General features: G+C 71.4%; 96 protein-coding genes and 1 pseudogene (2 of these 97 only partly in view). 27 read left to right on the top strand and 70 right to left on the bottom strand.

What is annotated here, in order from left to right:
- From ACWDYJ_RS04875 to eccD, 6 genes are all read right to left on the bottom strand, one after another.
- On the bottom strand, positions 1 to 397 hold the 5' portion of the coding sequence (locus ACWDYJ_RS04875) for a hypothetical protein (protein ID WP_451564030.1). It extends 107 nt beyond the left edge of the window; 397 of the gene's 504 nt are visible here — the first part of the coding sequence; the start codon lies at positions 395 to 397; its stop codon lies off the left edge, out of view.
- 9 nt (positions 398 to 406) lie between these two features.
- Positions 407 to 1,159: a 4-hydroxy-tetrahydrodipicolinate reductase gene (dapB, locus tag ACWDYJ_RS04870; protein ID WP_451564029.1), complete on the bottom strand. Its 753-nt coding sequence runs from the start codon at positions 1,157 to 1,159 to the stop codon at positions 407 to 409.
- Positions 1,160 to 1,208: 49 nt separating this feature from the next.
- Positions 1,209 to 2,588, bottom strand: a complete 1,380-nt coding sequence (locus ACWDYJ_RS04865) for a M16 family metallopeptidase (RefSeq protein WP_451564028.1) — start codon at positions 2,586 to 2,588, stop codon at positions 1,209 to 1,211.
- The gene (locus tag ACWDYJ_RS04860; RefSeq protein WP_451564041.1) at positions 2,585 to 4,813 is read right to left on the bottom strand and encodes a polyribonucleotide nucleotidyltransferase; all 2,229 of its coding nucleotides are present in this window, start codon (positions 4,811 to 4,813) and stop codon (positions 2,585 to 2,587) included. The genes ACWDYJ_RS04865 and ACWDYJ_RS04860 overlap by 4 nt, the downstream gene beginning before the upstream one ends.
- 284 nt (positions 4,814 to 5,097) lie before the next feature.
- The gene (gene rpsO / locus ACWDYJ_RS04855) at positions 5,098 to 5,385 is read right to left on the bottom strand and encodes a 30S ribosomal protein S15 (protein WP_030718724.1); all 288 of its coding nucleotides are present in this window, start codon (positions 5,383 to 5,385) and stop codon (positions 5,098 to 5,100) included.
- A gap of 172 nt (positions 5,386 to 5,557) precedes the next feature.
- Positions 5,558 to 7,063: a type VII secretion integral membrane protein EccD gene (gene eccD / locus ACWDYJ_RS04850; protein ID WP_451564027.1), complete on the bottom strand. Its 1,506-nt coding sequence runs from the start codon at positions 7,061 to 7,063 to the stop codon at positions 5,558 to 5,560.
- Between the two features lie 220 nt (positions 7,064 to 7,283).
- Here eccD and eccCa point away from each other — a divergent pair, with 220 nt between their 5' ends.
- Positions 7,284 to 11,240, top strand: coding sequence for a type VII secretion protein EccCa (gene eccCa, locus ACWDYJ_RS04845; RefSeq protein WP_451564026.1), 3,957 nt, complete (start codon positions 7,284 to 7,286; stop codon positions 11,238 to 11,240).
- A 137-nt stretch (positions 11,241 to 11,377) separates the two neighbouring features.
- The gene (locus tag ACWDYJ_RS04840; RefSeq protein ID WP_451564025.1) at positions 11,378 to 11,611 is read left to right on the top strand and encodes a DUF397 domain-containing protein; all 234 of its coding nucleotides are present in this window, start codon (positions 11,378 to 11,380) and stop codon (positions 11,609 to 11,611) included.
- Between the two features lie 71 nt (positions 11,612 to 11,682).
- On the opposite strand, the gene ACWDYJ_RS04835 is transcribed toward ACWDYJ_RS04840, so the two are convergent.
- The 4 genes from ACWDYJ_RS04835 to eccB all read right to left on the bottom strand — a co-directional run bounded on the left by ACWDYJ_RS04835 (position 11,683) and on the right by eccB (position 15,478).
- Entirely contained in the window at positions 11,683 to 11,991 is a 309-nt protein-coding gene (locus tag ACWDYJ_RS04835; RefSeq protein WP_451564024.1) for a WXG100 family type VII secretion target, read from the bottom strand.
- Positions 11,992 to 12,035: 44 nt separating this feature from the next.
- Positions 12,036 to 12,383, bottom strand: coding sequence for a hypothetical protein (locus tag ACWDYJ_RS04830; RefSeq protein ID WP_451564023.1), 348 nt, complete (start codon positions 12,381 to 12,383; stop codon positions 12,036 to 12,038).
- Positions 12,384 to 12,596: 213 nt separating this feature from the next.
- A complete protein-coding gene (gene mycP / locus ACWDYJ_RS04825; protein ID WP_451564022.1) occupies positions 12,597 to 13,886 on the bottom strand; it encodes a type VII secretion-associated serine protease mycosin in 1,290 nt (429 codons plus the stop codon).
- 14 nt (positions 13,887 to 13,900) lie between these two features.
- Positions 13,901 to 15,478: a type VII secretion protein EccB gene (gene eccB / locus ACWDYJ_RS04820; RefSeq protein WP_451564021.1), complete on the bottom strand. Its 1,578-nt coding sequence runs from the start codon at positions 15,476 to 15,478 to the stop codon at positions 13,901 to 13,903.
- Between the two features lie 255 nt (positions 15,479 to 15,733).
- Between eccB and eccE the strand changes: the two genes are divergently transcribed.
- The 3 genes from eccE to ACWDYJ_RS04805 all read left to right on the top strand — a co-directional run bounded on the left by eccE (position 15,734) and on the right by ACWDYJ_RS04805 (position 20,414).
- Positions 15,734 to 17,008: a type VII secretion protein EccE gene (gene eccE, locus ACWDYJ_RS04815; protein WP_451564020.1), complete on the top strand. Its 1,275-nt coding sequence runs from the start codon at positions 15,734 to 15,736 to the stop codon at positions 17,006 to 17,008.
- On the top strand, positions 17,005 to 17,751 hold the full coding sequence (locus ACWDYJ_RS04810) for a hypothetical protein (RefSeq protein ID WP_451564019.1): 747 nt from the start codon (positions 17,005 to 17,007) through the stop codon (positions 17,749 to 17,751). The genes eccE and ACWDYJ_RS04810 overlap by 4 nt, the downstream gene beginning before the upstream one ends.
- 173 nt (positions 17,752 to 17,924) lie before the next feature.
- On the top strand, positions 17,925 to 20,414 hold the full coding sequence (locus ACWDYJ_RS04805; RefSeq protein ID WP_451564018.1) for an SCO5717 family growth-regulating ATPase: 2,490 nt from the start codon (positions 17,925 to 17,927) through the stop codon (positions 20,412 to 20,414).
- A gap of 72 nt (positions 20,415 to 20,486) precedes the next feature.
- On the opposite strand, the gene ACWDYJ_RS04800 is transcribed toward ACWDYJ_RS04805, so the two are convergent.
- The 8 genes from ACWDYJ_RS04800 to rimP all read right to left on the bottom strand — a co-directional run bounded on the left by ACWDYJ_RS04800 (position 20,487) and on the right by rimP (position 29,207).
- Positions 20,487 to 21,443, bottom strand: a complete 957-nt coding sequence (locus tag ACWDYJ_RS04800) for a bifunctional riboflavin kinase/FAD synthetase (protein ID WP_451564017.1) — start codon at positions 21,441 to 21,443, stop codon at positions 20,487 to 20,489.
- Positions 21,444 to 22,052: 609 nt separating this feature from the next.
- A complete protein-coding gene (gene truB / locus ACWDYJ_RS04795) occupies positions 22,053 to 22,961 on the bottom strand; it encodes a tRNA pseudouridine(55) synthase TruB (RefSeq protein WP_451564016.1) in 909 nt (302 codons plus the stop codon).
- Positions 22,958 to 23,419 (bottom strand): 30S ribosome-binding factor RbfA, encoded by a 462-nt coding sequence (rbfA, locus tag ACWDYJ_RS04790; protein WP_451564015.1) that lies wholly within the window; start codon positions 23,417 to 23,419, stop codon positions 22,958 to 22,960. Before rbfA ends, truB begins: the two co-directional genes overlap by 4 nt.
- Positions 23,420 to 23,459: 40 nt before the next feature.
- The gene (locus tag ACWDYJ_RS04785; protein WP_451564014.1) at positions 23,460 to 23,753 is read right to left on the bottom strand and encodes a DUF503 domain-containing protein; all 294 of its coding nucleotides are present in this window, start codon (positions 23,751 to 23,753) and stop codon (positions 23,460 to 23,462) included.
- Between the two features lie 154 nt (positions 23,754 to 23,907).
- The gene (infB, locus tag ACWDYJ_RS04780) at positions 23,908 to 27,051 is read right to left on the bottom strand and encodes a translation initiation factor IF-2 (protein ID WP_451564013.1); all 3,144 of its coding nucleotides are present in this window, start codon (positions 27,049 to 27,051) and stop codon (positions 23,908 to 23,910) included.
- A 149-nt stretch (positions 27,052 to 27,200) separates the two neighbouring features.
- Complete coding sequence (locus tag ACWDYJ_RS04775; RefSeq protein ID WP_451564012.1) at positions 27,201 to 27,488, bottom strand: YlxR family protein; 288 nt, start codon at positions 27,486 to 27,488, stop codon at positions 27,201 to 27,203.
- 148 nt (positions 27,489 to 27,636) lie between these two features.
- On the bottom strand, positions 27,637 to 28,707 hold the full coding sequence (gene nusA, locus ACWDYJ_RS04770) for a transcription termination factor NusA (protein ID WP_451564011.1): 1,071 nt from the start codon (positions 28,705 to 28,707) through the stop codon (positions 27,637 to 27,639).
- Between the two features lie 2 nt (positions 28,708 to 28,709).
- A complete protein-coding gene (rimP, locus tag ACWDYJ_RS04765; protein WP_451564010.1) occupies positions 28,710 to 29,207 on the bottom strand; it encodes a ribosome maturation factor RimP in 498 nt (165 codons plus the stop codon).
- Positions 29,208 to 29,323: 116 nt separating this feature from the next.
- Here rimP and ACWDYJ_RS04760 point away from each other — a divergent pair, with 116 nt between their 5' ends.
- Genes ACWDYJ_RS04760 through ACWDYJ_RS04745 form a run of 4 tightly spaced genes read left to right on the top strand, consistent with a single transcriptional unit; the run spans position 29,324 to position 32,273 of the window.
- Positions 29,324 to 29,914 (top strand): hypothetical protein, encoded by a 591-nt coding sequence (locus tag ACWDYJ_RS04760; protein WP_451564009.1) that lies wholly within the window; start codon positions 29,324 to 29,326, stop codon positions 29,912 to 29,914.
- Positions 29,911 to 30,369, top strand: coding sequence for a ferritin-like domain-containing protein (locus ACWDYJ_RS04755; protein ID WP_451564008.1), 459 nt, complete (start codon positions 29,911 to 29,913; stop codon positions 30,367 to 30,369). The genes ACWDYJ_RS04760 and ACWDYJ_RS04755 overlap by 4 nt, the downstream gene beginning before the upstream one ends.
- A gap of 16 nt (positions 30,370 to 30,385) precedes the next feature.
- On the top strand, positions 30,386 to 31,288 hold the full coding sequence (locus ACWDYJ_RS04750; protein WP_451564007.1) for an aminoglycoside phosphotransferase family protein: 903 nt from the start codon (positions 30,386 to 30,388) through the stop codon (positions 31,286 to 31,288).
- Positions 31,289 to 31,331: 43 nt separating this feature from the next.
- Positions 31,332 to 32,273, top strand: a complete 942-nt coding sequence (locus ACWDYJ_RS04745) for an SPFH domain-containing protein (RefSeq protein WP_451564006.1) — start codon at positions 31,332 to 31,334, stop codon at positions 32,271 to 32,273.
- 392 nt (positions 32,274 to 32,665) lie between these two features.
- Here ACWDYJ_RS04745 and ACWDYJ_RS04740 read toward each other — a convergent pair whose 3' ends face one another.
- The 11 genes from ACWDYJ_RS04740 to ACWDYJ_RS04690 form a co-directional block, all read right to left on the bottom strand.
- The gene (locus ACWDYJ_RS04740; protein ID WP_451564005.1) at positions 32,666 to 34,369 is read right to left on the bottom strand and encodes a proline--tRNA ligase; all 1,704 of its coding nucleotides are present in this window, start codon (positions 34,367 to 34,369) and stop codon (positions 32,666 to 32,668) included.
- Positions 34,370 to 34,427: 58 nt separating this feature from the next.
- Entirely contained in the window at positions 34,428 to 35,000 is a 573-nt protein-coding gene (locus ACWDYJ_RS04735; protein WP_451564004.1) for a GNAT family N-acetyltransferase, read from the bottom strand.
- An 82-nt stretch (positions 35,001 to 35,082) separates the two neighbouring features.
- On the bottom strand, positions 35,083 to 35,928 hold the full coding sequence (locus ACWDYJ_RS04730) for a GNAT family N-acetyltransferase (protein WP_451564003.1): 846 nt from the start codon (positions 35,926 to 35,928) through the stop codon (positions 35,083 to 35,085).
- 134 nt (positions 35,929 to 36,062) lie between these two features.
- A complete protein-coding gene (gene ispG, locus ACWDYJ_RS04725) occupies positions 36,063 to 37,220 on the bottom strand; it encodes a flavodoxin-dependent (E)-4-hydroxy-3-methylbut-2-enyl-diphosphate synthase (protein WP_451564002.1) in 1,158 nt (385 codons plus the stop codon).
- A 183-nt stretch (positions 37,221 to 37,403) separates the two neighbouring features.
- Positions 37,404 to 38,705 (bottom strand): M50 family metallopeptidase, encoded by a 1,302-nt coding sequence (locus ACWDYJ_RS04720; protein WP_451564001.1) that lies wholly within the window; start codon positions 38,703 to 38,705, stop codon positions 37,404 to 37,406.
- The gene (gene dxr, locus ACWDYJ_RS04715; protein WP_451564000.1) at positions 38,702 to 39,961 is read right to left on the bottom strand and encodes a 1-deoxy-D-xylulose-5-phosphate reductoisomerase; all 1,260 of its coding nucleotides are present in this window, start codon (positions 39,959 to 39,961) and stop codon (positions 38,702 to 38,704) included. Before dxr ends, ACWDYJ_RS04720 begins: the two co-directional genes overlap by 4 nt.
- A gap of 12 nt (positions 39,962 to 39,973) precedes the next feature.
- Positions 39,974 to 41,284: a hypothetical protein gene (locus ACWDYJ_RS04710; RefSeq protein WP_451563999.1), complete on the bottom strand. Its 1,311-nt coding sequence runs from the start codon at positions 41,282 to 41,284 to the stop codon at positions 39,974 to 39,976.
- Positions 41,285 to 41,370: 86 nt separating this feature from the next.
- The gene (locus ACWDYJ_RS04705; RefSeq protein WP_451563998.1) at positions 41,371 to 43,332 is read right to left on the bottom strand and encodes an acyl-CoA dehydrogenase family protein; all 1,962 of its coding nucleotides are present in this window, start codon (positions 43,330 to 43,332) and stop codon (positions 41,371 to 41,373) included.
- Between the two features lie 400 nt (positions 43,333 to 43,732).
- Positions 43,733 to 44,023, bottom strand: coding sequence for a hypothetical protein (locus ACWDYJ_RS04700; RefSeq protein WP_451563997.1), 291 nt, complete (start codon positions 44,021 to 44,023; stop codon positions 43,733 to 43,735).
- A gap of 106 nt (positions 44,024 to 44,129) precedes the next feature.
- Entirely contained in the window at positions 44,130 to 44,777 is a 648-nt protein-coding gene (locus tag ACWDYJ_RS04695) for a hypothetical protein (protein ID WP_451563996.1), read from the bottom strand.
- A complete protein-coding gene (locus ACWDYJ_RS04690; RefSeq protein ID WP_451563995.1) occupies positions 44,774 to 50,716 on the bottom strand; it encodes an RHS repeat-associated core domain-containing protein in 5,943 nt (1,980 codons plus the stop codon). The genes ACWDYJ_RS04695 and ACWDYJ_RS04690 overlap by 4 nt, the downstream gene beginning before the upstream one ends.
- Positions 50,717 to 51,280: 564 nt before the next feature.
- Here ACWDYJ_RS04690 and ACWDYJ_RS04685 point away from each other — a divergent pair.
- Positions 51,281 to 55,630, top strand: a complete 4,350-nt coding sequence (locus ACWDYJ_RS04685) for an FG-GAP-like repeat-containing protein (protein ID WP_451563994.1) — start codon at positions 51,281 to 51,283, stop codon at positions 55,628 to 55,630.
- A 387-nt stretch (positions 55,631 to 56,017) separates the two neighbouring features.
- Here the strand turns inward: ACWDYJ_RS04685 and ACWDYJ_RS04680 are convergent, their stop codons facing one another.
- The 3 genes from ACWDYJ_RS04680 to ACWDYJ_RS04670 all read right to left on the bottom strand — a co-directional run bounded on the left by ACWDYJ_RS04680 (position 56,018) and on the right by ACWDYJ_RS04670 (position 61,898).
- Entirely contained in the window at positions 56,018 to 57,463 is a 1,446-nt protein-coding gene (locus ACWDYJ_RS04680) for an aldehyde dehydrogenase family protein (protein ID WP_451563993.1), read from the bottom strand.
- A gap of 378 nt (positions 57,464 to 57,841) precedes the next feature.
- A complete protein-coding gene (locus tag ACWDYJ_RS04675; protein ID WP_451563992.1) occupies positions 57,842 to 59,419 on the bottom strand; it encodes a PucR family transcriptional regulator in 1,578 nt (525 codons plus the stop codon).
- Positions 59,420 to 59,525: 106 nt separating this feature from the next.
- On the bottom strand, positions 59,526 to 61,898 hold the full coding sequence (locus ACWDYJ_RS04670) for an ATP/GTP-binding protein (RefSeq protein WP_451563991.1): 2,373 nt from the start codon (positions 61,896 to 61,898) through the stop codon (positions 59,526 to 59,528).
- A gap of 237 nt (positions 61,899 to 62,135) precedes the next feature.
- On the opposite strand from ACWDYJ_RS04670, the gene gabT reads away from it, so the two are divergent.
- A complete protein-coding gene (gene gabT, locus ACWDYJ_RS04665) occupies positions 62,136 to 63,470 on the top strand; it encodes a 4-aminobutyrate--2-oxoglutarate transaminase (RefSeq protein WP_451563990.1) in 1,335 nt (444 codons plus the stop codon).
- Between the two features lie 142 nt (positions 63,471 to 63,612).
- Positions 63,613 to 64,413, top strand: a complete 801-nt coding sequence (locus ACWDYJ_RS04660; RefSeq protein WP_451563989.1) for a phosphatase PAP2 family protein — start codon at positions 63,613 to 63,615, stop codon at positions 64,411 to 64,413.
- Between the two features lie 70 nt (positions 64,414 to 64,483).
- On the opposite strand, the gene ACWDYJ_RS04655 is transcribed toward ACWDYJ_RS04660, so the two are convergent.
- The 7 genes from ACWDYJ_RS04655 to ACWDYJ_RS04625 form a co-directional block, all read right to left on the bottom strand.
- Positions 64,484 to 64,948 (bottom strand): hypothetical protein, encoded by a 465-nt coding sequence (locus tag ACWDYJ_RS04655; RefSeq protein WP_451563988.1) that lies wholly within the window; start codon positions 64,946 to 64,948, stop codon positions 64,484 to 64,486.
- A 190-nt stretch (positions 64,949 to 65,138) separates the two neighbouring features.
- Positions 65,139 to 66,557 (bottom strand): NAD(P)/FAD-dependent oxidoreductase, encoded by a 1,419-nt coding sequence (locus ACWDYJ_RS04650; protein ID WP_451563987.1) that lies wholly within the window; start codon positions 66,555 to 66,557, stop codon positions 65,139 to 65,141.
- 39 nt (positions 66,558 to 66,596) lie between these two features.
- Complete coding sequence (locus tag ACWDYJ_RS04645; protein ID WP_451563986.1) at positions 66,597 to 67,406, bottom strand: ABC transporter permease; 810 nt, start codon at positions 67,404 to 67,406, stop codon at positions 66,597 to 66,599.
- Positions 67,403 to 68,335 (bottom strand): ABC transporter permease, encoded by a 933-nt coding sequence (locus tag ACWDYJ_RS04640; protein WP_451563985.1) that lies wholly within the window; start codon positions 68,333 to 68,335, stop codon positions 67,403 to 67,405. The genes ACWDYJ_RS04645 and ACWDYJ_RS04640 overlap by 4 nt, the downstream gene beginning before the upstream one ends.
- On the bottom strand, positions 68,332 to 69,483 hold the full coding sequence (locus tag ACWDYJ_RS04635; RefSeq protein ID WP_451563984.1) for an ABC transporter ATP-binding protein: 1,152 nt from the start codon (positions 69,481 to 69,483) through the stop codon (positions 68,332 to 68,334). The genes ACWDYJ_RS04640 and ACWDYJ_RS04635 overlap by 4 nt, the downstream gene beginning before the upstream one ends.
- 152 nt (positions 69,484 to 69,635) lie before the next feature.
- Positions 69,636 to 70,883 carry a polyamine ABC transporter substrate-binding protein gene (locus ACWDYJ_RS04630; RefSeq protein ID WP_451563983.1) on the bottom strand — a complete coding sequence of 416 codons (1,248 nt, stop codon included), beginning with the start codon at positions 70,881 to 70,883 and terminating at the stop codon, positions 69,636 to 69,638.
- A 73-nt stretch (positions 70,884 to 70,956) separates the two neighbouring features.
- Entirely contained in the window at positions 70,957 to 72,489 is a 1,533-nt protein-coding gene (locus tag ACWDYJ_RS04625; RefSeq protein WP_451564040.1) for a gamma-aminobutyraldehyde dehydrogenase, read from the bottom strand.
- 182 nt (positions 72,490 to 72,671) lie between these two features.
- Here ACWDYJ_RS04625 and ACWDYJ_RS04620 point away from each other — a divergent pair, with 182 nt between their 5' ends.
- Both ACWDYJ_RS04620 and ACWDYJ_RS04615 read left to right on the top strand, forming a co-directional pair.
- Positions 72,672 to 73,226, top strand: a complete 555-nt coding sequence (locus tag ACWDYJ_RS04620) for an NADAR family protein (protein WP_451563982.1) — start codon at positions 72,672 to 72,674, stop codon at positions 73,224 to 73,226.
- Entirely contained in the window at positions 73,223 to 73,642 is a 420-nt protein-coding gene (locus ACWDYJ_RS04615; RefSeq protein WP_451563981.1) for an NUDIX hydrolase, read from the top strand. The genes ACWDYJ_RS04620 and ACWDYJ_RS04615 overlap by 4 nt, the downstream gene beginning before the upstream one ends.
- 49 nt (positions 73,643 to 73,691) lie before the next feature.
- On the opposite strand, the gene ACWDYJ_RS04610 is transcribed toward ACWDYJ_RS04615, so the two are convergent.
- Positions 73,692 to 74,426: a DUF4190 domain-containing protein gene (locus tag ACWDYJ_RS04610; RefSeq protein WP_451563980.1), complete on the bottom strand. Its 735-nt coding sequence runs from the start codon at positions 74,424 to 74,426 to the stop codon at positions 73,692 to 73,694.
- Between the two features lie 108 nt (positions 74,427 to 74,534).
- On the opposite strand from ACWDYJ_RS04610, the gene ACWDYJ_RS04605 reads away from it, so the two are divergent.
- The 5 genes from ACWDYJ_RS04605 to ACWDYJ_RS04585 all read left to right on the top strand — a co-directional run bounded on the left by ACWDYJ_RS04605 (position 74,535) and on the right by ACWDYJ_RS04585 (position 79,518).
- Positions 74,535 to 75,560, top strand: coding sequence for an adenosine deaminase (locus tag ACWDYJ_RS04605; protein ID WP_451563979.1), 1,026 nt, complete (start codon positions 74,535 to 74,537; stop codon positions 75,558 to 75,560).
- 35 nt (positions 75,561 to 75,595) lie between these two features.
- Entirely contained in the window at positions 75,596 to 76,300 is a 705-nt protein-coding gene (locus ACWDYJ_RS04600) for a glycerophosphodiester phosphodiesterase (RefSeq protein WP_451563978.1), read from the top strand.
- Positions 76,297 to 77,469 carry a sensor histidine kinase gene (locus ACWDYJ_RS04595; protein ID WP_451563977.1) on the top strand — a complete coding sequence of 391 codons (1,173 nt, stop codon included), beginning with the start codon at positions 76,297 to 76,299 and terminating at the stop codon, positions 77,467 to 77,469. Before ACWDYJ_RS04600 ends, ACWDYJ_RS04595 begins: the two co-directional genes overlap by 4 nt.
- Positions 77,466 to 78,167 carry a response regulator transcription factor gene (locus ACWDYJ_RS04590; RefSeq protein WP_451563976.1) on the top strand — a complete coding sequence of 234 codons (702 nt, stop codon included), beginning with the start codon at positions 77,466 to 77,468 and terminating at the stop codon, positions 78,165 to 78,167. Before ACWDYJ_RS04595 ends, ACWDYJ_RS04590 begins: the two co-directional genes overlap by 4 nt.
- 145 nt (positions 78,168 to 78,312) lie before the next feature.
- Positions 78,313 to 79,518 (top strand): serine hydrolase domain-containing protein, encoded by a 1,206-nt coding sequence (locus ACWDYJ_RS04585; RefSeq protein WP_451563975.1) that lies wholly within the window; start codon positions 78,313 to 78,315, stop codon positions 79,516 to 79,518.
- Between the two features lie 99 nt (positions 79,519 to 79,617).
- On the opposite strand, the gene ACWDYJ_RS04580 is transcribed toward ACWDYJ_RS04585, so the two are convergent.
- Positions 79,618 to 81,057: a gamma-aminobutyraldehyde dehydrogenase gene (locus ACWDYJ_RS04580; protein WP_451563974.1), complete on the bottom strand. Its 1,440-nt coding sequence runs from the start codon at positions 81,055 to 81,057 to the stop codon at positions 79,618 to 79,620.
- 169 nt (positions 81,058 to 81,226) lie between these two features.
- Between ACWDYJ_RS04580 and ACWDYJ_RS04575 the strand changes: the two genes are divergently transcribed.
- The 6 genes from ACWDYJ_RS04575 to ACWDYJ_RS04550 all read left to right on the top strand — a co-directional run bounded on the left by ACWDYJ_RS04575 (position 81,227) and on the right by ACWDYJ_RS04550 (position 87,235).
- Entirely contained in the window at positions 81,227 to 81,730 is a 504-nt protein-coding gene (locus ACWDYJ_RS04575; protein WP_033222960.1) for an Lrp/AsnC family transcriptional regulator, read from the top strand.
- Positions 81,731 to 81,733: 3 nt separating this feature from the next.
- Positions 81,734 to 83,095 carry an aspartate aminotransferase family protein gene (locus tag ACWDYJ_RS04570; RefSeq protein WP_451563973.1) on the top strand — a complete coding sequence of 454 codons (1,362 nt, stop codon included), beginning with the start codon at positions 81,734 to 81,736 and terminating at the stop codon, positions 83,093 to 83,095.
- A 199-nt stretch (positions 83,096 to 83,294) separates the two neighbouring features.
- Entirely contained in the window at positions 83,295 to 84,062 is a 768-nt protein-coding gene (locus ACWDYJ_RS04565) for an ABC transporter ATP-binding protein (protein ID WP_451563972.1), read from the top strand.
- On the top strand, positions 84,044 to 85,126 hold the full coding sequence (locus ACWDYJ_RS04560) for a hypothetical protein (protein WP_451563971.1): 1,083 nt from the start codon (positions 84,044 to 84,046) through the stop codon (positions 85,124 to 85,126). The genes ACWDYJ_RS04565 and ACWDYJ_RS04560 overlap by 19 nt, the downstream gene beginning before the upstream one ends.
- A 26-nt stretch (positions 85,127 to 85,152) precedes the next feature.
- Positions 85,153 to 86,244, top strand: a complete 1,092-nt coding sequence (locus ACWDYJ_RS04555; protein WP_451563970.1) for an LOG family protein — start codon at positions 85,153 to 85,155, stop codon at positions 86,242 to 86,244.
- Positions 86,245 to 86,323: 79 nt separating this feature from the next.
- Positions 86,324 to 87,235 (top strand): hypothetical protein, encoded by a 912-nt coding sequence (locus ACWDYJ_RS04550; RefSeq protein ID WP_451563969.1) that lies wholly within the window; start codon positions 86,324 to 86,326, stop codon positions 87,233 to 87,235.
- Between the two features lie 15 nt (positions 87,236 to 87,250).
- Here the strand turns inward: ACWDYJ_RS04550 and ACWDYJ_RS04545 are convergent, their stop codons facing one another.
- From ACWDYJ_RS04545 to rpsB, 9 genes are all read right to left on the bottom strand, one after another.
- Positions 87,251 to 88,273, bottom strand: coding sequence for an ABC transporter ATP-binding protein (locus tag ACWDYJ_RS04545; protein ID WP_451563968.1), 1,023 nt, complete (start codon positions 88,271 to 88,273; stop codon positions 87,251 to 87,253).
- On the bottom strand, positions 88,273 to 89,904 hold the full coding sequence (locus tag ACWDYJ_RS04540; RefSeq protein ID WP_451563967.1) for an ABC transporter permease: 1,632 nt from the start codon (positions 89,902 to 89,904) through the stop codon (positions 88,273 to 88,275). Before ACWDYJ_RS04540 ends, ACWDYJ_RS04545 begins: the two co-directional genes overlap by 1 nt.
- A gap of 56 nt (positions 89,905 to 89,960) precedes the next feature.
- A complete protein-coding gene (locus ACWDYJ_RS04535) occupies positions 89,961 to 91,058 on the bottom strand; it encodes a thiamine ABC transporter substrate-binding protein (protein WP_451563966.1) in 1,098 nt (365 codons plus the stop codon).
- 252 nt (positions 91,059 to 91,310) lie between these two features.
- Positions 91,311 to 92,423 carry a 23S rRNA (adenine(2503)-C(2))-methyltransferase RlmN gene (gene rlmN / locus ACWDYJ_RS04530; RefSeq protein ID WP_451563965.1) on the bottom strand — a complete coding sequence of 371 codons (1,113 nt, stop codon included), beginning with the start codon at positions 92,421 to 92,423 and terminating at the stop codon, positions 91,311 to 91,313.
- Positions 92,424 to 92,605: 182 nt separating this feature from the next.
- Entirely contained in the window at positions 92,606 to 93,682 is a 1,077-nt protein-coding gene (locus tag ACWDYJ_RS04525; RefSeq protein ID WP_451563964.1) for a phosphatidate cytidylyltransferase, read from the bottom strand.
- Positions 93,682 to 94,239 carry a ribosome recycling factor gene (frr, locus tag ACWDYJ_RS04520; protein WP_451563963.1) on the bottom strand — a complete coding sequence of 186 codons (558 nt, stop codon included), beginning with the start codon at positions 94,237 to 94,239 and terminating at the stop codon, positions 93,682 to 93,684. The genes ACWDYJ_RS04525 and frr overlap by 1 nt, the downstream gene beginning before the upstream one ends.
- A gap of 93 nt (positions 94,240 to 94,332) precedes the next feature.
- On the bottom strand, positions 94,333 to 95,112 hold the full coding sequence (gene pyrH / locus ACWDYJ_RS04515) for a UMP kinase (protein WP_451563962.1): 780 nt from the start codon (positions 95,110 to 95,112) through the stop codon (positions 94,333 to 94,335).
- 162 nt (positions 95,113 to 95,274) lie between these two features.
- On the bottom strand, positions 95,275 to 96,111 hold the full coding sequence (gene tsf / locus ACWDYJ_RS04510; RefSeq protein WP_451563961.1) for a translation elongation factor Ts: 837 nt from the start codon (positions 96,109 to 96,111) through the stop codon (positions 95,275 to 95,277).
- 162 nt (positions 96,112 to 96,273) lie between these two features.
- Complete coding sequence (gene rpsB / locus ACWDYJ_RS04505) at positions 96,274 to 97,212, bottom strand: 30S ribosomal protein S2 (RefSeq protein WP_451563960.1); 939 nt, start codon at positions 97,210 to 97,212, stop codon at positions 96,274 to 96,276.
- Between the two features lie 251 nt (positions 97,213 to 97,463).
- Between rpsB and ACWDYJ_RS04500 the strand changes: the two are divergent.
- Positions 97,464 to 97,808: pseudogene (locus tag ACWDYJ_RS04500) on the top strand (peptidoglycan DD-metalloendopeptidase family protein); the annotation flags it as partial.
- A 128-nt stretch (positions 97,809 to 97,936) separates the two neighbouring features.
- On the opposite strand, the gene ACWDYJ_RS04495 reads toward ACWDYJ_RS04500, so the two are convergent.
- The 18 genes from ACWDYJ_RS04495 to proS all read right to left on the bottom strand — a co-directional run bounded on the left by ACWDYJ_RS04495 (position 97,937) and on the right by proS (position 112,443).
- Positions 97,937 to 98,494, bottom strand: a complete 558-nt coding sequence (locus ACWDYJ_RS04495) for a TetR/AcrR family transcriptional regulator (protein WP_451564039.1) — start codon at positions 98,492 to 98,494, stop codon at positions 97,937 to 97,939.
- A gap of 71 nt (positions 98,495 to 98,565) precedes the next feature.
- Positions 98,566 to 99,402, bottom strand: a complete 837-nt coding sequence (gene whiG / locus ACWDYJ_RS04490) for an RNA polymerase sigma factor WhiG (RefSeq protein WP_451563959.1) — start codon at positions 99,400 to 99,402, stop codon at positions 98,566 to 98,568.
- Between the two features lie 209 nt (positions 99,403 to 99,611).
- Positions 99,612 to 100,805, bottom strand: a complete 1,194-nt coding sequence (dprA, locus tag ACWDYJ_RS04485) for a DNA-processing protein DprA (protein WP_451563958.1) — start codon at positions 100,803 to 100,805, stop codon at positions 99,612 to 99,614.
- A complete protein-coding gene (locus ACWDYJ_RS04480; protein WP_451563957.1) occupies positions 100,802 to 102,427 on the bottom strand; it encodes a YifB family Mg chelatase-like AAA ATPase in 1,626 nt (541 codons plus the stop codon). The genes dprA and ACWDYJ_RS04480 overlap by 4 nt, the downstream gene beginning before the upstream one ends.
- Positions 102,427 to 102,798 carry a YraN family protein gene (locus ACWDYJ_RS04475; RefSeq protein WP_451563956.1) on the bottom strand — a complete coding sequence of 124 codons (372 nt, stop codon included), beginning with the start codon at positions 102,796 to 102,798 and terminating at the stop codon, positions 102,427 to 102,429. The genes ACWDYJ_RS04480 and ACWDYJ_RS04475 overlap by 1 nt, the downstream gene beginning before the upstream one ends.
- A 110-nt stretch (positions 102,799 to 102,908) precedes the next feature.
- The gene (locus ACWDYJ_RS04470; RefSeq protein WP_361960761.1) at positions 102,909 to 103,217 is read right to left on the bottom strand and encodes a DUF2469 domain-containing protein; all 309 of its coding nucleotides are present in this window, start codon (positions 103,215 to 103,217) and stop codon (positions 102,909 to 102,911) included.
- Between the two features lie 55 nt (positions 103,218 to 103,272).
- Positions 103,273 to 103,785 carry an NUDIX hydrolase gene (locus ACWDYJ_RS04465; RefSeq protein ID WP_451563955.1) on the bottom strand — a complete coding sequence of 171 codons (513 nt, stop codon included), beginning with the start codon at positions 103,783 to 103,785 and terminating at the stop codon, positions 103,273 to 103,275.
- Positions 103,775 to 104,572 (bottom strand): signal peptidase I, encoded by a 798-nt coding sequence (lepB, locus tag ACWDYJ_RS04460; protein WP_451563954.1) that lies wholly within the window; start codon positions 104,570 to 104,572, stop codon positions 103,775 to 103,777. Before lepB (ACWDYJ_RS04460) ends, ACWDYJ_RS04465 begins: the two co-directional genes overlap by 11 nt.
- 44 nt (positions 104,573 to 104,616) lie before the next feature.
- Positions 104,617 to 105,513, bottom strand: a complete 897-nt coding sequence (gene lepB, locus ACWDYJ_RS04455; protein ID WP_451564038.1) for a signal peptidase I — start codon at positions 105,511 to 105,513, stop codon at positions 104,617 to 104,619.
- A 115-nt stretch (positions 105,514 to 105,628) separates the two neighbouring features.
- Positions 105,629 to 106,417 carry a signal peptidase I gene (lepB, locus tag ACWDYJ_RS04450; RefSeq protein WP_451563953.1) on the bottom strand — a complete coding sequence of 263 codons (789 nt, stop codon included), beginning with the start codon at positions 106,415 to 106,417 and terminating at the stop codon, positions 105,629 to 105,631.
- Between the two features lie 82 nt (positions 106,418 to 106,499).
- Complete coding sequence (lepB, locus tag ACWDYJ_RS04445) at positions 106,500 to 107,216, bottom strand: signal peptidase I (RefSeq protein WP_451563952.1); 717 nt, start codon at positions 107,214 to 107,216, stop codon at positions 106,500 to 106,502.
- Positions 107,217 to 107,260: 44 nt separating this feature from the next.
- Entirely contained in the window at positions 107,261 to 107,611 is a 351-nt protein-coding gene (gene rplS / locus ACWDYJ_RS04440) for a 50S ribosomal protein L19 (RefSeq protein WP_451563951.1), read from the bottom strand.
- A 133-nt stretch (positions 107,612 to 107,744) separates the two neighbouring features.
- Positions 107,745 to 108,566, bottom strand: coding sequence for a tRNA (guanosine(37)-N1)-methyltransferase TrmD (gene trmD / locus ACWDYJ_RS04435; RefSeq protein WP_451563950.1), 822 nt, complete (start codon positions 108,564 to 108,566; stop codon positions 107,745 to 107,747).
- A complete protein-coding gene (rimM, locus tag ACWDYJ_RS04430; RefSeq protein ID WP_451563949.1) occupies positions 108,566 to 109,162 on the bottom strand; it encodes a ribosome maturation factor RimM in 597 nt (198 codons plus the stop codon). Before rimM ends, trmD begins: the two co-directional genes overlap by 1 nt.
- A gap of 172 nt (positions 109,163 to 109,334) precedes the next feature.
- Complete coding sequence (locus ACWDYJ_RS04425; RefSeq protein ID WP_007266827.1) at positions 109,335 to 109,574, bottom strand: RNA-binding protein; 240 nt, start codon at positions 109,572 to 109,574, stop codon at positions 109,335 to 109,337.
- Between the two features lie 2 nt (positions 109,575 to 109,576).
- Positions 109,577 to 110,017 (bottom strand): 30S ribosomal protein S16, encoded by a 441-nt coding sequence (rpsP, locus tag ACWDYJ_RS04420; protein WP_281206312.1) that lies wholly within the window; start codon positions 110,015 to 110,017, stop codon positions 109,577 to 109,579.
- Positions 110,018 to 110,232: 215 nt separating this feature from the next.
- Positions 110,233 to 110,829 carry a hypothetical protein gene (locus ACWDYJ_RS04415; RefSeq protein ID WP_451563948.1) on the bottom strand — a complete coding sequence of 199 codons (597 nt, stop codon included), beginning with the start codon at positions 110,827 to 110,829 and terminating at the stop codon, positions 110,233 to 110,235.
- A 201-nt stretch (positions 110,830 to 111,030) separates the two neighbouring features.
- A complete protein-coding gene (gene proS, locus ACWDYJ_RS04410; protein ID WP_451563947.1) occupies positions 111,031 to 112,443 on the bottom strand; it encodes a proline--tRNA ligase in 1,413 nt (470 codons plus the stop codon).
- A gap of 131 nt (positions 112,444 to 112,574) precedes the next feature.
- Here proS and ACWDYJ_RS04405 point away from each other — a divergent pair, with 131 nt between their 5' ends.
- Positions 112,575 to 113,252 carry a methyltransferase type 11 gene (locus tag ACWDYJ_RS04405; RefSeq protein WP_451563946.1) on the top strand — a complete coding sequence of 226 codons (678 nt, stop codon included), beginning with the start codon at positions 112,575 to 112,577 and terminating at the stop codon, positions 113,250 to 113,252.
- A 19-nt stretch (positions 113,253 to 113,271) separates the two neighbouring features.
- Here the strand turns inward: ACWDYJ_RS04405 and ftsH are convergent, their stop codons facing one another.
- Both ftsH and ffh read right to left on the bottom strand, forming a co-directional pair.
- Positions 113,272 to 115,203, bottom strand: coding sequence for an ATP-dependent zinc metalloprotease FtsH (ftsH, locus tag ACWDYJ_RS04400; protein ID WP_451563945.1), 1,932 nt, complete (start codon positions 115,201 to 115,203; stop codon positions 113,272 to 113,274).
- A 129-nt stretch (positions 115,204 to 115,332) separates the two neighbouring features.
- Positions 115,333 to 115,343 carry the end of a signal recognition particle protein gene (gene ffh, locus ACWDYJ_RS04395; protein WP_451563944.1) on the bottom strand. The gene runs 1,570 nt beyond the window's last position, so 11 of the gene's 1,581 nt are visible here — the last part of the coding sequence; the start codon falls outside the window, past its right edge; it ends in the stop codon at positions 115,333 to 115,335.

The following is a 115,343-nucleotide window of genomic DNA, read 5'->3' as shown; positions in this document are numbered from 1 at the left end:
GGGCCCGCGGGGTGTCGCGGGCGTCGTGGTAGGCCACGGCGAGGCGGAACCAGCTGCGCCAGTCCCCCGGCGCGTCCTCGGTCTCGGCCCTGCGGCGCGCGAAGACCTCGTCGGCGGAGTCCCGCAGGATCCGGCCGTACTGGTCCCGCTCCAGCTCGTCGACGGGCAGCCCGCCCTCGGCCTCCAGCTCGGCTCCGAGCTGGTTGGCCTTGGTGACGAACCGGGTGTTCTTCCACAGGAACCAGATGCCGATGACCGGCAGGATCAGCACGGTGACACCGAAGGTGACGGTGAGCCAGGTGCCCTGCCGGATCAGGATCAGGCCGCGGCTGCCGGCCAGGACGAAGTAGACGACCAGGACGGCGGCCGTGAGGAAGTACGTGATCTTCGCGCGCATGGTGGTCGCTCAGCCCAGGTCGAGGAAGTGTTCCAGGCCGAAGGTGAGGCCCGGGGTCTGCGTCACGCGGCGCGCGCCGAGCAGGATGCCCGGCATGAAGCTGCTGTGGTGCAGGGAGTCGTGACGGATGGTCAGGGTCTCGCCCTCACCGCCGAGCAGCACCTCCTGGTGGGCCAGCAGGCCGCGCAGGCGGATGGCGTGCACCGGGACTCCGTCGACGTCGGCGCCGCGGGCGCCGTCGAGTGCGGTGGTGGTGGCGTCGGGCTGGGCGCCGAGACCGGCCTCGGCGCGGGCGGCCGCGATGAGCTGCGCCGTGCGGGTCGCCGTACCGGAGGGGGCGTCGACCTTGCGCGGGTGGTGCAGCTCGACGACCTCGACGGACTCGAAGTAGCGGGCGGCCTGGACCGCGAACTTCATGGTGAGGACGGCGCCGATGGAGAAGTTCGGGGCGATGAGCACCCCGGTCTGCGGTGAGCCGTCCAGCCAGGTGTTCAGCTGCGCGAGGCGGTCCTCGGTCCAGCCGGTGGTGCCGACCACTCCATGGATGCCGTGGCGGATGAGGAAGTCCAGGTTCCCCATCACCGAGGCCGGTGTGGTCAGCTCGACCGCGACCTGGGCGCCGGCCTCGGCCAGCGCCTCCAGCTTGTCGCCGCGGCCGAGCGCCGCGACCAGTTCCATGTCCTCCGCGGCCTCGACCGCCTTGACCGCTTCGGAGCCGATGCGGCCCTGGGCGCCGAGGACTGCCACGCGCAGCTTGCTCATCTGATGTCCTTACCTGCGTACAGACTGGAATGCGTACGGACTCGTACAGCTAGGCGACCGCTTCGTCGAGGCGGGCGGCCTGCTTCTCCTTCAGGGGGCCGATCACCGCGAGCGAGGGCCGCTGTGCCAGTACATCGTGGGCGACCGCGCGGACGTCGTCCGGGGTCACCGCGGCGATGTGGGCCAGCATGTCGTCGACCGACATCTGATCACCCCAGCACAGCTCGCTCTTGCCGATGCGGTTCATGATCGCGCCGGTGTCCTCCAGGCCGAGGACGGTGGAGCCGGAGAGCTGGCCGATGGCCCGCCCGATCTCCTCGTCGGTGAGCCCTTCGGAGGCGACCTTGTCGAGCTCGTCCCGGCAGATCTTCAGCACGTCGTGGACCTGGCTGGGCCGGCAGCCGGCGTAGACGCCGAAGAGCCCGGTGTCGGCGAAGGCCGAGGTGTACGAGTACACGCTGTAGGCCAGGCCGCGCTTCTCCCGGACCTCCTGGAAGAGGCGGGAGGACATGCCTCCGCCGAGGGCGGTGTTCAGTACGCCCATGGCCCAGCGGCGGTCGTCGGTGCGGGCCAGGCCGGGCATGCCGAGGACCACGTGGGCCTGCTCGGTCTTGCGGCCGACGTGGTCGACGCGGCCGGAGGTGCGGATCCGCTTGGTGCCGGTGCGCGGGCCGACCGGCTCGGCATCGGTGCGGGTCAGCGCGCCGGCCTTGTCGAAGGCGGCGCGGACCTGGCGGACGACCTTGTCGTGGTCGACGTTGCCCGCCGCGGCGACGACGAGGCGGGTCGGATCGTAGTGCTTCTTGTAGAAGCGGCGGATCCGTTCGGCGCCGAGGGCGTTGATCGTGTCGACGGTGCCGAGGACGGGGCGGCCCAGCGGCGTGTCCCCGTACATGGTCTGCGCGAACAGGTCGTGCACGCAGTCACCGGGGTCGTCCTCGGTCATCGCGATCTCTTCGAGGATGACGCCGCGCTCGGCGTCCACGTCCTCCTGGCGGATCAGTGAGCCGGTGAGCATGTCGCAGACCACGTCGATGGCCAGCGGCAGGTCGGTGTCGAGCACCCGGGCGTAGTAGCAGGTGTACTCCTTCGCCGTGAAGGCGTTCATCTCGCCGCCGACCGCGTCTATGGCGGAGGAGATGTCGAGGGCACTGCGCTTCTCGGTGCCCTTGAAGAGGAGGTGCTCCAGGTAGTGGGTGGTGCCGCCCAGGGTGGGCGTCTCGTCGCGGGAGCCGACGTTCGCCCAGATGCCGAAGGTTGCGGAGCGGACGGAGGGCAGCGTCTCGGTGACGATGCGCAGCCCGCCGGGCAGCACGGTGCGCCGGACGGTGCCGATGCCGTTGCTGCCCTTGAGGAGGGTTTGGGTACGGGCGACGGCCCGCCCCTCCGAAGAGGGGCGGGCCGTTGCACGGGAACTACGCGACGTCACTTGTCGGAGTCGTCCTTGTCGGCGTCGGCGTTGGCGTCGACGGCCTCGCCCTCGATCACGGGGATCAGGGAGAGCTTGCCGCGCTGGTCGATCTCGGCGATCTCGACCTGCACCTTGGTGCCGACCGCGAGCACGTCCTCGACGTTCTCCACGCGCTTGCCACCGGCGAGCTTGCGGATCTGCGAGATGTGCAGCAGGCCGTCCTTGCCGGGCATGAGGGAGACGAAGGCACCGAAGGTGGTGGTCTTGACGACCGTACCCAGGTAGCGCTCGCCGACCTCCGGCATGGTCGGGTTGGCGATCGCGTTGATCGTGGCGCGGGCGGCCTCGGCGGCCGGGCCGTCGGAGGCACCGATGTAGATGGTGCCGTCGTCCTCGATCGTGATCTCGGCGCCGGTGTCCTCCTGGATCTGGTTGATCATCTTGCCCTTGGGGCCGATGACCTCACCGATCTTGTCCACCGGGATCTTGACGGTGATGATCCGCGGGGCGTTCGGGGACATCTCGTCCGGCGTGTCGATCGCTTCCATCATCACGTCGAGGATGTGGAGGCGGGCGTCGCGGGCCTGGGTCAGGGCCGCGGCCAGGACGGAGGCCGGGATGCCGTCCAGCTTGGTGTCGAGCTGGAGGGCGGTGACGAACTCCTTGGTGCCGGCGACCTTGAAGTCCATGTCGCCGAAGGCGTCCTCCGCACCGAGGATGTCGGTGAGGGCGACGTAGTGCGTCTTGCCGTCGATCTCCTGGGAGATCAGGCCCATGGCGATACCGGCGACGGGGGCCTTGAGCGGCACACCGGCGTTCAGCAGCGACATGGTGGAGGCGCAGACCGAGCCCATGGACGTCGAACCGTTGGAGCCGAGGGCCTCGGACACCTGGCGGATCGCGTAGGGGAACTCCTCGCGGGTCGGGAGGACCGGCACGATCGCGCGCTCGGCGAGCGCGCCGTGGCCGATCTCGCGGCGCTTCGGCGAACCGACGCGGCCGGTCTCGCCGACGGAGTACGGCGGGAAGTTGTAGTTGTGCATGTAGCGCTTGCGGGTCACCGGGGAGAGGGTGTCCAGCTGCTGCTCCATGCGGAGCATGTTGAGGGTGGTGACGCCCAGGATCTGGGTCTCGCCACGCTCGAAGAGCGCCGAGCCGTGCACGCGCGGGATGGCCTCGACCTCGGCGGCGAGGGTACGGATGTCCGTGAGCCCGCGGCCGTCGATGCGGACCTTGTCCTTGATGACGCGCTCGCGCACCAGGGCCTTGGTCAGGCTGCGGTAGGCGGCGGAGATCTCCTTCTCGCGGCCTTCGAAGGCCGGGAGGAGCTTGTCGGCGGCGATGTCCTTGACGCGGTCCAGCTCGGCCTCGCGGTCCTGCTTGCCCGCGATGGTCAGCGCCTGGGAGAGCTCGCCCTTGACGGCGGCCGCGAGGGCCTCGTACACGTCGTCCTGGTAGTCCAGGAAGACCGGGAACTCGCCCTCGGGCTTGGCGGCCTTGGCGGCGAGGTCGGCCTGGGCCTTGCAGAGGACCTTGATGAAGGGCTTCGCGGCGTCGAGGCCGGAGGCCACGACCTCCTCGGTCGGCGCCTCGGCGCCGCCCTTGACGAGCGCGATGGTCTTCTCGGTGGCCTCGGCCTCGACCATCATGATCGCGACGTCGCCGTCGTCCAGGACGCGACCCGCGACGACCATGTCGAAGACGGCGTCCTCGAGCTCGGTGTGCGTCGGGAAGGCGACCCACTGGCCGCGGATCAGCGCGACGCGGACGCCGCCGATCGGGCCGGAGAAGGGCAGGCCGGCCAGCTGGGTGGACGCGGACGCGGCGTTGATCGCGACGACGTCGTACAGGTGGTCCGGGTTGAGCGCCATGATCGTGGCGACGACCTGGATCTCGTTGCGCAGGCCCTTCTTGAAGGACGGGCGCAGCGGGCGGTCGATCAGGCGGCAGGTGAGGATCGCGTCCTCGGAGGGGCGGCCCTCACGGCGGAAGAACGAGCCGGGGATCTTGCCGGCCGCGTACTGGCGCTCTTCGACGTCGACCGTCAGGGGGAAGAAGTCGAGCTGGTCCTTGGGCTTCTTCGACGCGGTGGTGGCCGACAGCACCATCGTGTCGTCGTCCAGGTAGGCAACGGCGGAGCCGGCGGCCTGGCGGGCCAGACGGCCCGTCTCGAAGCGGATGGTGCGGGTGCCGAAGGAACCGTTGTCAATGACGGCCTCGGCGTAGTGGGTCTCGTTCTCCACTAGCGTTTTCTCCATTTTCGTCGTCTCCGTCCGCCACCCGTGTGGTGGTGGACGGTTGCGGAGAAGCGCTCCTGGCGTGCGGGCCGGTCTTCGATCGAAGCACCCGGTTCTGTGCCCTCCTGGGGCTTTCCGGATGCCACTACCGAGGACCGGCGGCGTAGGGAGGGCGCTCCTCCTCTTCGGTTGTGCGCTGTCTCCCAGACTACAAAGCGTCCGGTACCTCGCGCACGTACAGCAAAGGGAGCGGCCCCCTCATCTGGGGTTCCGCTCCCTTCACAGCGTCTTTACTTGGCGCCGGCCGCACCGCGACGGATGCCGAGGCGCTCGACCAGCGCACGGAAGCGCTGGATGTCCTTCTTGGCCAGGTACTGCAGCAGGCGGCGACGCTGGCCGACCAGGATCAGCAGACCACGACGCGAGTGGTGGTCGTGCTTGTGGGTCTTGAGGTGCTCGGTCAGGTCCGAGATGCGGCGGGAGAGCATCGCAACCTGGACCTCGGGGGAGCCGGTGTCGCCCTCCTTGGCACCGAACTCGGTGATGATCTGCTTCTTCGTAGCGGCGTCAAGCGGCACGCGTACTCCTCGTTTAGGTCTTCGTATGCCACCGAGTGCCCCAGGTCGAATTCTCTGGGGATCTTCCGTAACTCGGGAGGCGGGGTCCGCTGAGCGCAGCCTCCAGAGGTCTCCGGAGGCGCGTACACAAACGGCCGTCACACAGCGTACCAGGGTGCCGGGCCGCGCCGTCTCAGCTCGTGAGAGAGCGGGCCCTGCTGTAGACGTCGAGCACGGCCAGGGTCAGCGGGACCAGGCTGAGCAGTACTGCCGCCTCGGTGAGGTCGAGCAGTCGTCCCCAGAAGGGTGACAGGCCCTTGCGGGGGATGACAAGCGCAATTCCCGCGAGGAGGGCGGCGCCGGCGGCGACGGCGGCCGAGAGCCAGATCGTACGGAGGTCCAGGCCGGCGCGGTCGTGGTAGCGCGCCAGCTCCAGCACCAGGTCGACGGGCGGGTGGAGCGCGAGGCCGAGGATCAGCAGCCCGACGGCGGCGAGGCCGGCGGCCAGGGCGCACACGACCTGGGAGGTGTAGCGGAAGAGGCGGGCCCGCAGCAGCATCGCCAGGCCGGCGGCCAGGGCCAGCAGGCGGCCCCAGGTGTTGTCGGAGAAACCGAGGACGGCGGCGGAGCCGACGACGACGGCCGCGCAGCCGCCGACCAGGCCGAGCAGCATCTCGTGGCCGCGGCGGGCCTGGGCGGCGATCAGCTCGGCGTCGAGCGGGGTGCCCGGGTCGTGGCTGTCGGAGCCGGCGGGGTCGTTCGGGTCGGCGGTCTCGTAGCGGTCCGGGGTCTCGTAATCCTCCACGGCGCTCTGCGGGGCGGCGTACCCGATGGGCAGCCGGGCGAAGCGGGCGGAGAGGCCGGGGAGGAAGGCGACGAGCCCGATGGCGACGGGGGCGCAGACGGCGGCGGTGGCGGTCGCGGAGGCCTCGGCGGCAATGGCCGCGAAGGTGGCGAGGGTGCCGGTGGCGGCCAGGAAGGTGGCCGCGACGAAGGGGGCGTCGCCCTGCGGGGTGAGGGCGACCAGGGCGACGGAGGCCACCAGGACGCAGACGCAGCCGAGCAGGAACTGCAGGCGTCCGGGACCCTGGCCCGCGCCGGCGGCGACGATGCCCGAGCCCGCGATCATGAGGTGCGGGAGGGCGGCCAGGCCGAGGGCCACGGCGGAGCCGCGGTCGCGGTAGACCCGGGCGCGCACTCCGGCGGCGGCGGTGAGCAGCACGCCGACGGCCGCGGCGATGATCCCGGGCAGGCTGTGCATGTCGTGGCGGATCGGGTCGGCGTACCAGAGGACGAAGCCGAGCAGGACGAGCAGCACGGCGGCGCCGGCCAGGCCCGCGCCGCGCAGCATGTCGTCGCTCCAGCGGTGCCGGTCGCGGACGACGGCCGAGGCGACGGCGTCGGAGACGTCGTCGAACACGGCGGGCGGCAGGGACTCGGCGAAGGGGCGCAGGCTGAGGACCTCGCCGTCGAGGACCTGCTGGGCGGCGAGGGTGCGGGCGCCGTCGAGGACGGCGCCGGAGCGGCGGACGAGGTGGAAGCCGGTGGGGGCGCCGACGGGCTGGGTCTGGCCGGTGAGGCGCAGCAGCTCGGGGTAGACGTCGGCCACGGCGATGTCCTCGGGGAGGGCGACGTCGATCCGGCTGTCGGGAGCCACGACGGTGACCCTGCAGAAGCCCGTCGCCTCGGCCGTACTCACCTGTGTGACCCCCCTGGTTGGCGCCCGTGCCGACGCCCGATTCGCGGATGCGCATGCTGCGCGCGCCACCCTACCGGGCCTGTGCCCGACTGTCGGCAAGTAGGATCACCTCCCCGGCTACCGCTGGGGTCACCCCCGGGCGAGGAGCCCCCCGCCAGCGCCCGGGACTTGGGGGCGCCGGCTACGACGTCCCGTCCGTTTTCGAGGGATTGATGCTCCGGTGAGCCAGATCGTCGTCAAACGCCCGCCCCGGTCCCTGCCGCCCGAAGTCCCTTCGGACGAGCTGAGGCTGGAGGCTCCGCCGGAACTTCCGCGGGGGCAGCAGGAGGGCATGCTGATGCAGCTCCTGCCGATGCTCGGCATGGGTTCGTCGGTCGTCTTCTTCTTCATGCCGGGTGCGGCGCCGTTCATGCGCATCATGGGTGTGCTGATGCTGGTGTCCACGGTGGGCATGGTGATCGCCCAGCTGGTGCGCCACCGGCGCGGTACACAGGGGCAAATGGCCGATGTGCGCCGGGACTATCTCAAGTACCTCGCGCAGACCCGCCGTCAGGTACGCAGGACCGCGCGGGCGCAGCGTGACGCGCAGCTGTATCTGCACCCGGCGCCCGAGCAGTTGTGGTCGGTGGTCGCCGAGGGCTCGCGGCTGTGGGAGCGGCGCGTCGGCGACGCGGACTTCGGGCAGGCCCGGCTGGGGTTGGGCGCGCAGCGGCTGGCGACGGCGCTGGTGGCGCCGGACACGGCTCCGGTGGACGAGCTGGAGCCGCTGACGGCGGGGGCGATGCAGCGGTTCCTGAAGGTCCACTCCTCGCTGGACGGGCTGCCGGTGGCGCTGTCGATCCGGGCGTTCTACCACGTGACGGTGTCCGGTGAGCCGGAGTCGGCGCGCGGGACGGCGCGGGCGCTGGTGGCGCAGTTGGCGACGCTGCACTCCCCCGAGGACCTGATGGTGGCCGTGGTGGCCGCGCCGGGGGCGGTGCCGGCGTGGGACTGGACGAAGTGGCTGCCGCACGCGCAGGTACCGGGGCAGGTCGACGGTGCAGGTACGAAGCGGCTGTTCGGGGATGACCTGGCCGAGTTGGAGGGGCTGCTCGGGTCCCGGCTGGAGGGCAGGCCGCGGTTCAGCCGCGAGGTGTCCCCCGTGCTGGACCAGCCGCACCTGGTCGTCGTACTGGACGGCGGCATGGTGCCACCGGACTCCGTCTTCGCGGCGGCCGAGGGCTTGCAGGGCGTCACGATCGTCGAGGTGGTCGCGGGCGAGCTGGACGAGCCGCGCGGCGGCCTGTCGGTCGTGGTGCGGCCGGGCCGGCTGCGCCTGGAATCGGGCGCGGGGGTGGCGTACGAGGGCACCCCGGACACGCTGTCGCTGCCCGCGGCGGAGGCGCTCGCCCGGCAGCTGGCGCCGTTGCGCACGGGCGGCGGGGACGACGACGAGCCGCTGCTGGCGAATCTGGACTTCACGGACCTGCTGAACCTGGGCGACGCGGCCGCTGTCGACGTGGCGCGGACCTGGCGGCCGAGGTCGGCCGGTGAACGGCTGCGCGTGCCGATCGGTGTCGGCGAGGACGGCGGTCCGGTCATGCTGGACCTCAAGGAGGCCGCGCAGGAGGGCATGGGCCCGCACGGCCTGTGCGTGGGCGCGACCGGTTCCGGCAAGTCGGAGCTGCTGCGCACGCTGGTGCTGGGTCTGGCGGTCACGCACACCTCGGAGACGCTGAACTTCGTACTCGCCGACTTCAAGGGCGGTGCGACCTTCACCGGCATGGGGCAGATGCCGCACGTGGCGGCGGTCATCACCAACCTGGCGGACGACCTGACGCTGGTGGACCGCATGGGCGACTCCATCCGCGGTGAGCTCCAGCGCCGGCAGGAGCTACTGCGTTCGGCGGGCAACTACGCGAACATCCACGACTACGAGAAGGCACGCGCCGCCGGTGCGCCGCTGGAACCGCTGGCTTCGCTGGTGCTGGTCATCGACGAGTTCAGCGAACTGCTGACGGCGAAGCCGGACTTCATCGACATGTTCATCCAGATCGGCCGCATCGGCCGCTCCCTGGGTGTCCACCTGCTGCTCGCCTCGCAGCGGCTGGAGGAGGGCAAGCTGCGCGGGCTGGACACGTACCTCTCGTACCGGATCGGTCTGCGGACCTTCTCGGCGGCGGAGTCGCGGACGGCGATCGGTGTGCCGGACGCCTACCACCTGCCGTCGGTGCCCGGTTCGGGCTATCTGAAGTTCGGTACGGACGAGATGACCCGCTTCAAGGCGGCGTACGTCTCGGGCACCTACCGCTCGGGCGGGCCGGACCTGTCGGTGGGGCTGTTCCCGCTGGAGCGGCGGCCCGCGCTGTTCACGGCGGCTCCGGTGCCGGTGGTGTACGCGGCTCCGGACCCGGCGTACCTGGCGGCGCAGGCCGCGGCGCCGGGGGACGACGCGCTCGCGGACACCGTGCTCGACGTGATCGTGGGGCGGCTGGAGGGGCAGGGGGTGCCGGCGCACCAGGTGTGGCTGCCGCCGCTCGACCAGGCGCCGCCGCTGGACCAGTTGCTGCCGGCGCTGGCGCCCTCGGCGGAGCGGGGACTGCACGCGGAGGGGTACACGCGGCCCGGGGGGCTGGTCGTACCGCTCGGCCTCATCGACAAGCCCTTCGAGCAGCGGCGCGAGGTGCTGTACCGGGACTTCTCGGGGGCCGCGGGCCACATGATGGTGGTCGGCGGTCCGCAGTCGGGCAAGTCGACGCTGATGCGGACGCTGATCTCCTCCTTCGCGCTCACGCACACCCCGCGCGAGGTGCAGTTCTACGGGCTGGACTTCGGCGGCGGCAGCCTGTCCTCGGTGGCGGACCTGCCGCACGTGGGCGGGATCGCCTCGCGCCTCGACCCGGAACGGGTGCGGCGTACGGTCGCGGAGGTGGGGGGCATCCTCAACCGGCGCGAGGAGTTCTTCCGCGCCAACGGCATCGACTCCATCGGCACGTACCGGCGGCGGCGCGCGGCGGGCGAGCTGCCCGGCGAGGCGTGGGGCGACGTCTTCCTGGTCGTCGACGGCTGGGGCGGTTTCCGGGGCGAGTACGAGGGCCTGGAGCCGGTCGTCACGGACATCGCGTCCCGGGGGCTGGGATACGGCATCCACGTGGTGGTCACGGCGGCGCGGTACATGGAGGTGCGGGCGGCGCTGAAGGACCAGATGCTGAGCCGGCTGGAGCTGCGGCTCGGCGATGTCATGGACTCCGAGTTCGACCGGCGGGTCGCGGCGAACGTCCCCACGGGGATGCCGGGGCGGGGCCAGGTGCCGGAGAAGCTGCACTTCCTGGGGGCGCTGCCGCGGATCGACGGTTCGCACAGCGCGGAGGACCTGTCCGAGGCCACGGCCTCCTTCGTGGCGGCGGTCAAGGCGGGCTGGGCGGGGCCTTCGGCTCCGGGCGTACGCCTGCTGCCGCGGCTGCTGCACTCCGATCAGCTGCCCAAGGGCGGGGAGTTCCCGGGCCGCGGGATCGCGATCGGCATCGACGAGACCGATCTGGAGCCGGTGTTCGTCGACTTCGAGTCGGACCCCTTCTTCCTCGTCTTCGGCGAGAGCGAGTCGGGCAAGACGAACCTGCTGCGGCTCATCACGCAGCAGATCGCGCAGCGCTACACCCCGGACCAGGCCAAGCTGGTGGTCGGCGACTACCGGCGCGGCCTGCTCGGGGCGCTGCCGGAGGAACACCTGCTGGAGTACGCGCCGATGGCGAGCTCCCTGCAGATGCACATGGAGGCGCTGAGCGGGGTGTTCTCCCGGCGCCAGCCGCCGACGGACGTCACGCCGCAACAGCTGCGGGACCGCAGCTGGTGGAGCGGCCCGGACGTGTTCATCGTCATCGACGACTACGACCTCGTCGCCACCAGCCAGGGCAATCCGCTGGCGCCGCTGGTGGAGTTCCTGCCGTTCGCGCGGGACACGGGTGTCCGCTTCATCATCGCGCGCAACTCGGCGGGGGCCTCGCGCTCGCTGTACGAGCCGTTCATGCAGCGGATCAAGGAGCTGGGCGCGCAGGGCGTGGTCCTGTCCGGCGATCCGTCCGAGGGCGACCTGATCGGCAACGTCCGCCCGCGCCCGATGCCGCCGGGCCGCGGCTACTACGCCTCCCGCAGGCGGGGCACGTCGCTGGTGCAGCTGGGCCGGATGCCGGGCATGTGACCGGGGGCGGCCGGGGCCCGTCGGGCGGATCCGCCGGGCGGATCCGTCAGAAAGCGGGTACCCGGCGCCCCGTTCCGCAGATAATCGGCAGCGAAGACACAGCAGGGCAGCACCGCACGACGAGGGAAGGGCCGCACATGGGCACCCAGCAGGAGAAGGACGAGCTGTACGCGCTCGACATCAGCGGCGTCGAGTGGCAGGGGCCGCCCGGGACCAGTCCCGACGAAGAGCGGGTCGAGATCGCCAAGCTGCCCGAGGGTGCGGTGGCCATGCGGTCGTCGCTGGACCGTGACACCGTGCTGCGCTACACGGCGGCCGAGTGGGACGCCTTCGTCAAGGGCGCCAGGGACGGGGAGTTCGACCTCACCTGAGGTCGGTGACCAGCGCGAAGGGGGGCGCGCCCGGCATGGGCGCGCCCCCTTCGCGTCACCGCGTACGAGACTCAGTAGGCCTCGGTGAACAGGCGCGAGGCCTTCACGTCGGTGGCACGGTAGTCACCCTTGCCGCGCTCGATGAGCTGGGCGACCTGCTCCAGCTGCTTCTGCATGTGGTCGGCGGTCCGCTTGTACTTCGTCTGGAGCGTGAGGTACTCGCGGTGCGCCTCACCGTCCCAGGTGTCGGTGACCACCTTCACGGCCTGTTCCATCTCGTCCAGGTCCTTGAGGATGTTCTTCGACACGACCCGGATGCGGTCCGCCATCTGCTGGACGGTTTCGTACCGGACCCGAGTGTTGCCGTCATTTCCCGACATGGTCTTCTCCTTCGCGCTGGGGATGGCTCGGAACGACGCCTGGCTCAGATGTTGTTGAGGCCGGACTGGTTTCCGGCGCCCGCGCCGTTGCCGGCGTTGATCGTGCGGAACGCCGCGCGGACGTCCTCGTCCTGGGCGTTGCTCAGGTTCTTCGTCTGCGACACCGCGTTGTGCAGCACCCCGAGCAGGCGGCGGATCTCGTCGTGGTCCACGTTGAGGTCCGACTGGGCCTTCGTGAATCCGCCGGCACCCACACCCGTCCAGCCCGCGCTGACGGTGGCCAGGATGTCGGCCAGCTCGCGGGCCTGGCTGGTGACGGCGTTGGCCGTCTCGGAGATCCTGTTGGCCGCCTTGACGACCGGATCGTCCGCAAGTCCGAAATTGTTCGTCATCCGAAGCTCCTCACTTCTCAATTCCCCGGCAGAACCGGTGGATTGCGCGGCGGAGCGGATTTTCCGGGCACGGTTTCGAGCCACGCGCCCAGGAGATCCCCCTCCGCTTCACGCGATCCCCCGATCACAGTCGTGAAGCCTGCTGTCACTCTAGTCAGTTCAGTTGACCGGCCCAACACCGGTCCGCCGCTTCCGTTGATGAACCGTGACCGTTCACTGCAAACGGCGTCTGCGGTTCCGGGTGTCCCGGACGACGACCGCCGTCGCGGCGATGACGGCGATGAGCACGCCCCCGATCCCGAGAGCGTACGTGCCGAGCCGTTCCTCGCGCTCCTGAGCCGTCTCGGACAGCGTCAGCTCCGCCGCCTGCGGCGCGGCGGCCGGGGGCGCGCCGGGATCCGGTACGGGGGCCTTCGGGCGCTCCTGGTCCTGGGTGACGGCGCGCACCGGGTCGACGACGCCCCAACCGACGTAGTCGTCACGGCCGTTGACCGCGCGTTCGGCGGTGTTCTGGATCTGCCAGACGATCTCCTGCGGGGACCAGTCCGGGTGCTCGGCGCGCAGCAGGGCGGCGAGACCGGCGACGTAGGGGGCGGAGAAGCTGGTCCCGTTGTCGATGCACTGGCCGAAGCCCGGGACGGTCGAGACCATGTCGACGCCGGGGGCCGCGACCCCGATGAAGTCGCCGGGCTGGGAGAAGGCGGCCCGCTCGTTGTTGCGGTCGGAGGAGGCCACGGCGAGGACGCCGGGGAAGGCGGCCGGGTAGGTCTTGCGCTTCTCGCCGTTCATGCCGTCGTTGCCCGCCGAGGCGATGACCACGACCTTCGCGTCCAGGGCCCGCCGCACGGACTTGCCCAGGTCGGAGTCGGCGCTGAGCGGCACGGCGGTGTCCTGCGAGATGTTGATGACCTGGGCGCCCTTGGACACCGCGTGGTCGATCGCCTGGCTCAGGGTGCCGGCGTTGCCGTTGCCCTGCCCGTCGTTCTGCCGGATGGGGATGATGGTGGCGTCGGGGGCCAGGCCGACGAAGCCGGTGCCCTCCTGGGGGCGGGCGGCGATCAGCCCCGCGACCTTGGTGCCGTGCCCGACGGTGTCGTTCGTACCGTCGCCGCCCTTCGCGTCGACGAAGTCCTTGCCCGCGCCGATGTCCAGGGCGCCGCTCAGCTGGGGGTTGGCGCGGTCCACACCGGTGTCGATGACGGCGACGCGGACGCTCTTGCCTGCGGGGTCCTTGCCCTTGGTACGGGCCCACAGGGCGTCGAGGAGGAGCCGCTGGAGGGCCCAGGGGCGGTCGGCGATCTGTTTCTTCATGGGGAAGGTGCACTCGCCGGCGCCGTCGAGGGCGAAGCCGTACGAGGTCCCCGGCGCCGGGGACCGCGGCGCGGCGGCGGCCTGCGCGGCGCCGCAGAGCCCCGTGAGCCCGCTGAGCGCGGTGAGGCCGAACGCGGCGCCGAGCAGGGCCGCGCGGGCGGGCCCGGCCGTCGTGCGGGAGTTGTGCGGCATCGGCGGCGGCCTCCTCATGAACCCTGCGGCTGGCGCGCGGAGTTGGTGTCCAGGCGCGGCCCCTTGGAGAGGAACTCCGACCACGCGATGGGCACCATGACCGGGACCACGTCGCGGTAGCCGAGCCGGATCTGCGCCTGGCTGGCCTCGGGCCGGCCGTCCCCGGCGCCCTGCCCCTGCTGCGGGGCGGCCCCGATCTTCGACTGCTCGGCGTCGCTGTCGCCGTTGGCCTGTACGGCGTACCGCAGGCCGGTGTCGGTGACCAGGAACAGTGATCCGCCGGCGGTGGTCTGCCGGCCCTGGACCTGGGTGTAGAGCAGGCCCGAGCCGGGGGTGACGTAGGAGCTGGTGCCGCTGGCGGTGATGTCGATGGGGAAACCGGTGCCGGCCCAGGTGCTCAGCGTCTGGTTGCCCTGCCCGTCGACGGAACGCAGCACGTTGCACACGGTGTCGCGCTGTTCGCCGCCCTGTGCGGCGCCGGGGCCGCCCGCGACGCGGTTGAGCTGGGCGCCGCGCTTGCGCGGCCACTTGACCTCGTCCTTGAAGGGGGTGGCGTCCGGGTTCAGGGACTGGAGGTCGACCTCGCGGGCCTTGCCGTGCATGTTGAGGCTGTCGGTGGCGGGCGAGGAGATCAGCAGCCAGGCGACGAACTCCGAGACCGGGGCCACCCGGCCGGGCAGGACGACGTAGTACTGCGTGCCCGAGCCGGTCTGGGCCGTCAGCACCGTACCGACCTTGTTGTCGGCGGTGACCAGGCCCTGCACGTTGGCGTTCGCCGCGGGCGTGCCGGGCAGTTGCGGGAAGCCGAGGTTGTCGCCGGAGTTGAGGGTGGCCAGCCACTGCTCGGTGACCGGCTGGGGGGTGGCCCCGGTGCCGACGAGGGCCGTGGTGAGGGTTCCCGACTCCGGTGTGCCCTCGGGGAACTTGTACTTCGTACCGGCCGAGTCGACGAGGAAGCGCTCCTTGCCGGCGCCCGTGCTCTGGACGTACAGCACCTGGGTGTCGGTGGCCTTGCGGGCGTCGTCCAGCAGCCCCGCCTCGCGGTCGGCGAGGACGAAGGCGGCGCTCTGCACGCCGCGGCCGTTGCCGCCGGGCTGCTGGCAGACGGCCCAGCGCTTGGCCTTCCCCGCGTCCGCCTTGGCGGGGAGCCGGTCGGGGGCGTAGGGGATGCCGATGATGGGGCCGCGCGGGGGCTTGCCCGCGTCGAGCACCTTGTCCTGGACCTGGACGACCTTGAACTTCTGGGGATCGAGCAGAAGTCGGGCGGAGGCCAGGTTCAGCACCGGGTGCAGCCGGGTCTGGTCCTTGCCGTTCACCTTCGTCGACAGGACCACGTACCGGGTCGTCGAGTCCTTGCCGACGAGGACCTTGGCTCCCGGTTCGGCCCAGCCCTTGGGCGCCTGCGGCTTGAACATGCCCCAGGCCCCGAAGCCCGCGAGCACGAGCGCGCCGATGACCAGTCCGGGCAGGACGGCGCGCAGCGGTTTGGGCGCCCCCTCCTCGGTGCCCGTGGCGGAGGGCTGAAGGAACGCTGCCACCGTGCGCCGCTTCGCAAAGGTGTACGCGTTGAGCTCATCACGTCGTGATGCCATGACCGCCTGCTTCTCCCCGCACGGCCCGGTCGCTGGGGCCGCTCCCCGGGCCTTGGTTGTCGGACCGGGGACCTACTATGCCTCTTGACGGAGGGTAGGCAGGGGCCGGGTAGGCTGGGACGGCCGCTCAGCGTCTTCCGGACCGGGGTAATCAGGGCTTGTTGGGGTGGATGGGGGAGTTTCCGTGGCCGGGCGGCTGTCGCCGTACGGCGCCGGGGCTCGCCGGGTCCGCCCCCGGAAAGGGAAGGTGCGCGAGTGAGGGCCACCGCGACGGAGCCGCAGGCGGCCGCGGCCGCACCCGTACGCGGCGGAGTGACGCCGCATCCGAGGTCGAGCCCGGGCCGCTTCGGCCCGTTCCGATTGCAACAGCTCGTACTCCTCCAGCTCGCGGCCGCCGCGCTGCTGGTGGCGTGGGTGGTGGAACCGCTGCTGCTGGTTCCCGCCGGCGTGCTGGCGCTGATCCTGGTGGTCCTCGCGGTCGTACGCCGCCACCAGCGCTCCCTGCCCGAGTGGATCGGCGGGGCGCTCGCGCTGCGCGCCCGGCGCCGCCGGGCCGCGTCCTTCGCCGTGCCCGCCGGGACCGAGCCGGGGCTCGCGCCGCTGGTCGAGGCCGATCCGGCGCTGCGGACCCTGACCTTCAGCGACCGTGAGCGGCGGCCGGTCGGCATGATCGGCGACGGAACCTTCCTGACCGCGGTGGTCCAGGTGGACATGGACGCCACCGCCCTGCGGCCGGACCGGGCGGCGCGACCGCTGCCCCTGTCCGTCGTACGGGACATCCTCGAAGTGGACGGGATCCGGCTGGAGTCGGCGCAGCTCGTCCAGCACACGCAGCCCGCCCCGGCCCCGCACCTGCCGGCCCAGTCGATGGCGACGCGCAACTACGCCCCGCTCCAGGCCCGGACGGGCACGCCGGCGGTGCGGCTGACGTGGATCGCCCTCAAGCTCGACCCCGAGCTCTGCCCGGAGGCGGTCACCGCCCGCGGCGGCGGGCTGGCGGGGGCGCAGCGCTGCGTGGTGCGGGCGGCGGACCAGCTGGCGAGCCGGCTGGCCGGGGCCGGTTTCCGGGCCACCGTGCTGACCGAGCAGGAGCTGACGGCGGCGCTGGCGACCTCCTCGTGCGCGAACCCCATGGCGATCACCCAGGCGGGGCGGTCGTCGAGCACGGGACGGCGTACGGAGGAGACCCCGCGGACCTGGCGCTGCGACGACCGGCGGCACACCACGTACTGGATAGGCCGCTGGCCGCAGTTGGGCGGCGCCGGGGCGGCGCTGCCGCAGTTCGTGGCGCTGCTGACCTCGCTGCCGACGCTGGCGACCAACTTCAGCCTGACGATGGCTCCGGCCGAACGGCAGGGCGTGACACTGACCGGGCACGTACGGGTGACCGGGCGCAGCGACGAGGAACTCGTGGCGGCCCGGCGCGAGCTGGAGCGGACGGCGCGGGGCGTGAAGACCGGGCTGGTGCGGCTCGACCGGGAACAGGTGCCGGGGCTGCTGGCCTCGCTGCCGTTGGGAGGGGCGCGATGAGCAGGGGGACGCGAGGTGCTGCGCGGGGTTCCGCACGGGCTTCGCTGCGGGGCGGGTTCGGGCTGATCGGCCCGCGCCGGGAGCGGCACGTGGTCCCGGCGGCGGAACTGGACCTGCTGGCGCTGCCCGTGGGCGACGACGGGGTCGTCATCGGCGTGGACGCCGAGGGGCAGTCCGCGGTGCTGGGCGTGAACCGGCCCACCCCGTACGAGGTCACCCTGATCGGCGGCCTGTGGACGGCGCAGGTGCTGGCGCTGCGGACGGCGGCCACGGGGGCCCGCGTGGCGGTGGAGACCGGGCGCGGGCAGGTGTGGTCCGGGCTGGCCCAGGCGGCCGGCGGCGGGCAGCAGTGCGTGACCCTGCACGAGGTGGGCCGGGTTCCGCCGCAGGGCGCCTCGGCGGGAAGCCCCGTGCTGGTGATCCGGGACTGCGGAATGCGGCCGCCGCGCGGGCGCGTGGTGGCGGGGCCGTGGCAGTCGGTGCTGACCCTGCTGCCGTACCTGAGCCCGGCGGCGCCCCGGCTGCTGCAGAACTCCTCGCTCGTCGGGGTGCAGCGGGTGTCTCCGGACGAGGCGGAGCGGATCGGCGTACTGATGCGGCTGCCCCGGGCGGCGGTGGAGTCGCTGCCGACGCTGGGCGACGGGGTCACGCTGTGGTGCACGCCACGGGACCGGACGTACGTGATGACGCAGGCGACGGAAGCGGAGACGGGCCTGCTGGGCGGGGCCCGGCGCATCGACTGAGTCCGACCGCCGCGCGAGCGTGCGCGGTGACGGTTGCTCAGGGGCCGGGTGGCCTGTAGGCAGGGTGTGGGGGCGCGACCTCGCGGGCTTTGACGCCGGGGCGCCATTAGGCTGAGCGTGGGCGCGGCGTCGAGGTGGGCGCCTGACCAGTGTTCGACAGACCAGGAGGACCAGTGAGCGGCGATCGGAACGAGAGGCGCGGCGGGACGTGGGACGTCCCGACGGACGATCAGTCCGACGCGGAGCCCGATGTGACGGGCGAGTTCACCATCGACTACACCCCGCCGGCCTGGTACACCCAGGGCGCGCCGTCGGCCCCGGCCGTGCCGGGGCTTCCCGAGGGCAGCGGTTTCGAGCCCCACCGTCCGTCGGACGTGACCTCGCCGCCGACGATGCGGATCGCCCCGTCGGCGCCGCGCACCCCGGCCGAGGCCGCGCCCGCGTCCGCGTCCGAGACCCCGGACGCCCCGGCGCCGCTCTCGGCGCAGACGCCGGCGGCGTTCCCGGCGCCCGCGCGGATCGAGGCGCCCGCCGGGTTCACGACTCCGGCGCGGACGCCCACGCCCTTCCCGGCGCAGGCCGAGGCGCCCGCACCGTTCCCGGCTCCGTTCCAGGCCGAGGCGGCCGCGCCGTCCCCGGCCCAGGCAGAGGCACCCGCCCCGTTCACGGCTCCGGCACCGGCGCCCCTCCCGGCGCAGGCGCAGGCCGAGGGAGCGGCACCGGCCGCGGCCGAGGCCCACACCGAAGCGCCCGCCGCGTTCACGGCTCCCGCGCCCACGCCCGTCCCGGCCCCCGCCGAGACGCCCGCGCCGTTGACGGCACCGGCTGCGGCTGCGGCTGCGGCTGCGGCCGAGGCAGCGGCTCCCGCGCCCGAGCCGTTCCCGGCCCCGGCCCCGGCCCCGGCCCCGGCCGAGACGCCCGCGCCGTACACCGCTCCGGCGCCCGCGGAGGCGGCGCCTCCGGCCCCCGCCGTCGAGGCCGTCCCGGCCCCCGCCGAGACGCCCGGGCCGTACGCAGATCCCGCCGCCGGGGCGGGCCGGACCACGACTCCGCCCGAGGGGACGCCCGTGCCGGTGCCCGGCGCCGTGTGGCCGCCCGCGCCGGCCGACCAGGGTCCGGCCGCAGCCGGGCCGTACTCCCCGCCGCTCATCCCTGCGGATGCCCCGCGGCCCGCCGGGGAGACCCCGTTCGGGGGACCCGGTGAACTGCCGCCGCTGCCGCCCACGTTCCCGTCCTCCGAGGCGCCGCAGGGCTACGGCTTCCCGCCGGCCGGACAGCAGGCCCAGCCTCCGCAGCCCCAGCAGGGGTACGGCTTCCCGCCCGCCGGCCAGCAGCCGCAACCGCCCCAGGAGGGCTACGGGTTCCCGCCCGCCGGCCAGCCGCAGCCGCAGGGCTACGGCTTCCCGCCCTCGGGTCAGCAGCAGGCACCGCCGCCCCAGTGGCCCACCGGAGCCCACCAGCAGCAGCCGCCGCAGCCGCAGCCGCAGGGCCCGTACCAGCAGCCCGGCCAGGGCAACGGCGGGGCCCCGCTCGGTTACACCGCCGCCGTCGAGCTGTCTTCCGACCGTCTGCTGCGCGCCAAGCAGAAGCCCAAGCCGACCCGCTCCTCCGGCTTCCGCTTCGGCGGCAAGGCCGCCGAGGCCGATCGCCAGCGCAAGCTGGAGCTCATCCGCACCCCGGTGATGTCCTGCTACCGCATCGCCGTCATCAGCCTCAAGGGCGGCGTCGGCAAGACCACGACGACCACCGCCCTCGGCGCCACCCTCGCCACGGAGCGTCAGGACAAGATCCTGGCGATCGACGCGAACCCCGACGCCGGAACCCTCGGTCGACGTGTCCGCCGCGAGACCGGTGCGACGATCCGGGACCTGGTCCAGGCGATTCCGTACCTGCACTCGTACATGGACATCCGCCGGTTCACCTCGCAGGCGCCCTCCGGCCTGGAGATCATCGCCAACGACGTGGACCCGGCCGTCTCGACGACCTTCAACGACGAGGACTACCGCCGCGTCATCGAGACGCTCGGCCGCCAGTACCCGATCATCCTCACCGACTCGGGCACCGGTCTCCTCTACTCCGCCATGCGCGGCGTCCTGGACCTGGCCGATCAGCTGATCATCATCTCGACCCCGTCCGTGGACGGCGCCAGCAGCGCGAGCACCACGCTCGACTGGCTCTCCGCCCACGGGTACGCCGATCTCGTCTCCCGCTCCCTCACCGTCATCTCCGGGGTCCGCGAGACCAGCAAGATGATCAAGGTCGAGGACATCGTGCAGCACTTCGAGACCCGCTGCCGCGGAGTCGTCGTGGTGCCGTTCGACGAGCACCTCGCGGCCGGCGCCGAGGTGGACCTCGACCTGATGCGGCCCAAGACCCGGGAGGCGTACTTCACCCTCTCCGCGCTGGTCGCCGAGGACTTCTCACGCGCACAGCAGCAGGCCGCGCAGGCCCACTGGGGCGGCCCTCAGCAGGCACAGCAGCCCCAGCAGCACCCGCACCAGCCCCAGCACCCCCAGGGGCCGTACCAGCAGCCGCCCCAGCCCCAGCCCCAGCAGCCCTACGGCCAGCCCTATCCGCAGCCCGGCCAGCCCTGGCAGCAGCCGCAGCCGCAGCAACCGCCGCAGCAGCCCGGCCACCCCCCGCGCGACCCCCGCCTCGGCTGAGACGGCCGAGACGCGCGAAGGGCCCGTACCGTCCCCAGGACGGTACGGGCCCTCAGTCGTCCCCGGCCGCGCTCAGCGCCCGGCGTCGTAGACGTCGGTCAGCACCCGCGCCCGCTTCACGTCGTCCGCGATGGCCTCCAGCAGCCCGTCCAGCGACTCGAACTTCGCCATCCCCCGCACGTACGCGAGGAAGTCGACGGCCACGTGCTTCCCGTACAGGTCCAGGCCGACCCGGTCGATCGCGTACGCCTCCACGGTCCGCTCGGTGGCGTCGAACTGCACGTTCGTGCCGACCGAGATCGCCGCCGGCATCCGCTCGCCGTCGGCCGTCAGCCAGCCCGCGTACACCCCGTCCGCCGGGATCGCTGTGTGCGGCGCCGTCTCGACGTTCGCCGTCGGATAGCCGAGCTCGCGTCCGCGCTGCGCTCCGCGCACCACGATGCCCTCGACCCGGTGCGGGCGGCCGAGGATCTCGGCGGCGCCCTCCATGTCGCCCTCGGCGACGAGCTTGCGCGCGAGCGTGGAGGAGAACGGCACGCCGCCGCCCGCCTCGCCGCGCTCCACCAGGTCCACGACCTCGACCTCGTAGTCGTACGTCGCGCCCAGCTCGCTCAGGAAGTCGACGTTTCCGGCGGCCCTGTGGCCGAAGCGGAAGTTCGGTCCCTCGATGACGGCGCGCGCGTGCAGCTTGTCGACCAGCACCTTCACGATGAAGTCGGCCGGGGACAGCTGCGAGAACTCCGGTGTGAAGGGCAGGATCAGCAGCGCGTCGACCCCGAGACCCGCCATCAGTTCGGCACGCCGGTCGTAGGGGGCCAGGATCGGCGGGTGGCTGCCGGGCCGCACGACCTCGCTCGGGTGCGGGCTGAAGGTGACGACGACCGAGGGGATGCCGAGCTCACGGGCCTTGGCCACGGCTCGTCCGATGATCAGCTGATGTCCCCGGTGCACACCGTCGTAGGAGCCGATGGTGACGACGCTGCGTCCCCAGTCCTGGGGGATGTCCTCCAAGCCACGCCAGCGCTGCACTGTGACCGCTCCTCGCCCGAACCCGTGTAGACCCTCTACTGATTGCCTCTTGCAGGTCTAAGACTGCCATGCCCGTGGCCAGGGCCCCGCATCGGCATCCGGCCCCGGCCGCCGCCCCGCGTCAGGTGATGTCCGGGGCGGCGGCCGGAGCGTCTCCACGGTACGCCGGGCGGCCGGCCCGAGCGGCCCCGCCGCCTCCGCCGACGGCCTCGTGGCTGGTGATCACCGTCCCCCGGTCGTCGGCAACGAAGGCGGCCCCGCGCGGCCGTCCGGCCGGATCACGGATCCCGACGAGACCCGTGGTGCCCGGCGGGGTCGAGGCCCGTGGGCGAAGCCGCCCGCACCACCCGTGACCTCGTCCTTCATCGCCGCACCACTCCCCCGCCGCGCGGCCTGTTCTCATGACGGCAGCCAAGTGAAGATCAGCGGGAAGAGCACGCGACGCGAAAGCGCCCCCCTACGCTCCCTCGGTTCACTCCGAGCGCCTGCCCGGACGGGTGAATACGGGGCTCCGGGTGGATAAAGACCTACCCGAGGGGGGTCGTGGAGCGGTGAGCGGCAGTCCCTGTGCGCTCACCGCTCCACGTCAAAGAAACCAAAGCACCACGGTCAGACGAAGACCGCGAGCGACTTCGCCTTGCCGCCCTTGCTCTCGACGAGTCCGAGCAGCTGTCCCTGCGGCCCGTAGACGGCGACCGTCCGGCCCTCCTGGTACTCGTCCGGCATGTCGATCCGCACCCCGTTGGCGAGCAGCGAGGCCCGCCGGGAGTCCAGGTCCCAGCGCGGGAACGCGGCGGCGGCCGCCTCACCGATCGGCATGACGGTCAGCTCCTCCTGGAGCTGGTCCAGGGTGCGTGCCCGGTCGATCTTGTACGGTCCGACCCGCGTGCGCCGCAGCGCGGTCAGGTGCCCGCCGACGCCCAGGTCGGCGCCCAGGTCACGGGCGAGGGCGCGGATGTACGTACCGCTGGAGCAGACGACGGAGACGACGAGGTCGACGACCTTGGTGCCGTCCTCGGCCTGCGCCTCGCGCATGTCGTACACCTGGAACGACGAGACGGTCACCGGCCGGGCCGGGATCTCGAAGTCCTCGCCGTCCCGCGCGCGCTTGTAGGAGCGCACGCCCTTGATCTTGATGGCGCTGACCTTGGACGGCACCTGCATGATCTCGCCGGTCAGCTTGGCGATACCGGCGTCGACGGCCTCGCGGGTGACGCCGGCGGCGTCCACCGACGAGGTGATCTCGCCTTCGGCGTCGTCCGTGACGGTGTACTGCCCGAGACGGATCGTCCCGAGGTACTCCTTCTCCGTCAGCGCGAGGTGGCCGAGGAGCTTGGTGGCCTTCTCGACACCGAGGACGAGGACACCCGTCGCCATCGGGTCGAGCGTGCCGGCGTGGCCGACGCGGCGGGTCTTGGCGATCCCGCGCATCTTGGCGACCACGTCGTGCGAAGTGAAGCCGGACGGCTTGTCGACGATGACCAGGCCGTCCGGCGTCTTCCCTGCGTTGGTGCTCATTCCGCGGCTGCGTCCTCGTCGGAGTCGTCGGCGTCCTCATCGGGCTTCTTGTACGGGTCGGCCTCGCCGGCGTACTTCGCGCCGGAGGAGACCTCGCGTACCTGGGCGTCGGAGGCTCGCGCCTTGTTGAGGAGTTCCTCGATCGTCTTGGCGTTCTCCGGGAGGGCGTCCGCGATGAAGGTCAGGGTGGGGGTGAACTTCGTCCCCGCCGCCCGGCCGACCGCGGAGCGCAGTACGCCCTTGGCGCTCTCCAGGCCCGCTGCCGCGCTGGCCCGGTCCTCGTCGTCCCCGTAGACCGTGTAGAAGACCGTGGCCTCCCGCAGATCACCGGTGACCCGGGTGTCCGTGATGGTCACGTGCGTACCGAGGCGGGGGTCCTTGACACCACGCTGCAGCTTCTCGGCCACCACCTCCCGGATGAGGTCCGCCAGCTTCTTCGCCCGCGCATTGTCGGCCACTGGTCCGTCTCCTTCGTCTTTCTTGCAAACAAGCTATAAGTCAGTCTTCATCACCGTGGATGCGCCGTCGCACCGACAGCAGTTCCACTTCCGGACGTGCCGCGACCAGCCGCTCGCAGCGGTCCAGTACGTCCGAGAGGAACCCCGCGTCCCCAGCCACCAGCGCGACCCCTATGCGGGTCCGGCGGTGCAGATCCTGGTCGCCCACTTCAGCCGCGCTCACGGAAAACTTGCGTTGGAGCTCGGCCACGATGGGCCGGACGACAGAGCGTTTCTCCTTCAGCGAGTGGACGTCGCCGAGGAGCAGATCGAAGGACAGAGTCCCCACGTACATGCAGTTCCGGATATCCCGCCGGTGCGGGTTCGGTGGCCTGCCGGCCGTCGCGCGGCAGGGTCACCAGAACCGTACACGCAACGGCCGGGGCCGATCGACGGATATTTCCGCCGACCGGCCCCGGTGTTACGAAACGGTGCGTTCCGCCACGCGATTACGCGCGGGGCTTCTCGCGCATCTCGTACGTCGCGATGACGTCGTCGATCTTGATGTCGTTGTAGCTGCCGAGGTTGATACCGCCCTCGAAGCCTTCGCGAATCTCGGTGACGTCGTCCTTGAAGCGGCGCAGACCGGAGATGGTGAGGTTCTCCGCGATGACCTTGCCATCTCGGATGAGCCGCGCCTTGGTGTTGCGCTTGACCTCGCCGGACCGGATGAGGACACCGGCGATGTTGCCCAGCTTGGACGAACGGAAGACCTCGCGGACCTCCGCCGTACCGAGCTCGACCTCTTCGTACTCCGGCTTGAGGAGACCCTTCAGGGCCGCCTCGATCTCCTCGATGGCCTGGTAGATCACCGAGTAGTAGCGAACGTCGACACCCTCGCGGTCCGCCATCTGCGCGGCACGGCCGGCCGCGCGGACGTTGTAACCGATGACGATGGCGTCGGAGCCCATCGCCAGGGAGATGTCGGACTCGGTGACCGCACCCACACCGCGGTGCAGGACCCGGATGTCGACCTCTTCACCGACGTCGAGCTGGAGCAGCGAGGACTCGAGAGCCTCGACCGCACCGGACGCGTCGCCCTTGATGATGAGGTTGAGTTCCTGGACCAGACCGGCCTTGAGCACGGAGTCGAGGTCCTCGAGGGACACACGACGGACGCGCTTGGCGAAGTTGGCGTTGCGCTCACGCGCAGCACGCTTCTCGGCGATCTGACGGGCCGTACGGTCCTCGTCGACGACGAGGAAGTTGTCGCCGGCGCCGGGGACGTTGGTGAGACCCAGGACCAGGACGGGGGTCGACGGACCCGCTTCCTCGACGTTGTTGCCCTTGTCGTCGAGCATGGCGCGCACTCGGCCGTAGGCGTCGCCCACGACCATCGTGTCGCCGACGCGGAGGGTACCGCGCTGGACGAGGACGGTGGCAACGGCACCGCGGCCGCGGTCGAGGTGGGACTCGATCGCAATACCCTGAGCGTCCTGCTCCGGGTTGGCGCGCAGGTCGAGCGAGGCGTCGGCGGTGAGGACGACGGCCTCGAGCAGGGAGTCGATGTTCAGACCCTGCTTGGCGGAGATGTCGACGAACATCGTGTCGCCGCCGTACTCCTCGGCGACCAGACCGAACTCGGTGAGCTGACCGCGCACCTTGACCGGGTCCGCACCCTCGACGTCGATCTTGTTGACCGCGACGACGATCGGGACGCCGGCGGCCTTGGCGTGGTTCAGCGCCTCGATCGTCTGCGGCATGACGCCGTCGTTGGCCGCGACCACGAGGATCGCGATGTCGGTCGACTTGGCACCACGGGCACGCATGGCGGTGAACGCCTCGTGACCCGGGGTGTCGATGAAGGTGATCTTGCGGACTTCACCGTTGACCTCGGTACCGGCCTGGTACGCACCGATGTGCTGCGTGATGCCACCGGCCTCGCCCGCGACGACATTCGTCTTGCGGATGGCGTCGAGCAGTCGGGTCTTACCGTGGTCGACGTGACCCATGACGGTCACGACCGGCGGACGCGGCATGAGGTATTCCTCGCCGCCCTCGTCCTCGCCGAACTCGATGTCGAAGCCCTCGAGGAGCTCGCGGTCCTCTTCCTCCGGGCTGACGATCTGAACCGTGTAGTTCATCTCGCCGGCCAGCATCTCGAGCGTCTCGTCGGAGACGGACTGCGTGGCAGTGACCATCTCGCCGAGGTTCATCATCACGGCGACGAGCGACGCCGGGTTGGCGTTGATCTTCTCCGCGAAGTCGGTGAGGGACGCACCGCGCGACAGGCGAACGGTCTCGCCCTGGCCGCGAGGCAGCATCACGCCGCCGACGGACGGGGCCTGCATGGCCTCGTACTCCTGGCGCCTCTGACGCTTGGACTTGCGACCACGACGCGCCGGACCGCCGGGACGGCCGAAGGCACCCTGCGTGCCACCACGGGCACCGGGACCACCGGGACGCCCGCCGAAGCCGGGACGACCGCCGCCACCGGCACCGGCCGGACCGCCGCCGAAGCCGCCGCCACCGGGACGCGGGCCGCCGAAGCCGCCGCCGCCACCGGGACGCGAGCCCGGACCTGCCGGACGACCGGCGAAGCCGCCGCCCGCGGGACGACCGGCGCCACCGGGACGCGCGCCGCCCGCACCGGGACCACGGCCACCAGGGCCGCCACCGGGACGAGGACCGGGACCACCGGCAGCGGGACGCTGCGGCATCATGCCCGGGTTCGGACGGTTACCACCGGGGGCACCGCCCGGACGCGGGGCGCCGCCCTGCGGACGCGGCATGCCGCCCGGGGTCGGACGACCCGCACCGGCACCCTGAGGCCGCCCAGAGGCACCGGGGTGTGCGCCGCCGGGGCCGCCCTGCGGGCGGGGAGCACCCTGGCCGCCACCGGCGCCGGGGGCACCGGGACGGGGAGCACCGGCCGGACGGGGCGCCTGCGGGCGCGCCATACCGGTGGAGCCACCAGAGGTGAAGGGGTTGTTGCCCGGACGGGGACCGGCCGGACGGGCGCCCTGGGGACGCGGGGCCTGAGCACCACCGGCGGGGCGCTGGGCCTGGCCGCCGGGGGCGGTGCCGGCCGGGCGCGGGGCGCCGGGACGGGCGCCGGCCTGGCCACCCTGACCACCCTGGGCCGGACGCTGCTGCGCCGGACGGGGGCCGGGAGCGGCGGCGGGACGCTCGGTGCGCGCCGGGGCGGCCGGAGCCGCCGCGGGAGGCGCGGAGAACTCGGTCACCACGGGCGCCGCCGGAGCGGGCTTCGGGGCGGCCGGAGCCTTCGGGCCGGGACGCGGGCCGGATGCGGCCGGAGTCACCGGGGCGCTGACGGCCGGAGCCTCGGCAGCGGCAGGCTTGGGAGCCGCCGGTACGCCGGGCTTCGGTGCAGCGGGACGTGCCGCAGCGGCCGGGGAGGGCGCTGCGGGCTTGGCGGGCGCGGCCTTGCGGGGCGCGCCGGGCTTCGCAGCGGTCTTGCCGGCGTTGCCGCCGGGACCCTGCAGTGCGTCAGTCAACTTGCGTACGACCGGCGCCTCGATTGTCGAGGACGCCGAACGGACGAATTCACCGAGTTCTTGGAGCTTGGCCATGACGACCTTGCTCTCCACTCCGAACTCCTTGGCGAGTTCGTATACCCGGACCTTAGCCACTTCGCTCCTTTTAGGTCCGGGTTACGCCGGACCGTCGCTACTTCATGGGCGTACTCATCGCGTACTCATCGAGTGCTCATCGCAATCTCGACCTACTTCCAACTCGCGAGGTACCTGACCGCACGGAGGCATTCCGCGCGCCTTACTTCTTACGGTGTCGCCCCGGCCTCAGCGGCCACGGTTCTGCGCAGTTCCGTCGTGTCGAGCACTCCGGCGGACCGTAGGGCCCGGGGGAACGCTCTGCGACGGACCGCCTGGTCGAGGCAGACCACGGCGGGATGCACGTAGGCACCCCGGCCGGGCAGCGTACCGCGTGGATCGGGGACGCATTCGTCCCCGATCGCCACGATGCGCAGCAGATCGCTCTTGGCCGCTCGCTCCCGGCACCCCACACAGGTGCGTTCGGGGCATGCGCGGGCTTGCGTCCGGCCAGACACGCCTAAGTCTACCTCCCCGTACCGACCTGTCTCCCGACAAGTCGGCAGAGGAAGATCGAACGGACGTTGTCGTTGTCCTGTTTCGCACGGAACCCCGCTGTACGCGGAGTCCCTGTCTACCGGCCTGCAACCTGCGGCCGGTAGTCGTTTATTCCCGGCCCCGGTCCCGGCCCCGGTCAGCGCCGCGGTCGCCACCCCGGTCGGCGCCACGGCCGGCTCCCCGGTCGCCGTCCCGGTCCGAGGACTCCTCGGTGTCGGGCCGGATGTCGATGCGCCAGCCGGTGAGCCGCGCGGCGAGGCGGGCGTTCTGGCCCTCCTTGCCGATGGCCAGCGACAGCTGGTAGTCGGGCACGGTCACGCGGGCCGAGCGGGTGTCCCAGTCGACGACCTCGACCTCGCTCACCCGGGCGGGTGACAGGGCGTTCGCGACCATCTCCGCCGGGTCGTCCGACCAGTCGACGATGTCGATCTTCTCGCCGTGCAGCTCGGCCATCACGTTGCGCACGCGGCTGCCCATCGGGCCGATGCAGGCACCCTTCGGGTTGAGACCCGAGCGGGTGGACCGTACGGCGATCTTGGTGCGGTGACCGGCCTCACGGGCGATCGCGCAGATCTCGACGCTGCCGTCGGCGATCTCCGGGACCTCCAGCGCGAAGAGCTTCTTCACCAGGTTGGGGTGGGTGCGCGACAGGGTCACGGACGGACCGCGGACACCCTTCGCCACCCGCACGACGTACGCCTTCAGGCGCAGACCGTGCGTGTACTCCTCACCCGGGACCTGCTCCTGCACCGGCAGCATGGCCTCCATCTTGCCGATGTCGACCAGGACGTTCTTGGGGTCCTTGCCCTGCTGGACGACGCCGGTGATGACATCGCCCTCGCGGCCGGCGAACTCGCCGAAGGTCAGGTCGTCCTCGGCGTCGCGCAGACGCTGGAGGATCACCTGCTTCGCGGTCGTCGCGGCGATCCGTCCGAAGTCCGACGGGGTGTCGTCGAACTCCTTGGGCTCCTGGCCCTCTTCGAGGTCCCTCGGGTCCTCCGTCGCCCACACGACCACGTGACCGTTGGTGCGGTCCAGCTCGACGCGCGCGCGGCGGAAGCTCCCCTCGGTGCGGTGGTACGCGATGAGGAGGGCCTGCTCGATCGCCTCGACGAGCAGGTCGAAGGAGATCTCCTTCTCCCGGACCAGACCCCGCAGGGCACTCATGTCGATGTCCACGGCTACGCCTCCTCTTCCTTCTTGTCCTTGCGGTTGAACTCGATCTCGACACGCGCCTTGGCGATGTCGGTGAAAGCGATGCGGCGGGCGGTCGCCTTGCGGCCCTTCACACCCGGAACTTCGAGGTCCAGGCCCTCGTCGTCGACGCCGAGAACGCGCGCGACGAGCTCCTCACCGTCGGAGAGCTGGAACTTCACGAGACGGCCGGTGGCCCGTACGTAGTGACGGTGCTCGGTGAGCGGGCGGTCCGCGCCCGGAGAGCCGACTTCGAGGACGTACTCGTCCTCACCCATCACGTCGGAATCGTCGAGCTTGTCGGAGATCTCACGGCTCAGCTCGGCACAGGCGTCGAGTTCCACACCCTCATCGGAATCCACGGTGATCCGCAGCATCCGGCGCTTGCCCGCCTTGGACAGCTCGATCTCCTCGAGGTCCAGGCCCCTGGCGGCGACGAGCGGCTCCAGCAGTCCGCGCAGCCTGTCGCTCTGGGTGGTGCTCATCCGGGTGACTCCTCGGCCGCGTGTGCTGTTGTGGTTTTCCGTCGCGTGTCAGGTCAAAGGGTATCCGGTCGCGGAGGGTGTTGCCGTCCGCGCTGCGGCCGGGGGCCCCGGGTACCGTGATCACACCCTGTCCCGACTTCACCCCCGAGGACGTCGCCGTGCCCTGGACCCTGCCTACGAGGCCCTCGCGAAGGCGCCTGCTCGCCGGAGCCGCCGGTGCGGCCGGGGCCGCCCTGCTCACCGGGTGTACCGGAGGAGGCGACGCGGCCGACGCCGATACCGGGATTCCGCTCGAACGGCGGATGCGGGAGAACGCCGTTCGTGACAGCGAACTGCTGCTGGAACGTTACGACGCGACCACCGCCGCCCATCCGGACCTCGCCGGGCGCCTCGCACCGCTGCGCACCGCCGTAGCGGCGCACACCGCGGCCCTGGCCTCCTCCGATCCGGCGGCCCGCGTGCCGGGCTCCGCCCCTTCCCCTACGTCGCCCAGTGCGTCGGCGGCGAGCCGCGAACCGGTTCCGCCCAAGCCCGCCGACGCCCTGACCGCGCTCGCCGACGCCGAACGGAGCCTGTCCGAGGCCCGGACCGTCTCGCTGGCCGGCGCGCCCGGGGAGCTGGCCCGGATGCTGGCCTCGGTCGCGGCGTGCGGGGCCGTCCACGTGTACCTGCTGACCTCCACCCCGACCCCGGGAGCCGCCTCGTGAAGCCCGAACCCTCTCCCGCCGGCCGCCCCCTCCAGGCCGCCCAGGCCGCGCTCGCCGCCGAGCACGCGGCGGCGTACGGCTACGGCGTCATCGGCGCCCGCACCGCTCCCGCCCGCGCGGGCGAGGCCCGGGAGGCCTACGGCAACCACCTCGCGCGGCGCGACGCGCTCACCCGTACGGTGCGGGAGCTGGGCGGCGCCCCCCAGGCCGCGCAGGCGGCGTACAGCCTGCCCTTCGAGCTGCGCACCCCGGGCGACGCCGAGCGGCTGGCCGCCGAGATCGAGGACCGGGTGGCGGGCGCGTACTCCGATCTGGTCCGGGCGGCGGACGGCCAGTTGCGCCGTGAGGCGGCCGACGCGCTGAGCGCCGCGGCCGTGCGCGCGGCACGCTGGCGTGGGGTCGGCGTAGCCTTCCCTGGGCTCACGGAACGCGCTGAACGAGCCCAGCTCAGCTGAAAGGGACCACGCACGCATGTCTTTCGAACCGCCGCAGCGGCTTGTACGGGCGCTCGGCGAGATGCCGGAGACGGCGCAGAACACCGAGTGGCTGGCGCGGCTGCCGCAGCTCGCCAAGGAGGCGCTGGCCCGGCGGGACGTCACGGCCCAGCGGGTCCAGGCCCCGGGCGGGCGCAGCAGCCTGGTGATCCTCGTGCAGTACGCCGACGGCACCCCGGCCGCCCTCAAGCTGGCGCCGCCCGCGGCCCGGCCGGACCGGGAGCTGGCCGCGCTCGCCCACTGGGGCGGTTTCGGGGCCGTACGGGTCCTCGACTCGCGCCACCACGAGGAGGACGGGGGGCTGCTGCTGGAACGGCTCCACCCGGAGGTGTCGCTGCGCTCGCTGCCCGAGGCGAAGGCGCTGCTGGAGGCCTGCGGCACGCTACGGCGGCTGTGGGTGGAACCGTCGGCGGAACACGGCTGGGAGACGGTGGCGGAGCGCACGGAGCGGCAGTCGGCGGCGCTGCGGGCGGCCCCGGCGGAGGTCCGGGACCTGGCGGACACGGCGCTGGCGGTGCGCGACGAGCTGCTCGCCGCCGCGCCGGAGGAACTGCTGCTGCACGGCGCCTTCCGGCAGGGCAAGGTGCTGGCGGGCGAGCGGGCGCCGTGGCTGACGGTGGGGCCGGATCCGCTGGTCGGCGAACGGGCCTACGACCTGGCGCGGCTGGTCCGCGACCGGCTGGAGGACCAGGTCGCCTCCTCGGCGGGGGCGGCGGGGGCGAGGCGGCGGGTGAACAAGCTCGCCGACGCCCTGGAGGTGGACCGCGACCGGCTGAAGGGCTGGACGCTGTTCCGGGCCGTGGAGTCCGGGAACCGCGCGCTGGCGGCCGGGCGGCGCCGGGATGCCGAGCTGCTGCTGGAGTTCGCGGCCTGGCTGTAGGGCATACCGTAGGAAAAAGAGGTATGTCCGGCAGGGGGCCGTCATGGTCGAAGAACTGCTGACAGCGGGAATCGCCGCCGCCACGGGCATCGCGGTCTACGTCGGGGCCGCCGCCCGGGTGGTGAAACAGTACGAGCGGGGCCTGGTCTTCCGCTTCGGCCGGCTGCGCAAGGACATCCGGGCGCCCGGCTTCACGATGATCGTGCCGGGCGTGGACCGGCTGCGGAAGGTGAACCTGCAGATCGTGACGCTGCCGGTGCCGGCCCAGGAGGGCATCACGCGGGACAACGTCACCGTGCGGGTGGACGCGGTCGTGTACTTCAAGGTCGTCGACCCGGCGAACGCGATCGTGGCGGTGGAGGACTACCGCTTCGCCGTCTCGCAGATGGCGCAGACCTCGCTCAGGTCGATCATCGGAAAGTCCGACCTGGACGATCTGCTGTCCAACCGGGAGAAGCTCAACCAGGGCTTGGAGCTGATGATCGACAGCCCGGCGGTCGGGTGGGGCGTGCAGATCGACCGGGTCGAGATCAAGGACGTCTCGCTCCCGGAGACGATGAAGCGCTCGATGGCCCGGCAGGCGGAGGCGGACCGCGAACGGCGGGCGCGCGTGATCAACGCCGATGCGGAACTGCAGGCCTCGCACAAGCTGGCCGAGGCGGCCGGGGTCATGTCGGATCAGCCGGCGGCCCTTCAGCTGCGCCTGCTCCAGACCGTGGTGGCGGTGGCCGCCGAGAAGAACTCCACCCTGGTCCTGCCCTTCCCGGTGGAACTCCTGCGCTTCCTGGAACGCGCGTCCCCGTCGCCTCCGGCGTCGACCCCGGGCGAAGCCCCGGCCCCCCAGGCCGTCACCGGCCCGCCGGCGGAGCCGACCCCGGCGGGGCCGACCCCGGCGGGGCCAACCCCGGCGGGGCCGGACGACACGGGGCTGTCCCTGGACGGCGCCCCTCCGCCACCGGCGGAGCAGGACGGACGGTGGGAGTAGCCGCTGCGCACCCCGCCCCGGGCTCCGCCCGGCCCCGCGCCTCAATCGCCGGCGAGGCTGAGGGTGGCGGCCAGGGTCCGCGGCGCCCGGCAGCTTGCCGCCCAGCGCCACCCACAGCGGGTACGGTCCGCCCAGCGCCGGCCACACCCAGCCCGCCGGCGCTTGAGGCGCACGACCCCAGCCCCGCCGACACGCGAGGCGCACCACCCCTGCCCCGCCGACACGCGAGGCGCAAAACCCAGCCCCGCCGACACTTGAGGCGCAAAACCCAGCCCCGCCGACACTTGAGGCGCACCACCCCAGCCCCGCCGGCGCTTGAGGCGCACCACCCAGCCCCGCCGGCGCTTGAGGCGCGGGGGCCGAGGCGGAGGCCCGGTAGGCGGGACCGCAGGCTACGCGGGAGCGGTCAGGCGGGAGAGGGCCTCCGGGAGGGGGAGTTCCTCGCGGGTGCCCGTGCGGCGGTCCTGGAGTTCGACCACCGCGTCAGCGGACCGGCGGCCCGCCACCAGGATCCACGGGACGCCGATCAGCTCCGCGTCCGTGAGCTTCACGCCCGGGGAGAGGCCCGGACGGTCGTCCAGCAGCACGCGCAGGCCCGCCGAGGCCAGGGCCGCGGCCGCCTGCTCCGCCAGCGCCAGCGGTACGGCCTTGCCCGCCGCCACCACGTGGACATCGGCCGGGGCCACGGCCGCCGGCCAGCACAGGCCCCGTTCGTCGGCCGTCTGCTCGGCCAGCGCGGCCACCGCCCGGGAGACGCCGATGCCGTAGGAGCCCATCGTGACCCGGACCGGCTTGCCCTCCCGGCCCAGCACGTCCAGGGCGAAGGCGTCGGCGTACTTCCGTCCCAGCTGGAAGATGTGGCCGATCTCGATGGCCCGGCCGAGCCGCAGCCCGGTGCCGCAGGAGGGGCAGGGGTCGCCGGGTTCGACGACCACCACGTCCAGGTACCGGTCCACCTCGAAGTCCCGCCCGCACACCACGTTCCGGGCATGGGTGTCCGCCCGGTTGGCTCCGGTGATCCAGGACGTGCCCGGCGCGACCCGGGGGTCGGCGAGGTAGCGCACCTTGTCCAGGCCCTGCGGGCCCACGTAGCCGCGTACGAGATCGGGGCGGTCGGCGAAGTCCTCGGCCGTGACCAGCTCCACGACCGCCGGGGCCAGCTGCTCGCCCAGCTTGCCGAGGTCCACCTCGCGGTCGCCGGGTACGCCGACGGCCACGATCTCCCCGTCCACCTTCACCAGCAGGTTCTTGAGCGTCGCCGAGGCCGGGACGCCGAGGAGCGCCGCCAGGGACTCGATGGTCGGGGTGTCGGGGGTGTCGAGGTCCTCGACGGGGCCGTGGTCGGCGGCGACGGGCGTCAGCGCGAAGGTCACCGCCTCGGTGTTCGCCGCGTAGTCGCAGGACGGGCAGTCGGCGAAGGTGTCCTCCCCCGCCTCGGCGGGGGCGAGGAACTCCTCGGACGCCGAGCCGCCCATGGCCCCGGACACCGCCGAGACGATCCGGTGGTCCAGGCCGAGCCGCCGGAAGATGCGTACGTACGCCTCGCGGTGGAGCCGGTAGGACTCCTCCAGGCCCTCGTCGGAGACGTCGAAGGAGTACGAGTCCTTCATCAGGAACTCGCGCCCGCGCAGCACGCCCGAGCGCGGCCGGGCCTCGTCGCGGTACTTGGTCTGGATCTGGTAGAGCATGACCGGCAGGTCCTTGTAGGACGTGCACTGGTCCTTGACCACGAGGGTGAAGATCTCCTCGTGGGTCGGGCCGAGCAGGTAGTCGGCGCCCTTGCGGTCCTTCAGCCGGAACAGCTGGTCGCCGTACTGCGACCAGCGTCCGCTGACCTCGTACGGTTCCCTCGGCAGCAGCGCCGGGAGCAGCACCTCCTGCGCCCCGATGGCGTCCATCTCCTCGCGGACGACGCGCGTGACGTTGTCCAGGACCCGCTTGCCGAGCGGCAGCCAGGTCCACACCCCGGCGGAGCTGCGCCGGACGTAGCCGGCCCGGACGAGGAGGCGGTGGCTCAGCGTCTCCGCGTCGGCCGGGTCCTCGCGGAGGGTCTTGGCCATGAGGCGGGACATGCGCTGCACGGGTTGCGTTGACATGACGGGAGGCTACCGGGGGCGGTACGGGCCTCGGAAACCCATTCCTGATGGCTGGGGCTCACGGCCTGCGCAGCGGCAGCGGTGCGCCCATGACCGCGTACGGGAGGCTCGCGCTCGGGAAGTGGACGCGGCGGGCGAGGTCCGTGTAGCCGAGGGCCGCGTACAGCCCGCGGGCCGGGCTGTCGGTGTCGATGGCGGAGAGGATGGAGCGCGGCTCGGCGGCCTCGTCGGTGATCCGGGTGATCAGGGCGCGGCCGACGCCGCATCCCTGGAAGCCGGGGTGGACGTGCAGTTCGGTGATCACGAAGGAGTCGTCGAGCCAGTACTCGGCGCCGCCGGCCCGCAGGTACGGTTCTACGATCGTGGACCACCAGTGGCTGCGGTCGTTGGGCATCCCGTAGACGAAGCCGGCCAGCGCCCCGTCGTCGGTGAACGCGCCGAGCGCCCGGGCGCCGCGGCAGGCCATGTGGCGCTGGACGATGTAGCGCCGGATGCCGACCTCCTCCTCGCTGAGCCCGAAGGCCAGGGCCTGCACGCGCAGGGCTTCGTCCACGCGGTCGGCGAGGTCGAGGGGGCCGATGCGGAGTCCGGCGGGCCGGTCGGGGGCGTCGCCCCCGGGGGTTGGCAGCATGGGGCGACCTTACGTCGGGGCGGGGCGGCGGCGGTACGCCCCCGGAACTGGAGGGACCGCGGCCCGGACGCCCGCGCCGGACTCAGAACAGGACGCTCATGAACGCGCCGACCTCGCGGAAGCCGACCCGCCGGTAGGACGCCCGCGCGGCGGCGTTGAAGTCGTTGACGTAGAGGCTGACCACGGGCGCCACGTCGCGCAGCGCGTACTCGACGACGGCGGCCATGCCGGTCTCCGAGTACCCCTGGCCGCGGAACTCCGGGTCCACCCACACGCCCTGGATCTGGCAGGCGCGGGGGGTCGCGGCGCCGATCTCGGCCTTGAAGAGGACCTTGCCGTTCTCGATGCGGGCGAAGGAGCGGCCGGAGGCGACGAGTTCGGCGACGCGGGCCTGGTAGAGCAGTCCGCCGTCCCCGGCGAGCGGCGAGATGCCGACCTCCTCGGTGAACATGGCCACGCAGGCGGGCATGATCACGTCCATCTCGTCCTTGCGGACCCGGCGGACCAGCGGGTCGGGCGCGATCTCGGTCGACGGCTGCTCCATGACCATCAGCGGCTGGCGGGGGCGGACGTCGCGGGCGGGGCCCCAGCTGGGTTCCAGGAGCTGCCACAGCAGCCGGGTGGCCTCGGCGGGGCCGACGATGGAGGAGCAGCGGCGGCCGGTACGGCGGGCCCGGTCGGCGAAGGCGCGTACGGCGTCGGGTTCCGCGCAGACGGGGACCAGGTTCGCGCCCGCGTAGCACAGGGAGCGGAGCTCGCCGTCGGCGTACCAGCCCCACATCTCGCCGCCCAGGCGCCACGGGTCGAGTCCGGCGACCTGGACGCGGGAGGTGACGAAGGCGTTCGCGACCGGGTCGCGTCCGAGTACGCCGAGCGCGGCATCGAGATCACTGGGCTCAAGGACCCGGGTGGTGGTCTGCGTCAACACTGGGGCCTCACCGTGCAAGTCTGCTGATCTCCGCACTGTACCCGCCGGGGCCCGGGGACGCCGTGTCCCACGGGTCACGAAAAGGCCCCGGCCCCGCCCCCGAGCTGCGGGAACGGAGCCGGGGCCGGCGAATGTCAGACGCCGATGGCGACGGTCGGCTCGCCGGAGGCGACGCCGTCCTTCTCCATCTGCTCGGCGATCTTCATCGCCTCTTCGATCAGGGTCTCCACGATCTTCGACTCGGGGACGGTCTTGATGACCTCGCCCTTGACGAAGATCTGGCCCTTGCCGTTGCCGGAGGCGACGCCGAGGTCGGCCTCGCGGGCCTCACCGGGGCCGTTGACGACGCAGCCCATGACCGCCACGCGCAGCGGGACCTCCATGCCCTCCAGGCCCGCCGTGACCTCCTCGGCCAGCTTGTAGACGTCCACCTGGGCGCGGCCGCAGGAGGGGCAGGAGACGATCTCCAGGCGGCGCGGCTTGAGGTTCAGCGATTCCAGGATCTGGATGCCGACCTTGACCTCCTCGACCGGCGGGGCGGAGAGGGAGACGCGGATGGTGTCGCCGATGCCCTCGGAGAGCAGCGCGCCGAAGGCGACGGCGGACTTGATGGTGCCCTGGAAGGCGGGGCCGGCCTCGGTGACGCCGAGGTGCAGCGGGTAGTCGCAGGCGGCGGCGAGCTGGCGGTAGGCGTTGACCATGACGACCGGGTCGTTGTGCTTGACCGAGATCTTGATGTCGCCGAAGCCGTGCTCCTCGAAGAGGGAGGCCTCCCACAGCGCGGACTCGACCAGCGCCTCGGGGGTGGCCTTGCCGTACTTCTTCAGCAGCCGGGCGTCGAGCGAGCCCGCGTTGACGCCGATCCGGATCGGGGTGCCGGTGTCCTTGGCGGCGCGCGCGATCTCCTTGACCTTGTCGTCGAACTGCTTGATGTTGCCCGGGTTCACGCGGACGGCGGCGCAGCCGGCCTCGATCGCGGCGAAGACGTACTTCGGCTGGAAGTGGATGTCGGCGATGACCGGGATCTGCGACTTCTTCGCGATGACGGCGAGCGCGTCGGCGTCGTCCTGCGTCGGGCAGGCGACACGGACGATGTTGCAGCCGGCGGCGGTGAGCTCGGCGATCTGCTGGAGCGTGGCGCCGATGTCGGAGGTCCGGGTGGTGGTCATCGACTGCACCGACACGGCGGCGTCGCCGCCCACGGCCACGGAGCCGACCTGGATCTTGCGGCTGACCCTGCGGTCGGCAAGCTTCGTCGGCACGGCCGGCATTCCGAGAGAGATGGCAGTCATCTGCTGTGCAACCCCAAGGTGTGGATCAAGGCCCGAGATCGGCGGGCTCCAGCCTTCGAGATTACGCCAATCAACGCGCGCGGCTCGCATCCGAGGGGGTGCGCCACCCGAACGCACGGAGCCGGACACGATGCGTGCCCGGCTCCTTGGCTCCTGGTGTACGGGGTGCGGGGCCCCGTACGACTAGGTGATCTTGATCGGGTTCACCACGTCCGCCACGAGCACGAGCAGCGTGAAGCAGACGAAGAGGCCGGCCACCACGTACGCGGCGGGCATCAGCCTCGCCACGTCGAAGGGGCCGGGGTCGGCGCGGCGCAGGACGCGCGCCACGTTGCGCCGCAGGGACTCCCACAGGGCGCCCGCGATGTGTCCGCCGTCCAGCGGCAGCAGCGGGAGCATGTTGAACAGGAAGAGCGAGAGGTTGAACATGCCCAGCACGTTCAGCAGGATCGACATCCGCTGCTCGCCGGGGATGTCGAGGGTGGCGATCTCGCCGCTGATCCGGGCCGCGCCGACGATGCCCATCGGGGAGTCGGCTTCGCGCTCGCCGCCGCTGAAGGCCGCGTTCCACAGGGCGGGGATCTTGGAGGGGAGGTTGACCAGGCCCTGCACGCTGCTTTCGACGACGTCGCCGACGTGGTCGACGGACTCGCCGAAGGTCAGCGCCGCGATCTCGCTCTTCGGGCTGAAGCCGAGCCAGCCGGCCGTGACGTACTCGCCCTTGACGTAGCCGCCGTGCCCGTCGCTCTTGGCGACCCTGTTCTCGATGAGGTTCACCGGCAGGGTCAGCTCGCGCCCGTCGCGCACGACGGTGACGGTGGCGGGGCCGACGGTCTCGCGGATCTGCTTCTGGAGCGCGGCCCAGTCGGTGACCTCGCGGCCGTCGAAGGCCACGATCCGGTCGGCCGCCCGCAGGCCGGCCTGCCTGGCCGGGGCCACCGGGTCGGTGTCCTCGCAGACCTCGCGCTTCTCGCTCTGCTGGATGACGCAGGGCGAGACGCTGCCGATCTCGGTGGTCGTCCGGTTGACCCCGAAGGTCATCCAGACGCCGAAGAAGATCGCCAGGGCGAGCACCAGGTTCATGAAGGGGCCCGCGAACATCACGATCACGCGCTTCCAGGGCTTGCGCGTGTAGAAGAGCCGCGACTCGTCGCCGGGCTGGAGCTCCTCGTACGCCGCCGAGCGCGCGTCCTCGATCATCGACCGGAAGGGCGAGGTGGAGCGGGTGGTGACCCTGCCGTCCTCGCCGGGCGGGAACATCCCGATCATGCGGATGTAGCCGCCCATGGGGATGGCCTTGATCCCGTACTCGGTGTCGCCCTTCTTCTTCGACCAGATGGTCCGGCCGAAGCCGACCATGTACTGCGGCACGCGGATGCCGAAGAGCTTGGCCGTGGAGAGGTGGCCCAGCTCGTGCCAGGCGATGGAGAAGAGCAGGCCGACCACGAAGACGACCACACCGATCATGGTCAGCAGTATTGTCATGCGCTCGCCTCCACGGCGGCGCGAGCCGCCATCTCCCGTGCCCGGGCCCTGGCCCAGGTCTCCGCTTCGAGGACGTCCGCGACGGTCAGGGAAGTTCCCGGTTCCGGCGTTCCGTGCTCATCGACCACGGCAGAGACGGTATCCATGATTGCTGTGAACGGCAGCCGACCGGCCAGGAACGCCTCTACGCACTCCTCGTTCGCCGCATTGAACACGGCCGGGGCCGTGCCGCCGAGACCGCCGACGTGCCGGGCCAGACCCACCGCCGGGAAGGCCTCGGTGTCGAGCGGGAAGAACTCCCAGGTCGACGCCTTGGTCCAGTCGAAGGCGGGGGCCGCGTCCGGGATCCGCTCCGGCCAGCCGAGGCCGATCGCGATGGGACCGCGCATGTCCGGCGGGGTGGCCTGGGCGAGCGTGGAGCCGTCCGTGAACTCGACCATCGAGTGGACGTACGACTGCGGGTGGACGACGACCTCGATGCGGTCGAAGGGGATGTCGTAGAGCAGGTGCGCCTCGATGACCTCCAGCCCCTTGTTGACCAGGGTCGCGGAGTTGACGGTGATGACCGGGCCCATGGCCCAGGTGGGGTGCGCGAGGGCGTCCTCGACGCTCACGCCGGCCAGCTCCTCGCGGGTGCGGCCGCGGAAGGGCCCGCCGGAGGCGGTGACGACGAGCTTGCGGACGTCGGCCCGGGTGCCGGCGGCGAGCGCCTGGAAGAGGGCCGCGTGCTCGGAGTCCACCGGGATGATCTGGCCGGGCTTCGCGAGCGCCTTGACCAGCGGGCCGCCGACGATCAGCGACTCCTTGTTGGCGAGGGCCAGGGTCCGGCCCGCCCGCAGCGCGGCGAGGGTGGGCGCGAGGCCGATGGAGCCGGTGATGCCGTTGAGGACGGTGTGGCAGTCGGACGCGGCGAGTTCCGTCGCCGCGTCGGGCCCGGCCAGGATCTCGGGCTGCGGCTCGGACCCGTACTGGGCGCCCAGCGCCTCCTTCAGGGCCGGTACGACGTCCTCGCGGGCGACGGCCACCGTCTCGACCCGCAGCAGCCGGGCCTGCTCGGCCAGCAGCCCGACCCGTCCGCCCGCGGCGGACAGCCCGGTGACCCGGAACCGGTCGGGGTGGCGCAGGGCGAGGTCGATGGCCTGGGTGCCGATGGACCCGGTCGACCCCAGGATGACGATGTCGCGGCGGCCGGCCGTGGCGTCGAAGAGGAGGTGCGGGTCGGCGAGGGGGGCTGGACTGTCGCTCATGCCCCCCATTGTTGCCGCAACTCACGGGCGCTTTGACACGGAGTCCCCGTCGGTGACACGCGCGAGGAGCTCGGGCAGCGTTCCGGCGAAGTCGGGGAGCGCGCGGGCGGCGCGCCACCAGGCCCCAGGGTCTTCGCCGAGGGCCTCGGCGAACAGCCGGTCCGCCTCGGCCCGCGCGGCGAGCACCGCGGCGGGGTGGTCGTGGCGGTCGGGGTGGCCGAGGTCGCCGAGCCACTGGTCCTCGTCCAGGGCCCAGCAGGCGGGGACCTTGTGCCGGATCACGTCGGCGCCGGTGATCAGCCCGCGGTCCAGGCAGTCGCGGACCCAGCGGATGTCCTCCTCGACGGTCTCCATGGGGACGGCGAGGCTCACCAGGGCCAGCTCCCGCTCCCAGCCCCCCGGCGGCTCGGCCGACGCCGCGTCCGGTGCGAGGTGGCGTACGGCGCGGGCGAGCGCCGGGTCGTACCGTACGGCGCCGGGCGCGGCCGGTGTCCCCGCGGCCAGCGCCCGCGCCAGCTCGGGCAGGGTGTCGCGGAAGGCGGGGGCCCGGCGCGGCAGCTCGGCCCACAGCAGCGGGTCCTCCCCCAGCAGGGGCCGCAGCGCCCGGTGGACGGCGGACTGCATCTCGGCCTGCTCGGGCAGGCTCCAGCGCAGGCCGCGCCCGACGGGGAGGTGGGCCAGGAGCAGGGTCCGGGACGCGGGGGCCACGTGGGCGACGAGTTCGTCGCAGGTCAGCAGGCCCATCCGGACGGCGCGGACGGCGGGCCGGTACCAGTGGCGCCCGTACGGGTCCCCCGTGCGCGCGTCGAGCAGGGCGAGGCAGGCCTCCCGGGGCAGCCCGCCCACCAGCAGCAGCGCCTCGACGGCGCCGGGCGGGAGCGGCGAGCGGGCGTGCTCGGCCAGCAGCAGTTCCCGGTCCAGGACGTGCGGCATGCCCAGCAGGGTCAGCGGGGTCCGGGGGCGGCGGCCGTAGCGGCGCAGCAGGGCGATCAGCGCGTCCGGCGGCAGGGGGCCAGGGCCGGCCTCCTGGAGCAGCTCCGGCGAGGGACCGGGCCGGGCGGCGTACCGGACGGGACCGGGCAGGCCCGGCAGCGGTCGGCCGACGACCCGGGGGTTGCGGGCGATGAAGTGCCGGTCCGCCTCGCTGCCGTGGCGCAGCAGCAGGGTGACGGCGGAGGCGGGCAGCCACTGGTCGCGGCACAGGTACTTGCGGGTCGGCTCGTCGAGCCGGGCGATCAGGCCGACGACGACCTGGTGCGGTGCGTGGCGCAGCAGGTGCGCCACGCACCAGGCCAGCCGTCGGCTGGCCCGGTCTTCCTCGGCCGTCGGCATCGTTCTCGCCCGCCTTGCGCTCGTACCCGTACCCGCACTCGTGGCCGGACCCGTACATCTGTCCGACTACTGTCGATGATGGCAGGTCAGCGCAGGGGACGGTGCACGTTTTCGTGGCGGGAGGGGCCGGGGGTGGCGTCCGCGATCCACGGGCCGTCGCCCGACGGGTCGAGGACACCCTCCTCCAGCCAGGTGTAGGTGCCGGACAGGACGCCTTCGACGACCTTGCGGTCGAGGTCGTCGGTGTTGGACCAGAGCCGGCCGAAGAGTTCCTCGACGCGGATCCGGGACTGCCGGCAGAAGGCGTCGGCGAGCTGGTACGCCTCGCGGCCGTGGTCGCCGGTGGCCCGCAGGTGCTCGGCGCGGACGCAGGCGGCGCTCATCGCGAAGAGTTCGGCGCCGATGTCGACGATCCGGCCGAGGAAGCCCTGCTTGGTCTCCATGCGGCCCTGCCAGCGGGACATCGCGTAGAAGGTGGAGCGTGCGAGTTTGCGGGCGCCCCGCTCGACGTAGCGCAGGTGGGTGGCGAGGTCCGGGTGGCCGCTCGGGTGGAACTCCCGGTAGGTGCCGGGCACTTGGCCGGCACCGGCGGCCAGCTGGGGCAGCCAGCGGGCGTAGAACCCTGCCGCGCGGGCGCCCGCCTTCGCCTTGTCGCCCAGCGCCTTCTGCGGGTCGATGAGGTCGCCCGCGACGGACAGGTGGGCGTCTACGGCCTCGCGGGCGATCAGCAGGTGCATGATCTCGGTCGAGCCCTCGAAGATCCGGTTGATGCGCAGGTCGCGGAGCATCTGCTCGGCGGGTACGGCCCGCTCGCCGCGCGCGGCCAGCGACTCGGCGGTCTCGAAGCCGCGTCCGCCGCGGATCTGGACCAGCTCGTCGGCCATCAGGCAGGCCATCTCGGAGCCGTAGAGCTTGGCGAGGGCGGCCTCGATGCGGATGTCGTTGCGGTCCTCGTCGGCCATCTGGGAGGCGAGGTCGACCACCGCTTCCAGGGCGAAGGTGGTGGCGGCGATGAAGGAGATCTTGGCGCCGACGGCCTCGTGCCGGGCGACCGGCCGGCCCCACTGCTCGCGTACGCCGGACCATTCGCGCGCGATCTTCAGGCACCATTTGCCGGCGCCGACGCACATGGCGGGCAGGGACAGGCGTCCGGTGTTGAGCGTGGTCAGCGCGATCTTGAGACCGGCCCCCTCGGCGCCGATCCGCTGGTCGGCGGGGACCCGTACGCGGTGGAAGCGGGTCACGCCGTTCTCCAGGCCGCGCAGGCCCATGAAGGCGTTGCGGTGCTCGACCGTGATCCCCGGCGAGTCGGCCTCCACGACGAAGGCGGTGATCCCGCCGCGGTGGTTCTCGCTCTTCGGCACCCGGGCCATGACGACGAGCAGGTCCGCGACGACCCCGTTGGTGGTCCACAGCTTGACCCCGTCGAGGACGTACGCGTCGTCCCCGTCCGGGACCGCCGTGGTGGCCAGGCGCGCCGGGTCGGAGCCCACGTCGGGCTCGGTGAGCAGGAAGGCGCTGATGGCGGTGGTGGCGCAGCGGGGCAGGTAGGCGTCCTTCTGCTCCTGCGTGCCGAACATCTTCAGCGGCTGCGGTACGCCGATCGACTGATGGGCGGAGAGCAGGGCTCCGATGGCGGGGCTGACCGAGCCCACGAGCGCCAGCGCCTTGTTGTAGTACACCTGGGTGAGGCCCAGGCCCCCGTACTCGGTCCCGATCTTCATGCCGAGGGCGCCGAGCTCCTTGAGTCCGCGCACCGTCTCGTCGGGGATCTTCGCCTCGCGCTCGATGCGGGCGCTGTCGATCTCGCTCTCGCAGAACTCCCGCAGCCGGGCCAGGAAGGCCTCGCCGCGCCGGACGTCCTCGCCGGCGGGGAGCGGATGGGGGTGGATCAGATCGAGCCGGAAACGCCCGAGGAAGAGTTCCTTGGCGAAACTCGGCTTGCGCCAGTCCTGCTCCCGGGCCGCCTCCGCGACCTGCCGGGCCTCGCGCTCGGTCACTTTGGGCTGTACGGGCTGTACTGGCTGTACGGGCTGTGTTGCGGACATGCGGGGACCCACCTCGCCGCCGAAGAGGAGTGACTACCGGTCGGTGCTACCAGGGAGTCGTACCCGTTTCGGGCGCAGGGGAAAAGACCCGGGCGGGGGACCGGGCGCGGGCCCGGGCAAAGGGGGACGGCCGGAGCCCCCGCACAGTGGGTCCACCGCCTGCTGGGCTGCCGCGAGTTTTGAAACAACCCTTCCGATCGCGCACGAAACGATGCGCCTCACACAAGGTCCGGAATCCTTGATCTGCGAGAAGGATCCGCCCAGGCGGCCCTAGGGGCCGCGTCTTACGGATCACCTCGCTGACCACCAGGCCGCGCCCTTGCTTGAGCTTCGGCCACTCGGGCGATCAGGACAGCCGACGACTCCGGCGCGAGGGCGTGGCCATACACGAGCTCGCCGGTCATCCCGGGGAAGAAGCGGCCGGCGGGCCAGTTCCTCCGGTACGGGGCGGGTCGAGGACCACGAGCCGGACGCCGTCCACGACAGGGATGTCCGCCGGATTGCCTTCGTTCCAGATCCACTCGCCGTCGGCGCCGACCAGGTTGAAGGAGCCGATGGTCGGCACCATCCCGGCCTGGTCGCGGCAGCACGCTACGGCCTCGGCCGACGGCGCCTCGCCCTCCACGAGGCCCCGGCCGATCAGGGCGTCGGCGAGGAGCGTGTGCAGCCTGATTCGCGCCGAGCTCGCCACCAAGTAACGCACGCAGGGCGACCGGGCCCGGCGCGGTCGAGGCCGGCGCGCCGTGCGGGGAACGGCGAGGCGCTGTGAGCGCCCCGCCGTTCCCCGCACCGTGCCGCTACTTGGGAGGCTCCGTGTGGCCCACCCAGAGGCGGTCGGACTTCTCGTCCGCCTCAGAGCGCAGCGTCACCTGGAGCCAGTCGTCCCGGCGGTCCGGGAGGGTGACGTAGTAGACGTCCCGGCCCGTCGTCTGCGGGCTCAGGCGTCGGATGAACTTCCAGGACAGTTCATTTCCCTTGTACGTCACCGAGGTCACCTGGTCGCCCGGGTCGGCGGCGAAGACGACGTACGACTCGGAGAAGCCCATGCCGGGGCCGTACATGGCCGCCAGTTTCGAGCCCGCGACGGGCACCGCCGTCTTCGGATCTCCGCAGGCGGTTTCGTGCGTGCCTCCTGAGACGGCGGTCTGCGCGAAGCAGACCTTGCCCTTGGTCGTCTCCCAGAAGAAGGAGACGCTCCGCCCGACCTGCCGCGCGACCGTGAGGCCCGCCGCGGTGGGCGTCGAGTCCGAACCCTCGGCCTGATCGACGAGAGTCGAATTCAGCCGGGCCAGGTCGACTTCTTCCGCGGACTTGACGGGGACCCCGCCGGGAGTACTCGGCTTCCCCTGCGGAGTCGCCTGATGTTGCGCGCCACAGCCCAGGAGCAGCAGGGCCGTGGCAGGGATCAGCAGCAGCCGTGCCGCCCTTCCCGCGTGCGTGGTCATCCACATCCCCCTGTCTTGTCGCACATGACCATGTCCATCTTGACCATGTTCGGAGGGTCGGACGAGAACACGTTTGGCTGCCACAGGTAGATGTCGAACGTTCCCCAGGACTTGGTACTGGTCCGGCCGTCCTTGTGTGTGTACTGGGTGGAGTACTGAGTCAGCTTGCCGGACGGTACGTAGCCGACCTTCTGGCCCGCTTTCACCTGGAAGGACGACGCCTCCGCGGCGGTGGCGGTGCTGGTCCTGGTCTTCGAGTCGGTCCACTGGTACTCGCCGCTGAATCCGACCGAGGCTTCGACCGTTCCCTGGGCGAGAAGGGGAATGCCGGCCTTGCCACCGGCCTTCACCGACACGGCCCAGCCCCATTTGTCGGCGAACTGCTCCATCACCGCGTACGCGGCGGCGTACGTGTACGTGAAGGTGAGCGTCTGGTCCATCGCCATGGTGCGGACGTTGGCGCCCGTGCTGTAGTCGGTCCAGGACTGGCTTGCCGTCATCCAGGTGTACGACGAGACGACGTCATTGCCTCCGTTGGGGACGATGACCCCCTTGGGGAGTTTGGCCACCATCGGCAGCAGCTGCTGGCATCCGTCGCAGTAGTGGCGGGTGCTGGAGCCCCCGCCGCCACCGTTGTTCCCGCCGCCGCTCGGCGTCACCTTGCCCGTCTTGTCGTCGTAGCCGACCTCCTTCTTTTCCTCCTTGGAGCAGTACTTGAGGTCGTAAAGGCAGGAGTTGGGGGGCGAACCGATCTCCGTGCCCGCCGCGTCCGCCAGCGTGACCGGGTTGTTGTTGCTGTACGTGTAGGCGTTGAACTGCCTCGGGTCGTCCATGACGAACAACGGGTCCACCGAGATGAACCGCCCGAGGGCCGCGTCGTACTCACGGGCACCGAGGTGCACGAGGCCCGTGGCACTGTCGTTCGTACCACCGACGAAGCCCCTGTCGCCGGACCAGGCGGACGGCTGTACGCCGCGCGCCCCACCGAAGATCTTCGTCTTGCGGCGGGTGACGGTCTGGGCCGCGTCGGCGCTGATCTGCGTGGTGCCCGTTCCGTGGTGGTCGGCCAGGAGGAAGACCAGCTTGCCGCCGGTCCGCATCGCGACGCTCTTGTCGCCGGCCGCGTAGTAGCGGGTACCGGTGACGACCCCCGCCTTGCTCAGGTGGAGTTCATTGCCACCCGGGAGGTAGAGGGTGGAGCCGCCCGCGTCCCGGCGGACCAGCCGCTGCCCCTCCGTGTCGTACAGGTAGCTGCCGATCTCCTTCGTGCCCTCGGTGACGGCGGCCAGGTGGCCCTCGTCGCTCCAGGTCAGGGTCTGTGCGGCCGCGGCCCCGAACTTGCGGGTCTCGGTGTTGCCGGCCGCGTCGTACGTGAAGACCTCCTCGTGCGCGTCGGTGCCGGTCTGCGTGACCTTCGGGAGCTTGTGCGTGCCGGCGGCCGGCGCCTGGTAAGCGCGCAGGGTGTCGGCGGCGGGGCCGGAGGCCGTCTTGTGCTGGGTCTCCGTCGTACGGTTGCCGAGCATGTCGTACGCGTACGACGTCCAGTACGCGTCCTGCCCGCCGACGACCGCGGCCGAAGGCGAGGCCGCGCACTGCTCACCGGTGTTGGTCCAGGCCTCTTTGATCCGGCCCAGGGTGTCCATGGCGAAGCACTGGGTGTCGGTGGTGCGGCCCGCGTCCTGGCCGTAGGCGGTGGCGATGGAGGTGATCTGGCCCGACGCGTCGTAGCCGTAGCGGGTGTCCTCGATCCGCTGCGGGGCGACCTCCCGGTCGGTGTACGCGCGCTTCACCGCGCCCGTGTGTTCGTCGTACTCGTTCGTCGTCCACAGGTGCTGGGCGAAGCTGCCGTACTCCTGGCGGACGTTACGGCCGTAGTGGTCGTAGGTGATCCCGGAGATCAGCTGGTCCGTTCCCGCGCCGACGGTGTTCAGCAGGCCGACGACGGGGCTGTAGGTGTTGGCGACCTTCTCGCTGGGGAGCCCGCCCATCGCCGGGTGCTGGGTCCACATCACGTGGCCGGTGTTGAGGTTGTACGACGTCGTCCACTTGTATATGCCGGCCAGCGCTCCTTCGCTGTCCGGGATGGTGAGCTGTGTGACGACGGGCTTGTAGGAACTGTTGTACGAGGTGACCGCCGACTCGTACGCCTTGCCGTTGACCCACCGGGTCGACTTCGACAGCCGGCCCTTGGCCACGGTGTCGTACTCCCACGACGTCAGGGTCGTGGTGCCCTTCTTGACCGCGGTCTTGCGGCCGAGCTCGTCGTAGTCGGTGTGAAGGGTGATCTGACGGGCTCCGGTCACGTCGGTGACCCGGTCCCCCTTGTCGAAGACGGTCTTCGTGATTCCCTTGTCCGGGTCGTCGGCCTGGACCTGCCGGCCCCGGACGTCGTACGTGTACGTCCACTTGGCGCCGGAGGGGTCGGTGATCTGGTCCAGCCGGCCCCGCTTGTCGAACCGGTAGAGCGTCGACTGGGACGCCATGAGGGCGGGATCCGTGTACTGCTTGCGCTCGACGGTGCGGCCGAGGGCGTCGACCACGACGGTGGTGGGGGTGCCGCCCTGCGGGGGTACCACCGTGGTGCGGTCCCCGGTGTAGCTGGTGGTGGTGCGCTTGGTCTCGTCGCCGAACCGCTTCGAGACCACCGCCGTGGTGCGGCCCGCGCCGTCGAACTCGGTGTCGGTCGAGGCGGGGTAGTTCAGCTCCTGCCCGGTGACGAGGACGGGCTCCGCCGCGCCGGTGGCGAAGAAGGTTCCCGAGGACCGCCAAGCCTGGCCGCGGGTGTCGTAGAACGTCTCGGTGACCAGACGTCCGGTGCCGTCCGGGGACTGCTGCTGCGTCTGCCGGGTCCGCAGCAGACCGTCGGAGAAGGTGTGGTTGACGAGGTACTTGGAGTCGTGGCCCAGCGTCTTGGTCGTGATGACCACCGGTCCGTCGTTGCGGACCAGGTACTCGAACACGTGGTTGGGCGAGTCCGGGTAGGTCACCGCCGAACGGGTCGGCAGCCACACCTTGGTGGTGCGGCCCAGCGGGTCGTACCCGGTCGTCGTCACCTTGCCGTTGGCGTCGGTCAGCTTCGTGGGAAGGCCGCGCAGCGGGTCCATGGTGGTGGTCGCCGCATGGCCGCGCGGGTTGGTGACGAGCACGCTGACCGGAACCTCGCCCGTGGCGGGGGTGTACCCGGTGGTGGTCACCTTTCCGTACGCGTCGGAGGCCGACAGGCCGCGGCCGTAGATGTCGAAGTCGGCGGCCGCGGTGGCCGAGACGACGTCGTAGCCGGTGCCCGCGCCGTTGATGCGGTCGGTCTTGGTGACATTGCCCTTGACCGGTGCCGCGCCGAAGGCGCCGTCGTCGTAGTACGTGCGGACGTCGTCGATGACGTCAGCGGGACGCGCGACCGCGGAGCCGCAGGCGACGGCCACCGTCTCGACCCGGCTCACCTTGTCGAGGATCCCGGCGGTGGTGTTGCGGGCGTAGCTCGTGGTGGTGCACTTCTCGTCACCGGTCCTGGCCGTGTCACCGGTCGAGGACTCGTCGGTGACCATGCCGTACGCGTCGAACTCGCGGCTCACTTCGGTGGTCCGGGTGCCGCCGGAGACCGTGGTGCGGGTGGACTCCTTCTCCGTCCCGGTCTTGTACGACACCAGATCCGGCACACCGGTGCGGTTGCGGGTGGCGACCGGCGCAGAGCGCCACGGGGTGTACGAGGTCGCGGAGACCGGCTTGGCCGTGTCGTCGCCGTTGTACGTCGCCTTCTCGCGGAGCATGCCCGCGAACTCGGGGCGGTCCACGGCGGAGGCGCCGGCCGAGTCCTTGACGGCCCTTCCGTCGAAGCCGCGGAAGTAGCGGCTCTCGGAGAGGGTCCTGGGGTCGGAGGCGGCGCCGGTGCGGGTCTGGACGCGCTCGTAGCCGCGCGACACCGAGTACGTGAGGTCCTCGGTCTTGGTGAACTCGTCGGTGCTCTTCGCCCAGCCGGCGCCGTCCAGATACGAGTAGGAGGTGACCCTGTCCGGGGATTCGACGAGGTTGTCGCCCTCGGTCACCGTCGTCGCGACGTACGAGTTGAACCAGTCGAGCTTCGCGTCGTAGCCCTCGTAGGCCCACTTCACCGGGTAACAGCGGGTCGTGTTCGTCCCGTCGGCGGTCGGCAGGGTGGAGACGGTGCAGTCCGGCCGGGAATAGGTGACACCGATGGTGCCCCCGGACTCGGTGGTGATCTGGTACAGGCGCAGCCGGATGAAGGGGGCCAGGCCGTCGCCGGTCTTGTCGACGCGGTTGGGCCGCTGCTCTCCCGCGAAGGTCACGGGGGGAAGCGTGACCGAGCCGCCGGCCTTGCCCGTGCGGGTGACGGACTTCAGCCACATGGGGGTGGAGATGCCGTCGCCGGAGGCCGGGAAGTCCTGGTTCAGGGACCAGGAGTCGACGTCCTTGTACGCGCCCGCGGTGAGGACCTTCGTGGTGATGCCGGTCAGCCGCTTACGCGACCAGAAGGTGGGCGAGTAGTTGTCCTTGCACTCCGCGCCGTCCTTGCAGTACGAGTCGTACGGGACGTCGGGCCAGTTCGCGGCGTTGGTCTCGTCGAAGGTGCCGCAGGTGGTCAGGCAGCGCTCACCCACGGCGAACGCGACCTGGCCCATGGCCTTGGCCGTGTAGACCGAGTCGCCGCGCAGGCCGTAGTCGATGTGGTCCAGGTAGCCGCCCCGGATGTAGGGGGTGGCGGTCGAGTCGCCCGTGACGTCGGAGACGTTGCGGCCGTAGTTGTTGGACTCCGTCTTCCAGTAGTACGCCATGGCGTTGCCGTGCGGGTCGACGACGTAGTCGAGCTGCCAGCGCCAGGCCTGCTGGCACCAGCCGGATGCGAAGGAGGCGTTGTGGCAGGGCTCGCCCGTCTGGTTGCCGAACACGGGCATCGTCCAGGCCGAGTTCGTCACCGGGTCGTCGGCGGCGGTGCCGTTGTCGCGCCAGCCCGGAAGCCGGTTCAGGCCGAAGAAGTACTGCGTGCCGTCGGTCGTGGTGATCTTCCAGTGTTCACCCTGGCCGTCGACACCCGTGGTGCCCTTGTCGCCGTTGACGGCACCGGTCAGCTTCTCGACCTTGGCGCCGGAGTCGCTCGCGGGGTGCCAGCCCTTGCCCTGCTCGTAGACGAGCTCGGTGCTCTTGCCGCCGAGTGACATGGTGGCGTTGTCGTTGTACCAGCACATGTCACCGACGCGGCCGGTGTTCGTGGCACCGTCCTTGTCGTCGTTGCACGACTTGTAGCGGCGCTCGATAAAGCCCGGCTCCCAGGACCAGCCGTCGCCGATCCAGGAAGGCTGGTTGTTCGACGCGGCCGTGCGGCCGTCGACGGACTGCGACGAATAGTCGAGCGAGACCTTCGGCTGGATGCCGCCGGGGACCGCCGGCACCTCGATCGGGTGGGACCAGGCGAAGGCGCCCGTCGATTCGCCGGCGCTCCACGAGCCCGCCGACTGGAGGTTCGTGGCCTTGTAGTCGCCGGAGGGGCCCTCGGAGCCCGCCGCGGCGGCCAGTACCGTCGTGGCGGCCACGCTCACGGGCGCCGACAGGGTCCCGGCCGTGGTGTCGTTCTTGGTGTCCAGGGGCTTGTGCACCCGGCACTGCGGCTTCTCCGGCGAGGTCAGGGCACAGGCCGGCAGCTCCACCAGCCGCAGGCGCGAGGCCCAGTCGCCGCCGTACGCCCCGCGGAACGACGCGTAGTCCACCCGGACACTGGCCGGACCGGCCTCGGCGGAGCCGTCGGTACGTCCGACCGACAGCAGAACGCCGTCGACGCCCGCCTTGCGCGCGGCGTCATGCCCGGCCACCGACACCTTGACCTTCGCCGGAGCACCGTCCTCGCCCGCGACCGGGGCGACGGAGACGGGCAGCTTCCCCGCTCTTCTGGGCTCGGGTGCGGCGGCCGCTCCGCGGGCGCCTGACACGCTCTGTCCGCGGGCACCGACCGGCAGTTCGACCTCCGCGCTACCCGCCTGGGGCCAGACCACCTTCGGCGCGCCACGCCAGGAATGCGCCGAGGCCATATCGGTCTTTTTGGTACCGCCCACTCGCACCTCTTCCACCGGAACAGCCTTCGGCTGCTTCAGCCCAGGGAGTGGACTTCTTCCTTCCGGAACTGCCGCCAGCGCAACGGCCGGCAGCACCCCCGCCGTGACCGCGGCAGCCAAGGCGACCGCGAGTCCGCGTACTCCGATAACTCTCACACCCTACCCCTCTGATGGGTTTGGACAATGCGAAACGCAGAAATACCGCCGCAGGCTAGCAGCGCCCGCCATTGCCGTGAGGAATTTGAGTAAGATCTGAGCAAGTGCCTGATGGGGTGCCGGATACGTCACCCAACAGGCCTGTACAGCATGGTGGTTGTGAGCATAGAGTCGCGCCGAAAATCGACTACATGAGGGGTTTTCGTGACGCTGAAGAAACCACTGGAGAGCAGACGGAGGAAGCGCGCATTTTCCCGCGGGCTCTCCCTTTCCCTAATAATTGGAATGACCGCCTCCGGCTTGTTGGTATTGCCTGCCAACGCCACCGCCGCCCCGCTTGCCGCCACCTCCGACCCGGTCGCCGAGGGCTCCAAGAGCGAGGAGGACTTCGCGCTCGAACAGGCCAAGGCCACCGGTCAGCCCTTTGAGCTGACCTCGGCCCGGACCGAGTCCACCGACACCTGGGCGCTCCCGGACGGCACCTGGTCCGTCAAGCGGTACGGCACGCCGGTACGGCTGCTGCGTGACGGTGCCTGGGTGCCCACCGACGCCACCCTCGCGTTCTCGGCCACCGGATCGGTCGTGCCCAAGGCGTCCACCGTCGACGTGGGCTTCTCCGGCGGGGGCACCGGGCCGCTGCTCACCGGCGTCAAGGACGGCCGTACGCTCTCGCTGACTTGGCCGAAGGCGCTGCCCGCGCCGACGCTCGCCGAGAACGTGGCGACGTACGCCGAGGTCCTGCCGGGCGTCGACCTCCAGCTCAAGGCCGAGATCGAGGGCTTCTCCCAGCTGCTGGTGGTCAAGACCGCCGAGGCCGCCAAGAACCCCGAACTGGCCTCCCTCAAGTACAAGTTGGATACGGTCGGTCTGGACGTCTCCACAGACCCCGAAACCGGGAGCGTCTCCGCCGTGAACCCGGCGGGGCAGACCGTCTTCACCAGCCCCTCGCCGCTGATGTGGGACTCCACCACGGCCACCTCCGGCGGTACGGCTCCCCCGGCCGGCTCCTCGTTCAGCGCCACGACGACGGCCGGGACGACGGGCACGGCGGCCGCGTCCACCGAAGAGACCCCGGCGCCCGCCGACGCCTTCGACCCGGCCCCCGGCGCGCAGGACGCGCTGATGCCGACCACGGTCATCGGCGACATCCTGGAGATCAAGCCGGACCAGGCCCTGCTGACCGGAGCGGACACGCGGTACCCGGTCTTCATCGACCCGTCCTGGGCCTGGGGCGAGAAGCAGAACTGGACCCGGGTCTACAAGCAGTACCCGACCATGTCCTTCTGGAACACCAAGGACCCCATCCGGGTCGGCTACGAGGCCGAGACGGGCGGCTCCAACCGGATCTCCCGCTCCTTCGTCCAGCTCGACACCAGCGACACGCGGCACGCCCAGGTCAAGAGTTCGGTGTTCCGCATCCGCAACACCTGGTCCTGGTCCTGTCAGAACCGTCCCGTGGAGCTGTGGCACACCACCGGCATCTCGAAGAAGACCACCTGGAACAAGCAGCCCGGCAAGATCGGTGCCAAGCTCGCCACGGTGAACGACGCCAAGGGCTGGAGCAAGGACTGCGCCGCCGGCAACCTGGAGTTCGACACCACCGCCAAGATGCGTGAGGCCGCCTCCAAGGGGTGGGCGAACCTCACCCTCGGCCTCTACGCCACGGACGAGAGCGACACGTTCGCCTGGAAGAAGTTCGACGCCAAGTCGGCGATCCTCGAGACGACGTACAACAACCCGCCCAAGACCCCCACGGGCCTCGGCACGAACCCGCGGACACCGTGTGCGGCAGGCGGTCTGATCGGCAACACCCGCGTCAGCCTGTACGCGAAGTTCGACGACAAGGACGCCGGCAACCTCACCGCCGAGTTCCAGCTCTTCAAGTCCGGCACCACCACGCCGCACAAGACCATGTCGCTGCCCGCCGGCAAGGGCAAGATCACCACATGGGTGGTGCCGGACCTGGATCTGCCGACCGGCAGCTGGACGTGGAAGACACGGGCGAAGGACCAGGACAGCGCGTACTCCCCCTGGTCGGCCACCTGCAAGTTCACGATCGACCGCACCCGCCCGAGCAGGCCGCCGGTCATCGCCTCCGTGAACAACCAGTTCCCCAACGGTGACAACGGCTGGCCGGCGGTGACCGGCAAGGCCCGCGACTGGAGCAAGTTCACCTTCGCGCCCAACGGCGTGACGGACATCGACCACTACGTCTGGTGGACCGACTACGACCCGGACACCAACGACGCCGAGCCCGGCGTCCCGGCCTCCGTGCGCCCGCCCGGCTACGGCCCGCACTTCGTCTACGCGTACAGCGTCGACAAGGTCGGCAACCGCTCCGACACCGCCACCTACCTGTACTACGCCGGCCGTTCCGCACTGCGCGACGGGCCGACCGACCTGAACGGCGACACCAACAGCGACATCTGGAGCGTCGACTCCAACGGCACGCTGCTCACCTACGCCGGCCAGGGCAACGGCGACTTCGCCACGGCCACCAACGGCGGCAAGTTCTTCTCGGGCGCCGACGTCGACTCGCGCGGCGACTGGGGCCAGGACGGCTACAACGACCTGGTGGCCCTGGAGTACGACTCCGTCGAGCAGAAGAAGCGGCTGTACGCCTACCCCAACAACGGCAGCGGCGTCATCGGTGACCAATACACCGAACTGACCGTCTCCTGCCCGGTCGTGAACGAGGAGCTCGGCTGCATCGGCGACGAGAGGTGGACCGGCGACGACCACTGGCACGACGCCCAGCAGATCATCACGGCCGGCGACCTCAACGGCGACTCCGCGCCCGATCTGCTGGTCAAGCAGGGCCAGTTCCTGTGGGCGTACTACGGCAACCGCGCCGCCTACTCCCTCGACGTCCGCGAACCGGTGCTCGTGGGCGGCGGCGACTGGAACAAGTTCACCGTCATCGCCCCCGGCGACCTCAACAACGACAAGATCGCCGACCTGTGGCTGCGTGACGACACCACGGGCGACATCTGGCGCTCGTACGGCAAGAAGGGCTCCAACGGCTACCTCGACCCGACGACCTGGGGCAACACCGCGGCCCGCGTGAAGATCGCGGTCGGCTACCAGGCATCCGCCTACCCGGCCATCGGCTCGGTCGGGGACGTCACCGGCGACGGTCTCGCGGACCTGTGGGCCCGTAAGACCGACAACACGATGGTCGGCTGGCACGGCAAGATCCCGGGTACCGACAACAAGTCCTTCGGCGCCGCCTTCGTCATCGACGGCATCACCGGCGGCTCACGGATCCCGAGCGGCACCACGCTGACCGCCGGACAGTCCCTGACGTCCCGCTCGGCCAAGCTCACGATGCAGGACGACGGCAACCTCGTCATCACCTCCACCGGCGGCAAGGCCCTCTGGTCGTCCAAGACCGCGGGCAACGTGGGCGCCAAGGCCGTCATGCGCAGCGACGGCAACCTGGTGGTCTACAAGGCCGACGGCACGACCGTGGCCTGGGAGTCGAAGACAAACGCTCCCGAGGGCTACGCGATGCTCCAGGACCGCGGCGACCTGGTGGTGTTCAACGCCAAGAGCCAGTCACTGTGGAGCAGCGGCAGCTCGCTGCGCCACGACTACAACGCCGACGGCCGCAGCGACATGGCCGACTGGTACGACTACGCCGACGGGCACGACTCCCTGCACACCTTCACCACCAACTCCGACGGCACCTTCCAGCCGCCGAAGACGGGGTGGACGATTGCGCCGGAGAACTACTGGGCCTCGCACATGAAGCGCGTCACCGGTGACTACAACGGCGACGGCGTCGGCGATGTCGCCGCCGTGTACGGCTACTCCACCGGCGCGGTCGCCCTGTTCACCTGGACGGGCAAGGGCGACGGAACCTTCAACGCGCCCGTCAAGTCCTGGAACGTCGCCCCGGGCCACTGGACCTTCAGCCGGATGACCCCGTACAGCGGCGACTTCAACGGCGACGGCCGCGACGACGTGGCCGTCTGGTACGACTACGCCGACAAGCATGACACCATCTGGACCTTCACCAGCACCGTCAAGGGCGCCTTCAACAACCCGGTGAGCTATTGGACGTCCGCCGACAGCTGGGACCAGTCCCGCGCCAAGACGGTCACCGGTGACTTCAACGGCGACGGACGCGATGATCTCGCCTCCTTCTACACGTACCTCGACGGCAGCGAGAAGTTCTGGACGTTCAGCGCCACCGCCGACGGCAAGTTCACCGCGGCCGGCTCGTGGCGGTCCGAAACGTGGGGCGACTGGGCGCGTACGTCCATCCACGCGGGTGACTTCAACGGCGACGGTCGCGACGACGTGGCCGCCTGGTACGACTACGTGGATGGCCACGACGCCGTGATCGCCTTCCCGAGCAACGCCAACGGCACCTTCACCTCGACATACGAGGCATGGACCACGCCGGCCGGCAACATGTGGCGGGAGAACATCAAGCTCGTCACGGGCGACTACAACGGCGACGGACGCGACGACCTGGGCGGCTTCTACGGCTACGACGACGGCAGCGTGAAGATGTTCACCTGGACCGCGAAGACGGACGGCAAGCTCAATGCCCCCGTAGGCAGCTGGTACGCACCGACCGGAAACTGGACCCGCGAGCGGGCCCACTTCCTGGAGCAGCAGAGCTGAGCCAGCCGACCGACGGGCGGCCCGGGGTGCGATGCACCCCGGGCCGCCTCCGGTTTCGACAGCAGGCTCATCAGCTCCTGACACCGACACCGCCCCTCCGGGGGGTGTGCTCGCATGCGCAATCCATCAGCGCCCTGTGGGCCTTGGCAGCGGTGGGCACACACAGACTTCGCCACGCGTTGCAGGATGCGGCTTCCCGCGCGCGTGGGGCGTAGCGACCGCGCGCGGAAGCACGATCACCTTGGCCAAGACCACTGGGCCGGTGTTCCCACGTGTTCACAAGTTCAGCCAAGATCCGACGCTTCTCGCAGGTCAGAGCTTGGAAAAGGGGGACGGCCGGAGCCCCCGCACAGTAGGCTCCGGCCGTCGGTCTGTGACCGTACGAGGTCAGATGTCGAGGCCGGTCAGGACCAGGACGCGCTCGTACGTGTAGTCGTCCATCGCGTAGCGGACGCCCTCGCGGCCCACGCCGGACTGCTTGACACCGCCGTACGGCATCTGGTCGGCCCGGTACGAGGGCGCGTCGCCGACGATCACGCCGCCGACCTCGAGCTCGCGGTGGGCGCGGAACGCCGTCTGGATGTCGCGGGTGAAGACACCGGTCTGGAGACCGAACTTCGAGTCGTTCACCGCGGCGAAGGCCTCGTCGGTGCCGTCGACCTTCGTCAGCGTCAGCACCGGACCGAAGACCTCCTCGCGGGCGAGGGTGGTGTCGGCGGGCAGCTCGGCGACGACGGTGGGCGCGTACGAGGCACCCTCGCGCTTGCCACCGGTGAGCAGCTTGGCTCCGGCGGCGACGGCCTCGTCGACCCAGGACTCGACCCGCTTGGCGGCGTCCTCGGAGACGAGGGGGCCGACGTCGGTGGCGGAGTCGGACGGGTCACCGGTGACCTGCGCCTGGACCTTGGCGACGACCTTCTCGACGAGGCGGTCGTAGACGGTGGCGTCGGCGATCACGCGCTGCACGGAGATGCAGGACTGGCCGGCCTGGTAGTTCGAGAAGGTCGCGATACGGGTCGCGGCCCAGTCGAGGTCGGCCTCGGAGGACCAGTCGGCGAGGACGACGGCCGCGGCGTTGCCGCCGAGCTCCAGGGTGCAGTGCTTGTGGGGCACCGACTGCTGGATGGCGTAGCCGACCTTGTCGGAGCCGGTGAAGGAGATGACCGGCAGCCGCTCGTCCTTGACCAGGGCGGGCATCTTCTCGTTCGCGACCGGCAGGACCGACCAGGAACCGGCCGGCAGGTCCGTCTCGGCGAGCAGCTCGCCCAGGATCAGTCCGGAGAGCGGGGTCGCCGGGGCGGGCTTCAGGATGATCGGCGCGCCGACGGCGATGGCGGGGGCCACCTTGTGGGCGCACAGGTTCAGCGGGAAGTTGAACGGCGCGATGCCGAGGACCGGACCCTTGACGAAGCGGCGGACCAGGGCGAGACGGCCGACGCCACCGGCGTCGGTGTCGAGGCGCTGGGCCTCTCCGCCGTTGAAGCGGCGGGCCTCTTCGGCGGCGAAACGGAACACGGACACCGCACGGCCGACCTCACCGCGGGCCCACTTGATCGGCTTGCCGTTCTCGGCGGAGATCAGCTGGGCGATCTCCTCCGTGCGCTCGGTGAGCCGCTTGGACACGTGGTCCAGGGCGGCGGCCCGAACGTGGGCGGGCGTCGCAGAGAATTCCGCCGTCACGGCGTACGCCGCGGCCACGGCCTCTTCGACCTGCGCGTCGGTCGGCACGCTGACGGTCCCGACGAGGCGGCCGTCCCACGGGGAGTGGACGTCGAAGCTGTCCTCGCCGGTGGCCTGGCGGCCGGCGAGCCAGAAGGCGTGGGTGGAAGTCATGCGAATCCCGGCCCTTCGGATGTGTGCGGTGGGTCGTTGTCCCCCCAACCGTAGAACCGCTCGCGCGATTAGGCGCTTGTCCGGTGTGGAGCGACAGCGAGTCGCGCTTCGCCGGTTTGTCAGGTGACGTGCGGGCCGCCCTGCTGGGGCCGCCGCCCCGGCCCCCGCGCCTCGAACGCCGGCGCGGCTGGATTTGACTGAGCTGCGCCTCGCGAGCACCGCCCGGCGGGCTCCACCGCGCGCCGCGCGATCCCAGCTTCCCGCCGCCCGTCCGGCCCCGCCCGGGGGTGTCCCCGGACGGAGTCCGGAGGGTTAGAGGCGCGGGTGCGGGCGCGCACGGCCACGCGGCGGAGCCGCGCCCGGCGCGGACTGACACCGCTACGGCATCGAGGTGGCCTTGAGGGCCAGCCAGAGTTCCATGCGGACGTCCGGGTCGTCCAGGGAGCGGCCGAGGATCTCCTCGACGCGCTTCATCCGGTAGCGGAGCGTGTGCCGGTGCACGCCGAGGTCGGCCGCCGCCGCGTCCCACTGGCCGTGGCGGGAGAGCCAGGCCTGGAGGGAGGCCACGAGGTCGCCGCGGCCCGTCGCGTCGTGCTCCCGCAGGGCCTTCAGCGTGCCGTCCGCGAAGGCGCGTACGGCGTCGTCCGCGAGCAGCGGCAGCACCGAGCCCGCCGCGAGGTCCTCGTGCTCGACCATGGGCCGTCCCCGCCTCCGGGCCACGGCAAGGGCCTGGTCGGCCTGCTTGAAGGCGGCCGCCACGCCCGCCGGGACGGCCGGCGCCGACAGTCCCACCACCAGTTCGTCCGGCTCCGGCCCGGTCGCCTCTCGGCCGCGCCGGGACTCCAGAAGCTCCGCGTGGCCGGCGCACGCCTGTACGGCCGAGCCCCCGTCGGCGGCCAGGACGACGAGCCGGTCCGGCTCGGGGACCACCAGCAGCGCCTCGCCCGTACGGGCGGCCGCGGACTCCACCGTGTCGGCGAGCACCGCCAGCCCCTCGGGCTGGGCCGTGCCCGGCAGCGCCGGCTCCGCGACGATGATGCGGAACGGCGCCTCCAGCAGGGCCCCGTAGAGGTCACCGGCCACGGCCCGCGCGTGCTCCGCCTGCCCCTCCAGCAGCATCCGCAGCACGGCCGCGCCCAGCCGGGACTCCGCGTCGTGCAGCGACCGCGACCGCTCGGTGGTCAGCGTCAGCAGGGCGACCGCGGAGTGCACGGCGTACCGCTCGGCGGTGCCCAGCGGTGCCCCCGTCCCCACGGCCAGCGCGCCCCGCGCCCGCCGCCCGGTGCCGAGCGACTGGAGTTCGACACGGTCCTCCGAGCCGCCCACCACCGCGCTCGCGGGCGCGGGCCGCTCCCGCAGCCGCTCCACGTCGGGGGTGAGCCGGGCCGCCCGGCGCGCGGCCCAGTCGGGGGCCGCGGCGACGACCGCGCCGGAGGTGTCGTACAGCGCGGCCCAGCCGTGCACGTGCGCCGCCAGCTTCGCCAGCAGGTCGGCGGGGCCGTCGGCGGACAGGGCGGCCCGGGTCAGTTCCCGCTGGGCCTCGAAACCGGCGGTCACGGCCCGGTACTGGTCGGCCGCGAGCGCCGCCGAGACGGCCTTGCTGATGGCGAGGAACGGGGTGCGCCGCGGGACCTCCAGCAGCGGTAGGTCCTCTTCCCGGGCGGCCTCGACCAGCGCCTCGGGGATCTCGTCGTAGTTGACCCCGACGGCGAACCCGATCCCGACGACGCCGGCGGCCGCGAGGCGGCGTACGTAGCGGCGCATCTCGTCGCGGTCCTCCGCGTCCAGCTTCATCGCGGTGACCAGCAGCAGCTCGCCGCCCTCCATGTACGGGACGGGGTCGGCGAGCTCGCTGACGTGGGCCCAGCGCACGGGGGTGTCGAGACGGCTCTCCCCCGCCCTGACGCTGAGCTTGAGCGCCGAGTGCTGGACGAGGGAGGCAAGGGTGAGCGGCATCGGATACCAGGGGCCTTACGCGGGAGGAAGAGGAGGAGGACTGTGCGGGTTCTCGCCGTGTCGTATGAACGACCCCTCTCGATTCTGCCATCCCGTACGGGTCACCTCAGCCGGTTCCGGCCAGCCGCAGCAGGAGCGGAGCGGCGCGTTCCCCCTGGACCGAGGTCAGCGACAGCACCGCGCAGCCGGGCGGTACGGCATGCGCCAGCTCGGAGGGCGACCAGCGTTCGCGCTCCACCTGGCGCACGGTGACCGCGTCCGTGGTCACGGCCTTGCCGGTGACCAGCTTGCGGAAGGCGTGGAGGGCCCGGGTCAGCGGCTGGTCGGCGAAGACGGTCCGGTGGGTGACGTCCCGGGTCTCGACCCATTCGGTGCCCCACGCCTCGGCGAAGCGCTTGCCGTCCCAGGTGGTGACGCCGGAGAAGGCCATCCGGCAGCCGACAGCGCCGAGCAGCGGCGTGCGCAGCGCCTCCGGTACGTCGTCCAGCGTGCGCAGCGTCAGCAGGACCCCCGCGTTGGCCGAGCGCAGCCGCTGCACCCCGCGCACGGTTTCGGGGGTCAGGGTGTGCGAGGCGTCGTCGAGGGCGAGGAAGGCGAAGAGCGAACGGTCGGCGCGGGCCGCCGCCGAGGCCGTGAACTGCGCGAGGAGCAGCCGGGCCAGGATGCGGGAGGCGTCGGCGTGGCCGCGCTCGGGGAGGTCGACGCGGACCCGGACCGGGTGCTCCAGGGCGCGCAGCGAGAAGGGCCGCCCCTGGCCGGCGGCGCCGGAGGCCCCGCCGCCGACGCCCCCCACCCCGAAGAAGCCGGCGAAGGCGGGCCGGTCGAGGAGGGCCAGCCGGTCGGCGAGGGCGGTCCCCGGGTCGCCGTGGGCACCGTGCTGGCGGGTGCGGGCGTCGAGTTCGCGGAGCATCGGCTGGTTTCCGGCGCCCTCCAGGGCCTGGCGCAGCGTGGTGAGGGCGGTCGGCAGCCCGTCGAGCAGCTCGCGCAGTTCGGGCACGGCGGGGAAGCGTCCGTACGCCGCGCGGAACGGGCCGAGCAGCTGGGCGAGGGCGGTCGCGGCCCGGCGTACGTCCATGCCGGGGACGTCTCCGACGAAGGCCTCGGCGAGGAGGGTGGCGGCCTCGTCGGCGTCGGTGGCGCCGCCGTAGAGGTCGAGGTCGTGGACGGAGTCCGGGTCCCCGATCCGGACGACGATGTCGTAGGCCTCGTCCGGGCCGAGCTGGGCCCCGGCCGGGCCGACGGCGATGACGGCGGCCTGGCCTGCCAGCGCCTGCAGCGCGAGGGCCTCGACGACGGGTCGTACGAGGCGGCGGGTCTTGCCGGTTCCGGAGGGGCCGACGGCGAGCAGGGAGGTGCCGAGCACGGCGGGGTCGAGGGCGAGTGCGGTCCCGCGGCGGGCGTAGGGGTTGCGTTCGGCGTCCTCGACGGTGCCGAGGAGCACCTGCCGGGCCAGCAGGTCGTGCCGGGCGGCCCGTACCGGCAGGTCCCGGTCCCCGGACGGGTGGACGCAGGCGGCGGCGCCGTGGCCGCGTACGGCGTCGGCGAAGGCCCGCAGCCGCGTGGGGTCGGCCCGTACGGACTGCCAGGCGCGGCGGATGCGGGCGTAGTCGACGTCGTTCATCCGCCCGGCGGCGACCTCGGCGGCCAGCCGGTCGGCCACCTCCCCGAGCCCGGCGGCCCGCAGCTCGGCCCATGCGAGGGGGTCCTCGGAGGAGCCGGGTGCGGCCACCGGCGCGGAGGCGGGGGCCGTGGAGGGCGCGCGGCCCGCCCGGCGCCATCCGCCGAGGCGGGCGAAGTACACGATGACGGAGCCGTAGACGGCGACGTAGAGCAGCAGGACGAGCAGGAGGCCCTGCGTCGGCGGGATGTCCCTGAGCGGGAGGTGGCCGATGGCCAGGGCGTCGACGGGCACGGTGTCCGTCCAGATGAGCGTCATCACGAACAGCGCCCCGGCTGCCGCGCCCGCGGCGCGGGGCCGGGGGCCACGGGCCGCGACGAGCCGCTCGAAGGCCGGGCTCCAGGAGCCGAGCCGGCTGAACCACACGACGAGCCCGCCGGTGAGCAGCAGTTCGTAGACCTGCTGGGCGGCCAGGCCCCGGTGATCGGTGGGCTCGCCTCCCAGCTGCCACCAGTCGCGGGGGGTGAAGAGCTTGAGCGGCAGGTCGGAGTAGGGGATGTAGCGGTTGGCCAGCAACGACCAGACCAGTACGCACGCCAGGAACGAGATGACCACGCCGGTGGCCAGCGACCGGTCGGTGGCGGACTCCGCGTCGTCCACCCGGCGCGGCTCGTAGCCGAGCCGCCAGACGCCCGGGTCCGCGAGCGGGCGGGGGGTACGGATCCAGTCCGCGAGCGGCGAGGCGACGGCGGGCGCGTGGGCGGGCCTCGGCGGGGGCGCGGCGGGGCGTGGCGGGGCCGATGGGTGGGGGACGTGGTCCGCGCGGGTGGTCCGTCCGTCGCGTGCGCCCTCGGTGTCCATGAACCCCTGCCCCCTGCCCGTGCGGCTGCCCTGCGGCGCTCAATCTAGTGCCCTGCCCGGGCCTTGGGCCCGTACCCCGCCATGATCCACAAGACAGGGGCCGGTTCCTCCCTATGGCCGTCACGGACAAGGACACGCGGGCACCACTCCCGAACGGAGCATGCCTTACCCCCTTCGCCGGGCCTAGCCTGCGGACAAAGACACAAGTGCGTCCGAAAACACCCCCAGGAGCCCCCTATGACCGCTGTCCCGCAGGAGCGCCGCATCGTCACCGCGATCCCCGGCCCCAAGTCGCAGGAGCTGCAGGCCCGCCGCCTCGAGACGGTCGCCGGCGGCGTGGGCTCCGTGCTGCCCGTCTTCACGGCCCGTGCGGGCGGCGGCATCATCGAGGACGTCGATGGCAACCGCCTGATCGACTTCGGCTCCGGCATCGCGGTGACCTCCGTCGGCGCCTCCGCCGAGGCCGTCGTCCGCCGCGCCTCCGCGCAGCTCGCGAACTTCACGCACACCTGTTTCATGGTCACCCCCTACGAGGGCTACGTGGAGGTCTGCGAGGCCCTCGCCGAGCTGACCCCGGGTGACCACGCGAAGAAGTCGGCCCTGTTCAACTCCGGTGCCGAGGCCGTCGAGAACGCCGTCAAGATCGCCCGTGCGTACACCAAGCGCCAGGCCGTCGTCGTCTTCGACCACGGCTACCACGGCCGTACGAACCTCACGATGGCGCTGACCTCGAAGAACATGCCGTACAAGCAGGGCTTCGGTCCGTTCGCCCCCGAGGTCTACCGCGTCCCGGTCGCCTACGGCTACCGCTGGCTCACCGGCCCCGAGAACTGCGGCCCCGAGGCCGCCGCCCAGGCGATCGACCAGATCAGCAAGCAGATCGGCGCCGACAACGTCGCCGCGATCATCATCGAGCCGGTCCTCGGCGAGGGCGGCTTCATCGAGCCGGCCAAGGGCTTCCTCCCGGCGATCGTGAAGTTCGCCAACGACAACGGCATCGTCTTCGTCGCCGACGAGATCCAGTCCGGCTTCTGCCGCACCGGCCAGTGGTTCGCGTGTGAGGACGAGGGCATCGTCCCCGACCTGATCACCACCGCCAAGGGCATCGCGGGCGGTCTGCCGCTCGCCGCCGTGACGGGCCGCGCCGAGATCATGGACTCCGCCCACGCGGGTGGCCTCGGTGGCACCTACGGCGGCAACCCGGTGGCCTGCGCGGGTGCGCTCGGCTCCATCGAGACCATGAAGGAGCTCGACCTCAACGCCGCGGCGAAGAAGATCGAGTCGGTCATGAAGGCCCGCCTGAAGACCATGCAGGAGAAGTACGACATCATCGGCGACATCCGCGGCCGCGGCGCGATGATCGCGATCGAGCTCGTCAAGGACCCCACGTCCAAGACCCCGTTCCCGGAGGCGGCCGGCGCGCTCGCCAAGGCCTGCCACGCCGAGGGCCTGCTCGTCCTCACCTGCGGCACCTACGGCAACGTGCTCCGCTTCCTCCCGCCGATCGTCATCGGCGAGGACCTGCTGAACGAGGGCCTGGACATCATCGAGGCCGCTTTCGCGGGCATCTGAGCGAACACCTGGAACACCCGAACGCACCGGCCGGCCCCTACCGGCGGTAACGGTCGGGCACTGTGAAGAAGGTGTGCGGGGCCGATGGCGGGAGTGCCTTCGCGCTGTCGGTCCCCCTTTCGCTGGCGTACGGTTTCTGCAGATGAGTGAGACAGACCGGTCCCGGGCAACCGGGAGCGACACCAGTACCGGGCTTCCCCAGCGCCGTACTGGGCATGCGTTCGCGCACACTCCTCGCCGATCGGACGGCCGTTCGCCCCAAACCCCCCGGGGCGTACGGCAACCCGATCCGGGCGGCCGTCCCGGAACCATCCCCCCTGTTCCGGGACGGCCGGCCACCCTCCTCCCGCGGGCCCTCCTCCCGGCCTGCGTCGTCCTCTTCGCCCTGATCACCTGGCAAGTCCTGGTGTCGGGGCCATTGCTGACCCCGGATCACGCGCTCAGCCGCGCGCTGGTCCGTACCGTCCCCGACGCCGTCACCGAGCGGCTCTCGGACCTCGGCAACATCCCGGTCGCCGTCCCCGTCCTCGCCCTGGCCATGGCGTACGCCGCCCGGCGCGGCCGGCGCCTCGCCGCCCTCGCGGCGGGCCTCGCGATGGCCCTGGTGCCCGCGCTGATCATTCCGCTCAAGGAGTGGACCGCCCGCCCGGGCCCCCTGGAGCCCTGGGCGGCCGGCTACTACCCCTCGGGCCACACGGCCACCGCCCTGACCGCGTACGTGGGCGCCGCCCTGCTCGTCACCCCGTACACCCGCCGCCGCTGGCCCCTGCCGCTCGCCGTCGCGCTGACCGCCCTCACCGCGACGGGCCTGGTCCTGCGCGGCTTCCACTGGCCCCTGGACGTCCTGGCCAGCCTCCTCCTGGGCGTCCCCCTGCTGCTGGGCGTGCACTGGGCGGTGGCGTGGTGGGTCAACCGCCGAAGTAGGCGTCGAAAGTGCGGCTGAACTCCAAGCCGCCGAAGCGGTCCCGGCTGACAGGGCGCGGCGCCCAAGGTGGTCCCGGCCAGTTGTCCTGTCATGGCCTCGGGTCCTCCCGCACGGCCACGCGCGCCGCCACTTCGTGCATCGCGAGCTCCAGCACCGCCGGGTCGGTCAGCGTGCCCCCGCCGTCCGGCAGCACCAGCCAGCGCACACCGCCCGTCGCCCGGCCGGGGTACGGGACGACGACCCAGCTCCCGCGCCCGGCCCCCCGTACGCCCGTACCGATCCACCGGTTCGCCGTGCCCGGGGGAACGAAGAACCCGACCCGGGAGTCGCCGAAGTCGGCGAGCACCGGGCCGGGCCGGTCGAGGAGCAGACGCAGTACGTCCAAGGTGGCCTGCCCCAGTTCGCCCGGCAGGATCAGCACGTCCCACCGGCGGCCGGCGGGCAGGAGGGTGACCCCCAGGGGGTTGCGCTCCCATTCCCACCGGCAGGCCTCCGGATCCAGCGCCACCGATACCAGCCATTCCACTGCCGTCCTGGCCCCCGGGAGGGTCATCGCCCGGCCTCCGTTCGTCTCGTGCGGTGAAGGGTTCTCACCGGGAGAGAGCGGGGCCGGGCTCGGCTATGACGCGGGTTGCGTCACCCCGTGGTGGTGAAGCGGGTCGCAGCGCGCATACGGGTGTGCGCCCGGCGCGTAGGACGATCAAGCGACCACCCGATCACCTCATCGCCCCGTCGCACGGTGGTCAGCTGTCGAAGCCGAGGCCCACGCGGTCCAGCGCCTTCAGCCACAGGTTCCGGTGCCCGCGCTGGCTGTCCGCGCGGGCCAGCGACCACTTGGTGAGCGTGATCCCGGTCCAGGCGAGCGGCTCGGGCGGGAAGGGCATCGGCTTGGAGCGGACCATCTCCAGCCGCGTGCGCTCGGTCCGCTCCCCCGACAGCAGGTCCAGCATCACGTCCGCGCCGAAGCGGGTGGCGCCCACCCCGAGCCCGGTGAAGCCGGCGGCGTACGCGACCTTCCCGGAGTGGGCCGTGCCGAAGAAGGCCGAGAAGCGCGAGCAGGTGTCGATCGCCCCGCCCCACGCGTGGCTGAAGCGCAGCCCCGCCAGCTGCGGGAAGCAGGCGAAGAAGTGCTCGGCCAGCTTGAGGTAGGTCTCGGGGCGGTGGTCGTGGCCGGTGTCGAGCTTGCCGCCGTAGGGGTAGACGGCGTCGTAGCCGCCCCACAGGATCCGGTGGTCCGGGGTGATCCGGAAGTAGTGGAACTGGTTGGCGCTGTCCCCGAGGCCCTGGCGGTTCTTCCAGCCGATCGCGGCCAGCTGCGCCTCGCTGAGCGGCTCGGTCATCAGCGCGTAGTCGTACACCGGGACCGTGAGCGGTCGGATCCGCCTGACCAGGGACGGGAAGATGTTGGTGCCCAGCGCCACGCGCCGCGCGAAGACCCGCCCGTACGGGGTGCGTACGGCCATCCCGGCCCCGGAGGCGGCCAGGTCCAGGCCGCGCGTGTGCTCGTAGATCCGCACGCCGAGGCCGAGGCAGGCCTGCTTGAGGCCCCAGGCCAGGCGGGCCGGGTTGAGCATGGCCACGCCCTGGTGGTCCCACAGTCCGCCGAGGAAGGTGGGCGAGTCGATCTCGGCGCGCAGCGCGTCGCGGTCCAGCCATTCGGTGTGGTCCGCGAGTCCGAGCCTCGTCGCCTCCTCGTGGAGTTCCTTCAGCTCCGCGACCTGGTGGGGTTCGGTGGCGACGTCGATCTCGCCGCTGCGCTCGAAGTCGCAGTCGATGCCGTAGCGGGCGACGGCGGCCTCGATGGCGTCGAGGTTGCGGGCGCCGAGTTCCTCCAGCCGCGCCAGCTCGCCGGGCCAGCGGGCCAGTCCGTTGGCGAGGCCGTGGGTGAGGGAGGCGGCACAGAATCCGCCGTTGCGGCCCGAGGCGGCCCAGCCCACCTCGTGCCCCTCGATCAGTACGACGTCCCGCGCGGGATCGCGCTCCTTGGCGATCAGTGCGGTCCACAGGCCGCTGTAGCCGCCTCCGACGACCAGCAGATCGCAGCTCTCGTCCGAGGTGAGCGCGGGCCGCGCGGCCGGTCTGCCCGGGTCGTCGAGCCAGTACGAGACCGGCAGTGCTTCGGAAAGGGATTGAGCGACGCTTCGCATGGCGACTGGGGCCATGGCTTCCAACTCCCTACAGAGCTTCTCGTTCTCTGGTGTCTACTGCTGGGGTCGTGCTTTCCTGCGGCGGTTGCCGGCCCACTGGCCGGCCAGCACCACCAGCACCGCGATGACGAACATCGCCGTACCGATGACGTTGATCTGCACAGGCGTACCGCGCTGGGCCGATCCCCACACGAACATGGGGAAGGTGACGGTGTTGCCCGAGTTGAAGTTGGTGATGATGAAGTCGTCGAAGGAGAGCGCGAAGGAGAGCAGCGCGCCCGCCGCGATGCCGGGCGCCGCGATGGGCAGGGTGACCCGTACGAAGGTCTGCACCGGGCCGGCGTAGAGGTCGCGGGCGGCCTCCTCCAGCTTCGGGTCCATCGACAGGACGCGCGCCTTGACGGCGGCGACGACGAAGCTGAGGCAGAACATGACGTGGGCGATCAGGATCGTCCAGAAGCCGAGCTGGATGCCCATGTTGAGGAACAGGGCGAGCAGCGAGGCGGCCATCACGATCTCGGGCATGGCCATCGGCAGGAAGATCAGCGAGTTGATCGCGCCGCGCGCCCGGAAGCGGTAGCGGACGAGCGCGAAGGCGATGGCGGCGCCGAGGACGGTCGCGCCGAGAGTGGCCCACAGGGCGATCTGGAGGGACAGGGCGAGGGAGCCGCACAGGTCGGCGACCCCGCAGGGGTCCTTCCAGGCGTCGAGGGAGAACTCCTGCCAGGCGTAGTTGAACTTGCCGGCGGGGTTGTTGAAGGAGAAGACCGTCACCACGACGTTCGGCAGGATCATGTAGGCGAGCGTGCCCAGACCCGCGATGACGACGAGGTGGCGGCGCAGCCAGCCAAGGGGCTTGTTCATCGGACCAGGTCCTCCGTCCCCGCTCGGCGGATGTAGATGGTCACCGTGATCAGCACGATGGCCATGAGGATGAAGGACAGCGCGGCCGCCGTCGGGTAGTCGAGGATCCGCAGGTACTGCGACTGGATGACGTTGCCGATCATCCGGGTGTCGGTGGAGCCGAGCAGTTCGGCGTTGACGTAGTCGCCGCTCGCCGGGATGAAGGTGAGCAGGGTCCCTGAGACCACGCCCGGCATGGAGAGCGGGAAGGTCACCTTGCGGAACACCGTGGCGGGGCGGGCGTACAGGTCGCCGGCCGCCTCGTGGAGGCGGGGGTCGATGCGCTCCAGCGAGGTGTAGAGCGGCAGGATCATGAAGGGGAGGAAGTTGTACGTCAGACCGCAGACCACCGCCAGCGGCGTGGCCAGCACCCGGTCTCCCTGGGTCATGCCGAGCCAGCTGGTGACGTCCAGGAAGCCGACCGTGTCGAGGGCCGCCACCACCGGGCCGCCGTCGGCCAGGATCGTCTTCCAGGCCAGCGTGCGGATCAGGAAGCTGGTGAAGAACGGGGCGATGACCAGCACCAGCAGAAGGCCCCGCCAGCGTCCCGCCTTGAAGGCGATCAGATAGGCCAGCGGGTACCCCAGCAGCAGGCACAGGGCGGTCGCGGTGCCGGCGTAGAGCAGGGACCGCAGGAACTGCGGGTAGTACTCGGCCAGGGCGTCCCAGTACGTCCGGAAGTGCCAGGTGACCTCGTAGCCCTCTTCGAGCGAGCCGGTCTGCACCGAGGTGGAGGCCTGGTAGACCATCGGCAGCACGAAGAAGACGAGCAACCACAGGATGCCGGGGAGCAGCAGCCAGTACGGGACCAGTCGCTTGCGTGCCGACGGCTTGTGCACCGGGGGGTCGGCGGAGGCGGGCGCCTGGGGCGGCGCGGCGGTGGCGGTCACGCGCTCTCCTCGACCGTCAGGGCGCCCGCGTCGATGGCCTGCGCGGCGTCGAGGCCGAAGGTGTGCTCGGGGTTCCAGTGCAGGATCACCTCGGCGCCCGGGAGCAGGCGGGCGTCCCGCTCGATGTTCTGGGCGTAGACCTCCAGCCCGGGGCAGACGGGGCTGTCGATGACGTACTGGGTGGAGACACCGATGAAGGAGGAGTCCGCTATCTTGCCCGCGATCCTGTTCCGGCCGGTCGCGACGGTGGGCTCGTCGTCGGCGTGGACCAGGGATATCTTCTCCGGGCGCACTCCGACCAGCAGCTTCTCCCCCGTACGGGGCGTGGTCGCGCAGCGGGCGGTGGGCAGCCGCAGCGTGGTGCCCGCCGAGCTGACGGTGACGTCGGCGCCGCCGGCCTCCAGCACCTCGGCCTCGATCAGGTTCGAGGTTCCGAGGAAGTTGGCGACGAAGGTGGTGGCGGGGTTCTCGTACAGCTCGGCGGGGGCGCCCATTTGCTCGACGCGGCCTCCGTTCATGACGGCGACCGTGTCGGCCATCGTCATGGCCTCCTCCTGGTCGTGCGTGACGTGCACGAAGGTGATGCCGACCTCGGTCTGGATCCGCTTGAGTTCCAGCTGCATCTGGCGGCGCAGCTTGAGGTCGAGGGCGCCGAGCGGTTCGTCGAGCAGCAGCACCTGGGGGTGGTTGATCAGGGCGCGGCCGACGGCGACGCGCTGCTGCTGGCCACCGGAGAGCTGGTGGGGCTTGCGCTGGGCGAACTGGCCGAGCTGGACCAGCTCCAGCATGTCGTCGACCTGCTTCTTGACGGACTTGATGCCACGGCGGCGCAGTCCGAAGGCGATGTTCTCGTAGACGTTCAGGTGCGGGAACAGCGCGTAGCTCTGGAAGACGGTGTTGACCGGGCGTTTGTACGGCGGCAGGTGGGTGACCTCGCGGTCGCCGAGGCTGACCGTGCCGGTGGAGGGCTCCTCCAGACCGGCGATCACGCGCAGGGTGGTGGTCTTGCCGCAGCCCGAGGCGCCGAGCAGGGCGAAGAAGGAGCCCTGGGGGATGGTGAGGTCCAGCGGGTGCACCGCGGTGAAGGAGCCGTAGTGCTTGCTGATCCCGGCGAGGCGGACGTCGCCGCTCGTGGTCTTGTCAGTCATGGGTGGGTCCCGGGGTTGGGTGGGGCGAAGGACGGGGATCGGCTGCGCCGGGCGGGAGCGTGGGTGGCGGCTGCGCCGCCGGTCCCCCGCGGCCGCCGCGGGGCTCCGGGCGCCAGGCGTTAGCGCCAGGCGCCAGGCGCTGGCGCTAGGCGCTAGGCACCGATGAGCTTGGCGAACTTCTCCTCGAACGCCGTCTCTTCCTCGCCGCTGAGGGAGCGGAAGGCGTGGGACTTGGCGGTCATCGCCTTGTCCGGGACGATGAGGGTGTTGTCCGCGAGCGCCGGATCGATCTTGGCGAGCTCGTCCTTGACGCCCTCGACGGGGCAGACGTAGCTGATGAAGGCGGCCAGCTGGGCGGCCACCGGGAGCTCGTAGTAGTAGTCGATGAGCTTCTCGGCGTTGGCCTTGTGCCGGGCCTTGGCGGGGACCAGCAGGTTGTCGCTGGAGGTGATGTAACCCGCCGACGGGATGACGTACTTGATGTCCGGGTTGCCGGCCTGGAGCTGGATGACGTCGCCCGCCCAGGCGAGACAGGCCGCGAGGTCGCCCTTGTCGAGGTCGGCGGTGTAGTCGTTGCCGGTGAAGCGGCGGATCTGGTTCTTGTCCACGCCCTTCTGGAGGCGGCCGACGGCTTCGTCGAAGTCGGCGGCGGTGAACTTCGCCGGATCCTTGCCCTGGTCGATCATGGTCATGCCGACGCTGTCGCGCATCTCCGTGAGGAAGCCGACACGGCCCTTGAGGGTGGGGTCGTCCAGCATCTGGCTGACCGAGTCGACCGTCCTGCCCTCGGTGGCCTTGGAGTTGTAGGCGATGACGGTGGATATGCCGGTCCACGGGTAGCTGAACGCGCGGCCCGGATCCCAGTCGGGGCTGCGGAACTGCGGGGAGAGGTTGGCGTAGGCGTGCGGGAGGTGGGCGGGGTCCAGCCGCTGCGCCCAGCCGAGCCGGATGATGCGGGCGGCGAGCCAGTCGGTGACGACGATCAGGTCGCGGCCGGTGTCCTGGCCGGCCGCGAGCTGCGGGCGGATCTTGCCGAAGAACTCGACGTTGTCGTTGATGTCCTCGGTGTACTTGACCTCGATACCGGTCCGCTTGGTGAACTCCTCCAGCGTGGGACGCGACTTCTCGTCCTCGCTGGTGTCCATGTACTCGGTCCAGTTGGAGAAGACGACGTCCTTCTCCTGCGCCGAGTGGTCGTCGGAGACCGCCGCTTGACCCTCGCGCTTGGCGGGCGGGATGCCGCAGGCGGTGAGGGCGGACAGGCCGCCGAGGGTGAGCGCCCCGACTCCGGAGGCGCGCAGCAGGGAGCGGCGGGTGAGGGCGCCGCGCCCGCTCGTGAGACTGCGTCGCATCGCGGTGAGTTGCGCCTCCGAGAGGCGGTCGGGCTCGAACTGCTCCATGCGCATTGCCCTTTCGGGATGGGTGCGCCGCTGGTCGGGCGGCTGGTTGCCAAGCGGCGGTGGCCGCGTGTCGTCAGGTGCGGTCCCCGAAGATGGTGCGGTGCCAGTCCTTGGCCGCCACCGCGGTGTTGTCGTACATCACGTGCTTGACCTGCGTGTACTCCTCGAAGGAGTAGGAACTCATGTCCTTTCCGAAGCCGCTCGCCTTGTAACCGCCGTGGGGCATCTCGCTGATGATCGGAATGTGGTCGTTGACCCACACGCAGCCGGCCTTCAGCTCGCGGGTGGCGCGGTTCGCCCGGTAGAGGTCCCGGCTCCAGGCGGAGGCCGCGAGCCCGTACGGGGTGTCGTTGGCCAGCGCGAGGCCCTCGTCGTCGGTGTCGAAGGGCAGGACGACCAGGACCGGGCCGAAGATCTCCGACTGGACGACCTCGCTGTCCTGCGCGGCGCCCGCGATCAGGGTCGGCCGGTAGTACGCGCCCGCGGTGAGGCTGAACTGCCCTTCCCCGGCTTGCGGGATCTCGCCGCCGGTGACGACGGTGGCGTAGGCGCGGGCGCGCTCGACGAAACCGGCGACCCGGTCGCGCTGGGCGTGGGAGACCAGAGGGCCGAGGTCGGTGCCGGCCGCGAAGGGATCGCCCAGGCGGACGGTTTCCATCAGCTCGGCGACGCGGGCGACGAAGGCGTCGTGCAGGGGGCGCTGGACGTAGGCGCGGGTGGCGGCCGTGCAGTCCTGGCCGCTGTTGATGAGGGAGGCGGCGACGGCGCCGTGGGCGGCGGCCTCCAGGTCGGCGTCGTCGAAGACGAGGAAGGGGGCCTTGCCGCCGAGCTCCAGGTGGAGCCGCTTGACGGTGGCGGTGGCGATCTCGGCGACCCGCTTGCCGACGGCGGTGGAGCCGGTGAAGGAGGTCATGACCACGTCGGGGTGGCCGACCAGGTGCTCGCCCGCCTCCCGCCCGGCGCCGGTGACGATGTTGATCACGCCGTCGGGCAGCCCCGCGGCCTTGGCCGCCTGAGCGAACATCAGGGAGGTCAGCGGGGTGAGTTCGGCCGGCTTCAGGACGATGGTGTTGCCCGCGGCGATGGCCGGGAGGATCTTCCAGGCCGCCATCTGGAGCGGATAGTTCCAGGGCGCGATGGAGCCCACCACGCCGATGGCCTCGCGGCGTACGTAGGAGGTGTGGTCGCCCGAGTACTCGGCGGCCGCCTGGCCCTGGAGATGGCGGGCCGCGCCCGCGAAGAAGGCGGTGTTGTCGATGGTCCCCGGTACGTCGAACTCCGTCGACAGCTTGAGCGGCTTGCCGCACTGGAGGGACTCGGCGTACGCGAAGTCCTCGGCCTGCTCGGCCAGTACGGCGGCCAGCCGGTGCAGCGCGTCCGACCGCTCGCCGGGGGTGGCGGCGGACCAGGCCGGGAAGGCCCGCCGGGCGGCGGCGACGGCCTCGTCCACGTCCGCCGTACCGGCGAGCTCGTAGGTGAGGACGTCCTGGCCGGTGGCGGGGTCGACCACGGTGTGCGAACGCCCCGAGGTGCCGGACCTCAGCCGGCCGTCGATGTACTGCGCGCCGTCTGCGAAGCGGTCCTTGACCTGGAAGCGGTTACCCATCACGCTCTCACGCTCTCCGTAGCTACAGCTCGAATTGAGTGCCGATCCTGGCAGAGGTGGGACCCTCCGCCAAGTGATTCCGTTGTTGCCTTTTGATTACGCGACGGAATCGGTCGACCATGTGTCGAGGCACGCCCGGAATCCCGTACGAAGTGTCAGTGGTGACTGTCAGACTCGCGTGCATGGAGCTGACGAACAAGCTGATCGAGCAGGTCAGGCGTGGTGAGCGGGTCAAGTATCTGCCGTTCTGGGGGCACCGGGCGCAGCCCGGCGGGAGGATCGGACCGAGCTGTCTCAGTCAGTGGTGGCCGTCCGCCTTCACGGTCGGCGAAGTCCGCTACGCCACGGCCGAGCACTGGATGATGGCCGGCAAGGCGCGGCTGTTCGGGGACCCGGAGGCGGAGCGCGCCGCCCTGGAGGCGCGGAGCCCGGCGGAGGCGAAGAAGGCCGGGCGGCTCGTGCGCGGCTTCGACGAAGCGATATGGGAGCGGGAGCGGTTCGCGCTGGTCGTGGAGGGCAGCGTGCACAAGTTCGGCTCCGACCCGGCCCTGCGCGCGTACCTGCTGGGCACGGGGTCGCGGGTGCTGGTGGAGGCGAGCCCCGTGGACCGGATCTGGGGCATCGGCCTCGCGGCCGACGACGAGCGGGCCCTGGACCCGGCACGCTGGCGCGGGCTGAATCTGCTCGGGTTCGCGCTGATGGAGGCCCGCGACCGGCTGCGGGAGGAGACCGCTTGAACGCGCCGGAGCGCCGCCGGGTGGCCGCCGTCATCATCCGGGACGGGTGCGTGCTGATGGTGCGCGAGCGCGGCAGGGGGCCTTCCGGTCTGCACGACGGACCGGAGTACTGGACGCTGCCGGGCGGCGGGGTGGAGAGCGGGGAGACGCCGCTGGACGCCGTCCGGCGCGAGGTGGCCGAGGAGACCGGGCTGCGCGCCCTGGAGGTGCGGTACGCGTACGAGGCGCCGTACCCGTCGGGGTGGACCGGCTGCTTCCGTGTGGAGGTCGCGCCCGGGGAGCCCCGACTGGGCGTCGACGGGCACCTGGAGTGCGACTGTCCCCGGATGGTCGGGCTGGTCTGGGTGCCGGTCCCGCGCAGCGGGCCGGGCGGGGAGTACATGGTGCCCACGCTGTTGAGCGCCGCCCCGGCCTGAGGGCCGACCGGGCGGGGCTCAGGCCGGGGCGCGGCGGCGGCTGCGGGTGTCAGACCCGCGCGGGCCGGGCAGCCGGCTCGTGCACCTGCGACACCGAGCTCGGGTCCTCGTACTCGTAGTCGTCGCTTTCGGACTCCTCCAAGATGGGGCCGAGGAGGAAGAGCAGTGCCATGACGGCGCCCAGCGCGATGCCCACCGCGCCGAGGATGATGCCCGCCAGGGCCATCCCGCCGTTGGTGGCTTCGCCGCGGCTCGCCTTGCCCCTGCCCAGGGCTCCGAAGACGACCGCCGCGATGCCGAGCGCGAGCGCGCCGAACACCGTGATGCAGCTGACCACCGCGATGATGCCGAGCACCAGCGCGGTGATCCCGAAGCCGTTGTCCGCCGGCCGCATCGGGGGCGGGTACCCGCCGGCGCCTCCGGTCCAGCCCGCCGGATAACCGGCGTATCCGGGCTGGGCGGGAGGCGCCGGCGGGCCCGGGTAGCCGTATCCGCCGGGATCCGGCTGCGCCGGGTACCCGTAGGCGGCCGTCGTCCCGTGACCGGGCCCCGGTATCGGGGGCGGCGTGTACGGCCCGGAGGCGGGGCCGGCCGGAGCAGCGCCCGGCATGTCCGTGATCGTCGGGTGCTCGTGCAGCGACGGCGCCGACGGCCCTGGCGGCATTCCGGGGGGCCCTGCCGGTGCGCCCTGTGTACCGGGCTCCCCCTGCGTCTTGCCCAGCTCCACCGCCGGCCGCTCGGGCGGCGCCCACGGGTCCCTCGGCTCAGGGCTGTGGTCGGTCATACGGCGCCCCCCTCTCGTACAGCCATGCTAGACGCAGCCACCGACACTCCCCGGGGCTGCCTACGATGAAGCCGATCTGACCGCACCCGCGTCCTCCCGGAGGCACCCATGTCCGACCTGCACCCCTTCATCGCGGGGCTGCCCAAGGCCGAACTCCATGTCCACCACGTCGGTTCGGCGTCCCCGCGCATCGTGGCCGAACTCGCCTCCCGCCACCCCGACTCGAAGGTCCCGACCGACCCCGAGGCGCTGGCCGACTACTTCACCTTCACCGACTTCGCCCACTTCATCGACGTGTACCTGTCGGTCGTGGACCTGGTCCGCACCCCCGAGGACGTCCGGCTGCTGACCTTCGAGGTCGCCCGCGACATGGCCCGGCAGAACATCCGCTACGCCGAACTGACCATCACCCCGTACTCCTCCACCCGCCGCGGCATCGACGAGAAGGCCTTCATGGAGGCCATCGAGGACGCCCGCAAGGCGGCCGAGTCCGAGCTGGGCGTCATCCTGCGCTGGTGCTTCGACATCCCGGGCGAGGCCGGCCCGGCCGCCGCCTCCGAGACCGCCCGCCTCGCCCTCGACCTGCGCCCCGAGGGCCTGGTCTCCTTCGGCCTCGGCGGCCCGGAGATCGGCGTCCCGCGCCCGCAGTTCAAGCCGTACTTCGACCGGGCGCGCGCCGCCGGCCTGCACAGCGTCCCGCACGCGGGCGAGACCACCGGCCCGGAGACGATCTGGGACGCCATCCGCGAGCTGGGCGCCGAACGGATCGGCCACGGCACCAGTGCCAGCCAGGACCCGGAACTCCTCGCCTACCTCGCCGAGCACCGCATCGCGCTGGAGGTCTGCCCGACCTCCAACCTGGCCACCCGCGTGGTGACGGACCTGGACCGGCACCCGGTCAAGGAGATGGTCGCCGCGGGCGTGCTCGTCACCATCAACAGCGACGACCCGCCGATGTTCGGCTCCGACCTGAACAACGAGTACGCGGTCGCCGCCCGGCTCCTCGAGCTGGACGAGCGCGGGCTCGCCCAGCTCGCGAAGAACGCCGTCGAGGCCTCCTTCCTGGACCCCGCCGGCAAGACGAAGCTCAGCGCGGAGATCGACACGTACACCGAGCGCTGGCTCGCACGCTGACACCCCTTGATCCCGCCGACCCGGAGAATGAGGGCATGCGCACCCTGACTGCCGTCGCCCACCGCGGCGATCCCTACCGTGTCCGCGAGAACACCCTCGCCTCCCTCCGCTCCGCCTTCGCGCGCGGGGCCGACGCGGTGGAGGTCGACGTACGGCTGACCCGTGACGGGGTGCCGGTCCTCCTCCACGACGACACCCTCCGGCGGCTGTGGGGCCATGACGTGCGCCTCGACGCCGTCACGGCCCCGCAGCTGAAGGAACTGGCGGAGGGCGGGATCCCGACCCTGCGCGACGCCCTGACGGCGCCGGGCACCGGTCGGCTGATGATCGATCTGCCGGGCGCCACGGCGGAGGCCGTACGGACCGTCGTCGACCTGGTGCGCGAGTGCGGGGCGCGCGAGCGTACGTACTACTGCGCGGGCCCGAACACCATGCTCGCCGTGCGCGCCGCCGACCCGGAAGCGGAGATCGCGCTGACCTGGACCACCCTGTCGCCGCCGCGCCGGGTGCTGATCGACGCGGTGGCCCCGCGCTGGCTCAACTACCGTTTCGGGCTGGTCAGCCGGGAGCTGACGGACGCCCTGCACCGGGACGGGCTGCTGGTGTCGGCGTGGACCCCGGACACCAGGCGGTCGATGCGAGCACTCGTCTCGGCCGGGGTCGACTCCGTCACCACGAACCGGGTGGACGTACTGGCCGCCGTACGGGCCGAGTTCGGCGTCCCGGCGGCATCGCGGTGATACGGCCCCCGGCCGAGCGGCTGCGGCGGGCCGGTCCGTGGGCTGTGGACGTTGGCCTCACCCTGCTGGTGCAGCTGGCCGTCACGATGCCGTTCGTGCTGCCGAGGGAACCGGGACTGCCGGCGGTGACGTGGGCGTCGTACGCGATGACCACGCTCGGGGTGCTCCCGCTGTTCTGGCGGCGCCGGGCTCCGGTCGCCGTGCTGGCGGTGACCACGGCCGTCGGCGCGGCCTACAAGATGTTCCTGGACGGGCCCGGGCAACCTCTGCCGTACGCCGGACTGATCGTCCTCTTCACCGTCGCCGTGCAGTGTTCGGCACGGGTACGGGCGCTGGTCGGCGCCGGCACCGTGCTCGCGCTCGTCCTCTCGGTCGGCTTGCGGTCGGGTAGCGCCCGGGAGCTGTTCTTCACGGGGTTCTGCGCGACCGCCGCGTACGCCCTGGGGCGCCTCCAGTACACGCGGCAGGCCTACACGGAGGCCGTCGAGGACCGGGCGGAGCAGCTGGAGCGGGCGAACCGGATCGAGGCGGAGCAGGCGGCCGCCCGGGAACGTGCCCGGATCGCGCGGGAGATGCACGACATCCTGTCGCACGCGGTCAGCATCATGATCGTGCAGGCGGAAGCCGGTCCGGTGGCGGTACGGCGGGCCCCCGAGCGGGCCGAGGCGGCCTTCGAGGCGATCGCCGAGACGGGGCGCGACGCGATGGTCCAGCTGCGCACGATGCTCGGGGTGCTGCGTGAGGAGGGGCCTGCTCCGCGCGAACCGCAGCCGGGGGTGGCCGCGCTGCCCGCCCTGCTGGCGCGGGTCCGGCTGGGCGGGCCCGAGGTGGCGTACGTGACGGCGGGCGAGGCCCGTGCGCTGGCCGCGGCGGTCGACACGACGGTCTACCGGGTGGTGCAGGAGGCCCTGACGAATGTCGTGAAGCACGCTGCCGCGCGGCGGGTGACGGTGGCGCTGGAATACGCGCCGGAGGCCCTGACGATCACGGTGACGGACGACGGGCGGGGCCCGACGGGCGGCTCCGGGGGCGGACACGGTCTGGTCGGCATCAGCGAGCGGGCGGCCGCGCACGGGGGTACGGCGCGGTCGGGGCCGGGACCGGACGGCCGGGGGTTCCGCGTGGAGGCGCGGCTAGTAACGTCCCGGGCGGAGGTGGTGGGACGTTGACGATCCGCGTGGTGGTGGCCGACGACCAGGAGCTGGTGCGCAGCGGCTTCGCGATGATCCTGGACGTGCAGGAGGACATCGAGGTGGTCGCGGAGGTCGGTGACGGCGCGGCGGCGGTGGACGCGGTGCGCCGGCTCTCGCCCGATGTGGCGTTGCTGGACATCCGGATGCCGGTGCTGGACGGCATCGAGGCGTGCCGGACGATCTGCGCGGAGAGCGGGTGCCGCACGGTCATGCTGACCACCTTCGACTCGGACGAGTACGTGTACGAGTCCCTGCACGCGGGGGCGAGCGGTTTCCTGCTGAAGGACGTACGGCGGGACGACCTGGTCCATGCGGTACGGGTGGTGGCGGCGGGCGAGTCCCTGCTGGCGCCTTCGGTGGCACGGCGGCTGATCGAGGAGTACACGGCGGCGACGGCGCGGCCGGCTGCCTCTCAGGCGCTTTCGGCCCGGCGGCTGGAGGTGCTGACGGCGCGGGAGCGGGAGACGCTGCTGCACCTGGGGCGGGGGCTGTCGAACGCGGAGATCGCGGCCGCGCTGGTGGTGAGCGAGCACACGGTGAAGTCGCATGTGGGCCATGTGCTGGCGAAGCTGGGTCTGCGGGACCGGATCCAGGCGGTGATCTGCGCCTATGAGACGGGTCTGATCGCGGCCGGAACCGTGCCTCCCGCCGGTGGTCCTCCCTCTGGAGAGTGAGATGCGGCGTGTCGCCTCCCTCACGCCGGTGAGTTGTCGCACCGGTGAAGATCCCTCTCTTCGGTGATCCGCGACGAGGCCTCTGAGCAGGAGCATGGAGTCATCGGGGCCGCAGTGGCCCGGTGAACTCACAGGGGGATCCATCATGAACGCACGCACGCGCACGCTGATCGCCGCCGCCCTGGTTCTGGGCATCGCGTCCGCACCGGCGGCCGCCGCCCACGCGGCGCCGACGCCTTCGACCTCCGCCCCCGATGTCGCCCCGGTCGCCTTCGCCGCCCCGCCGACCACACTCGATGTGGCGGCGCTGGAGAAGGCGATCGCGGGCCTCGGCGCGCGGAACAAGGACGCGACGGCGGCGCTGGTGCGGGTGGGCGGTACGGGCGGCCGCTGGCAGGGGAGTTCCGGTGTCGCGGACATCCACACCGGGCGTGAGGCCGTCGAGCAGGGCCGGTTCCGGGCGGGATCGGTGACCAAGGTCTTCACCGCGGCGGTGGTGCTGCAACTGGCGGCCGAGGGGCGCGTGGACCTGGACAGGCCGGCGCGGCAGTACCTGCCCGAGGTCGTACCGGAGGCCTACGAGACGGTCACCGTCCGGCAGTTGCTCAACCACACCAGCGGTATCCCGGCGGCGGACGGGCCGGGCGACGGCTTCGAGTCCCAGTGGGAGCACCGCTTCGATGTGACGGATCCTCGCGAGCAGATCGCGAACGCCCTGGGCAAGGGAGCTGAGTTCACCCCCGGCACGGCCCAGCACTATCTGAACATCAACTACACGGTGCTGGGTGTGCTGATCGAGGAAGTGACGGGCACGACGTACGAGAAGGCGGTCGGCCGGCGGATCCTGAAGCCGCTGGGCCTGCGCCACACCTCGTTCCCCGGCCGGACGCAGACGAGGATCCACGGGCCGCACAACCGGGGCTACCAGGCGGTGGAGAAGGCCGACGGCTCGACCGAGCTGCGTGACGTGACCGAGTGGAACTCCTCGGACCGGTGGGCGGCGGGCGACATCATCTCGACCACCGCCGATCTTGAGCGGTTCACGACGGCCCTGTTCAGCGGCCGGGTCGTGCCGAAGGACCAGGTGGAGGAGATGTTCACGGTACCGGCGGTGAAGGACTTCGCGAGCGGCAAGCCCGCCGCGATGACGGCGGGACTGTCGAAGATCGTGCTACCCGACGGCACGGTGGCCTGGGGCAAGTCGGGTGGCCGGCACGGCTACAACACCGCTATAGGCGCGACCCGCGACCTCTCCCGCACCCTGGTCTATTCGGTGAACTCCACCAACGCCAAGGGCCAGGACATGAACCCGGTGGCCTTCGGCATCATCATGGCGGCCTTCAGCCGCTAGCGGGGACGGGGACCCGGGTCGGCACGCGAACGGGGAGGGCGGTGAACGTTTCCGTCCACCGCCCCCCCGCCGCGGCCGTGCTGGGATCGATGCGGCCGATCAGCCGTCGAGCGAGGTCATCACGTGCTTGATGCGGGTGTAGTCCTCGAAGCCGTAGGCGGAGAGGTCCTTGCCGTAGCCGGACTTCTTGAAGCCGCCGTGGGGCATCTCGGCGACGAGCGGAATGTGGGTGTTGATCCACACGCAGCCGAAGTCGAGGTTCTTGGACATCCGCATCGCGCGGCCGTGGTTCTTGGTCCACACCGAGGAGGCGAGGGCGAACTCGACTCCGTTCGCGTACTCCAGGGCCTGCGCCTCGTCGGTGAAGGACTGGACGGTGATGACGGGGCCGAAGACCTCGTTCTGGATGATCTCGTCGTCCTGCTTCAGACCGGAGACCACGGTCGGGGCGTAGAAGTAGCCCTTCTCGCCGACCCGGTGGCCGCCCGCCTCGACCTTGGCGTGTGCGGGGAGGCGCTCGATGAAGCCCGCGACCTGCTTGAGCTGGTTCGGGTTGTTCAGCGGGCCGTACAGCACGTCCTCGTCGTCCGGCTGGCCGGTCTTGGTGTCGGCGGCGGCCTTGGCGAGCGCGGTCACGAACTCGTCGTGGATCGACTCGTGCACGAGCACGCGCGTGGCGGCCGTGCAGTCCTGGCCTGCGTTGAAGTAACCGGCGACCGCGATGTCCTCGACGGCCTTGGCGATGTCGGCGTCCTCGAAGACGACGACCGGGGCCTTGCCGCCGAGCTCCAGGTGGACGCGCTTGACGTCCTTCGAGGCGCTCTCGGCGACCTGCATGCCCGCGCGCACGGAGCCGGTGATGGAGGCCATCGCCGGGGTGGAGTGCTCGACCATGGCCTTGCCGGTCTCGCGGTCACCGCAGATGACGTTGAAGACGCCCTTGGGCAGGACCGAGTCGATGATCTCCGCCATCAGGACGGTGGAGGCCGGGGTGGTGTCCGAGGGCTTGAGGACCACGGTGTTGCCCGCGGCGATGGCCGGGGCGAACTTCCACACGGCCATCATCATCGGGTAGTTCCACGGCGCGACCTGGGCGCAGACACCGACGGGCTCACGGCGGATGATCGAGGTCATCCCCTCCATGTACTCGCCGGCCGAACGGCCCTCCAGCAGGCGGGCGGCGCCCGCGAAGAAGCGGATCTGGTCCACCATCGGCGGCAGCTCCTCGCTGGCCGTCAGGCCGAGCGGCTTGCCGGTGTTCTCCGACTCGGCGGCGACCAGCTCGTCCGCGCGCGCCTCGAAGGCGTCCGCGATCTTGAGCAGGGCCTTCTGCCGCTCGGCGGGGGTGGTGTCGCGCCAGCCCGGGAAGGCGGCGGCCGCGGCGGCCATGGCGGCGTCCACGTCGGCCTGTCCGGACAGCGGGGCCGTCGCGTACGCCTCACCCGTGGCGGGGTTGACCACCTCGGTGGTCCGCCCGTCGGCGGCGTCCTTGAACTCCCCACCGATGTAGTTGCGCAGACGACGCAGTTCGCTGGTCACTACAGCCACACTCCTGATCACATGTCCAACGGTTGAGACGAAACCCAAGCCTAGCGTCTCAGCCGACGCTTTCGACAGAGCCGGACGCCATGAACTACGAAATCCGTGGAATCTAAGATGGTGCACAACGAATAACATCGGTTACGGGTTGCGGAACAGACGACTCCTCGTGCACAGTGAGGTCGTGGTCAGTCGAAGCGCAGATTCCAGGAACAGACAACCGTCCCCTTCGGTCGATGCTGTGTCCCTGGCGATCATCGAGCAACTGCAGGAGGACGGCCGCCGTCCCTATGCATCGATCGGCAAGGCCGTCGGCCTCTCCGAGGCGGCTGTACGCCAGCGCGTACAAAAGCTGCTCGACCAGGGCGTCATGCAGATCGTCGCCGTCACCGACCCGCTCACCGTGGGTCTGCGACGGCAGGCCATGGTCGGCATCAACGTCGAGGGAGACCTCGACCCGGTGGCCGACGCACTCACCTCCATGGCGGAGTGCGAGTACGTGGTGATGACCGCGGGGTCGTTCGACCTGATGGTGGAGATCGTCTGCGAGGACGACGACCACCTGCTCGAAACGATCAACAAGAAGATCCGCACGCTCCCCGGCGTGCGATCAACCGAAAGCTTCGTTTACCTGAAGCTGAAGAAGCAGACCTACATGTGGGGAACTCGATAGCCCGTGAGCCAGGACCTCTCCAAGACCGCGTACGACCACCTGTGGATGCACTTCACCCGCATGTCGTCCTACGAGAACGCACCCGTCCCCACCATCGTGCGTGGTGAGGGCACCTACATCTGGGACGACAAGGGCAAGCGCTACCTCGACGGTCTCGCGGGACTGTTCGTGGTCAACGCGGGTCACGGCCGCAAGGAACTGGCCGAGGTCGCCTACAAGCAGGCGCAGGAACTCGCCTTCTTCCCGATCTGGTCGTACGCGCACCCCAAGGCCGTGGAGCTCGCCGAGCGCCTCGCCGACTACGCCCCGGGCGACCTGAACAAGGTCTTCTTCACCACCGGTGGCGGCGAGGCCGTCGAGACCGCCTGGAAGCTCGCCAAGCAGTACTTCAAGCTGCAGGGCAAGCACACCAAGTACAAGGTCATCTCGCGTGCGGTCGCCTACCACGGCACCCCGCAGGGCGCGCTGTCCATCACCGGACTGCCGGCCCTGAAGGCCCCCTTCGAGCCGCTGGTCCCCGGCGCGCACAAGGTAGTGAACACCAACATCTACCGCGCCCCGATCTACGGCGACGACCCCGAGGCCTACGGCCGCTGGTGCGCCGACCAGATCGAGCAGGAGATCCTCTTCGAGGGCGCCGACACCGTCGCGGCCGTCTTCCTGGAGCCGGTGCAGAACGCCGGCGGCTGCTTCCCGCCGCCGCCCGGGTACTTCCAGCGGGTCCGCGAGATCTGCGACCAGTACGACGTGCTGCTCGTCTCCGACGAGACGATCTGCGCCTTCGGCCGCCTCGGCACGATGTTCGCCTGTGACAAGTTCGGCTACGTCCCGGACATGATCACCTGTGCCAAGGGCATGACCTCGGGCTACTCCCCGATCGGTGCCTGCATCATCTCGGACCGCCTCGCCGAGCCGTTCTACAAGGGTGAGAACACCTTCCTGCACGGCTACACCTTCGGCGGACACCCGGTGTCCTCCGCGGTGGCGATCGCCAACCTCGACATCTTCGACAAGGAAGGCCTCAACCAGCACGTGCTGGACCACGAGGACGCCTTCCGCGCGACGCTGGAGAAGCTCTACGACCTGCCGATCGTCGGTGACGTCCGCGGCAACGGCTACTTCTACGGCATCGAGCTCGTCAAGGACAAGGTCACCAAGGAGTCCTTCACGGACGAGGAGACGGAGCGCGTGCTCTACGGCTTCCTCTCCAAGGCGCTCTTCGACGCCGGCCTGTACTGCCGCGCCGACGACCGTGGGGACCCGGTCATCCAGCTGGCCCCGCCGCTGATCGCGGACCAGGGCACCTTCGACGAGATCGAGGGCATCCTGCGCTCGGTGCTCACCGAGGCGTGGACCAAGCTGTAGGCCAGTCCTGAGATCAGCCGGCCGCAGATCAGCCGGCCACATCTCGTCCGGCCACACGGCCCGGATCCGCTGTTCGAGTGAGAACAGGGGGTCCGGGCCGTGTGCTGTCACCATCCAAGACGTTCATCTCTTTACATCTCAGTGCGGCGCCAGTGACCGAAAGGGCTCCGCTTCGTTCCCCCGGACGGAGGTGTACGCCATGGTGGCTCCACCGGACTCTGCCGCACCCGACAGTGCCCCGCCCCAGGACGATCTGCTGTGGGCGCGGTCCCTTCACTACGCCCACAACGGTTCGCCCGGCCTCGTCGGGGTCTGCGTCGGCGTCCGCCAAGGTGAGATCGTGGCCGTCACCGGCCCGCGCGGCAGCGGAAAGACCACCCTGCTGCGCTGTCTGACCGGACAGCTCGTCCCCGAGCAGGGCGAGGTCTGGTTCAACAGCCTCCCCGTCCACAAGATGGGCACCCTGTCCCGCGAGCGGCTGCGCCGCGACCGGTTCGCCTGGATCGGGCCCGAGCCGCAGCTGCTGCCCGAGCTCAAGGTCTGGGAGAACGCGGCCCTGCCGCTGCTGATCGCCGGTGCCTCCCACCGCGCCGCCAAACACGCCGCCTGCGAATGGCTGGAGCGCCTCGACATCGGCGCCTTCGCCCGCAAACGCCCCGCCGCCCTGAACCGGGCCGAGTCCCAGCGCGTCGCCCTGGCCAGGGCGCTGGTCGCCGAGCCCTCGGTGCTCTTCGCCGACGAGCCGACGGCCCCGCTGCACCGGGCCGAGCGCGCGCTGCTGCTCCGTACGCTGACCACCGCGGCACGCTCGCACGAGATCACCGTGCTGCTGGCCACCCACGACGAGGAGACCGCGGCCGCCGCCGACCGCAGCCTGGCCCTGCTCGACGGTCGCCCGGCGGGCGCCGCGGCAGCCGCCTCCCCCCGGACGACGGAGGACCAGGCCGCGTGCTCGCTCTCCGCCTAGTCCGCGGCTCGCGGCCCCTCGTCCAGCTGCGCCGGCTGCTGGTCGCCGCCGCCTCGGCCGGTAGCGGATTCCTGCTGCTGTACGTCCTCGCCGAGGCGACCTGGCGGCCCGCCGGATCGTTCCCTCGCCTGCTGTGGGCGCTGGTGCCGCTCGCCGTCACCGTCCAGTTCGCGGTGGCCGTGGCCCGGACCGACCCCGCGACCCGGCCCCGCGAGGGGCTGGACGCCGCCGGGCTGGGACCCGTACGGCTCACTCTGGTCGCGGCCGTTTCCACCGCCATCGCCTGCACCCTCGGCAGCGCCGTGGCCCTGGCCGTGTTCCTGCACCTGCGGGGCGACGTCACCGGGCTCCCGTTCGACGGCGCCGGGGCCCAACTCCTGCACGCCGACCAGCCGCTGCCGGTGGCGGGCGCCCTCACCCTCCTGGCCCTGATCCCGCTGACGGCCTCCGCCGCGACGGCCCTCGCCCTGCGTCCGCGCCCCGCCGAAGCCGGGGTGAGTCCCCAGACCGGGGTGCCCTGGGGCGTGGCGCTCACCGCGTGCGGGCTCACCGTCGAGGCGTACGCCGGTCGGGGCGGGCCGGCGATGCCGGCGGGCTGGGCCCTGATCGCGGCCGGCCTCGCCCTCGCCGGGCCCGGACTGGCCTACGCCTGCGGAACCCTCGTCCAGGCCGTCCGCCCGGGTGCCCTGCGGCTGCTGGCCGGACGGGCCCTGCAGGAGGAGGCGCCCCGGCTGGGCCGGCCCCTCGGGGTGCTGTGCGCCGTCGGAGCGGCAGCCCTCACCGCCGTGGCCCTGGGGGGCGAGACCGGGCCGCTCGTCCCGCTGGGTCCGCTGACGGGACCGGCCGCCGCGTTGGTGGCTCTGTGCGCGGGCGCGACCCTTCTCACATCGGCCGTCGAATCCCGGCAGGCCCGATCCGCCGTCCGGGCGACCCTGGTCGAGCTGGGCACACCGGGCGCGGTCCTGCGTACGGCCGCGACCTTGCGGGTCACCGCGCTGCTGGCCGTGTGCGTACCACTGAGCTGGGGTGTGGCACAGCTGACGTCGCTGGCACTGACCCGCTGACGCCGGCAGCCCTTAGGGTGGGCCGAATGGTCAACCCAGACATCGAGATCGAGACGCTCGCCGAATTCGACCAGGTCGTGGCCCGCGGCTCGCTCAGCGGCTTCCGGATCCAGTCGGTCAACCTTCTGGAGCGGACCTTCGCGCTGCTGTCCGCCGACACCTCGGCGGCCGTCTTCCTGGGCTGCGCGATGGAGCCCGATGCCTCCGCGAAGGTCCGCGCGGACGGCGCGCTCGTCTTCCCGCCGGTCCCGGACCTGCCGTTCAACCCGTACCGGGGCCTGCTCTACACGCCCGAGGAACTGTTCACCGGGCTGTCGGAGGGCTACGAGGCCACCCCGGACGCCCTGGCGTACGCCTGGCTCCAGGAGACCGAGGCCGACGGCGACATCTTCTCGTCGCTGCTCCGGGCCGTCCACGACGACGCCATCTCCGACGCCCTCGACGAGCACCTCGCCGGTGTCCCGGTCGTGGGCGTGATGGGCGGCCACGCCATGGTCCGCGGCGGTACGGAGTACCAGGGCGCGGCGGAGCTCGGCCGGTCCCTGTCCCGGGCCGGGCTCACCGTCGCCACGGGCGGTGGCCCGGGCGCGATGGAGGCCGCCAACCTCGGCGCCTACCTGGCCCCCGCCCCCGATGAGGCCCTGCCCGAGGCCCTGGAACTGCTGGCCAAGGTTCCGTCGTTCACCCCGTCGATCTCCGACTGGGCGCGCGCGGCCTTCTCCGTACGGGAGCGCTGGCCGGGCGGCGGCGATTCGGTGGGCATCCCGACCTGGTTCTACGGCCACGAGCCGCCGAACGCCTTCGCGGGGCAGATCGCCAAGTACTTCGCGAACGCCACCCGCGAGGACGGACTGCTGGCCCGGTGCACCGCGGGCGTGGTCTTCCTGCCGGGCGCGGCGGGCACCGTGCAGGAGATCTTCGACAACGCGACGCCGAACTACTACGCGTTGCGGGGCGAGCCGACCCCGATGGTCCTCGTGGGCCGCGCCCACTGGACGGAACACCTGCCGGCCTGGCCCCTGCTCCAGGCCCTGGCCGGAGCCCGCGCGATGGAGTCCCGGATCGCGCTGGTGGACTCGGTGGACGAGGTCCCTGCCGTTCTCGCGTCAATGGGTTGAGTACGGCAGGCAACTTCCGGGCCGGTTTCGACGTCATGCAGAGGTACCGCAAACCTGCCAGACGTGAACGGAGCCTTCTGTGCTCATAGGCCTGCTGACCGCTGTCGCGGCGTCCATCTGTTACGGCACGGGATCCGTCCTGCAAGCCGTGGGCTCGCGCCGCGCCGCGCGGATGTCCCCGGCCGCCGCCGGGGTGACCGCGCACGGCGGACCCAACCTGACCTCCACCGCCAAGGCCGCGATGACATGGGAGTTCATCGTCGGCACGATCCTGGACTTCGTGGGCTTCGGCCTGGGCGCGCTGGCCGCGCGGATGCTGCCGCTCTTCCTCTCCCAGACCGTCATCAGCGCCAACCTGGTGATCACCGCCGTGCTGAGCGTGAAGATGCTGGGGATCCGGCTGACGCGCAAGGAGTGGACGTCGATCGGCGTCGTCTGCGCGGCGCTGGTGCTGCTCGCCACGGCCGCGGGCCACGAGGGGGACCACCACGCCCCGATGTCCACGCACTGGTGGCTGCTGGCGGTGACGCTGCTGATCATCGTCGGCGGCACCGTGGCGGTACGGTTCCTCGGCGGCCGGGCGGCGATCCTCGCGGGCCTGCTGTCGGGCCTGGCCTTCGGCGCGCTGGGTGTCGGCGTCCGGATCCTCAACGGTGTCGACCCCTTCGACCTGGGTGCGCTGCTCGGCGACCCGGCGCTGTACGCCGTCCTGATCGCGGGCTTCGGCGGCATGTACCTGCACACCATCGCCCTCCAGATCGGCTCGGTGAACGGCGCGACCGCGGCCCTGGTCGTCGGCGAGACCGTGCTCCCGGGAGCCATCGGCGTGCTCTGGCTCGGCGATGCCTCCCGCCCGGGGCTGGCCTGGCTGGCGATCCTCGGCTTCGTCCTGGCCGTCGCCGGCGCGGTGGCGGTGGCCTGGTTCGGCAACCACGACGGCGCCGAGGCGGACGAACCCGCCACCCCTGAACCGGTCCCCGTGCCCCAGTAGGGCGGGCCGCGGTGGCTACTCGGCCGGAAGGACGACCACCTCCGCCGGTGCGAAGGCCACCGCGACCCGGTCCCCCACGGCGGGGGCCCCGGCCAGCTCGCATTCGGCCTCCAGCAGCGGTCCCGCCTCCGGCCTCAGCAGTAGCGCCACATGCGTCCCCCGGAACGTCCGCGACAGCACCTCGCAGGCCAGCCCGTCCCGGCCGAGGACCACGCCCGCCGGGCGGATCAGCAGTTGCCGATCCCCGTCCGGCGTCCCCGCCGGGACGGCCACCTTGCCCCACGGAGTCCCGGCGGCGTCCCCCGAGACCGTCGCCGGGACCACGTTCTCGAAGCCCAGGAACCGCGCCACGAACTCCGACGCGGGCCGCTGCCACACCTCCAGCGGAGTCCCGGTCTGCGCGATGCGCCCCTCCCGCATCACCACCACCCGGTCGGCCAGCGCGAACGCCTCCCCCTGGTCGTGGGTGACGGCCAGCACGGTGGTGCCCAGCCGGGAGAACAGCCCCTGGAGTTCCACCACCAGCCGCTCCCGCAGTCCCCGGTCCAGCTGGCCCAGCGGTTCGTCCAGCATCAGCAGCCGCGGCGACGGCGCCAGCGCCCGGGCCAGCGCGACCCGCTGCTGCTCGCCACCGGACAGCGAGGCCACGGCCCTGCGTTGGGCCCCGGGGAGCCCGACCAGCTCCAGCAGCTCCGCGACCTGGCCCTCGTAGGCCTCGCGGCCGGCGCCCCGCATCCGCAGGCCGAAGGCGACGTTCCCGCCGACGTCCCGGTGCGGGAAGAGCTGGTGGTCCTGGAACATCATGCCCACGCCCCGCCGGTGCACCGGCACCCCGGCCTGGTCGGCGCCCCCGAGCAGCACCCGCCCGGCGGACACCCGCTGGAGCCCGGCCACCACCCGCAGCAGGGTGGACTTCCCGCTGCCGCTCGGCCCCAGCACGCACACGGTCTCGTGCTCGGCGACCTCCAGGTCGACGGCGTCCACCACCGCGCGGTCACCGAAGCGGACCGAGACCCCTTCCAGCTGAAGCAGTGTCATCAGAACTCTCCCGCTGTCTTGTCGGGTCGCAGTCGCTCCAGCACCAGCAGGGACACCGCGCACACCAGCATCAGAATCGTGCTCAGGGCCATGGCCTGCCCGTAGTTCAGCTCACCGGCCCGCCCCAGCAGCCGCGCCACCGCCACGGGCAGCGTCGGCTGGTCCGGCCGGGCGATGAACACGGTCGCCCCGAACTCCCCCAGGGACACCGCGAAGGCGAAGCCCGCCGCGATCAGCAGCGCCCGCCGCACCAGCGGCAGGTCCACCTCCCGCCAGGCCCGCAGCGGCGACGCGCCGAGCACGGCCGCCGCCTCGCGCAGCCGTCCGTCCACCGCCCGCAGCACCGGCAGCATCGTCCGTACGACGAAGGGCACGCCGACCAGCGCCTGCGCCAGCGGCACCAGGATCCAGGAGGTCCGCAGGTCCAGCGGCGGCTCGTCCAGGGTGATCAGGAACCCGAAGCCGACCGTCACCGCCGACACCCCCAGCGGAAGCATCAGCAGCGCGTCGAAGCCACGCACGAAAAGGCCGCCGCCGAAACGGCCCCCGCGCCGGGTCAGCACCGCCGCCGCGAGCCCTCCGACGAACAGGGCGATGGCGGTGGCGGCCAGGGCGTACTCGAGGGAGTTCCAGACGGCCTCCAGCGGCGGCACCAGGAACGTGCCCCCACCGGCGCCCGCGTCCGTCAACGCCCGGTAGAAGCCGAGTCCGTAGCCGCCCGGCGCGTCGAAGGACCGTTCCACCAGTACGCCCAGCGGCAGCAGGATCAGCAGCGCGACGCTCATGAGCACCCCGCCCAGCAGGCCGCGCTGCGCCCAGCCGCGCGGCCGGTGCGTGGTGCGCGCGGGGTCCACGAGCCGCAGGGCCGTCTCCCGCTTGCGCACGGTCCAGGTGTGCACGCCGAGGATCGCGCCGACGGCGGCGAACTGCACCATCGTCAGGACGGCGGCCGTCGGCAGGTCCAGCAGGTGCGCGGTCTGCCGGTAGACCTCCACCTCCAGGGTGGAGTACGAGGGCCCGCCGAGGATGAGCACGACGCCGAAGGAGCTGAAGGTGAACAGGAACACCATCAGGGAGGCGGCGGCCACCGACGGTGCGAGCGCCGGCAGCGTCACGCGCCGCCACGCCGCGAAGCGCCCGGCGCCCAGCACCCGGGCGGCCTCTTCCTGGCGCGGGTCCAGCTGGGCCCACAGCCCGCCGACCGTCCGTACGACGACGGCGTAGTTGAAGAAGACGTGCGCGAGCAGGATCGCCCACACGGTGGTGTCGAGCCGGACGTCCCACAGCTCGTCCAGCAGCCCGCCCCGGCCCACCAGCGCCAGGAAGGCGGTGCCGACGACGACGGTCGGCAGCACGAACGGAACGGTGACCACCGCCCGCAGCAGCTGTTTGCCCGGGAACTCGAAGCGCGCGAAGACGTACGCGCCGGGGAGCGCGATCAGCAGCGTGAGCACCGTCGACGCGAGCGCCTGCCAGGTGGTGAACCACAGCACGTCCGCGATGTCGGGCCGGACCAGCACCTCGCCGAACCGCCCGAACTGCCAGCCCTCGTCCGTCTTGAGCCCCCGGCCGACGATCGCGGCGACGGGGTAGGCGAAGAACAGCCCGAAGAAGACGAGCGGCACGGCCATCAGAGCAAGTCTGACGGCCGTCGCGCGCCCGGCCTCCTTCGGGGAGTGCTCCGGTACTACTTCACGACGAGCGAGGACCATGTCTTGACCCACTGCTCACGGTTCTTGGCGATGGTCTCCGGGGCGACGTGCTCCGGCTTCTCGACCACCACACCGTGCTTCGTGAACAGCTCCGGCAGCTTCGCGTCCTTGACCACCGGGTTCACGAACATCTTGAGCGGCATGTCCTCCTGGAACTTCTTGCTCACCAGGAAGTCGAGGAGCGCCTTGCCACCCTCCTCGTTCTTCGCGCCCTTCAGCAGACCCGCGAACTCGATCTGGCGGAAGCAGGTGCCGGTGGCGACGCCCGTGGGGGCCTCGGCCGGCTGCGGCTCGCTGTAGAGCACCTCGACCGGCGGGCTGGAGGCGTAGGAGACGACCAGCGGACGGTCGCCCTTGGCCTTCTTGCCGCCCGCGGAGCCGGAGAAGCGCTCGTTGTAGGCCTGCTCCCAGCCGTCGACGACCTCGACGCCGTTGGCCTTGAGCTTGCTCCAGTAGTCCTTCCAGCCGTCCTCGCCGTACTTGCCCACGGAGGCGAGGAGGAAGCCGAGGCCGGGCGAGGAGGTCGCCGCGTTCTCGGTGACCAGCAGGTTCTTGTACTCCGGCTTGATCAGGTCGTCCAGCGTCTGCGGCGGGGCGAGCTTCTTGTCGGCGAAGTACTGCTTGTCGTAGTTGACGCAGATGTCACCGGAGTCGACAGGGGTGACGCGGTGCTCCTTGTCGAGCACGAACTCCGGCTTCACCTCGGCCAGGCCCTTGGCCTCGTAGGGGGTGAAGATCCCGTTGTCGAGGGCGCGCGAGAGAAGCGTGTTGTCGACGCCGAAGAAGACGTCGCCGCGCGGGGAGCCCTTGGTGAGGATCTCCTGGTTCAGGGCCGCGCCGGCGTCGCCGGACTTCAGCCTCTTGACCGTGTAGCCGCTCTGCTGCTCGAACTCCGCCAGGACCGCGTCGGTCACGTCGAAGGAGTCGTGGGAGACGAGCGTGACGGTCTTGGACTTCGGGGCGTCGCTCGCCCCGGCGGGCTTGTCCTTGGCGTCGCCGCCGCAGGCGCTGAGCGTGGTGACGCCGAGCGCGGCCGCGAGCGCGGCGCCCGCGATCTTCTTGGTGGTGCTCACTGGTGATTCCTCCTGGGAAGTCCAGGAGAAGACGCGGCCCCGCCCGGCGCTCTCTCCGAGCGGACGCCGGGCAGGGCGCAACAGCTTGAGTGGTGACCGAACTTCCTACCCCGAATGACCGGGGCGAGGTTCAGAGGGTCTGCGGTGACGGATACCGCACTCTCAGCGCTGTGGCGCTCCCCTGTCGGAATATGAAATTGGTTCGGCCACAGGGTACCCCCGTGGCCGATTACGCCCGGTCGCGGGCCGGATCTAGCGCTCCGAGGCCGCCAGCTGGCCGCACGCGCCGTCGATCTCCTGGCCGCGGGTGTCCCGTACGGTCACGGGCACGCCGTGCCGTGCGATGGCCTCGACGAAGGCCTTCTCGTCCTCGGGGCGCGAGGCGGTCCACTTCGAGCCCGGCGTCGGGTTCAGCGGGATCAGGTTGACGTGCACGCGCTTGCCCTTGAGCAGCTTGCCCAGCAGGTCGCCGCGCCAGGCCTGGTCGTTGATGTCGCGGATCAGCGCGTACTCGATGGAGATCCGGCGGCCGGACTTCTCGGCGTACTCCCAGGCCGCGCCGAGGACCTCGCGCACGTTCCAGCGGGTGTTCACGGGGACCAGGGTGTCGCGCAGCTCGTCGTCCGGCGCGTGCAGCGAGACGGCGAGGCGGCACTTGAAGCCCTCGTCGGCGAAGCGCAGCATGGCCGGGACCAGGCCGACGGTGGAGACGGTGATACCGCGCTGCGACAGGCCGAGGCCGTCGGGCTCCGGGTCGGTGAGGCGGCGGATGGATCCGATCACCCGGTTGTAGTTGGCCAGCGGCTCGCCCATGCCCATGAAGACGATGTTCGACAGCCGGGCCGGGCCTCCGGGCACCTCGCCGTCGCGCAGCGCGCGCATGCCGTCGACGATCTGGTGCACGATCTCGGCGGTGGAGAGGTTGCGGTCGAGGCCTGCCTGGCCGGTGGCGCAGAACGGGCAGTTCATGCCGCAGCCGGCCTGCGAGGAGATGCACATGGTGACCCGGTCGGGGTAGCGCATCAGGACGGACTCGACGAGCGTGCCGTCGTGCAGCTTCCACAAGGTCTTGCGCGTGGTGTCGTTGTCGCAGCTGATGTGCCGGACGACGTTCATCAGGTCCGGCAGCAGCTCCTGCTGGAGCTTCTCCCGCGAGCTCGCCGGGATGTCGGTCCACTCGGCCGGGTCGTGCGCGTACCGGGAGAAGTAGTGCTGGGAGAGCTGCTTGGCCCGGAACGGCTTCTCACCGATGGCGGCCACCGCCTCGCGGCGCTCGGCCGGGGTGAGGTCGGCGAGGTGCCGGGGCGGCTTCTTGACCCCGCGAGGGGCGACGAAGGTGAGCTCTCCCGGAACAGGGCGGGCCATGGCAGGTACTCCTTGTAAGACGAAAGGCGCGCCGCAGAAGCAGCGCGCCCTTCAAGAGTAACCGCCCGGCGTGTGACGACGTCTTTCCGCAGGTCAGCCCGTACCCACGAAGGCCGCCAGCAGCAGCGCTGCAACCGATCTGCGGCTCCGCCGCCTGGCACCGGAGCCGTCGGCAGCAGGGCTCAACCCGTACCGACAAAGGCCGCCAGCAGCAGCCACACCACCGGAGCCGTCGGGAGCAGCGAGTCGAGCCGGTCCATGATGCCGCCGTGGCCCGGGAGCAGGGTGCCCATGTCCTTGATGCCCAGGTCCCGCTTGATCATCGACTCGCCGAGGTCGCCCAGGGTGGCGCTGACCGCGACCGCGAGGCCCAGCAGCAGGCCCTGCCACCAGGAGCCGCCGTCGATCAGGAACTCCATGCACAGCGCGCCGGCCGCCATCGCGAAGGCCACCGCGCCGAAAAGCCCTTCGCGGGTCTTGCCGGGGCTGATGCGCGGCGCGAGCTTGGTCTTGCCGAAGCGCCAGCCGACCGCGTACGCCCCGGTGTCGCTGACCACGGTCAGGACCAGGAAGGTGACCACCCGCTGGGGGCCGTCGTCGGCCGTGAGCAGCATCGCGACGAAGGTCGCCAGGAAGGGCACGTAGAACGCCGCGAAGACGCCCGCCGTGACGTCCTTGAGGTAGTCGGCGGGCGGTTCGGTCATCCGCCACACCAGGACGGCGAGGGCGGTCAGTGCCATCGCGACCCAGGCGCCCTCGGCCCCGCGGACGTATCCGGCGATGACCATGGCGGCGCCACCGACCGCGAGCGGGACCAGCGGCGCCTTGATGCCCTTCTTCTCCTGGAGCCGGGAGGTGAGTTCCCACAGACCCACGACGACCGCGACGACGATGACGCCGACGAAGACCGCCTTGACGATGAACAGCGACGCGAAGATCACCGCACCGAGGCCGACGCCGACCCCTATGGCGGCACGCAGATCCCGCCCCGCGCGCTTCTTCGGCGGCGGGGGCGACGCATCATGCGGCTGCGGGGCCTGCGGAGGCGGGGGGCTGGGCATGGGCTCCTGCGGCGGCGTCTCGGCGCGGAACAGGGGGCCGCCGAGAGCGGCGGCCCCCCGATCGCGTGCTTCCCGGTCGTCGAAGGCACGGCCGGCGGCATCGGGCACGATGGGCATGGGCCGAGTCTGCGGGCCCACCAGCGCATCGTATGCGGGACCCGCCGGAACCGGCTCCGTCGCCCAGGGAGAGTCGTTCATCAGACCTCGAGGAGCTCGGATTCCTTGTGCTTGAGCAGCTCGTCCACCTGCGCGACGTACTTCGCGGTGGTGTCGTCGAGCTCCTTCTCCGCGCGGCGCACCTCGTCCTCGCCGGCCTCCTTGTCCTTGACGAGCTTGTCAAGGGCGTCCTTCGCCTTGCGGCGGATGGCGCGGAGCGAGATCTTGGAGTCCTCGGCCTTGGTACGCGCGACCTTGATGTACTCCTTGCGGCGGTCCTGCGTCAGCTCGGGGAAGTTCACCCGGATGATGCTGCCGTCGTTGCTCGGGTTCACACCGAGGTCGGAGTCACGGATCGCCTGCTCGATGTTGCGCAGGGCGCTCTTGTCGAACGGGGTCACGATCGCCATGCGCGGTTCGGGCACGGAGAAGGAGGCGAGCTGGTTGATGGGCGTGATGGCGCCGTAGTAGTCCGCCACGATCTTGTTGAACATCGCCGGGTGCGCACGACCGGTGCGAATCGCGGCGAAGTCTTCCTTGGCGACGACGACGGCCTTTTCCATCTTCTCCTCGGCCTCGAGGAGGATCTCTTCGGTCACCACGTGCTCCTGCATGTCTTGAATGGATGGTTCAGGCGGGCGGGGCGGTGCGGGCCGCCCGGACCAGGCCGGACCGGCCCGGCTGCGGAGTGCTCAGGCCCGGGTGCCCTGGTCGCTCACGAGCGTCCCGATCTTCTCACCCTTGACGGCTCGGGCGATATTGCCCTCGGCGAGCAGTTCGAAGACCAGGATGGGCAGCTTGTTGTCGCGGCACAGCGTGATGGCGGTGGCGTCGGCGACCTTCAGGTCCCGGGACAGCACCTCGCTGTACTCCAGCGCGTCGAACTTCACCGCGTCCGGGTTGGTCTTCGGGTCGGAGTCGTAGACCCCGTCGACGCCGTTCTTGCCCATGAGGAGCGCCTCGGCGTCGATCTCCAGGGCGCGCTGGGCGGCCGTGGTGTCGGTGGAGAAGTACGGCATGCCCATGCCGGCGCCGAAGATGACGACGCGTCCCTTCTCCAGGTGCCGGACGGCCCGCAGCGGGATGTACGGCTCCGCGACCTGGCCCATGGTGATGGCCGTCTGGACGCGGCTGTCGATGCCCTCCTTCTCCAGGAAGTCCTGGAGGGCGAGGCAGTTCATGACGGTGCCGAGCATGCCCATGTAGTCGGAGCGGGCCCGGTCCATGCCGCGCTGCTGCAGCTCGGCGCCGCGGAAGAAGTTGCCGCCGCCGATGACGATCGCGATCTCCGCGCCGTCACGGACCACGGCCGCGATCTCACGGGCGATGGCGTGCACGACGTCAGGGTCGACGCCCAGTCCGCCGCCGCCGGAGAAGGCTTCGCCGGACAGCTTCAGCATGAAGCGGCGGCCCTTCTTGCCGTGGTCGTTCTTGTCGTCGGAAGCGGTGTGGGGGTCCACGCCCTGATTCATGGGTATCTCCTCGTGCACATACGAAGAAGGCCATTGCCGGTGGGTCCTTGCGGTTCCCTCTGCGGCAATGGCCTCCTCGTCAGATCTGCGGTCGTCCTGCGCGAGCGCGGACGACTGCTTCAGACCCTACCGGGGTCCGGTGTCCGTCGCGTACGGACGGACTCAGATGCCGACCTTGATGCGGGCGAAGCGCTTCAGGGTGACACCGGCCTCGTCCAGAACCTTCTGGACGGACTTCTTGTTGTCCAGCGCGTACGGCTGGCCGAGCAGCGTGACGTCCTTGAAGAAGCCGTTCACGCGACCCTCGACGATCTTGGCGATCGCGGCCTCGGGCTTGCCCTCGGCGCGGGTGACCTCTTCGGCGACGCGACGCTCGGACTCGACGACCTCGGCCGGGACGTCCTCACTGGTGAGGTACTTCGGCGCGAAGGCGGCGATGTGCTGCGCGATGCCCTTGGCAAGGTCGGCGTCGGCCTTGTCCAGCTCGACCAGAACACCGATCTGCGGCGGCAGGTCGGGCATGGTGCGGTGCATGTACGAGGCCACGAAGGCGCCCTCGTACTGCGCGAAGCGGTCCAGGACGATCTTCTCGCCGAGGTTGGCGTTGGCCTCGTCCACGAACGCCTGGACGGTCTTGCCGGGCTCGATCTCGGACGCCAGCAGCGCCTCGATGTCGGCCGGGGACGTCTTGGCCACGTGGGCGGCGAGCTGGTCGGCGACGGCCAGGAACTTCTCGCTCTTCGCGACGAAGTCGGTCTCGCACTTCAGCTCGAGGATGACACCGGTGGTGGCGTCCTCGGAGATGAGGGAGGTGACCGCACCGTTCTCGGCGGAACGGCCCTCGCGCTTGGCGACACCCTTCAGGCCCTTGACGCGCAGGATCTCGTTGGCCTTGGTGACGTCACCGTCGGCCTCGACGAGCGCGTTCTTGCAGTCCAGCATGCCGGCGCCGGTGAGCTCGCGGAGCTTCTTGACGTCAGCGGCGGTGTAGTTCGCCATGAGTCTGTGATTCTCTCTCGAAGTCGTAGATCTACGGGCTGGGGGCCCCTCCCAGCGGTAGCTGGGGGATGGCGGAGGGGCCGCGCTCGTGGCGCGGCTCCCCCGCCGTCATCGTCCGTGCTGTGAGTGCCCGGCGGGTGAACGCCGGGCGCTCTCAGTGGGTCAGGCCTGCTCGGCGTCGGCGGCCGGAGCCTCGACAGCAGCCTCGGTGGGCGCGGCCTCAGCGGCCGGAGCCTCGACGACAGCCTCGGCGTCGGCGGCCGGAGCCTCGACAGCGGCCTCGGCCGCGGGGGCCTCGACCGACTCGTCGGAGGCAGCCTTCTTCTCGCCCTCGAGGAGGTCGCGCTCCCACTCGGCGAGCGGCTCGGCAGCGGCCTTCTCGCCCGGCTTCGAGTCGCCGGTCGCAGCGCCGGAGCGGGCGATGAGGCCCTCGGCGACGGCGTCGGCGATCACGCGGGTGAGCAGGGTGACGGAGCGGATCGCGTCGTCGTTGCCCGGGATCTTGTAGTCGACCTCGTCGGGGTCGCAGTTGGTGTCGAGGATCGCGACGACCGGGATGTGGAGCTTGCGCGCCTCACCGACGGCGATGTGCTCCTTCTTGGTGTCGACGATCCAGACGGCGCTGGGGACCTTCGACATCTCGCGGATACCACCGAGGGTCTTCTCCAGCTTGATCTTCTCGCGAGAGAGGACCAGGAGCTCCTTCTTGGTGAGACCCGAGGCGGCGACGTCCTCGAAGTCGATCGCCTCAAGCTCCTTCAGACGCTGAAGGCGCTTGTAGACGGTGGAGAAGTTGGTGAGCATGCCACCCAGCCAGCGCTGGTTGACGTACGGCATACCCACGCGCGTCGCCTGCTCGGCGATGGCTTCCTGGGCCTGCTTCTTGGTACCGACGAACATGATGGAGCCACCGTGCGCGACGGTCTCCTTCACGAACTCGTAGGCGCGGTCGATGTACGACAGCGACTGGAGCAGGTCGATGATGTAGATGCCGTTGCGCTCCGTGAAGATGAAGCGCTTCATCTTCGGGTTCCAGCGGCGGGTCTGGTGACCGAAGTGGACGCCGCTTTCCAGCAGCTCCCGCATCGTGACGACGGCCATGGCCATCTCCTTGTTTCTCGGTTTGGTTCCTGACGCCCCACCGCGCCCTGCCCCGACAAAGGGACCGAGAGGCGCTTCCACCTGACCTGTGACCGGTCGGCGCTGGGGCGTGCGAAGTCGACCCGGTGACCCGGATCGCCACAAGAAGTGTACGGGACCCGGCGGTATGCCGGGTGACGCCGTTGTCCACAACCCCCCGGTTGTCCACAGGCGCGGACGCCCGTCGGCTCCCGCGCGGGACGCTGTGGGACATGACGACACTGCTGCTGACCCTGCTCCTGACCGTGGCCCAGGCCTTCACCTCGGGGGTGCGGCCCCTGCCCGCGCCCCTGTCCGTGGCGCGCTGGTGGGACCCGCCGCCGACTCCGTACGCGGCGGGGCACCGGGGTGTGGACCTGTCGGCTCCGGTGGGCGCGGAGCTGCGTGCCGTCGGCCCGGGGCGGGTCCACTACGCCGGGCAGGTCGCCGGCCGCGGGGTCCTCTCGCTCACGCTCCCGGGTGGACTGCGCACGACGTACGAGCCGGTCCGGCCACTGGTCTCGCAGGGCGAGGCGGTCACGGCGGGCCAGGTCGTGGCGGTGCTCACGGCGGGCGCCCACTGCCCGGGCCCCTGCCTGCACTGGGGGCTCCTGGCCGGCGAGGTCTACCTCAATCCGCTGACGCTGCTCCCCCGCCCCACCCCGCGCCTCCTGCCGGGCACGCTGTCCGCGGCGGCGGGCGGGGATCAGCCCCGCACGCCCCGCAGGGCCATGGCGACGGCGGCTTCGGTGATGACGGCCGGGTCCTCGGCGGCGCCGAGTTCGATGCGCCGGACGGCGGCGTCCACGACCCCTTGCAGCAGCATCGCGGCCAGGCGCGGCTCCGCGTGTCCCAGCGCGCCCAAGGCCTCGACGATCATGGCCACCAGGCCGCCGTGCGCCGCGCGGATCTTCTCCCGCGCGGCCGCGTCCAGCTCGCTCGCCGAGATCGCCACCACCGCCCGGTGGCGGCGGTCCCCCACCAGCCCCAGCTGGCTGCGCACGTAGGCCTCGATCTTCGCCTCCGGCGTCCGCGCCTCTTCCATCGCCGCCTCGATCTCGGCGGCCCAGACGGGGAAGTCCACCGCGCACAGCTCTTCGACGACGGCCGCTCGCGACCGGAAGTACTCGTACACGGACGACCGGGCGAGCCCGGTCCGCTCGGCGAGGGCGGGGAAGGTCAGCGCTTCCGTCCCGCCTTCGGACAACAGGGAGCGCGCCGCGTCCAAGAGGGCGCCGCGCTGCATCGACCGGTGCTCGGCCACGGAGGCCGCTCGAATCCTGGGCACGCCACCACTCTACGGAGGTTGGCAAGGCCGGTGCGGGGGCCGCCGGCTCACCGGCCGACATCCGCCAGCTTGGCCCGGAGCTGAAGCACCGATTTGGTGTGGATCTGGCTGACCCGGCTCTCGGTGACACCCAGCACGTTGCCGATCTCGGCGAGCGTGAGGCCCTCGTAGTAGTAGAGGGTCACGACCGTCTTCTCGCGCTCCGGAAGGGTGTTGATGGCTCGCGCGAGCAGTCTGCGCAGCTCGCGGTCCTCGGCCACCTCCACCGGGTTGTCGGCGGCGTGGTCCTCCAGGGTGTCCATCAGCGAGAGGCGGTCTCCGCCTTCGCCGCCCGCGTGCAGCAGCTCCTCCAGGGCCACGACGTTGGCCAGCGACAACTGGCTGAAGACGGCGTGGAGTTCCTCCACTCCGATCCCCATCTCCCCGGCGACCTCACCCTCGGTCGGGGTGCGCCGCAGCTGGGCCTCCAGCGTGGCGTACGCCCGTTCCACGGCCCGCGCCTTCTGCCGCACGGAGCGCGGAATCCAGTCCAGCGCCCGCAGTTCGTCGATCATCGCGCCGCGGATCCGCGTGATGGCGTACGTCTCGAACTTGATGGAGCGCTCGATGTCGAACTTCTCGATGGCGTCGATCAGTCCGAAGACCCCGGAGGAGACGAAGTCGGCCTGTTCCACATTGGGCGGCAGGCCGACGCTGACCCGGCCGGCCACGTACTTGACCAGCGGCGAGTAGTGCAGGATCAGCTGCTCCCGCAGCCGCTCGTCACCCGAGTCCTTGTACGAGCGCCAGAGCACGTCCAGGGACGAGGGCGCGGTGGACCGCACGCTGCCACGGGCAGCGGGGGGCACCGCAGCGCGGTCGGACCCTGAGGTGTGCTGGGGCATGCTTCGCCTTTGCCGGAGCCGGATTCCTTGGGAGCGTAGCGTGACGGAAGTGTCGCGGTGCGCGAAGAGTACGGGATCCCGTGGGAGGGCCGGGGCGGCCCGGCTCGCGCGGGCGACCCGGGACCGGCGCCTGGCGCACGGTCCCGGCGGGTGCCACCGGGAAGACCGCGTCTCTCATCGCCTTCACTCTTTCACCGGAACGCCCCAGGTCAACTACCGCCTCGCCGGGTGGCTCCGGATTGCGCCCCCTCTCCGGGTGCCCGCCTGGTCAACTGCCAGTCGTCGCCCTGCCGTTCGACGAACCCCAGAGAGTGAAGTTCGTACAGTCTGCCGATGACTTCATCGGTGTCGGTGCCCGCGGCGAGGGCGATCTCGTCGAGCGCCGCGGGCCGTCGGGCGGGGAGTGCTTCGAGCACGCGGGCCGTGTCCCGGTCCAGCAGGTCCCGGGCGAGCACCGGGCCGCGCCGCTCGGGCGCCAGCTCGCCCATGTCGCCGACCAGCTCGACCACCTCGGCGGCGTCGGTGACGAGCACCGCCTCACCGCGCAGGAGTTCGTGCACCCCGGCCGAGAGCCCGCTGGTGGCGGGACCGGGGACGCCTATGGTGAGGCGGCCCAGCTGCTGGGCCCGCCGGGCGGTGACCAGGGAGCCGCTGCGGTGCGCCGCCTCGACGACGACCGTTCCCCGGGTGAGGGCGGCGATGACACGGTTGCGCAGTACGAACCGGCTCGGGGTCGGGTGGCTGCCGGGCGGCAGTTCGCCGAGCACCAGCCCCTGGCCCGCGATCCGGCCGAGCAGCCCGGCGTGACCGCGGGGGTAGCCCACGTCCACCCCGCAGGCCAGCACCGCCGCCGTGGCGCCGCCGGAGGCCAGGGCGCCCCGGTGGGCGGCGCCGTCGATGCCGTACGCCGCCCCCGAGACCACCACCCAGCCGCGCTCGGCGAGCCCCGCGGCCAGGGTCTGCGCCATGTGGGCACCGTACGGAGTGCAAGCCCGGGCTCCGACCACGGCGACCGAGCGCAGCGCCCAGGTCCGCAGATTGGGCCGGCCCCGCAGCCACAGTCCGACGGGCCGGGAGTCGCCGAGGTCGTCGAGCTGCGTCGGCCACTCCGCGGAGCCGGGGCAGACGAACCGGCCGCCCGACTCGGCGGAGGCCGCCAGGTCGCGACGGGGTTCGGCGAGGGCGGCCCGTCTGCGGTACCCGGCGAGCCGCTCGGGCCCGACCCCGGTCAGCGTCCCGGGCTCCGGTTCGGGGCCGGTCAGCAGCCGTATCAGCCCGACGGCGCCGAACGTGCGCAGCCAGCGCCCGCCGTGCTCGTCCCCCGGCTCCAGGACCCTGGTCAGCGCGGCCCTGGCCAGGAACTCCACGTCGGGCCGCGGCAGCGGCTCCCCGGCGGGCGTCATGACCCGGCCCCCATGGCGAGCACCGCTCCGCGGGCGATCCCGGTGCGCAGCTCCAGCGCGACGGCCACGTCGAGCACGTCGGGCCGGTCCCGCCCCCGCAGGTCGGCCACGGTCCAGGCGACCCGCAGCACCCGGTCCAACCCCCGTGCGGTGAGCATCCCGCGCTCCATGTCCCGCTCGGCCTGGGCCAGGGCGCCCGGCCCGGCCGGCCAGCGGGTGCGCAGCTCGTGCCCGGGAACCTCGGAGTTGAGCCGCCACGGGGTGTCGGCGAGCCGGGCGGCGGCCCGGTCGCGGGCTTCCCGGACCCGGGCGGCGACCGTCTCGGTGGACTCGCCCCGGCCGCCCTGGCCGAGCAGGTCGGAGCGGGTGACCGGCTCGACCTCGACCCGCAGGTCCACCCGGTCCAGCAGGGGTCCGGACAGCCGGGCCTGGTAGCGCCGGATCACCGAGGCGGGGCATTCGCAGCCGGCCCCGTTCAGGGTGTGCCGTCCGCAGGGGCAGGGATTGGCCGCGAGGATCATCAGGAACCTGGCCGGCAGCCGTACCACCCCGGCGGCCCGGGCGATCACCACGTGCCCCGCCTCCAGGGGCTGGCGCAGGGCGTCCAGCACCTTGCCGCTGAACTCGGCGGCCTCGTCCAGGAAGAGGACCCCTCTATGTGCCAGGGAGACCGCCCCGGGCCTGGGAATCCCGGCCCCGCCGCCGACCAGGGACTGCATCGTGGCGGAGTGGTGCGGGGCGCAGTACGGGGGCCGCCCGACCAGCGGTTCGCCGGGCGGCAGGATTCCCGCGACCGAGTGGACCGCGGTCACCTCCAGGGAGTCCTGTCGGGTGAGCGGCGGCAGGATCCAGGGCAGCCGCTCGGCCAGCATGGTCTTGCCCGCGCCCGGGGGCCCGCTGAGGAAGAGGTGGTGGCCCCCGCAGGCCGCGACCTCCAGAGCCCGGCGGGCGCTGTGCTGCCCGGCGACATCGGCGAGGTCGGGGAAGTCCCGGGCCTCGCCCCCGGCGCGGGAGATGCCCGTACCGAGTCCGGCGCCCGGCACCACGAGCCCGGCCAGCATCGCGTCCGGGCGCCCCAGCCGGTCCGGCGGCTCCTCCTCGGGCACCTCCCCGTCGGTCAGCACCGCGATCAGCTGCCGCAGGCTGCGCACGCCCAGCACCGAGACGTCCGGTACCAGCGTGGCCTCGGCGGCGCACTGCTGCGGCACCACCACCTGCCGGTATCCGGCTTCGGCGGCGGCGAGCACCGCGGGCAGGATCCCCCGCACCGGGCGCACCCGGCCGTCCAGGCCCAGCTCCCCGATGAGGACGAGGTCGGCGATGACACCGGGGTCGATCACCTCGGCGGCGCCCAGGACCGCGATGGCCACGGCGAGATCGAAATGGGCGCCGGCCTTCGGCACGGACGCCGGGCTGAGCCCCACCGTGAGCTTCTTCTGCGGCCACGGCGCGCCGGAGTTCGCCACGGCGGCCCGCACCCGGTCCCGGCTCTCGACCAGAGTCTTGTCGGGCAGCCCCACCAGGGTGAAGGCCGCCACGCCCGGCTCCAGATCGGCCTGGACCTCGACCACTACGCCCTCGACGCCCACCAGGGCCACCGAACAGGCTCGGGCGAACCCCATCAGGCCACCCCCCGGACGTGCTCCACCACGGGCGCACCGCGCCGCGGCAGCAGGATTCCGACCAGGTCGATCCGTACGCCGCCGGGCGGTGGTCCCCCGTGGTCGGCGAGCCAGCGCCCGGCGAGGCGCCGCAAGCGCTCCGCCTTGCCGGCCCGGACCGCGGCCATGGGGTGTTCGAAGTCCCCGGCGCGCCGCGTCTTGACCTCGCACACGACGAGGGCGTCCCCGTCCCGCGCGACGATGTCGATCTCCCCGCTGCGGCAGCGCCAGTTCCGCGCGATCACCGTCATCCCGGCCTCGGTCAGCCGCCGGGCCGCGAGCTCCTCGCCGTACCGCCCCAATGCCTGCTGTGCCACGCCCTTCGCGTTCATCCGGCACCACCTCCGGCACCGACGATCCCGCGTCCCAGCCCACCGAGTGGATCTTGGTGGACAACCGGGGCATTGTGGAAAACCCCCTCACCCGCAGGGGTGAGAGGACATCAGGCCGAGGGCAGTTCGAGGTCGCTCTTGTTGAGCTCCTCGATGTTCACGTCCTTGAAGGTCAGCACCCGCACCTGCTTGACGAAGCGGGCCGGCCGGTACATGTCCCAGACCCAGGCGTCTGCCATCGACACCTCGAAGAAGACCTCCCCCTGGACCGAGTGCACCTGCATCTCGTAGTCGTTGGTGAGGTAGAAACGACGTTCGGTCTCGATCACATACTTGAACAGCCCGACGACGTCGCGGTACTCGCGATAGAGCTTCAGCTCCATCTCGGTCTCGTACTTCTCGAGGTCCTCGGCGCTCATGGCATGTTCCCCTTCAGCCGTGCGTCCCCCTATTGTGCGCCAGCGCCCCGCGCCCCTAAACGATTTCCGGGGCCAGGACCACCGGTGCACCCGGAGGACCGTCGTCGAGCAGTGTGCGAAGCAACTCGGCGAGTCTGGTCGGGTACACCGTCTCACGCGCCGAGAGAAGTTCCTCGGAGGTCCACCACCTCGCCCCCGACACGCTGCGTCGCTCCAGGTCGGTGAGCCCGCCCAGCCCGGCCACCGTCTGATCGGTACGGGCGAGGAAGTACCACTCGTCCTGCTCCCAGCGCCTCCCGTCGAAGGGGAAGGCGCAGTACCGGTGCCACAGCACCGGCCCCAGCCGCACCTCTGTGATCCCGGTCTCCTCCGCCAGCTCCCGCAGCGCGGCCTGCTCCCGGGTCTCGGTCCCCTCCAGCCCGCCGCCCGGCGTGAACCACCAGTCGTCGGCCGGGTTCCCCGGCTCGAAGCCGTGCAGCAGCAGGATCCGGTCCTCGGGATCCAGCAGGATCACCCGGGCCACCTTGCGGAGCACCACCGGCCCGGCCCCGGCAGGCTCAGCGGCCACCGGACCGCTCCCGCCGCCGCCCGCGCCCCAGGACCCGTACGACCGGCCCGTACGCGGCCCCCAGCACCACCAGGGCCCCTCCGGCCACCACCGCGGCCAACTGGAGGGGCAACGGCCCGGGCCGCGAGATCCCCCCGGGCAGGGCGGCGTAGGCGTCCGTCCGCTCCAGCATCTTCATCGACGGCCAGGCCAGCGCGTCGACGCGGGCGCTGACCGCCGATCGCGGCACCGTCCCCTGACCGGCTTCCTGGAGGTGCGCCCGGGAGTCGATCGAGGCTCCTCGCCGGTCGCCCAGCAGGAAGAGGTTGCCCTCGGGCACCTTCACCTCGAAGGGGCTGCCGGAGGCCGTCCCGGACGCCGCGTCCTGCGGACCGCTCCGCGGGAGGTCGAGATAGGGCTCGTCCAGCTCCTTGCCGTTCACGCTCAGCCGGCCGCCCTGGCCGCAGCAGCTCACGGTGTCGCCACCCACGGCGACGACCCGCTTGACCATGGGCGAGTCGCTCCACATGGAATCAGTAAAGACGACCACGTCCCCGCGCCGCACGTCGCCGCCCTCGATCCGCTGCGCGAGCACGCGGTCGCCGGGATTCACCGTCGGCACCATGGAGTCCGTCGGCACGGTGTACGGCTGGTACACGACCGCTCCCCAGACGAAGCCGCCGAGGAAGAGCACAAAGCCGATGGCCACGGCGAGACCCGACAACGTGTTGCCGAGACCGCCGCGGCCATCCTTGCCACCGCGTATCGAATGAGATGAATCCGTACCGCTCGCGCGCGTTCCGCCCATTGCAGCGCCCCCACACTTCGGAGATCGTCGACCTGGGCGGAACCCTACCCGGCGGTACTCCCGCTGGTCAGCCTCCGCCTGCGCCACAGGACGACGGGAACCGCGCCCGCGAGTCCCAGCGCTGCCGGGCCGAGCCCCACCGGCGCGAGTCCGGCGGCCCCGAGGCCGAGCGCGACCGCCGCGGCCTGGTTGCCGATGCCCGGCTGGTCGAAGGTGTCCGGTACCGGCAGGGTGGACCAGCGGGTGACCGGCCACGCGACCACCACGGCGCGCCCGACGACCTTGTCGACCGGGACGAAGCCCTGGGTGGATTCCTGCATGTGGAAGCGGGAGTCCCGGGAGTTCTGCCGGTGGTCGCCCATCACCCAGATCTTGCCCTTGGGCACGGTGATCGGTCCGAAGGGCATGTCGTCGCACGCGGTGTTGCCGGGGAAGACGTACGGCTCGTCCAGCTCCTTGCCGTTGACGACGACCGGTCCGCCCTTCTTGCACTCGACCGTGTCGCCGCCGATGGCGATGGTGCGCTTGATCAGGTCCTTCTCCTCGGCGGACGGCATCAGGCCGATCCAGCTGAGGACCTTCTGCGCGATGTTGGGCTCCGGGGTGGGCTCGTCCCCCAGCCAGTCCGCGGGGTCGTGGAAGACCACGACCTCACCGCGCTCGGGCTCGGAGCCGAACCACGGGGTCAGCTTGTCGACCAGGACCCGGTCACCGCGCTGCAGGGTGTTCTGCATCGAGTCGGAGGGGATCGAGAACGCCTGCACCAGGAAGGTCTTGATCAGCAGGGCCAGCAGCAGTGCGATACCGACGAGGAGCGGGAGCTCCTTCCAGAAGGAGCGGTGCGGGCGCTCGACGGCACCGTCGTGCTCGGCTTCGCCCCCGACGGCATCGTCCGGCCGCTCCCCACCCTCGTCGCGTCCGGATCGTGCGCCTACCGCCACATCCCCCACATCCACTCCTCAATCGGAAAAGTCGCCGCCCGCTCCGGATCAGAAACGGGCCCTCCCCTCCCCTAACGAGCGGGAGTTCCCTAAGGCGCGGGAGACCCAGGACACACTATGCGAACGCCGTACCCCCACGGCGCCGACGAGGTTCCCGTCGCCGGCCGCGCCGCGCCTGATCCGGCACGGTGAGGAAGGTGGCGGGCTGCTCCAGCCGGCGCCAGTGACCGAACGGCCAGGCGATCACCACGGCCTCCCCCACCACCTCCTTCACGTCGATCGTGCCCTGGAAGGCCTCGTCGAGGTGGTAGCGGGAATCGGCCGACTTCGCCCGGTGGTCGCCCATCACGAAGAACCGCCCCGCCGGCACCCGCACCTCGAAGCTGATCTCCGAAGGAGCATCGCCGGGAAACACGTAAGGCTCATCGAGAGGCGCTCCATTGACGGTCACCCGGCCCCTGCCGTCACAGCACTTCACGGTGTCCCCGCCGACGCCGATGACCCGCTTGATCAGATCCTGCTCGTCGGCCGAGGGCAGCAGTCCGATGAACGTCAGGACCTGCTTGGCCTGTTTCACACCGGCCGGCTCGGGAGCCGGCCGGCCCACGTCGCCCGTGAGCCAGCCGCCCGGATCCTTGAACACGACGACGTCGCCCCGCTCCACCTCGGAGCCGAACCACGGCGTCAGCTTGTCCACCAGCACCCGGTCGCCGATCCGGATCGTCTCCTCCATCGATCCGGACGGGATGAAGAAGGCCTGCACCAGGAACGTCTTGAGCACCAGGGCTATGCACAGCGCCGCCACCACCAGCAGCGGCAGCTCGCCCACCCGGCGGGTACGCCTGCGCCGCCGGACCCGGCGCGCCACCCGGCGCCGCTCGGCCCGGCCGCCACTTTCGGCCACCGCGGCCACGGGAGGGGGAGCGGGAGCCGCCGCGCGCTTCGGCAACGGTTCGGGGGCGCGTCCGCCTCGCCGCCGGCCCCGGTTACCCATGCCCGCCGCCGCCCGTGCCGGGTACCGAGCCCCAGCGGGAGACCGGCCAGCCGATCCAGTCGGCGCGCCCGATCACCTTCTCCACCGGCACCATGCCCCCTCCCGGCTCCCCCAAGTGGTCCCGGGAATCCCGGGACTGGGACCGGTGATCACCCATGACCCACAGGGTTCCGAGGGGTACGACGATCCGGAACGGCACCTTCGAGGGCGCGTCGCCGGGGTGCAGATAGCTCTCGTCGACCGGGTCCCCGTTGACCTGGATCCGGCCATCGGCGTCGCAGCACACCACGTCGTCCCCGCCGACGCCCACGACCCGCTTCACGAAGTCGGTGTCGGAGGGCTCCGCGAGCCCGAGCGCCGAGGCCGCGCCGTGCAGCGCCTCACCGACCGGATTGCCCGCGGCGGGTTCGCGTACGAAGGAACCGGTGCCGTCGAAGACGACCACGTCGCCGCGCCGCGGCTGGTCGCCGAAACGGTAGGCCAGCTTGTTGACCAGGACCCGGTCCCCGGTCTCCAGGGTCGGTTCCATCGACCGGCTCGGGATCAGGTAGGGCTGTACGACGAAATTGCTGAACAGCAGCAGGAAGACGGCGCAGATCACGCCGAGCACCCCGGCCCGCCGCCACCCCGGAAACGCAGAACGCGGCCGCCCCTCCCCCTGCTCGGGGGAGGAGTGGCCGCGCTGTGTGAGCTCTGCTTCGGTGTCCATCGGGGGCGAGCCTATCCGGCCAACCCCTGGACCCGGAGGGGAGATCAGCGGTCGCGCTTCTCCTTGATCTTCGCGGCCTTGCCGCGGAGCTCACGGAGGAAGTACAGCTTGGCGCGACGCACGTCACCGCGGGTGACGAGCTCGATCTTCTCGAAGATCGGGGAGTGCACCGGGAAGGTACGCTCCACGCCGACGCTGAAGGAGACCTTGCGGACCGTGAAGGTCTCGGAGACGCCGGCGCCCTGACGGCGGATGACGACACCCTTGAACTGCTGGATACGGGAGCGGTTGCCCTCGATCACGCGGACGTGCACGTTGATCGTGTCACCGGGGCGGAAGGCCGGGACGTCCGAGCGGAGCGCGGCGGCGTTGACGCCATCGAGCAGGTGAGACATGTTGTTCGTCTGCTTTCTTCGCACGACGCCACAGGTCGCCGGTGCGGGTTTCCGTAGAGAATTCGGGAGCCGTGCGGCCTCTCGTACGACGGTCCCCCTGTGGCAGGGGCGTACGTGAGCACACAGCAGCCGCCTATTCTTCCACGGTCTGCGGCCTACGCCAAAACCGGCCGTCCGCGGTGGGCTGCCAGCCGAGGATGCTCAGGACCTCGCGGTCCTTCTTGTCGAAGGCGGAGGCCTCGCAGCGCTCGATCAGATCGGGGCGGTTCCGCGCGGTCCTGCGGAGCGCCTCGTCCCTGCGCCAGCGGGCGATCTTCCCGTGGTGGCCGCTGACCAGAACGTCGGGGATGCCGCGTCCGCGCCACTGCGGGGGCTTCGTGTAGACCGGCCCCTCCAGCAGGTTGGCCATCTCGCCGGGTGCGAAGGAGTCGTCGCGGTGCGATTCGGCGTTGCCCAGCACCCCGGGCAGCAGCCGGGCCACGGCCTCGGTGACGACGAGGACGGCCGCCTCGCCGCCCGCCAGGACGTAGTCGCCGATGGAGACCTCGTACACCGGGATCCGCGTCGCGTACTCGTCCATGACACGGCGGTCGATGCCCTCGTAGCGGGCGGGTGTGAAGATCAGCCAGGGGCGCTCGGAGAGCTCGACGGCCAGTTCCTGGGTGAACGGCCGGCCGCTGGGGGTGGGGACGACCATGACGGGGCCGTGCGCACCGGACTCGTATCCGTCGGCCAGCACCGAGTCCAGCGCCTCTCCCCACGGATCGGTCTTCATGACCATGCCGGGGCCGCCGCCGTACGGGGTGTCGTCGACCGTGTTGTGCCGGTCGTACGTCCACTCCCGCAGGTCGTGCACGTGTACGTCGAGCTGCCCGCGCGCCCGCGCCTTGCCGACGAGGGAGACGTTCAGCGGCTCCAGGTACTCGGGAAAGATCGTGACGACGTCCAGACGCATCAGGCGTCGCCCTCGTTCACCTGGTTGCCCTCATCTACCTTGTTGCCCTCGTCGCCCTCGTCGTCACGCGAGGAGTCGATGACGGCCCGGTCGTCGATCAGACCCGGCGGAGGGGTGATGACGCAGCGCTGCTCCTCCAGGTCGATCTCGGTGACGATCTCCTCGACGAAGGGGATCATCACCTCGGTGCCGTCCGGGCGCTCGACGATGAAGAGGTCCTGCGAGGGCAGGTGGGAGATCTCGGTGATCCGGCCGACCTCCGTGCCGTCGGCGAGCACCACGTCCAGGTCCATCAGCTGGTGGTCGTAGTACTCGTCGGGCTCCGCCGGCATCTCCGTCGGGTCCACGTCGGCGATGAGCAGGACGTTGCGCAGCGCCTCGGCGCCGGTGCGGTCCTTGACCCCGGCGAAGCGCAGCAGCAGCCTCCCGCTGTGCACCCGGCCCGTCTCGATGGTCAGCGGACCCGCCGACGCCGGTTCCGTCCGGAGCACGGCGCCGGGCCCGAGCCGCAGCTCCGGCTCGTCGGTCCGTACCTCGACCGTGACCTCACCCTTGATCCCGTGGGCGCGGCCGATCCGCGCGACTACCAGCTCCACTGTGCCCCTCTTTGCGGCTGAACCGCCGCCGCTCTCGCGGAGGTGGTTGCTCGCCGTCGTGGTTGCTCAATTGATGGTTGCTCAATTAATGGTGCTCTTACCCGTGGGCAGAAACGACTCGGGCCGGGGTGGGCACGAATGCCCTCCCCGGCCCGGGCCGGTGGTTCAACTTCTAGCGGACCTGGTCCACGTCGACGAGGTCGACGCGGATCCCCCGGCCGCCGATGGCGCCCACGACGGTACGCAGTGCACGTGCGGTGCGGCCGTTACGGCCGATCACCTTCCCGAGGTCGTCCGGGTGGACCCGGACCTCGAGCACCTGACCGCGGCGAAGGTTGCGCGAGGCGACCTGCACATCGTCGGGGTTGTCCACAATGCCCTTCACGAGGTGCTCAAGAGCCTCCTCGAGCATGCTCAGGCCTCGGTCGACTCGGCGGCGGCCTCAGCCTCGTCCGCCTTCTTGTCGGCCTTCTTCGCCTTCTGCGTGATGGCCTCGCCCTTGGTCTCGCCGATGCCCTCGAGGGCCTTGGCGAACTCGTCGAAGGTGCGGCGCTTGCTTTCCTTCGTCTCCGGCTGGAGCAGCGGCGCGGGGGCCGGGAGGCCCTTGTGCGCCTGCCAGTCACCGGTCAGCTTCAGGATGGCGAGCACAGCCTCGGTGGGCTGGGCGCCGACGGACAGCCAGTACTGCGCACGCTCGGCGTTGACCTCGATGCGCGACGGGTTGTACGTCGGGTGGTAGATACCGATCTCCTCGATCGCGCGACCATCCCGGCGGGTGCGGGCGTCGGCGACGACGATGCGGTAGTGCGGCTGGCGAATCTTGCCGAGGCGCTTGAGCTTGATCTTGACTGCCACTGGAGTGGTGTCTCCTGAACTTGACGTGGTTGGGCACATGAGATGCCACGTGGGGTTGCGGTACTCGGGTGCCCGATGGACGCGTCAGCCGGAGGAGAGAGGGGTCCTATGCGACTGTCGAGTACAGCTGTCTATTGTGCCATACGCCCGCGGCGCTTCCGAGCGGGAGGAGAGCAGCCCGCCGGCGCGCGGCCCGCCCCGGCTCACGCGACCGCTCAGGAGGCCGCCGCCACCGCCACGTCGGGGATCCGGAACGGCTTCATGCAGCCGCCGCAGACGATCGGCGCCTGGGCGAGCACGGAGGGGACGACCCGTACGTTGCGCCCGCAGTCGCACACCGCCTTGACCCGTACGCCACCGCCGGACGACCCGTGCCGGGCGGCAGGGCCGCGGAAGCTGCGCTTGGTGTCGGCCGCCGTGGCGAGCGTGTGGGCCTTGAGGGCGCGCTGGAGCCGCTCGATGGTGGGGCGGTAGCGTTTCTTGGCCTCGGGGTTGAGCGAGACCAGCGAGAAGCCACTGCTGGGATGCGGCTCCTCGGAGTGGTCCAGGCCCATCTCCTCGGCGATCGCCAGGAATCTGCGGTTGTGGTAGCGGCCGGCCCGCGAGGTGTCGCGGACTCCGCGGGCGGCTGCGATGCCGTGGACTGCCTCGTGCAGCAGTCGCTCGAAGGAGAGCTCGGCGCCACAGGCGGACGAGGACTCTCCGATCAGGGACTCGGGCGCGGCAAGGTCAGGCAGCTCGGGGTGGTACCGCTGAATATCGGCCCACGCCTGCGCCAGCTCTGCGGCGAGAACAGGTGGTGTCGTGCTCACGTCGTGACAACGAGCCGGGGTGCCCCGGTGTTCCGATTCCGGGCCATTCCAAATTTTTTGCACGTACCAGTCAGTTCAGACTCATGCATCCCGAGGAGGACGGGTGCGTCGATCTCAGGAGGAGTCGGTACGTAACGTCGACCGACAAGCATCAGCCCCGGCGCGCGGCACAGGCCGCACGCCGGGGCGTAGTCGGAACCGCTAGTAGGACCGCGCGACGATCGCGACGGTACCGGGCGCGTCGTCAGCCTCCGGAACGGACCCGTCCTCGGCCACCAGGCAGCGCACGGAGACGGCCTGCTCGGCCAGCTTGGCCTCGCCCTCGGGGCCCAGGTCGGCCCACGGGATCCGCGCCCAGCCACCGGCGATGGCCGCCTCGGCGGCCTCCTCGATGGTCGCGACGTCCGACGTACGGGCCTCGCGGCGCTCGCGGGATTCGCGCAGCAGCTGCGCCTGGTCCTCCTCCAGCACCTTGGGCAGCAGGTCGAGCAGCGCGTCGATCCGCACCGGGGTCTTGCCGCCCGGGATGCGGCGGGCCAGCATCGCGGTGCCGGCCTCCAGGTCGCGCGGGCCGATCTCGATGCGGACCGGTACGCCCTTGAGCTCCCAGTCCACGGCGCGGCGGCCGAAGGGGGTGTCGACGCGGTCGTCGACGTGGACGCGGAGGCCGGCGGCCTTCAGCTGCGCACCGAGCTCGCGGACCTTCGTGACGGCCTCGTCGCCCTTGATCGCCATGACGACGACCTGGACGTGGGCCAGGCGCGGCGGGACGCGCAGGCCGTTGTCGTCGCCGTGGGACATGATCAGGCCGCCGACCATGCGGGTCGAGACGCCCCACGAGGTCTGCCAGACGAGCTCCTGCTTGCCTTCCTTCGAGAGGTACTGGGTGTTGAAGGCCTTGGCGAAGTTGGTGCCGAGCTCGTGGCTCGTGCCCAGCTGCAGGGCCTTGCCGTCGCCCATCATGCCCTCGAGGGTGAGGGTGTTGATGGCGCCGGCGAAGCGCTCCTTGGCGGTCTTGCGGCCGAGCACGACGTCGATGCCGAGCACGTTCGTCATGAAGTCGCCGTAGACGTCGCGGTGGATCCGGGCGGCGTAGTCGCGGGCCTCCTCGTAGGTGGAGTGGGCCGTGTGGCCCTCCTGCCAGAGGAATTCGCTCGTACGGAGGAACACGCGCGGGCGCATCTCCCAGCGGACCACGTTGGCCCACTGGTTGATCAGCAGGGGCAGGTCGCGGTAGCTCTGCACCCACTTGGAGAAGTAGTCGTTGATGATCGTCTCGGAGGTGGGCCGGACGACGACCGGCTCTTCGAGCTCCTTGCCGCCGCCGTGCGTGACGACCGCCAGCTCGGGGGCGAAGCCCTCCACGTGCTCGGCTTCCCTCGTCAGGTACGACTGCGGGATGAACAGCGGGAAGTACGCGTTCTGGGCGCCGGCGTCCTTGATCCGGGCGTCCATCTCCTGCTGCATCCGCTCCCACAGGCCGTAGCCGTACGGCCGGATGACCATGGTGCCGCGGACCGGACCATTGTCGGCCAGCTCGGCCTTGTTGATCAGATCCTGGTACCAGCGGGGGAAATCCTCCGCCTGCGGGGTGAGAACGGGTGCCTTTGCCATGGCGCGAATGGTACGGCGCCCGGCGCGCCGAGCGTGAATCGGGTGGCGCACTCCTCTGGACGCGGGGGCGAATGGGGAGTTCCCTGGCAACGGGGGCAAGGGGGCGACATGGAATCAGGAGCGCTCTTTCGATGACACCGATGCCGACGGCCACGCTCGTCGCCCGGGACTGGGCGGAGATCCAGGAGCGGATGCTGGTACCGCTGTACGAGGCGGTCTACGACCGGCTGGAGGTCGGGCCGGGAGACCGGCTGCTCGGGCTGGACTGCGGGGCCGGGCTGGCCCTGCTGCTGGCCGCGGGACGGGGCGCCGACGCCACGGGTGTGGAAGCGGATCCGGCGCGCCGGGCCCTGGCCCGTGAACGGCTGCTGGACGTACTGGCGGCTCCTCCGCCGGCCGCGCGCCCGTACGACGCCCTGCTGGCCTTCTCGCCGGCCCCCGAGGCCCTGGCCGCGGCGCTGCCGGCCGTCCGGCGGGGCGGGGCCGTGGTGCTGGCCGACTGGGGCCCGGCGGAGCGCTGCACGGTCCCGGCGGTGCTGGGCGGCGGGCCGGCGCGGCGGGACCTGGACGCGGTGGTGGAGCGGGCGGGGCTCCGGCCGGACGGATCGGGGCGGGTGTTCTGCCCGTTCGGGTACGCCGATCTGGACAGCGCGGTGCGCGGGCTGCTGTCGACGGGGCTCTTCGACGGCGCCGCCGATCCCGCGCTGGCGGAGAAGGAGCTGTCCGAGGCCCTTCACCCGTACGAGCGGCCCGACGGCGCCGTCTGGCTGCCGAACATCTTCCGGTATGTGATCGCCCGGGTGGTCTGACCGGACCGGCCGGACAGGCCTAGACGCTGTCCGGCTTGGCGAGGCGCGGGATGCCCGCCGCCGCGTAGGCGGCGGGTTCGTCCAGGGTCTCGCTGGCCAGGAGGGCCTCCGCCAGGGCGTCGAGCTGCGGGCGGTGCGCGCGCAGGAGGCGGCAACCCTCCTCGTAGCACTCGTCCACGATCCGCCGCATCTCGCGGTCCACCGTGTCGAGGGTGGCGGAGGCGGCGAGCAGGCCGTAGGGACCCTGGGCGTCGGAGGGGATCGCGGTGAGGCGGCCCACGCGCTCGCTCATGCCCCAGCGGCCGACCATGCCGCGGGCGATGTTGGTGACCTGTTCGAGGTCGTTCTCCGAGCCGGTGGTGACGACGTCGTAGACGATCTTCTCGGCCGCCATGCCGCCGAGCGCTCCGATGATGCGGCCGCGCAGGTACTCCTCGGTGTACCCGTACCGGTCCGCGTCCGGGGTCGAGAGGGTGACGCCCAGCGCGCGGCCGCGGGGGACGATGGTGATCTTGCGGACGGGGTCGGCGCCCGGTTGGAGCATGCCCAGCAGCGCGTGGCCGCTCTCGTGGTACGCCGTACGCCGGCGCTCCTCCAGCGGCATCACCAAGGACCGCTCCGCGCCCAGCTGGACCTTCTCCAGGGCGTCGGACAGGTCGCCCTGGGTCACCTGCTTCTGCTTGCGCTTGACGGCGAGCAGCGCGGCCTCGTTGGCCAGGTTGGCCAGTTCGGCTCCCGTCATGCCGGGGGTCATACGGGCCACCTGGGCCAGGTCGACGCCCTCGGCGAGCGGGATGTCGCGGGTGTGGATGCGCAGGATGGCCTCGCGGCCCTCCCGGTCGGGCGGGGAGACCACGACCGTGCGGTCGAAGCGGCCGGGGCGGGTCAGGGCCGGGTCCAGGACGTCCGCCCGGTTGGTGGCGGCGAGGACGACCACGCCCTCCGAGCCCGAGAAGCCGTCCATCTCGGTCAGGATCTGGTTCAGGGTCTGTTCGCGTTCGTCGTGGCCGCCCAGGCCCGCACCGCCGCCCCGGACCCGGCCGATGGTGTCGATCTCGTCGATGAAGACGATCGCTGGGGCCACCTTGCGCGCCTCGGTGAACAGTTCGCGGACCCGGGAGGCGCCGACGCCGACGATCATCTCGATGAACTCGGAGGCGGACGCGGAGAAGAACGGCACCCCGGCCTCGCCCGCGACCGCCCGCGCCAGCAGCGTCTTGCCGGTGCCGGGCGCGCCGGCCAGCAGGACGCCGCCGGGCATCCGGGCGCCCATCTTCCGGTACTCCTGCGGGTTCTTGAGGAAGTCGACGACGTCGTTGAGCTCGCCCTCGACCTCGTCGATGCCGGCGACGTCCTCGAAGGTGGTGCGCTTGGCGCCCTGCTCCAGCTCCACCGGCTTGGGCGGCGCCTTGCGGCCCAGCCCGCCCATGCCGCCCATCGCCGATCCCATCCGGCGGGCGATGAGCAGCCACAGGGCGACGAGGAGCAGCATCGGGGCGAGCGAGATCAGCAGATTGGCCAGGAAGCTGCGCTGCACGACGACCGGCGAGGCGGTGACGGTGACGCCCTTGCCGGTGAGGTTGGACCACAGCTGATCGTCGGCGAAGGCGGGGCGCTGGGTGACGAACTTGGTGTAGTCGCCCTCGCCGTCGGGGTCGGGCTGCTTGTTCTTCAGCTCGCCCTGGATGGCATCGCCCTTGGAGTAGATCTTGGAGACGTTCCCGTCGGTGACCTGCTTGCTGAACTCCGTGTAGGAGATCGTCGGCTCGTCGCCCTCGTTGTAGAACGACAGCACGAGGTTGGTCACCAGGAAGACGATCAGGGCGGCGAGGATCATCCCGCGCCAGCCGCCGGGCATCTTGCGCCGGGGTGGCGGGGTGGGCGGTGCGCCTTCAGAACGCCAGGGTGTGTCGGCCCGGTCGCGCGGCGGTACGGGGGTGGGGTTGGGCACGGGGGGCCTCCTTACGCCGTCCTCCCGGCCGACGATAAGGGACAAACCTGACCAATGCCCCCGCAAAGACGAAGGGCCCCGGCGGTGACGACACCGCCGGGGCCCTTCGCCGCGTTACCCGCGTACGTACTACTTCATGA

This window comes from Streptomyces sp. NPDC003042 (assembly GCF_053591315.1).
The sequence above is the reverse complement of the archived record's forward strand: the minus strand, read 5'-3'. Positions and strand labels throughout refer to the sequence as shown.

Bases quoted from the DNA above. Each gene is read 5' to 3' on its own strand.
- rplS (WP_451563951.1), bottom strand. From the start codon at position 107,611: ATGTCTCACCTGCTCGATGGCGTCAACGCCGCCGCGCTCCGCTCGGAC.
- ACWDYJ_RS04650 (WP_451563987.1), bottom strand. From the start codon at position 66,557: ATGGCCCCAGTCGCCATGCGAAGCGTCGCTCAATCCCTTTCCGAAGCA.
- ACWDYJ_RS04540 (WP_451563967.1), bottom strand. From the start codon at position 89,904: ATGGCCGTGCCGCTCGTCTTCTTCGGGCTGTTCTTCGCCTACCCCGTC.
- dxr (WP_451564000.1), bottom strand. From the start codon at position 39,961: ATGGGGGGCATGAGCGACAGTCCAGCCCCCCTCGCCGACCCGCACCTC.
- ACWDYJ_RS04830 (WP_451564023.1), bottom strand. From the start codon at position 12,383: ATGACGAACAATTTCGGACTTGCGGACGATCCGGTCGTCAAGGCGGCC.
- pyrH (WP_451563962.1), bottom strand. From the start codon at position 95,112: ATGAATCAGGGCGTGGACCCCCACACCGCTTCCGACGACAAGAACGAC.
- tsf (WP_451563961.1), bottom strand. From the start codon at position 96,111: ATGGCGAACTACACCGCCGCTGACGTCAAGAAGCTCCGCGAGCTCACC.
- ACWDYJ_RS04585 (WP_451563975.1), top strand. From the start codon at position 78,313: ATGAACGCACGCACGCGCACGCTGATCGCCGCCGCCCTGGTTCTGGGC.
- eccB (WP_451564021.1), bottom strand. From the start codon at position 15,478: ATGGCATCACGACGTGATGAGCTCAACGCGTACACCTTTGCGAAGCGG.
- lepB (WP_451563952.1), bottom strand. From the start codon at position 107,216: ATGGACACCGAAGCAGAGCTCACACAGCGCGGCCACTCCTCCCCCGAG.
- ACWDYJ_RS04625 (WP_451564040.1), bottom strand. From the start codon at position 72,489: ATGGGTAACCGCTTCCAGGTCAAGGACCGCTTCGCAGACGGCGCGCAG.
- ACWDYJ_RS04705 (WP_451563998.1), bottom strand. From the start codon at position 43,332: ATGTCCGCAACACAGCCCGTACAGCCAGTACAGCCCGTACAGCCCAAA.
- ACWDYJ_RS04645 (WP_451563986.1), bottom strand. From the start codon at position 67,406: ATGAACAAGCCCCTTGGCTGGCTGCGCCGCCACCTCGTCGTCATCGCG.
- trmD (WP_451563950.1), bottom strand. From the start codon at position 108,566: ATGCGTCTGGACGTCGTCACGATCTTTCCCGAGTACCTGGAGCCGCTG.
- ACWDYJ_RS04680 (WP_451563993.1), bottom strand. From the start codon at position 57,463: ATGACTTCCACCCACGCCTTCTGGCTCGCCGGCCGCCAGGCCACCGGC.
- ACWDYJ_RS04695 (WP_451563996.1), bottom strand. From the start codon at position 44,777: ATGACCACGCACGCGGGAAGGGCGGCACGGCTGCTGCTGATCCCTGCC.
- ACWDYJ_RS04840 (WP_451564025.1), top strand. From the start codon at position 11,378: ATGGGCACCCAGCAGGAGAAGGACGAGCTGTACGCGCTCGACATCAGC.
- proS (WP_451563947.1), bottom strand. From the start codon at position 112,443: ATGGCAAAGGCACCCGTTCTCACCCCGCAGGCGGAGGATTTCCCCCGC.
- ACWDYJ_RS04835 (WP_451564024.1), bottom strand. From the start codon at position 11,991: ATGTCGGGAAATGACGGCAACACTCGGGTCCGGTACGAAACCGTCCAG.
- dprA (WP_451563958.1), bottom strand. From the start codon at position 100,805: ATGACGCCCGCCGGGGAGCCGCTGCCGCGGCCCGACGTGGAGTTCCTG.
- ACWDYJ_RS04685 (WP_451563994.1), top strand. From the start codon at position 51,281: ATGACCGCCTCCGGCTTGTTGGTATTGCCTGCCAACGCCACCGCCGCC.
- mycP (WP_451564022.1), bottom strand. From the start codon at position 13,886: ATGCCGCACAACTCCCGCACGACGGCCGGGCCCGCCCGCGCGGCCCTG.
- ACWDYJ_RS04740 (WP_451564005.1), bottom strand. From the start codon at position 34,369: ATGTCAACGCAACCCGTGCAGCGCATGTCCCGCCTCATGGCCAAGACC.
- ACWDYJ_RS04600 (WP_451563978.1), top strand. From the start codon at position 75,596: ATGCGCACCCTGACTGCCGTCGCCCACCGCGGCGATCCCTACCGTGTC.
- ACWDYJ_RS04745 (WP_451564006.1), top strand. From the start codon at position 31,332: ATGGTCGAAGAACTGCTGACAGCGGGAATCGCCGCCGCCACGGGCATC.
- ACWDYJ_RS04610 (WP_451563980.1), bottom strand. From the start codon at position 74,426: ATGACCGACCACAGCCCTGAGCCGAGGGACCCGTGGGCGCCGCCCGAG.
- ACWDYJ_RS04735 (WP_451564004.1), bottom strand. From the start codon at position 35,000: ATGCTGCCAACCCCCGGGGGCGACGCCCCCGACCGGCCCGCCGGACTC.
- ispG (WP_451564002.1), bottom strand. From the start codon at position 37,220: ATGACTGCCATCTCTCTCGGAATGCCGGCCGTGCCGACGAAGCTTGCC.
- ACWDYJ_RS04750 (WP_451564007.1), top strand. From the start codon at position 30,386: ATGTCTTTCGAACCGCCGCAGCGGCTTGTACGGGCGCTCGGCGAGATG.
- ACWDYJ_RS04425 (WP_007266827.1), bottom strand. From the start codon at position 109,574: ATGCTCGAGGAGGCTCTTGAGCACCTCGTGAAGGGCATTGTGGACAAC.
- ACWDYJ_RS04555 (WP_451563970.1), top strand. From the start codon at position 85,153: ATGGTCAACCCAGACATCGAGATCGAGACGCTCGCCGAATTCGACCAG.
- ACWDYJ_RS04475 (WP_451563956.1), bottom strand. From the start codon at position 102,798: ATGAACGCGAAGGGCGTGGCACAGCAGGCATTGGGGCGGTACGGCGAG.
- rpsB (WP_451563960.1), bottom strand. From the start codon at position 97,212: ATGGCCGTCGTCACGATGCGGGAGCTGCTGGAAAGCGGCGTCCACTTC.
- ACWDYJ_RS04525 (WP_451563964.1), bottom strand. From the start codon at position 93,682: ATGAACGACTCTCCCTGGGCGACGGAGCCGGTTCCGGCGGGTCCCGCA.
- ACWDYJ_RS04470 (WP_361960761.1), bottom strand. From the start codon at position 103,217: ATGAGCGCCGAGGACCTCGAGAAGTACGAGACCGAGATGGAGCTGAAG.
- ACWDYJ_RS04710 (WP_451563999.1), bottom strand. From the start codon at position 41,284: ATGCCGACGGCCGAGGAAGACCGGGCCAGCCGACGGCTGGCCTGGTGC.
- ACWDYJ_RS04620 (WP_451563982.1), top strand. From the start codon at position 72,672: ATGGAGCTGACGAACAAGCTGATCGAGCAGGTCAGGCGTGGTGAGCGG.
- dapB (WP_451564029.1), bottom strand. From the start codon at position 1,159: ATGAGCAAGCTGCGCGTGGCAGTCCTCGGCGCCCAGGGCCGCATCGGC.
- ACWDYJ_RS04480 (WP_451563957.1), bottom strand. From the start codon at position 102,427: ATGGGGTTCGCCCGAGCCTGTTCGGTGGCCCTGGTGGGCGTCGAGGGC.
- ACWDYJ_RS04565 (WP_451563972.1), top strand. From the start codon at position 83,295: ATGGTGGCTCCACCGGACTCTGCCGCACCCGACAGTGCCCCGCCCCAG.
- rimP (WP_451564010.1), bottom strand. From the start codon at position 29,207: ATGAGCACCACCCAGAGCGACAGGCTGCGCGGACTGCTGGAGCCGCTC.
- ACWDYJ_RS04675 (WP_451563992.1), bottom strand. From the start codon at position 59,419: ATGCCGCTCACCCTTGCCTCCCTCGTCCAGCACTCGGCGCTCAAGCTC.
- ACWDYJ_RS04545 (WP_451563968.1), bottom strand. From the start codon at position 88,273: ATGACACTGCTTCAGCTGGAAGGGGTCTCGGTCCGCTTCGGTGACCGC.
- lepB (WP_451563954.1), bottom strand. From the start codon at position 104,572: ATGGGCGGAACGCGCGCGAGCGGTACGGATTCATCTCATTCGATACGC.
- ACWDYJ_RS04660 (WP_451563989.1), top strand. From the start codon at position 63,613: ATGAGTGAGACAGACCGGTCCCGGGCAACCGGGAGCGACACCAGTACC.
- rlmN (WP_451563965.1), bottom strand. From the start codon at position 92,423: ATGGCCCGCCCTGTTCCGGGAGAGCTCACCTTCGTCGCCCCTCGCGGG.
- gabT (WP_451563990.1), top strand. From the start codon at position 62,136: ATGACCGCTGTCCCGCAGGAGCGCCGCATCGTCACCGCGATCCCCGGC.
- ACWDYJ_RS04785 (WP_451564014.1), bottom strand. From the start codon at position 23,753: ATGTACGTGGGGACTCTGTCCTTCGATCTGCTCCTCGGCGACGTCCAC.
- truB (WP_451564016.1), bottom strand. From the start codon at position 22,961: ATGAGCACCAACGCAGGGAAGACGCCGGACGGCCTGGTCATCGTCGAC.
- ACWDYJ_RS04635 (WP_451563984.1), bottom strand. From the start codon at position 69,483: ATGACTGACAAGACCACGAGCGGCGACGTCCGCCTCGCCGGGATCAGC.
- ACWDYJ_RS04810 (WP_451564019.1), top strand. From the start codon at position 17,005: ATGAGCAGGGGGACGCGAGGTGCTGCGCGGGGTTCCGCACGGGCTTCG.
- ACWDYJ_RS04405 (WP_451563946.1), top strand. From the start codon at position 112,575: ATGACACCGATGCCGACGGCCACGCTCGTCGCCCGGGACTGGGCGGAG.
- ACWDYJ_RS04655 (WP_451563988.1), bottom strand. From the start codon at position 64,948: ATGACCCTCCCGGGGGCCAGGACGGCAGTGGAATGGCTGGTATCGGTG.
- whiG (WP_451563959.1), bottom strand. From the start codon at position 99,402: ATGCCCCAGCACACCTCAGGGTCCGACCGCGCTGCGGTGCCCCCCGCT.
- ACWDYJ_RS04720 (WP_451564001.1), bottom strand. From the start codon at position 38,705: ATGACAATACTGCTGACCATGATCGGTGTGGTCGTCTTCGTGGTCGGC.
- ACWDYJ_RS04670 (WP_451563991.1), bottom strand. From the start codon at position 61,898: ATGGACACCGAGGGCGCACGCGACGGACGGACCACCCGCGCGGACCAC.
- ACWDYJ_RS04605 (WP_451563979.1), top strand. From the start codon at position 74,535: ATGTCCGACCTGCACCCCTTCATCGCGGGGCTGCCCAAGGCCGAACTC.
- ACWDYJ_RS04630 (WP_451563983.1), bottom strand. From the start codon at position 70,883: ATGGAGCAGTTCGAGCCCGACCGCCTCTCGGAGGCGCAACTCACCGCG.